This window comes from Ensifer sp. ENS10, from assembly GCF_014852025.1.
GTDB lineage: Bacteria > Pseudomonadota > Alphaproteobacteria > Rhizobiales > Rhizobiaceae > Ensifer.
This window is the reverse complement of the sequence record NZ_JACVAS010000014.1, coordinates 1-110,948: the sequence shown is the minus strand read 5'-3', so window position 1 is coordinate 110,948 and position 110,948 is coordinate 1. Positions and strand designations below refer to the sequence as shown.

The window sequence follows — 110,948 nt, the reverse complement described above, 5'->3', positions numbered from 1 at the left end:
AACTCTTCGCCAACGACCGCTGGATCGTGACGGTCCGAGGCCATATCGGGCATGACGAACATGGGCTGGGCTCTCGGCAGTATTTCAAGTTCGGCCCCTACCGCTCGGCATCTCAGGGCGAATGGACGCTCTACTTCGACAACTTTCGCCGCTCCACACGCAGTGAAGATGTTCTCGGACCGGCTGGACTTGCGGCGCTACGCTCTGCAGGCTCGTAGATCCCGGGAGGCGCAACACAAGGATGTCATGCCGCTGGAAATTTCCTCAAAGTGCCGAAGTAAAATTCCCCAGTTATGCCGACGTGGGTAGCAGGCGCGGACTGCAAGGAGGCGCTCCGGCGCCGTTGCCCGCCCAAGGCAGTTAGGCGCTGTGCTGCTTGGGCTCAGAAGAAAACTAACGCGAGGGTAGAGGGCGACAACGAACCTAAGACCTTTGCGCTGGCCGTTTGAGACTGAAGTCCCATGGCGGAACCTTTTCCGCCGCCCTAGCTTTGAAAATACTCTCGATCGTCGACCCAATCGAGATGCCTCTAGGCCCCACCAGCCCTTAGTGTCCCCGCTAACTGTGGGGCCTACCGAGCGGATGCTCGCATATGATTCACCTCACCGGTCCTGCTTCCGCGGGACCGTTTTTTTATCCAGCATAATTAGCTTTTTGGGGAGTGAGTGCGGGTGGACAACCAAACTCGGAGCATGAAGGCTGCCCCTTCGCATACAGGGGAAGGGGCAGCGGTCCGAGCGTTAGTCGATAACACGAACGATTTTGCGGGTGCCCGGGTCAACCAGGACCGTGCGGTTGTCTACCACCACATAGCGGTAATTGATATCCGGTGCATCGATCGTGTGCAGTTCTACCGTTTCGGGGAGTGCCGAGCCGACGTTGAGCTCCACTCCAGGAAGTTTGATGGAGGCAAGCGGCTTCTTCTTAACATATTCGCGAACGACCGTTTCCTGCTCTGGAGTAACAATGACCGTCTGAGCTAGGGCGAGGCTAGAAGTGCCGAGCGCAAACAGCCCTGCAAGGGCGGAGCTCATAAGCTTTTTCATGTTCTTCTCCGGTTCGGATGTTGTTACCCACTCATCAAGGCGGGACTACTACCAACCCCGTTGCGCAATTTTCGTTCCGATGGTCAGACTTCGGTCGCGTGGGTCCGGACCTTAGCCCAGTGGACCTTTCGGAAATGGTCCGACGGGACACCCGACACGTACGACAACCCGTTTGGCGCCCGCAATATCCTCAGCGACCCTGCGGATAAACTCGTCCGCGCCGGGGGCACTTACTTGGCCCTCGATCACGACGCTGTTCCCTAGTGCTCTGAAGCAAAGGCCTTGGGTATCAAATGGAGCTTCGGCGGCCAGCGCATACTTTAGCGAGGCGATTAGCCCCGAGGCATCGGAACCCTCGCCACCGCGGACGTCAAATTCAGGTGGGATTAGGATCATCGCCAGAACTCCTTCTTGAGTTCCAACCCGTCCATTCGAGCATTGTTCCCGCAGACTGATAGATAGAGCTGCGGGACGTTTGCTCCCGCCACATCGCGCTATCGAACAGCGCAGCCTCGTCGCTCACCCCACTACGGAATTGATCGGCAATATGCCGGGCCAGGCTTTCGGTGCGTTTGCCATAGCGCGGGATACTACACCAGACGCACACCCGATCGAACGTCCGTTGGAGCGTATCAAGTTCGTCGGGGCTGAGTAGCTGGCCGGTAATCTCCTGGATCGAAACCTCGTGGTTGCCGTGCGGAAGCGAGTCCGCGTTCTCTTCCAGCGCCGCCAATTTATAGTAGCCGATCATGTGTTTCAGAACGCCGCTCTCCCGAACGCCCCCTTGGTAGCAATTGAGAATGCGTATTGCGATTGCCTCTGCGGCCTCACTATTCCGCGACAGGCCGAGCCCGCGCAGGACATCCACAAAGATCTGTTCGATTTGGTTGATTTCGTGAGGGAGGAGTACCTTTGAATGGGCTGTGGGAAACATCACGGCGATCCGAAGAATGGTTTCGGATGATCGTCGCCGGCGAACGAGGTCCACCGGATGAACCTGTTGCGGCAGGATTGCACAACACGGAGTCAGACAGACAGCGCGAGGATCATATGCCGGGTTTGTTTCCGGTTTGTGGGTCTGGGATCGCATAATTTATCGTCGGGAACGACATCCTTGTCGGGATGTTGGACGGGTGTTCCGAGGCTCCGCGGGGACGTACATGGTGTGGGCGATACGTTCCTCGATCGACACTGACTGTCGCCCCTGAGGGGCGCCGCATCAGACAGCACGAGCGGCCGTTATTCAAGACGACGGATGTTGAATGGTCGCCCCGACAAAGCAACCAGGCGGCGATGGGCGCGTCACGCAACTGTCACGCGCAAAGTACTTTAGAAACTGCTAAGACGTAGAAAGCGATAACCATGTTCGAGTACGAAGATGCGCCGATACCTTTTTCACATTCATCTTCTTGGGACGGTCAATCGTGACCACACCGGAGCGTTTCATGCTAGCGACAGCCAGGCGGTGGCGCGCGGGAGATCAGTTGCGGACGGGATCGCAGAAAACGACAGGCACCGGAGCGTAATCGTAACAGTTGAAAGGGCAGGTGGCCCGGTTTTGGCGCGTGTAACTGCGACGAAGGCCATGCCCCCTTGGCAGTCTGCAAGCTCGAAGTTCGAACACGCTTGGCGGGAACTGTCCGGCTTGGATTCCAGCCAACTCCGAGGGATTGCGCCCGCGTTTTCAGGGAGGAAGGAAGGTTTGGACGACGAGCCGGTCCTCAAAGACTATCTCGGCGAACGGGAGAAGGCGGACTCTTGGCTGGCGATCGACGCTGACGACTTCGTACCGCGATACAATGCCGACTGCATGCATTCCGTACTTGGGTCATCGTCGGCCCGTCCTATTGGGGCCCGGAAGCGATCCGCCTTGGAGCGGTTACGATCCTTACAGGGAGTGTGACGAACGAGGCAAGTGTGCTCCCACTTGCCGTTTTACTTTTGGGTGTTGACGACGAGTTTGCAGCGATGCCGTCTTGCAAAACGTGCCCCAGCTGTTCAAGCGAACTCGTTGCTCTGATTGCTTGCGCGTCCCCGCAAGCGCGGCCACGAAGAGTACGGCAAGCCCAATGTACAAGGCGACGTTCAGCCCGGTGCGCCCGTACATTCCACCCATCGTCGCCAGCATGATGATGCCCATCGGAGCTACCATCGTCAGCGCCATGTAGGCCGTATTGAGATTGTTCCGGAAATCCGCCCAGCCGTCGATCATCGAGAACATGACGAAGTACATCACGATCAGGCTGAGAACCATGTTGACCGTGAACATGATGTAGTTGTGCGTCGCCCCGTCATGATGCTGCATCGGCGGCCTGTGTTGATTCACCATGGTGATCCTCCGCTCATTGTTCCGGACATCCTCGAAACCGTGCGGCCGCTCGTAGGTTCCATCACGGGTGTACGTCGCGGGACATCCACAGCCAGCCGATCCGCAAACGCCCGTTTCGGCGCGGAACTTTTGATCGGCAGACGGATTGTAGGCTCGAAGGGAACTCGCCCCATGCCTGCCTTCCGAGTTTCACTCCAGGTCATCTTAATCGGTGCACTCTGCCTTGGGATTCTCAGTCTGCACGGCACACTGGGCGCCACCGTTCATGTCGGACGCCATTGCCCCTCCGTCACGGAGCCTAACCATCACGCTTCCGACTTCGCCTCGCCGCCGGGCTGCTGCGCAAAATCTCAGTGCTGTGCGGTTCTGGTGGATTGCGTGCGTGCGGCGAAGATCCACCCCCCCCATCTTCGCAGCCCGCTTGCAGTGCAGGCGAAGGCTTTCCTGCTCGTCCGGGTGCTTCATCCTCCGCCCAAGACCAGCACTCTCCCGATCTGAAACACACGTCCTTCCGAACATGGAGAGTACAATGAACAGCTTGCTTAAGCTCATAGTCGCCGGGACGGCCATACCAGCCATCCTTCTCGCAGCAACCGAAACGGCGTCGGCTCAGATGGCGATGCCGGACGCATGCAAATCGGCATCTTCGATGAGTGGCGACATGAAGATGCCAGGCGGCATGCAGACCGGCGAAATGGCCGACCATCAGAAAGCGATGATGGAGTCCATGCAGAAAATGCACCCGGCCATGATGCAGGGAATGATGGCGAAGGATCCTGATGTCGCGTTCGTCTGCGGCATGATCGGCCATCACATGGGCGCGATCAGCATGTCCGAGGTCGAGCTGAAATACGGTGATGACGAGCAGGCCAAGTCCATGGCCCAGAAGATCATCGACGCTCAGAAGAAGGAAATCGAGGAGATGAGCGCCTGGGTCAAGGAACACGCCAAATGAGTCCTCGCTAGCTTTGTCGGGAGGATACCGAGAGAGGCATCCTCCCGTTGGTCACTGCCGGAACCTGCTGGCGGCGTCCCGGGCCATCCGCGTGACGCACCAGCGTGCATAAATGGGCCCGAGGAGCGGGCCGATAATTCTGCCCGCCACCGTTGCCGGATCGTCGTAGTTGATAAATACCCGTAGCTGGGAGCCACCACCGGATCCATGGATCTCGAATCCCATCCTATAGGCTCCGATGACAAGGAGGTCCGGCCGTCCCAGCGTCTCCCAGACCTTGGTGACCGGAGGCCGGTGTTCGACAATCACCTCGTCCACGGTGAGCTCCAGTCCGAGCACGCTGCCTCGCATCGAGATGCGGGATCCGATAACGCGTCCGGCAGAATCGTCGAGCGAGTATGACATCCGTCCGCCGAGCATCATCATCGACGGCTTCCCCATGTGTGAACCGAGGGCGGCCTGGTCATCGAGGAAGTCGAAAAGCGTCTCGGGGGAAGCTGCAACATCGGTGACGGATTCTGCCGAGCGAACGTAGCTCATGTGATGTCCCCCGGCTCCGTCGGGTGGCTTCCACGGTCATGGCGATGCCCGCCGTGCTCATGCCCACGGAAGAGATGCATCAACGGGCACGCAAGCAGCAACAGATAGGGCGTGAGACCCAACACGTGCTGCCAGTGCTCGCGAAGAACGAAGAACGCGGTAATCACCGCGAGCGAAGCGGCGAAGAAAGTCCATCTGCGATCCCACATCATATCCGTGCGCTCCTCAATCTCAGGGCATTGCCAATCACGCTGACGGACGAAAGCGCCATGGCGGCCGCCGCGATGATCGGCGAAAGCAGCAGCCCGAAAGCCGGGTAGAGCACTCCCGCAGCTACAGGTACGCCTGCAGCGTTGTAGATGAAGGCGAAGAACAGGTTCTGCCGGATGTTCGCCATGGTCGCATGGCTGAGGCGCCGTGCACGCACGATGCCTTGCAGATCGCCCTTCAGCAGCGTGACGCCCGCACTTTCGATCGCGACATCGGTCCCGGTTCCCATGGCGACGCCGACGTCGGCGGCGGCAAGGGCTGGGGCGTCGTTGACGCCGTCACCCGCCATGGCGACGATCCGGCCTTCCTTGCGCAGTCGGGCGACGATCTCACTCTTGTGCTCGGGCAAGACTTCCGCCTCGACCTCCGTGATCCCCAGCTTGCGAGCGACGGCGCTGGCGGTGGTGCTGTTGTCACCGGTGAGCATGACCACGCGGACGCCGTCCTTGATTAGCGCTTCCACCGCAGCCGGTGTCGTGGCCTTGATTGGATCGGAAATCGCAAACAGACCGCCCAGGCGGCCGTTGATCGCCGCGAAGATCACGGTTGCTCCCTCGCCACGCAGTTCTTCCGCCTTTTGCGAGAGAGCAGAGACGTCCACCTTCTCCTCCGACATGATCCGGTGGCTGCCGATGATCAGCCTGCGACCGTCGACGATACCCATCACGCCCTTGCCGACCGGACTGTCGAAGTCTTCGGCAGACCCGAGGTCCAGGCCGCGCTCGTTGGCGGCATCGACGATGGCGCTTGCGAGCGGATGTTCGCTCGGCCGTTCCAAGGTGGCGGCTAGTCGCAGCAAGTCGGCTTCAGATACGCCGCTCACGGCGACGATTTCGGTGACCTTCGGCTTGCCCTCGGTGAGCGTTCCCGTCTTGTCGACCACCAGCGTGTCGACCTTCTCGAAGCGTTCGAGGGCTTCGGCGTTCTTGATCAGCACGCCGACACTCGCGCCCTTGCCGACACCGACCATGATCGACATCGGCGTGGCGAGACCGAGCGCGCAGGGGCAGGCGATGATGAGCACGGCCACTGCGGCGACCAGTCCGTGCGCGAACCGCGGCTCCGGTCCGATCATCATCCACGTCGCGAAGGCAATGACGGCAATCAGGATGACGACCGGAACGAACCAGCCGGAGACCTCGTCGGCGAGCCGCTGGATCGGGGCGCGGGAGCGCTGCGCCTCGGCGACCATGTGGACGATCCGGGACAGCATGGTGTCGCGGCCGACCTTGCCCGCCTCCATGATGAAGCCGCCCGTCCGGTTCATAGTGCCGCCGATCAGTTTTGCCCCGACCTCCTTGGTGACGGGCATCGACTCCCCGGTGATCATCGATTCATCGATCGAGCTGCGTCCTTCGAGGAGAGTACCGTCGACCGGAACCTTCTCGCCAGGGCGAACGCGCAGCTTGTCGCCAACGACGACGGTCTCGAGCTCCACGTCCTCGTCGGTGCCATCGCTGCGGATGCGGCGGGCCGTCTTCGGCGCGAGATCGAGAAGCGCCCTGATCGCCCCGCCCGTCTGCTCGCGCGCCTGCAGCTCAAGAACCTGCCCGAGCAGCACCAGCACGGTGATGACGGCGGCCGCCTCGAAGTAGATCGCGACCGCTCCTTCGCTGGATCGGAATGTTTCCGGAAACAGGCCTGGGGCAACGGTTGCGACGACGCTGTAGACCCAGGCGACGCCCGTTCCCATGGCGATCAGCGTAAACATGTTGAGGTGCCGGGTGACGAGTGATTGCCAGGCCCGCTGGAAGAAGGGAGCGCCTGCCCAAAGGACGACCGGGGTCGCCAGGATGAGTTGGATCCAGTTCGACGTCTGTGCGCCGAGCAGCATGTGCAGATTGGTGAGATGACCACCCATCTCGAGCGCCAGCACGGGCAATGTCAGAACCAGGCCGATCCAGAACCGTCGCCGCATGTCGACAAGCTCCGGGCTTGGACCCATGTCGGCCGTGACGACCTCGGGCTCGAGTGTCATGCCACAAATCGGGCAGTTGCCGGGGCCAATCTGGCGCACCTGGGGATGCATGGGGCAGGTGTAGATCACGCCATCCTGCTGTGAGCCCAGCGTGCCTGGGGCTTCGGCAGTCCTCGCGTTCTGATTGGCGTGGTGGTGATGGTCGTGACCTTCATGTACGTGGTGATGCTTATGCTCGTCCATGGGATTTCTCCGTAACGGTACCCGCCTCCAACAGAGCTAGCGTCCAGCCACCCAATAAGCGGGCCGGACGTCTCCTGTTTATGCGTAAGCGACGAAGGACATCATTCCCGATGCCATGTGATAGAGGTGATGGCAGTGGAGCGGCCAGCGGCCCGCATTGTTTGCGTCGAACACTACGCTCACGCTCCCCATCGGTGGCACAACAACGGTATCCCTCACGGCGCCGCCGATTGCCTTTCCGTTGATGTCGACCACCTGGAAGTGGTGCCCGTGCAAATGCATCGGATGGGACATCATCGACATGTTGCGCATGACGATCTCGATCCTTTCACCTTGGCGAACGCCAAGGTTGTCGCCGCCCTCGATCCGCCAGTCGTAGCCGCTCATGCTGCCCATAAGCGTCAACTCAAACCGACGGTCGGCGGCACGGACGGCAAGCGGCGCGGCTGCTGCGAGCCGCGTTTCGAGGTCGAGCCCGACGATTGGACCGGAATCCTCTCCACGCGCTGTGATCCTGGCGATCGTGGCGCCCGTCGGCGCAAGGATGACCCCTGCGCGATGCTCAGTGCCCTCACGCAGCGCCAGGATTGGATGGGCTTTGGCGGACTTCGGAAGTTCAAGCCGGATATCGAGCCGCTGTCCCATGGAGATCGGGAAGCGTGTCCCTAGAACCGGCTGCACCGGCTGTCCGTCGACGGCGATCAACTGTCCGGTGAGCGTGCCCGTGTCGATGGTGAAGGCGGTGGCCGTCGCGCCATTGATGATGCGCAGGCGGACGCGTCCGCCGCTCTCGACGGTGAAGACTTCAGGGTCGTCGAGCGTCCGGTCGTTGGCGAGATAGGCATCGTACTCGATGTCGTTCAGATCCATGGCGGCCATGCCTGGCATCGCCATGCCGGACATGTGGCCCTGCATGCTGGACGCCATGCCCTGCACCACCGCACTGTGGTCCATCCCGTGACCGCCTGATGATCCCTTCAGCTTGGCGAGCAGTTCTTCGGCAGGCGTGAAGGAGAAGTCGTGGAGCAGGATGACCACTTCCTGCTCGTCGCGCTGCCTGTCGTCGGCCGTCCGCACGATCAGGGGCGCGGCAAGCAGGTTCTGCTCCTGGAGCGTATGCGCATGCATCCAGTGCGTGCCGCCGGAGCCGACCGGAAACGTGTAGCGCCGGGTTTCCTTCGCTTTCAGAAGCGCTACGGGATTGTCCGGGACTCCGTCCATATTCCATGGCGGCGCAAGTCCGTGCCAGTGGATGAGCGTCGCTTCGCCGCCTTGATTTGAAAGGGTGACGTCGAACGCAAGCTCCGCGTCGAGCGTCAGCCCGACAGCGCCATCCGGCTGAAGGAGTCCAAGCACTACGGCGGCTTTGCCGTTCACCTCGATCACGCGCTTCGTGATCGCAAGGTTGCGGGTGCCCGCGCTTGATGTTGCTATGCTGGCCTCAGCCCAGCTTGTGTTTGGATGTAGGGCGGCGCCCGATGCGGCGACCACGACGCCCGACATCAGCCCGCCCAGGAATTCACGGCGCTTCATATCCATTGACCTCTCGTTCCGTGCCGGTCGATGCCGGCGAAAATCACACCACGCGGGTGCGATCGTGGAAGACCGCCGTCAAACGACGGCTGGTCTGGCTCATCCGGCGGATCGAGGAGGGCCGATGGCGGGTCGCGAAATGATGCCGTTGATGGGGGGGTGGGGTGTGAGGACCCGGCGACCGCCGGACTTCAGGGTGACTTCGCCGAAGATCGGAGCCGGGAACAACGCATGGCACAGGCTGCAGATGCGCTTGCAGCACGCTTTCTGGTCGTCTGTTTCTTTCTCGGCGTGGAGATCGGCTTTCACCTGCGGGGAAACGACATGTTCACTGCCCGCAATGTGTGGCCCGCATTCGATGGGGGTCGCCTCAGCCTTCGGCACGGCCAGAAACAGAAGAGCGACCAAGATGGCCAGCAATTCTGTTGTGCGTTTCCGGACGGTCTGGCTGACGGCGATCATGTTTTCGTCCGACACCTCGTGCTGTATTGACGACCACAGTGCGCGATCCTGGCAATCTCGCCTTGACCTTGATCAAACGCCGACAAGAGCGCGGCTCTCAATGAGAGGATTGCATCCGAATGTGTCCGAAGGTTGTAAAATGGTGCGGCCTTATTGTCGCTGCGATCGTGGCAGCGGGCTTTTCGACCACGACGGCCCAGAGAGCGGAAATCGACGTCGTTCGCCAAAGGCAGCAGGACATGAAGGCGATGGCCGCTGCCGCCAAGAACATCGATGCCATGTTCAAGGGGACACTGCCCTACGATGCGAAGGCTTTCAAAGCCGCCACCGAAACCATCAGGGCACATTCCGGCGAAAAGCTGTCGGTCCTGTTCGAAGGCTCCGTCACCGCCGAAGGTTCCAAGGCCAGTGCCGGCATCGAAGCGGAGCGACCGAAGTTCGACAAACTGGCTGCCGATCTCGGAACTTATGCCGCGGCGCTCTCAGTCGCGGCCGATCGCAACCCGGATGTTCTCGCTCTCGACATGCGAATGCAGGGCAGTGATGCGAAGATGGGCGGGCCGCTCGCCAAGAGAAACCCGGACGTGCCCGACCCGAAGACCATGCCCGCCGAGCACGCTTTCCATCTGATGCTGCAAATTTGCACCTCCTGCCACGCCAAGTTTCGCGTCCTAGCCGAGTAGCACAAGTCACTCTGCCACGGTGCAGGCCGCTATCCACCCCTGATGGGATCTCAAGGCGGTAGATTCGTGGTTGGCTTCGGTTTTTTGTTCGCATCGAAATCTGGGCAGCATCCTGAAGTGCACACTCCAATCTCAGTACCGCAGTTAATGCGTCGTGAGGAGCCGCGCTAGGAGAATTGCTTCCATGCTGATTCCCTAAAGGGCAATATCTGCGCCCGCTAGTACAGTGTAGAATACATATGGAAGAGTGGAGATGCCCTCGTTCGGCAAGTCGAGAGGCAAATATGCGCGCCACCAAGCGCCATGTTCTGTCCATTTTGCTGGGTCACAACTTGGAGCTCTCCGAATTGTCTCTCTTTTTGTCTTGACACGTCTTTCAACCAACGTGGCCATCTACACGGAGGCCCTTGAGGGAGGCATCAGAAATGAGACGAACTGCAAAAATCTTCACAGAGGCGGCGGCCGTCGCCGGCAGCCTGCTGGCGAGTACCGCTACAATGCACGCGCAGGAGACCCGGAAACCCAACATCCTTTTCATCATGGGTGACGACAGCATGTCCCAAGGTCCGCAGACGGCGCAGCGATGAGCGATGTCATCCAAGCAGGCCGTGACGAACCACGCTGGCCTCCGGTGGTGGCGATCCTTGCGGTATTCGCCTTCTTGGAGGTGCTGCCGCATCACGTCTATGCCATGCCGCGATGGATCTCGTACGTGGTTCTGGTAGCAGCTATCGTTCCAATGGTCCTAGTAACGCTATCGACCGGCAACGCTGTGTGGCTACGGATCGAGCACGTCGCCGTCATGCTGCTTGCCAGCGTCTACGCGGGGAATACGGCGGCGGAACTCGGAGATATGGTCGGGATCATCACCGTGCACCCTCCCGAGACGCGCTCAGTGTCGCTCTTGACGTCGTCATTTACCATTTGGGTCACCAACGTTCTCACCTTCTCGCTGCTCTACTGGCAGATCGACGCGGGTGGCCCGTCGCGCATCGCGCGTGGGATGGCGGGAAGACCCGACTGGCTGTTTCCCCAGGCGTCGGCTCCCGAACTAGCGCCGCCAGACTGGCGGCCGCTCTACGTCGATTACCTGTCGTTGGCGTTCAATACGGCGACCGCTTTCAGTCCTACCGACGTGCTGCCACTCACCCGGCGTGCGAAGGGGCTGATGATGCTCGAAAGTGCCATTTCACTGCTGACACTCGTGCTCGTGGCTGCGCGTGCAGTCAATGTCATCCCGTAGCGCCTCCACGGCGCCGCGGTCGTCCATTCGTGCCGTACCGATCGAAGGTGCCCGTATGTCAGTCGAAGCCGATCAGCTTTCAACGATGATCAATCACGCGGTCGCGCCGGCGTTCATGCTGAATGGCGTCGCGGCGATGGTGGCGGTCCTGGTCAATCGGATTTCCGGCGTAACCGAGCGGATCAGAAACCTCCGCGAGATCGACGAGGGTGACGTCGCCCGAGCCCCGCTGAAGAAGGGAATCGGGGAACTGAGGCGGCGTGAACGCCTCTTGAACAGCGCATTGTACCTGGCGTTGCTAGCCGGAATCGGCGTGACGCTTCTGCTCCTCTTCGGCTTCGTCGTAGCCTTTTTGGGATATCGTCACGAACCGGGCGCCGCCGTACTATTCGTTGCGGCACTTTGCTTCCTGGCGGGGTCGCTCTTCCGATTCCTACAGGACATCCGGCTGTCGCAAGGTGAACACGACGACCGTCAGTTGCGATGATCGCCGAACAGCTCAAGACGCTCGCGCCCCTTAGAAGTGGAAGGCCCCCCTATGATCGGGCCCTGCTGGACGGGGTCGAAGACAAACCCGTCGTTCTCAATGCGCGGTATCCGGCCAGCGCTGGCGGCAAGCACGTTAGGGAGCTTATCCCCGGGTGCGCCCGCCGCCTCGTGTTGAGAGTGGTAAGGACGGAGTTCGCATGCCTCTCGACAAGACTGGCCGCGGGTTGATTCAAGGCGAGGATAGGAGGATATCCTGACTGGGCGGCATGGTGCCGGCTTCCGTCGTCTCAGTCGGCTGGAGAGTTCGAGTTACTGCCCATGATCTGAATGCCCAGGAACCGAGCGTCCTAATTGGGGCCGACGGCCGACTGTCCGCTACTAGAACAACAAACGAAAAACGGACATCGGAGCCCTTGCTGCAAGGTCCGGTATTGGGCCCCAGGCCTGACAGGACCCACTGATCTTCCTGCGAAGGCGGACATCATACTCGACGTCCTTGGAGGGGCGGACCTTACAATCAAACATTGAGCGTCAACTACCATTGGAGGTCAGTCGACGAGATCCTCATCGGCGCATCGTCGCAACGCCGGAGCGTTCGTGATCGTTATGATTCGATAACCGATATCGACCCAACCGGCTTGCGCAAAGCGCTTGATCGCGCTGTTGACCTGTTTGCGCGAGGCATTCGCCATGATGCCGAGATTTTCCTGTGAAACGGAGACTGACGCCCCTGATTTCCACGACATGCGATGCAGGACCGAGGCCACTCTGGAGTTCGCGTTCTTTCTTTGCAGATCGTGCACGACACGCAGCAGGACGTCCGACGACAGGATCGACATGACCCCGAAAGCCCGAATGATTTTCGGGTCGGCCGCTGCCATCTGCTCCATTACATCCAGTGGAACGTGCATGACCCAGGTTTCGGTTCGGGCACACAGTTCGATTCGCCTTGGCTCACCAGTCATGAAACTGTCTTCGCCCGTCCATCCGCCGGGCAAAGCGATATGGATCAGGCGCGGCATCGAATCGAGCGGCGCCGTGTCCACGGTCACCGTCCCCGATACCAGCCCGTAGATGCCTCCCGGCGGATCGTCTGGCCGAAATATGATCTGGCCCGGAGCGAACTTGAGAAGCAATGCATTCTGCAGCAAACGCGCCCTGAAGGCTTCGGACATGTGAGCCAGCCAGCCGTCGCTGCATATGATGCGCTCTGCTGCATCTCGAGACATGCGTACCATTTTTTCCCTCAACTGTCCGGTTTGACACAGTGTTTCAAGAAAAACCTATGTACGAAACTTTCAGATTTGGCAAAGCAATGTGGCGAAGATGGGAAATGAAACTATTGATCATTTCGGTTGACAATTAGCTCTTGCTTACGTGACTAAGAACTCTGTTAACCTTGTGGTTTCGGCAGTTTAATTCCTGATAATTAGCCTTATAATTTTAATGGTGTTCGACAATATGCTTTCGATAATTCTTAATAGATTATTATGGAGACCTCATATGCTGAAAAGTAGCCATAAAACTGCCCTGTTATCGGTGATCGTTTTTGTCGGATGTGGCATAGGCCTAGCTGGTGCGGAAAGTGCATCCCAGCCGGAAATTACCGATCCTCATTTCCAGTTGGCGCCGGGTTATCTCGCGAAGAAGGACTTGCCCGACAGCCTTGCGCTGCTCGGCCCGCCGCCGGCGGGCGGCAGCGCGGCGCTTGCGCGTGACGAGGAGTTCAGAGCCGCAACCCTACCGCTGCGTGGTACGCCGCGCTGGGATCTGGCCCGCGCAGACGCTGATCTGCAATTTCCGCAGCCGGCGAAAAACTTCTCCTGCGCGATGGGTGTCGATATCGATGAGGAAAAGACCCCTCATCTGCATCGCTTGATGCAGAAGGTGCTGACCGATGCAGGCCTGTCGACGTATGGGGTGAAGAATACCTACAATCGCACTCGTCCATTCGTGGTCCACAACGAAGGCACCTGCTATCCCGATCAGGAGCCGCTGCTGCGTACCGACGGCTCGTATCCCTCGGGCCATACGGCGGCTGGCTGGGCCTGGGCGCTGGTGTTGAGCGAAATCAACCCGGAACGCGCCGACATCCTGATGAAACGCGGCATGGAATTCGGCCAGAGCCGCGTCATTTGCGATGCACATTGGCAGAGCGACGTCGATGCGGGACGCATCATGGGTGCGGCGACAGTCGCAAAACTCCATAACAATGCAGAGTTCATCTCGGATGTCGCGGCGGCACGCGAAGAATTGAAGACTGCCGGGGCGGTCGAGGCATCAAGCTGCGTTGCCGAAGAAGCCGCTCTGTCCGCGCGATAAGACGATAGGTCCTGTTCTCGGCAAACAACCGCAATACGGTGATCCCCATGCAAGCAAGAAAAAGCCTCCTGCCTGTCGTGGGACTACTGGCTGCAGCGTATGCGTCATCCGTTTCGGCGGCGGACGCGCTACTCTCACCGGAGAAGGGCGTGCTCTGTGACCGCTACATGTGCGCCGACAATAGGGGCGTTTCGAGCCGGTTGACGCAAAAGCACGTTGGCAAGCAGGCTGCAATCAAGCTGTTTTCACAAGGTGATTTCGACCGGACGGAGTTCACGTTTGCCAGTGGCATCTTCTGCGACGTCAAAGAGCGGCTATGCCGCGAAGGCAGATACTTTGATGCGGACGGCAAGCGAAGTGGTGCAATCAGCAAGTCGTACACGCGTGTCCTGTTTTGCCGGTGAACATTCCTTCGCCGGCGGGCGTCGGCCGTCGATGAGGAGAAAATGAAGCTCTTTTCAGTATGCTCAATTGTATTCGCATCGGCTTTGACGCTTTCGCCTTCGGCGAAGGCTGCGGATAAGCAGTTCCTGCCATTCCAACCCGAAGCCGACAGCGAGACCGCGTCCGGCTGGCAGTTCAATGCCAGCCCGTATTTCTGGGCTGCCGGCATCGACGGCACCGTCGGGCAGTTTGGCCTTCCGCCGGCGAGCGTGACGTCCGACTTCGGCGATATACTCAAGGATCTGGATTTCGCCTTTATGGGCGTGGCAGAGGGTAGATACGACCGCTTCAGCGTTTTCAGCGACGTGATCTACACGAAACTCTCTGCGGGTGACCACAGCCCCGCCGGGGTTTTGACAAACAAGATCGGTGTGACGTCCCAGACGTTTTCGGGCCTGGTTGGAGGCGGCTACAGCCTGCTGACCAATGGCCGGAGCCATCTGGACGTGATTGCCGGGGGGCGCCTGTGGAACGCGAGCACCAAGGTGTCTTTCAGCGGCGGCGTCCTCGATGGCGTAAGCCGCGAAGACAGCGCCACCTGGGTCGACGTGGTCGCAGGTTTCCGTGGAACGTATTTCATCACGGATCAATTCTACCTCACGGGCTGGGGAAATGTCGGCGCCGGGCAGGCCGATCTTGATTGGGACGTCGCAGGTGCCATCGGCTACCAAATCAAGGATAGCATCTCGGCGGTGGCCGGATATCGCGCGATGGGCGTCGATTACAGCTCCGACGGCTTTGACTATGACGTCGTGCAGAAAGGCCCGATCCTGGGGTTGGTTTTCCATTTTTAGACACAATGCAACGGCGTCTCGCGTGCGCGAACGCCTGGCGTTGCAGCTTATCTGACGTATTGGCGGTGCGTTCACTGTAACGGCCGGATGTTTTGTGCGCGTTAAATCCAATTAATGCGATTGATTTCAAATCTATGAGAAAAGTTGAGATGAGAACATCAAGCTGCAGCCGGACGATTTCAATAAAGGGTTTCATGAAACCGAAATCGCTCCTGCTTCTTATCGCGGCGGCCGGCCTGGCCGGTACGGCTGCCGCAGAGGACGCCGATCTTGCCAAGCAGTTGTCGAATCCGGTGGCCTCGCTGATCAGCGTTCCGTTCCAGTTCAACTATGACAAAGGCTATGGTCCCGCCGACGGCGGCAAATCGCTTCTGAACATCCAGCCGGTCATTCCGTTCCCGATCAACGAAGACTGGAATGTTATTTCCCGCACGGTTGTTCCGGTCATCTCACAGCACGATATCGCGGGGAGATCGGGCAGCCAGTTCGGTCTCGGCGATATTGTGCAGAGCTTCTTCTTTTCACCCGAACAGCCGACCGCCGGTGGGATAATCTGGGGCGCCGGGCCCGCCTTTCTGCTGCCTACGGGAACCGATCCGCTTCTGGGCGCAGAGAAATGGGGGCTCGGCCCGACAGGGGTCGTGTTGAAACAGGAGGGCCCCTGGACCTATGGCGCGCTGGGCAATCACATCTGGTCTGTCGCCGGTGACAGCAAGCGGTCGGACATCAGCTCCACATTCCTGCAACCCTTTATCTCCTATACAACGCAGAACGCCTGGACGATCGGGCTCGATACGGAGAGCACTTATGACTGGAAAGGCGACCAGTGGAGCGTGCCTGTCAACTTTACGGTATCGAAGCTCGCGGTGATCGGTAAGCAACCGGTAAGTTTCTCGGTCGGCGCACGCTACTGGGCTGCTGCACCCGATAACGGTCCGGACGGTTGGGGCATTCGTGCCGGCATCACTTTTCTCTTCCCCAAGTAGTACGCCATCCGTTCTCGATGGGACCGTTCAAAACCGTCGCAATACGAAAGCCGTGAGGCGATTGCTGACCAAGACTACTGAAGAAACCAAGCATCCCAAACAATGCGTTCGGCGTCCGCCCGTGACATACGAGTTATTTTTCTATCCTCAATTGTCCTATTTGACCCAGTTCATTGCTTGAAGGCTATGTATCAACTTTCACGCTAGAACAAAGAGACCGCGAGACACGGAGGTATCGGTCGCTCAGCGAAAATCTCAAAGTGAGTCATCTGGATCCAAGAATGTTGCTCGCGTGGTTTGCACCTTGCAGCCGGCCGCCATTGCGGCGGGTCATCTCTTGTTTTCCTTTCATCGCCATTGAATTGCTCGGCCATCCGCAGGTGGCCTTCCAGGATTGCATATTGAGGAGCTATTGTATGCTGCAGAAATTCTACCGCCTGGCTGTGTTCTCGGCCGTCGTATTGGTTGGTCATGGCATTGGCATGACCGGTGCCGGTGTGGCATTTGCCGAGTCGACAGACAGCAAAATGCCGGTCACCGTTGACACTTTCGTCCGCGCCGAGACCGACCGGTACCTCGCAGTCAATGCAAAGGACATAGGCGGACTGGGCAAGTTCAAGCATTCTCGGGAGCCCGTACCGATCGATAAGCAAACGGTCATCCGTATGAACCGGGATACGCTTTATTCGTTTGCTGTATTTGATCTTGCCAGCGGGCCGGTAACACTCTCGCTGCCTGACGCGGGCAAGCGCTATATGTCGATGATGGTCGTCGATCAGGATCACTACCTGCCGATCGTCGCCTACGGGACGGAGCCGGTTGAGTTGAGTCAGAAATCGGTTGGCACCAGATATGCCTTCGTCGCTGTGCGTACGCTGGTCGATCCCAACGATCCGAAGGACCTCGACGAGGTCCACAGGCTTCAGGACGCCATCAAGGTTAGTCAGAAGGAGACAGGGAAGCTCGACCTTCCAAACTGGGATGAAGGCGACCTCACAGACATCCGCGATGGGCTGCTCACGCTCGCAAAACATCAGACGTCGTATCACGGTTCCTTTGGAGCCCGCGGCCAGGTCGAACCGATCCAGCACTTGATTGGCACAGCCTCCGGATGGGGTGGAATTCCGGAAAAGGACGCCATGTATCCAAGTTTCACTCCCACGGAAAACGATGGCAAGACGGTCTACACTCTCGAATTGCCGAAGACCGTGCCGGTGAAGGCTTTCTGGTCGATCAGCGTCTACAACGAAAAAGGCTTCTTCGAGAAAAACGCCTATAACGCCTATTCAATCAACGACATCACCGCGGAGAAGAGTGCGGACGGTTCGGTGACAGTCCAGTTTGGCGGCTGTGACGGCAAAATCCCAAACTGCCTGCCGATCGTTGAGGGTTGGAATTACACCGTACGGCTTTATCGTCCAGAGCAATCCATCCTCAGTGGTCAGTGGAAGCTCCCAGAGGCCAAGCCCTTAAACTGAGCCTCATCGGCAAACGCCACGTCGCGCGATGTTTTCCCTCTATTCCTTCTCGTCACGTGGGAGCGCGGCTTGCCAATGTGTTGGAGGTTCGATCGACTGTTTTGAGTGCGGGTGAGCTTTCACGCTTAGCCGCACCCAGCTCAGTCTGGAGTCTCTATCGACGAGTTGACGCTATCTGGGCGGAGGAACTGGATTAGCGAACGGCAAGGCCGGCCAGTCGGTCTGCCGTCGCGGCACATCGGGCGTAGCCGTAGGAGTGCGCTCCATTAACGGGACGGGTAGGTAGATTTGAGCGCGCGATGGACGCGCTCTTTTCCAGGCCGGGAGACGAGATCTCCGCAAGCCGAGACCAGTACAGTTTGGATCCAAATAGGTTCTCAGATCATATTCAAGAAGTGGCTTGGTAGATGAACGAGATTGCTGCTCCGGCTCCAGCGAAAGTGAATGAGGAAGCGCCTTCACCACGCCCCGATCCCGCTCCAAGTGAGTTTCTAGCCTATCACGGCGGACCTTTCTTCGAGTTGCAGGGGCATCTGAAATTGCTCCGGCAGAACGCGCTTCGCGTCGGATCTCGCGCGGCCTTGTTCGTTGCCTTGGCTTGGGGTGTTCCTTTCCTGCTCGGCTTGCCGCGCAGTTTCTCCCTGGAACACGGGCAAGGAGCCTATCTTGCCGACTTTGGAGTGTGGGCGAAGTTTTTCATCGGGATCGGTGCTTTTGTCCTGGCCGAGTACCATGTCGAAAAAGGCTTGAAAGCGACGCTGTCCCAGCTCACGCGTGCACCAGTCATTGCCCCGACGTCAATTCCGGTCGCCGCAGCTATCGTGGCCTCGGCGCTTCGTCAGCGCGATTCTCGGGGAGCGGAACTTGCTTGCCTGACCATGGCGGTTTTCGCCTCGACCCTTTCCTATCTCAATTTTCATACAGTCGAGGTATCTTCCTGGGCGGTAGAGCATCCGCTCGATGGCAACAGAGTTACGCTTGCCGGCTGGTGGTCGATCTGCTTTAGCCTGCCATTGTTCGTCTTCCTCTTTCTACGGGGCGCATGGCGACATTTGGTGTGGGCGCGCATGCTCCGCAAGCTTGCGAAACTCGATCTCCGCCTGGTTGCAACCCATCCCGACGGCAAGGGCGGATTGGCGTTCCTGGGTGAGTATCCGAACGCCTATGCCATTTTCGTCTTCGGGATGAGCTGCGCGATCGCCGCGGCAGCCGCGAAGTACAGCCATCACGACGACCTCTCCATGACCACGTTAAGTATGGTCATGAGCGGTTGGCTCGCGATCGTCATCAGCTTCTTCGCCTATCCATTGTCCGCCTTCACCGCCCCGCTGCTTCGTTTAAAGGAGCAAGGTCTGTCCTTGCTGGGCGCGCAGGCCACGCAATATTATCGCTCGGCCGAGCGGAAAGCCGTGGGCCGGAACGTCTTTTCGGATCCCACACCCGAGCCGGACACGGAACTGTCGGATCCGGGGAAGCTCTACGAGGCGACGCGCAAGCTCTCGACGTTTCTCGTCAACCGGGCCGCCGTGGTCCCCGTCGCCGCGGCAGCGCTTATTCCGTTCGCTGTAGTGGGCGCATCGAAACTGCCATACAAGGACGTCCTGTCCGTCCTGAAGAAACTGCTGCTTCTATGAATCGCTATGCTATCCTATGAGCACAGCGGACCGGATAGGGATTTCCCCGCAACTGAGCAGCAAGCACACGGCGGAATTGCGCTTTGGGGAATGCGATCATCGTCGGCGACGATAGCGCCTATGGCGGCTCGGGGACCATACGTTCGTCTTCAAGTCGGCGCTAGATTCAACAGTTTCCTGTGTCCGCTTCTGGCGGCGCAATCCAGTCGCCTGACCTTGTCGCTAGCGACGTCTGCTTTCTGGAAGCGGCCAAGCAAGTCTCTACGGCAGAGATGGCGGCGCAATGCTGCCGTTCGCAAACTTATGCGTGGAACTCGCCTTAGGGGCGGACAGATTCGTGCTCCCACGAGCCCTGCACGGCTTGTTGCCGTTTACAGCTTCAAGGTTTGATCATGGGGGTCGCATGTCTTGCCGATACGCTGATGCAGAAGGGTATTTTATCGCATAGCGACCTTTCAGCGGCACTCGGCGAAGCCGAAAACAGGATCGAGAAAAGTGATGACCGTAAGCTTTCCGATGCGAACCGTGCGGCTACGATTTTCCCCATTCGCGTCTTGCTACTTGCGAACCAGGCAAGCCAAAGCGGACGTAAACTTTCCATTTTCCGAGTCTGCGGAATTGGTAGCGAAATTGACATAGACGCGTCCGGGGCCGGCAAGTGATCCTAAAAAACGGCCGCCACCCCGATGTAGCCGCGAAGCGCTGGCAATGACCGCCCAAAGATCCGAGATCGGACTCGGATCGAGGGCCCGGGGCTCGCAGCGGCAAAATTCTGACGTGTTAGAGCTTGAAAACCGGCGACGGTCCAGCCGTAGATGGCGCCGTCTGTGAAGTCGAACGCTCAGATGGAAGGCCCTGGATTCTACCCGTTTCGGATCTGGGGCCTTTTCTTTTATCGCCCAGTGGCTTCAATTCCCGATGAGGGACTTTAGTCGCTCGCGCTGATCCTTGTCTCGGGTCTATGAGCGTATGGTGGACAACGGATCGTCAGCTGGATGCCGCGTAGGGCGTCGTCCTGCTCGTCCGCTGTCATTTCGCGGATTTCCCAGTCACCTTTGCGCCAGCGTCGCCAGTGGAACTTCCCGTCCCTGCTGGCTTGATGCCATGCGGTCCAGCCAAGTACTCCCATCAAAAGGTCCTGAACAGCGCTCCGCATGGCAGCCACGATTTAGGCTTCAGCAATAATGATGTCGTCGCGGATCAGCCTCGCCAGCTCGTCTTCGTCGGTCACGCCGAATTCATACCAGTCGATCAGAGATTTGGCAGTTCGACCACCTTCCTGACTATCGGCGCGATGACCGCGCTCGTCGCACCAGTCTCGCAAGATCCGGCGAAGCACGACAATCGTTTCTGAGGTCACCGCCGATTTTGGCCAATCCGTCTTCCACATTGCCACCGCCCCTCTGAACAAGAACCCTATGCGGACTCTGGCCGGACTCACAAGCTGTGAAATCAAGAGCTTTCTAAGGCTGGGCCACGGCCCGAAGATACTGCTATTCACCGCCCCTCAATGCGCTTGAACCTCCGCACCTGTACGGAGGTCCAAGCCATGCGCGCGAATGAAAATGGAGGAATTGCGCGGCAATAAAACCAGCACGATCTCATCTTTAACTTGTGCTTTTCTGGTGCGCAATTTCAAGTATATGATTGCAATTGCTCGTCACGAAATCAATAAGATTTTATGGACAGTAACTAATCAATTAGGGCTACTCTGGACAGCCGCGTGGATCGGCGTTCGCCGAAACGCCCGTTTAGAGACAACCGGGAAGAGCTCGAGAAGGTGGTGAGATCCGAGGCAATGGCGATCGTCGGAGCGAAACCCAGATGGGCGGCGAAATCAGCAGGCGTAAGTCTCACTCAAGCAGAATGGAATATAACCCCTCAATCTTTAGGGGGCCAGGCGATGACATACGTGTTTGAAGTGGTCGACGAAGCGGGTGTGGTTCGCAACTACGTCGCCAAGTTCATGCGTCGGGAAGCGGACAAGTTGGTCGTAGACTACCGCGGGCTTCAGATGCGGTTCGCAATCTCACATATCCGCGACTGGTGCGCCGTCGAATAATGCAACATCGCTCCGTTCTGAACCGCCAGGGGTCTAAAATATTGCCGAGCCGAGGAAGGATTATAGGTCTCATAGCGGAAAGTGACGTTCACATCGACGGACTGAGTATACCCCCGGGGTTCTACTCGGCGACGGTGAGAACATCTCGTTCCTGCCAGCAGTGGAAGAAAGCGCCGGAGACCACGTATGAACTCCATCTGAACGCCCGCGACCTTAGAGCGGTCCGCGGTTTCATCGGAGATGAACGCGGCGCAAGCATGGATGCGACAACCGCCGTCCAAAAGGGATATTTCACCATCGCCTGATGCGAGGTTGCGCCCTTCGGTCAATGGGTATGTTGCCGATCACGCAAGTCAAGTCACCAGCCAGGGAAGTTGCTCTCTTGCTTCCGGTGACGCCCGCTCATCCAAAGCTTTCTCCATCCGAGGTCTCGCTCGCAAGATCGTGGAGGGCTTGGGTTTCCTTTGAGGCATACTCCGCAGACAGAATGATGGTGAGAAACGCAGCTCGGGCAATGTCCTTTTTCGAAGCACTTGGGTGCCTGGCCTTGACGGCCTCAATCAGGGCCTTTGGCTTCATACTCAGGACTGCCAGTTCCTTGATCGTTTCGGAGATGGTTTCGGTCTCGCGAAGCTTCGTTTCTCGCATCGGTACCCCATGTGTTGACGTGCAACACTCATATTCTCGGTACATGAGAGATTTGTGATTTCAGCCTGCTGGACGGGTGGTCGGATATGGCTAAATAAGTGTTGGCCGTCGTCGCGAGATCTCATTGTCGGTGTACGCCGTCCATCTGCCATATCGCTCGTCATCGGTGGTGAACGGAGGCTCGGATGGGCTCCCCGGAAATCGACAAGGACGGACATCTGCTGCCTGTCACGGTGAGAGCCGACTTGTCGAGCCGTTGACCTCGCAGTCCTAAGCCACGCTTGCTTTTTCAACGTCGATCAATGAGAAACCCCTAAAATTAGATGGAACAAAGATAGTCAGAGTCCAGAACGAAGGCGCAACCATGCCGATAACGACGGCAAGGGCGGCCACAACAAAAAGTCGAGTGAATAAGGAAGGAATACCGACATGAGGCCAGTCGCAAAGGGCAGCCAACCAGCCGTCGTGAAAATGGCGTTGCCCTTGGTGGTTCGATCACGTATTAGCCGCCTGAGTGACCTTCCCGAGCCTGTCCCTGATGTGCAGCGATTTGGGGCAACAGAACCGTCGCGGCGTCCCGCGGAATAACCGGATCTGCGACTCGACAAACGTGATGGTCGCGATTGTTGCCCTTGCGCGGCTTATCCGATCCGGACAACAGATTCGGAGATGAACTCGAAGCGGGGGATCGCGAGGTTCTCCGGTGCGGGCCCCTTGCGGACGCGACCGGCAGTATCATAGTGCGATCCGTGGCACGGGCAGAACCAGCCTCCGAAATCACCCGCCTGCCCTAGAGGCACGCAGCCGAGATGCGTGCAAACCCCGATCATCACGATCCACTTCTCCTTCCCCTCCCCGGCAGAGCGGGCAACATCGGTCGCGTGCTGATCATCGGCAAGGTTGGCATTCCGAGCCAAGGGGTCCTTGAGATCGTCAAGCGCGGTCGCCCTTGCCGCCCCGATCTCCCTCTGGGTGCGGTTGCGAATGAAAACCGGGCGACCGCGCCATTTGACGGTCAGTGACATACCCTCGACGAGCGTAGATACGTCCACCTCGATAGAGGCCATCGCGCGCGTCGACGCGTCAGGACGCATCTGATCGATGAATGGCCAGGAGGCGGCCCCAACACCCACTACCCCTGACATGGCTGTCACCAGATAGAGAAAATCGCGTCGGGTGGGTTCTCGCGTCTCATCCATAGCCATCATGCTGCGGCCCTGCCAAGCCTTGCTCGCCCTGGGGGATAGGGGAGACAAGCAGTTCTCCCGGCAACCTCCGAGGTGCCCAGATGTAAGAATGGCTCACAATTTTACATCGCCATCGTGAGTATTGGAACGTCGGAACTTGTGACCCCAGGCGGTCCTTCAAAGTTACCCAATCTCGTCGGCGTCCGCGACGACGTGATGATTGGTGAGGATATAGCCTCTGCCGGCGTCAACAATGACGCTGGAGCCTGCGCTCAGCCGCTGTTGCTGCTCAGGCAGGTTGAAATAGCGACGGAAGAAGGGATCGTTGTAAAGAGGATTGGTTTCGGCGGAAGCGCGAGACCTCACTGCAATGTTGACGATCGCCGGCGTGACGTCCTCCAAGACATCAGCGGGCGAGGGTTGAGTGCCGCCGACATCGCCGACTGCGGCCGCGCCGCGGGAAGCGGCGCAGGTATGAGGACGAGTGAGGCGAATACGCCAACGTATTTCGACGAACGCGTGGTCATTTTTGGGCCCGAACTCTTAAGTTCCTCCTTCGGTGCACGGGCGAGGCTTGGGTAAAGCCCCCCGGAGTCACGATTTTGGCTCCTGCCAAACCAGCACCAGTTCGACAAACGCCGCGCCGATTCAAGCGCAATGCATCTCTTACTTCACAAGTCTATCCAAAGCCCACGCCCCGTGGGGGGCGCGGACCTATCATTGCAGTCAGAAGCCCATGCCGGCTGCCGGCATCGGCGGGAGCGGTACATCCGTCTTCGGCTTCTCGGCGACCATGGCCTCGGTGGTGATCAGCAGGCCGGCGACCGAGGCGGCGTCCTGCAGCGCGGTGCGAACGACCTTGACCGGGTCGATCACGCCCTGATCGTAAAGATCACCGAACTCGTTCGTTTGCGCGTTCCAGCCATAGCCAAATTCGGTCTTCTCGCGCAGCTTGCCGACAATGATCGAGCCTTCGGCACCCGCGTTCTCGGCGATCTGGCGCACCGGCGCCTCGATCGCTCGGCGAACAAGGTCGATGCCGTGCCTCTGGTCGGCATTCTCGGTCTGCGTGTTGTCCAGTGCCTTGACGGCCCTCAGCAAAGCGACGCCTCCGCCGGGCAACACGCCCTCCTCGACGGCCGCCCGCGTGGCATGCATGGCGTCGTCGACGCGGTCCTTGCGTTCCTTCACCTCAACCTCGGTTGAGCCGCCGACGCGGATGACGGCGACGCCGCCGGCAAGCTTGGCCAGCCGCTCCTGCAACTTCTCGCGATCGTAGTCCGACGTGGTTTCCTCGATCTGCGCCTTGATCTGCGAAACGCGGCCCTCAATCTCTGTCTTCGAGCCAGCGCCATCGACGATCGTCGTGTTTTCCTTCTCGACGACGACCTTCTTGGCGCGGCCAAGCATATTGAGGGTCACGTTCTCGAGCTTGATGCCCAGATCTTCAGAGATCGCAGTTCCGCCAGTGAGGATCGCGATGTCCTCCAGCATCGCTTTGCGGCGGTCGCCGAAGCCCGGCGCTTTGACGGCAGCCACCTTCAGGCCGCCGCGCAGCTTGTTGACAACAAGCGTCGCCAGCGCCTCGCCTTCGACATCCTCGGCGATAATCAGCAGCGCCTTTCCAGATTGAACGACCGCTTCGAGAACCGGCAGCAATGTCTGCAGGTTCGATAGCTTCTTTTCGTGGATCAGGATGTAGGGTTCGTCGAACTCAACCCGCATCTTCTCGGGGTTGGTGACGAAATACGGCGAGAGATAACCGCGATCGAACTGCATGCCTTCGACGACTTCCAGCTCCGTCACCGCGGTCTTGGCTTCCTCGACGGTGATCACCCCTTCGTTGCCGACCTTTTCCATCGCTTCTGCGAGGAAGCGGCCAATCTCGGTGTCGCCATTGGCCGAGATGGTGCCAACCTGGGCGATCTCGTCGTTCCTGGTGACTTTGCGGGCGTTCCGCCGCAGTTCCTCGACCACAGCTTCGACAGCTTTGTCGATACCGCGCTTGAGATCCATCGGGTTCATGCCCGACGCCACGGCCTTCGCCCCTTCCTTGACGATCGCCTGGGCGAGAACGGTTGCGGTGGTGGTGCCGTCACCAGCGATGTCGCTTGTCTTCGAGGCAACCTCCCGCACCATTTGCGCGCCCATATTCTCGAACTTGTCCTCAAGCTCGATCTCCTTGGCGACAGTGACGCCGTCCTTGGTGATGCGGGGCGCGCCGTATGACTTGTCGATCACCACGTTACGGCCCTTCGGACCGAGCGTAACCTTGACGGCATTGGCGAGGATGTCGACGCCGCGCAGCATCCTTTCGCGGGCGTCGGAATGAAATTTCACTTCCTTGGCAGCCATTTTTCTACTCCTTCCTCAGTCAGCATTCCTTGTCTGACATAGGTCCGAATCGGCGCTACGCCGCATTTCTCGCTGCGGCGTCGACCTCCATTACGCCCATCACGTCAGATTCCTTCATGATCAGGACATCCTCGCCATTGAGCTTGATCTCGGTGCCCGACCATTTGCCGAACAGGACGCGATCACCCACTTTCACTTCGAGCGGTCGCAGCTGCCCGCTTTCATCGCGCGCACCAGGGCCAGCGGCAACGACCTCACCTTCCTGTGGCTTTTCCTTTGCCGTATCTGGGATGATGATACCGCCGGCCGTTTTTTCCTCGGCCCCGATGCGGCGAACCAGGATACGGTCATGCAAGGGACGGAACGTCATTTCGCTCTCCTCATCGACAACCAGATTTTTCAACAAGTGTTCCGCGCCGCATTCGGAGCGAAGCCGACGCGGGACGCCGAGCCTTTCGGCATCGCGCGCATTTCGATCTGGTTCCTGTTTTTTGAGTTTCAAGAGAGGACCAAAAATTTTTTAGCACTCTAGCCTGTTGAGTGCTAACAGCCTGAATTCAGGAGAGTATTTCACGTCGCTGGCGGTTTGGAGGGTATGGCTGCCTCTTGACGCAAGGCATCATGATCCCCACCTTATTCTTGTCGACGCCCAAGTGGGTTGACACTAGTCAGGGAGCCCAAGCTTCTTGGCGCTCCCTCGTACCTATGTTGCTCTACGGAGGATATAGCTATGAGAACAAACCCCGACTTTTCCCCCTTCTACAGGTCGAGCGTCGGCTTCGATCGCCTCTTCGACCTGCTGGAAAACGCCAGCCTCAACGCTGACAACTGGCCACCCTATAACATCGCCAAACTTGGCGAAGATGCATACCGCATTGCCATCGCGGTGGCGGGTTTTGCAGAGCACGAACTGACGATCACCCATGAATCGAACATGCTAGTAGTCAACGGCGCGAAGTCCGAGGATGAGGAGGTACAGTACCTCCACCACGGCCTCGCTCTAAGGCCGTTTGCGCGCAAATTTGAGCTCGCCGATCACGTGATCGTCGAGGGCGCAAAGCTCGAAAATGGCCTGCTCGTCATCGATCTCAAGAAGGAAATACCCGAGGAGATGAAACCGCGTCGGATCGCCATCCACACCGAGATGGCGAAGCCAGCTTCGAAGCAGATCGAAGGCGACGAAGCAGCCTAGCACGGGCGCTCGCTGTTCGACCCTCGCCAGTTGCCGAAACGCCGAAGGAAAGAAGTTGCGCCCAAAAGGAGGCAAAGAAACCGAAGAAAGGATGAAGTCATGAATGTACGTGACCTGATCCCGTGGAGCCGTGGCAGCAGCCAGCTCCCGAGCAGCTATCGCGGTGATGAGATGGATCCATTTCTGTCGCTACATCGCAATGTCAACCGTCTGTTCGACGAAGTCTTCCGCGGCTTCGCCCCGCCATCGTCGTTCGGTGGGCCATCGCCCTTCCGTGGTTCGTGGCCGCACGTGGAGATCGAGGAGAATGACAACGAGATCCGTGTGCTAGCGGAGGTTCCGGGCATCGATCCAGACGACATCGAAGTGCTGTTGGACGACGGCATGCTGACACTTCGCGGCGAAAGCAAATCAGAAACCGAGGACAAGGATCGCCGGTTCAGCGAACGCTACTACGGGCGCTTCGAACGGCGACTGTCCCTCGGCGGCCAGGTCGAGGAGGGCAGGGTCGCCGCAAACTTCAAGAACGGTCTGCTCACCGTGACACTACCGAAGACAGAAAAGGCGCGAGCCAACGTCAAGCGGATCACCATCGACAGCACCAAATAATCTCGACCGCTATAAAGCCAGCCGGGTGCGGACGTGCCCGGCTGGTTATTCGCGTCGTGGAGCAAGTGAGCACCCAGCCAGCCAGAGGTCTACTTTGCGCCACATCTGGGCCTTCGCGGTCAGTGAAACGGAGGTTGCGTTTCGGCCCCTTCGAGATGGTTGTCATCCGATGCCGCCATTCAACGCGATTGCGGCGAAGCACACTCCGGCAGGCGGCGGACAGAAGCAAGCACTCGGCGAGGGATTAAGCGCACGAGCGATTGATGCACAACCGGGAGATCCTAACTGAAGTGCATCCCGCCGGTTTTAGGGTAGGGGTTCATCGTCGCAGGCTTGAAGCAGGGTCGGCGCGTCGACATCGACCACGTCGATCGTCGTGTTGCCGCTGTCGATCATCGCCTTGATCTTGGCGATCTCGCCATCGTACTCCTGCTCGGAGACCGGACGACCGGTTTCTTCCGCATAGGCGCTGAACACCGCCTTGCGCTGCGCTTCCTGATAAGCCCCGCCGAAACTCATCACCGAAAGCGGTTCGGTGGCGATCGCCGCGCCGGCCGCCGAACCACAGGCAAGCGTCGTCGCTGCCAGAAACATGCGTTGTCTGAACATGGAAATTCCTCTCTGGAGACAGATTTGACGTACCCGTCGCAGTGCCCGTCTTGCTTGCGGGCTATGAGGAAAGCCTATGTTGCGACATGCTGCGGCGCAAATAAGTAGGTATCATGCCGGCATGAGCGGTGCTTATCGGCGTGCTCAGTTCAGGCTTCCGTGACCTTTCTGTTCTGGCCCGATCTGGCTGTTGACGATCCGCATCGCTCATTGCGCAAATGCCTTTGATGACATCACTTTTCAGAAAAGCGAATGCGGTGATTTGACGTCGCGTTCGGCGTAGCGCGACAGGCGGAGGTCATGCAGGTTGATCCCGGCTGGCCAGTGGTAAGCCAGTCCGCCAAGATCTTGCCGACGATCGGCCCCAATGCGAAACCATGACCGCAAAAGCCGGTCGCGATCATCAGGCCGCTCGGCGTGGTCGGCGCGTCCAGCACCGGTATGCCATCCGGCAGGACGTCTATGCCGCCAGCCCACCGCTCGACAATCTGAATGTTTCGCTGAGAGGGGAGGGCCCTCTTCAGCCGGGCTAGACAAGCACGCATATCTGCATCATTGGCCGGAAGCAGGGGGTCACGAACGCCGACAGGGTGGCCGTTCTTTCGCGTCTCCGACTTCGGCAGGCGTTGACGGATATCGTCGAGGAAAGCGCGGTTGAGCTTGAAATTGAAAGACCGGTAATGCTGCAGGCTCACCCCGTCCAACTCGACGTCGGCATGGGCTACAGTCTCATTGCACCAAAGACCTCAAGCGGTCTCAAGGGGTTCTCTCTGCTGCGCGAATGGCTGAGGCAGCAGGCGGACATTACACGTCGCGAACTGTCGCGATGACGGGCAAGTAAAGCTGATGCGGTAGAGCTGTCTTAGATCGGGTCTGCGGCGCCCACTTCGGAGCATCCCGCGAAACCGGCGCCCGCACGAACCACCTTTCCCGGATTCAGCAGCGTCGCAGCGTCGAGCGTGTTCTTGATCCGTCGCATCAGGCAAATCTTCACCGGGTCTGAATTGACCAATAGGGAGCCCATCCTCTTTAGGCCGATCCCATGTTCGGCAGAGAATGACCCACCGATCGCGGCAATGTCCCTGTAGAGCACCTCTTCGACAGCTCTTGCCTTTTCACCTGACACTTCACTGCCCGCCGCGTTGAGGACGATGTGTAGATTTCCGTCGGCAAGATGGCCAAACACATATGGGTCAAACGCCGAATCCAGCTGCTTCAGGCTGGCAACGGAGCGAGCGACATAGGTTTCGACTTCCGAAAGAGGGACCGAGACGTCATAGGATGGCGCGCCCGGATGCTTTCGGTAGATGAGGTCGGTGTCTTCGCGCAGCCGCCAGAGATCCGCCTCCTGTGCGACCGAAGAGGCAATCACGGCCGAAGCGTCGGGATGATCCTCGATGACACCTTCGTAAATGCGCCCCAGCTCCGCTTGCAACACTCCTTCCTCGGGCCCGCCCAGCGAGACCAGAAGGTTTATTGGATGGTCGGCGCTGTAGTCCGGAACCGACCAGCGATGATGGCCCGATGTCAGGCGGAAATAGGCGTTCCAGATCGCTTCTGCCGCGCGGAGATGACCGTACTGCGCGTCGAGCCCTCGGCGGACCGTCTCGAGCGCGGCGTCCACAGACGGTAGACCGAAGAGCACGGTAGCGGTGGCAAGCGGTTGGGGTTCAAGCTTGACGGCGATGCGCGTGATGATGCCGAGTGTGCCTTCAGCCCCCACGAAAAGATGCTTCAGATCGTAGCCGGCGGCGTTTTTCACGACCCGTGTGAGGTCTGAGTAGACCGAGCCATCCGCAAGCACGGCCTCCAGGCCGAGAATGCGATGGCGCATGACCCCGTAGCGAAAGGCGGCAATACCTCCGGCATTCGTCGACGCCATACCCCCGATCGTTGCCGAGCCGCGCGACGGCAAATCGATCCCCGTTTCAAGCCGGTACTCGCTGGCCGTTTCCTGCAGCGCCTGCAGCGTCACGCCGGCTTCCACCACGGCAACGCGCTCGACTGGCGATATATGCAGGATGCGATTGAGACGGGCAGTCGAAAGCACGAGTTCCCCCGGTTTGGACACCGCCCCGCCCACGAGGCCTGTTCGTCCCCCATGGGTGACGAGTGGGACCCCGTTGGCAAGGCAACATTCAACGACTGCAGCAACCTCCGCGGTCGTTCTTGGAAAGACCACGGTGCCGGCCCCGAGATTTTCCGGTGCAACGCCGTGATCGACCGAGGAAAGAGCCTCTCCGTCCTTGAGATTTCCGTCACCGACAATCCTGCGAATTTCGGCTTTGAACTCGGGCTTTAGGCAATCCATACGATGCGACCTGCTGGTGGATGTCGGAAGATGTTGAGATGCTTGCGGCAGAGCGTTCAGGCTGACTTGAGCGCACCGCTCTTCTTCGCCGTCCAGGTGGCGATGAGATCCATCAGAACCGGATTGAGACAGTCATAGGGTTCAATGCCCAGTTCGCGTAACCGGGCGCGCATGCCGTCCATTCCGGCAGGATCATAGCCACTCTCGATGATGGAGGAGACGAAGGCGGCAAAGCCGGGCTTCGCCCAGCCCGTTTCCTGGAAACGTTCAGGATGTACGAAAGACAGGCCCCTGAAGGCGTGGTCGCGCTCGACCGGTCCATACATGTGCACGCCGCAGTCCTTGCAGGCATGCCGTTGGATGAGCGCCGCCGGGTCCACTACCGAGAGCTTGTCGCCGTTTTCGAGCACCTCGACGTTGGCGGTCGGTGCCACAGCGACGACTGAGAAGACAGCGCCGTCGGGCTTCCAGCATTTGGTGCAGCCGCAGGCGTGGTTGTGAGCGATGTCACCCTTGACACGGACCTTCACCGGATTGTTTGTGCAGTTGCAGACGAGCGTACCCCCGGCAAAGGCCGCGTCCGTCGCCTTGAACCCGCTGTCCACCGATGGATGTATTGCAATACTCGGCATGGGCTTCTCCTCCTTCATAGCCGGTGCGAGATGCCCGGCCGATCTCAAACACCGTCAATCTCGCGGTGCGATCAATGCACTGCCGTCTGAAAGCGGTATTGAACTCGCGCTCAGTATACCACCACGCTGCGGATGCTTTCGCCGGAATGCATCAGCTCGAAGCCCTTGTTGATGTCTTCGAGGGCCAAGGTGTGGGTGATCATCGGATCGATCTCGATCTTGCCCTCCATGTACCAGTCGACGATCTTCGGCACGTCGGTGCGGCCGCGCGCGCCGCCGAAGGCGGTGCCCATCCAGCTGCGGCCGGTGACGAGCTGGAATGGCCGGGTGGAGATCTCCTGGCCGGCGCCAGCGACGCCGATGACGACCGACTTGCCCCAGCCGCGATGCGAGGCCTCGAGCGCCTGGCGCATCACCTTGGTGTTGCCGGTGCAGTCGAAGGTGTAGTCGGCGCCGCCGATCTGGTCGGCCCCACGTTTGGTCATGTTGACGAGATAGGGGACGATGTCGTCGCCGACCTCCTTCGGATTGACGAAGTGGGTCATGCCGAAGCGTTCGCCCCAGGCCTTCTTGTCGTTGTTGAGGTCGACGCCGATGATCATGTCGGCACCGGCGAGACGCAGGCCCTGGATGACGTTGAGGCCGATGCCGCCGAGACCGAAGACGATCGCGGTCGCGCCCATCTCCACCTTGGCTGTGTTGATGACCGCACCGATGCCGGTGGTGACGCCACAGCCGATGTAGCAGATCTTGTCGAAGGGTGCGTCCGGGTTGACCTTGGCAACGGCGATCTCGGGCAGCACCGTGTAGTTGGCGAAGGTCGAGCAGCCCATGTAGTGGTGGATCTTGTCCTTGCCGATCGAGAAGCGCGAGGTGCCGTCCGGCATCAGGCCCTGGCCCTGGGTCGAGCGGATCGCGGTGCACAGGTTGGTCTTGCGCGACAGGCACGACGCGCAGGAGCGGCACTCGGGCGTGTAGAGCGGAATGACGTGATCGCCCTTCTTCACCGAGGTGACGCCCGGGCCGACGTCGACGACGATGCCGGCACCCTCATGGCCGAGGATGGCCGGGAACAGGCCTTCCGGATCGGCGCCCGACAGCGTGAAGTCGTCCGTGTGGCAGATGCCGGTGGCCTTGACCTCGATCAGCACTTCGCCGGCCTTTGGGCCTTCGAGTTGAACCGTCATGACCTCAAGCGGCTTGCCTGCCTGAACGGCAACGGCGGCACGTACATCCATCATATTCCTCTTCCTGTTCAAGGTTTTCAGTTATTTCAGGCGGTCAGGCCTATCGGGGCAGGTAGCGTGTAAGACGGGCTTCCAGAAGCCGCACGAGCGTGATCAGCAACAGGTTGATCAGGAGATAAAGCACGCCAGCGATGGCGAATATTTCGAGGATTGCGTAGGTCTGGCTCATCAACCGCTTTGCATGGCCGGTGATCTCCAGAACGGTAATGGTGGAGGCGAGGCTCGTTCCCTTGACGACGAGGACAAGCTCGTTGCCATAGGCTGGCAAGGCTTGCCGGATGGCCAGGGGAAACGTGATCCGGCGAAAGCGCAGGAGCCGCGACATACCGCAGGCTTGTGCCGCTTCGACGAGCCCTGCCGGAATGGACATGAGGCCGCCCCGCAAGATCTCCGATGTATAGGCAGCGGTGTTGAGCGCGAGTGCCATGACGGCGCAATGGGCGCCATCACCGACGACCCACCAGAGCACAGGATTGTCCCGAACGAAGGAAAGCTGGCCGAGGCCGTAGTAGAAGAGGAAGAGCTGTACCAGCAGGGGCGTGCCGCGAAAAACGGTGCTGTAGCCTTTGGCAAAACTGCTCATGGCCCTGTTTTTTGACAGGCGCATGACCGCAAGCGCCAGGCCGAGGTTAAAGCCAATGGCGACCGAGGTGATCGTCAGGATCGCGGTGAGCCACAGTCCCTTGGCGAGGGTCGGAACTGCGAGGAAAACGAGTTCGAAATCCATGACCTATTTCCTCGTACGGGGGCGCAGAATGCGTTCGATCCAGTCGAAACCACCCTGGCTGACCAAGGTGATTGCGAGGTAGACGAGAGCGGCGATGAAATAGAAGATGAAGGGATGGCGGGTGGAGCCCGCGCCGACAAACGCGGCTCTCATCAATTCCTGCAGGCCGACCACGGAGACGAGCGCGGTGTCCTTGATCGTGGTCTGCCAGACATTGTTCATGCCGGGAACGGCGATCCGCAGCATCTGCGGCGCGATAATGCGGCGAAAGATCCGCCTGCCGGGAATCCCGAGTGCGCGCGCCGCCTCGATATGCCCGCTCGGAATGGCTGCCAGCGCCCCTCGCACGACTTCTGTCGAATAGGCCCCCGATATGGCGGCGATTGCGACGACCGCGATGGTGAAGGCGTAACCGTTGCCGGCCAGTCCCTCGTAGCCGAACGCCGCAGCCACTCGGGCCACGAACTCGACGGAGGAAAAAAAGAGGAGATAGATGATCAGAAGTTCCGGCACGCCGCGCACGACCGACGTGTAGAAATCCACTGCCAGTGTCAGCGGGAAAATCCGGGCCCATTTAATCAGGCCACAACCAACGCCGATGACGGCGCCAAAGGCCATGCTCGCCATGCCGAGGGCGATGGTGATTGCCGCGCCGCGCAGGATTGCCGATATCCAGCCGCCTTCCCATACCTGCCAAAGTCCAAGTTCCATCGAGCCCGCCCAACCTATGCCTTGTCCTGTCGGATGAAGCCTCCCGAGAAAGGATCGACCTTCCGGCCTTTCGTTCTCCCGGGAGGGTGCTGTTGCCGTTACTGGCAGGGACGGGAGATGTCCGTCTTGAACCAGGTCTGGCTTGCCTTGCCGATCGAGCCGTCGGCGACCAGTTCGCACAGCGCCTTGTCGATACGGGCCTTCAGGTCGGTGTTCTCCTGCGAGATACCGACGCCGATGCCCTCGCCGAGTGTCGGGTCGAAGGTGCTCAGCACCTTGACGTCGACGAACTGGAAGTCCTTGCCGTCGGGGCGGCCGAGGAAGTCCTGAAGGGCGGATGAATCGGCAAATGCGGCCTCGACGCGGCCACTGGCGAGATCGATCTGCATCTGGTCGAGCGTGTCATAGGTCTTCAGGACCGCGGACGAGGCCCGCTTTTCCATGAAGTGCGCATGGGTCGTGCCAGCCTGGACACCGACCGTACGGCCGTCGAGCGATGTCAGCAGCGTCTCGATGTCCTTGACGCCGGCAAGATCGGAATCCTTCTTGACCACGAACATGTTGGCGAGTTCCGCATAACCGACCGAGAAGTTGATCTGCTTCTTGCGTTCGGCGGTGATCGACATGCCGGAAATGATGATGTCGAAACGCTTGGCCCTCAGCGCCGGAATGAGGCCGTCGAAGGCCTGCACAACGAAGTGACACTTCATTTCCAGTTTTGCGCAGAGCAGGTTTCCTACGTCGGCATCGAAACCGGTGACGTTGCCGGCGGCGTCGGCCATGCTCCACGGCGGATACTCGCCTTCCGTGCCGATCGACAATTCTCCTTCGGCTGCGTGGGCCGCGGCGAGGCCGGTGGAGAAGATCGTGGCGAGCAATAGACTTTTCAGCTTCATGTTTTGGTTCCCCTTGCTGAGCATTCTTGTTGGCCCCCGTTCCGGGGGAGGGCCCCGGACGGGTGATGACGGCGGGCTGTCAGAGCGTACGGGCCAGGAACTGGCGCATGCGTTCGGAGCGCGGGTTGGTGAAGACATCCGCCGGGGCACCCTCCTCCTCCACCTTTCCCTGGTGGAGGAAGAGGATCTTGTGCGAGACCTCGCGCGCGAACTGCATTTCGTGCGTGACGAGGATCATCGTATTTCCTTCTTCGGCCAGTTGCCGGATGACGCGCAGGACTTCGCCGACCAGCTCGGGATCAAGTGCTGAGGTCGGCTCGTCGAGGAGAATGAGCTTCGGGCGCATGGCGAGCGTGCGGGCGATGGCGGCACGCTGCTGCTGGCCACCGGATAGCTGCCCGGGGTATTGGGCATGTTTGTCGGAAAGGCCGACTTTCTTCAGCAGGGCGTGGGCGTGATCGACGGCCGCTTGTCGTCCCTCCTTCAGGACGTGCATCGGCGCCTCGACGATGTTTTCGAGGACCGTCATGTGCGGCCAGAGATTGAAGTTCTGGAATACCATGCCGACGCGCGAGCGGATGCGCTCGACCTGGCGGATGTCGGCTGGCGCAGCACCGCCGTCCGGCGTCTTCTTCATGCGGATTTCTTCGCCGTCGATGACGATGCGCCCGTCGTTCGGTTGCTCGAGCAGATTGATGCAGCGCAGGAAGGTGCTTTTCCCCGAGCCGGAAGAGCCGATCATCGACACGACCTCACCCGGCTGTGCAGAGACGCTGACGCCGTTGAGCACGGAGAGGGGGCCGAAGCGTTTGTGGATGTCGTGCACCTCGATCGCCGGTCTTTCGCCAAGCCTTGGGCCGCCGGACTCCGGATGGGCGACGACGATGACCGCGGCTGCGGTGGGCACGGATTTTTCCGGTCGCGCACCGCCTAATGCCTTGAGATCGGCAAAGGCTCGGTCGAAGTGGCGCAAGGATGCCTCAAGACAGGCGCGCTGCCAGTCGGCGTCTTCGGGAATGAAGGCGGCGCACAGGTCCTTCTTGATCCGGTCGCCGAGCGGCGTGTCGATCTTGCCGAATAGGTGGAGCCAATTGTCCGCCTGGACCGCATCCGAGACTGTGGCGCCGTCGAGGGTGCCGCATTCGACGACCAGCGGCAGGACGCGCGCCTTCGGCAGCGCACCGCACACGGCGGCCGAGACGTAGCCTGTGGCTGTCGCGGCGATGCCGGTATCGGTCGTCGCATCCTCCCCGGTAACGACGACCGAGAGCGCGGGACCGAAGATGCGTCGGCCCCATTCCAGACCGGCGTGCTCGCTCTCGGCGACCGAGAGGAGGGCGGGGTAGCCGTAAGGCCCTGCGCCTGTGTGCAGGTCGAAGATGACAACCTCGGCCGCCTTCTGTGCGAATGTCGACAGGATCTCGATCAGGGTTCGGTTCGACCAGACCGGACCGTCGCCGCCATAGAACAGGCCGTCCGGAAAGTCGTATTGTCCCGCTTCCACAATCGGAGCGATGCCGGCGTAGCCACCGAGCCTCCGCTTGGCGTCTTCGTATGCTTCGATTGCTGCGTCACGCTCCGGGCCGTCCCAGGCGCGACAGACCAGGGCCCTGTGCAATGCGGCGTAGCGTTCGTTCTTCGGCGGCGCCTTTCGCCAGTCGATGAAGTTGCGATTGAGATCGACATTGTCTTCGTTGACACGGCGCGCCCATGCCGTGCCCCAGGGGTTGATGAGGTGGATCGCCAGAACGGCGGTATCGTCAGGAAGTTTCCAGGGAGAGTTCTGCGAAAGCCACGCGCTCTGGCAGGCCGAGCCGAAGGGACCTTCGACGCCATGCGTCCCGGAGATCAGTACCATCAGCTTTTCAGCATCGTTGCGCCCGAGATAGGCAACGTCAGTCGCTAGGCGCTCTCCCTTCGGACCGTGCAACGGGTGTAAATATTCGACCAGGCTAGCGCCAGCGGTGCGCGCGGCGGCGAGAAATCGAGCGCGCAAGGCGGAAAAGTCACCGGTGAAAAGGCCGGATGGCGCTGAAGGGGACATGCGATGGGGCTCCCGGTTTGCTCTGGACAGGCTTGCGTTTCCGCTCATTTGTTCGTTCCCTTGAGGCCGTGCCAGACCCCCTTTTTGTGTTTTGGCTTGAAGCGCGCGCGGCAGCCGTCACGGCCTGGCGAGGCTGCGAAGCGCATCCAGAAAGCGGTCGTTTTCCAAGGGAGTGCCGATCGTCACACGGATGAAGGTGTCGTAACCTTCCTCCTTCCATGGCTTGACGATGATCCCCTTTGACAGGAAGTGATCGAACGCGATCGGGCTTTCCCGCCCGACATCGATGAACAGGAAGTTCGTCTGCGACCTGGCCGTCGAAAGCCCCATGGCGGCCACAGCGTCGGCGACGCGCGCCCTCTCGTGTTTCAACCTCGCGACCGAAGACCGCATCCATGCTTCGTCGGCAAGCGCTGCGACGGCTGCGACCTGCGCGGCGGCATTGACGTTGAACGGCGTCTTGGCGGCGCTCACCGCCCGGGCGAGCCGGACATCGGATGTCACGGCATAACCGACCCGCAGGCCTGCAAGCCCATAGGCCTTGGAAAAAGTCCTGAGCACCACCCAGGAGAGGTTCGTCGCCGAGAGCGCGGCAAGGCCGTCGGGCGTGTCTTCGTCCGTGAACTCGAAATACGCCTCGTCGAGCACGAGAAGCGTTTCATGCCTGACTGCCGCGAGAATGCGCGTCAGCCCCTCGTGATCGAGCGCCGGACCGACCGGATTGGACGGGGACGAGAGGAAGAAAATCGCCGGCCCGCGCTCGAGCATGGCGATGATCGCCGGTATGTCGAAATCGAGATCCGGCCGTATACCGACCTTCTCGACGCTTGCGCCATTGGCAAGCGCCTCGATCTCGTGCAGCCCAAAGCCGGGACAGACCGTTGCCACGAATGCACCGGGACGCAGCACGGCGCGACAGATTGCGGCGATCATCTCCTCCGAGCCGTTCCCGGCGACGATCCGGTCGGGGGAAACGCCGAGCTTTTGGCTGAGCACCGCCCGCAGCGCCGTACAGGCGGGGTCGGAGTAGCGGGAGGGCTCAAGGTTTGCGAGCGCGGCTGTGACACGCGGTGAACAGCCGTCCGGGTTCTCGTTGCTGGCAAGTGCTGCGATGTCTTGCCGACCGCTCTGCCGCCGCGCCGCAGCGATGTTCATGCCCGCGTTGTAGGGCGGAAGGCCGGCCACATGCGGATTGAGCGGGAGCTCGGTATGAAGCGGTTTCGTCACGGATCTTCCTTCAAAGCTTGGACATCTGGATGGCGCCACGGCCATTCGGACAGTGCAGTCAGAGATCGAGCACGATCGAGGACTTTGGCCTGGTGCAGCAGAGCAGCACCCGGCCGTCCGGCACCTGATCGAGAGGCTCCTCGAAGTAGTCGACTTCACCTGAGACGAGGCCCTGCTCGCAGGTGCCGCAGACGCCCGCCCGGCAGGAGAATTCCGGCTCGATCCCCTGCGCTTCCAGGAACGCGAGGATGGAGTCGCTTGCGCTGTCCCAGGTAAGGCTGAGGCCCAATTTGTGAAGGACGACGCAGGGGGCTTCACCGTCGATCACTGGCTTGGGGGTGGAAGCCATTTTCGATCGCTGCGCGGTCTGAGCGGTCTCCGTCAACAGGCTCGCCGGCCCGAAGAACTCGTAGGCGATGCGCTCCTTACGCACCCCGAGGCCGGTCAGAATGCTGTAGAGCGCCTGCATGAAAGGTGGCGGCCCGCACATGTAGATGTCGTAGTCGTCGAGCGGCAAAAGGCTCTGAAGCGTGGCGCGCGTCAGGAAGCCCGTTGAATGGCAGCGGGCAACCGTGAGATCGGCGCCTTCGGCGAAACGGTAGCAGTAGTGCACGGTGATACCGGGCCTGAGAGCGGCGAGATGTTCGACCTCGTCCCGCAGTGCGTGGACGGCTGCACTGTCGCAGGCATGGATGAACCAGACCGGGCGGTTGGTGTCCCTCGCCAGCACATCGAGCATCGAAACTGTCGGCGTCAGCCCGACGCCACCAGAGAGAAGGACGACGGGCCGGGCGCTCGCGCTGTCGAGCTTGAAGGCGCCGCGCGGCGGGTCGATCTCGACGACCGCACCCGGCTCGATCTGGTCGTGCAGCCAGCAGGAGCTCAGACCATCAGGCAAATCCTGTGCCGGTGCGGCCTCACGCTTCACGGTGATCCGGTAGGTTCCCTCCTCGCGTGGGGAAGACGAGACGGTGTAGTTGCGCAGGACATGCCCGCCCTTGCGATCGGGAACACGCATCGTCAGGAACTGTCCCGCCTCGAACGACCGCCAGTGCTGGTGTTCGAGTGGGGCAAGGCGGAAAGAGGTGATGGTGGCGCTTTCGCGTACCTTCGAGATGACTTCGAAGGGACGGAAGCGCGAGGCGGCTGCATCGAGCATCCGGACCGCTCCCTACTCGGCTGCGACGCTGGAGGGATCGGTTTTCGTCTCGGCGGCGATCAACTGAGCCAGCTTGCGCCGGAAGCGCATCGGGCCGACGTCGATTTTCAGGTCGAGATTCGGTGTCTGCTGGTTCGCCATTCCGTGATGAACCGCTTCCAGAACGACGCGGTCCTCTTCGAAAGCGCCGCGCACGGACTTAGCAAAACTCTCGGAAACCTTGACGTCATCAGGCGCAAAGTTGCGCATCTGGAACCAGTAGTACTTGGTCCGGTTTTGATCGACCGGCGTCATGAAGTTGTAGCTGTCCATCAGGAATGTATTTTCCGGCAGCGCGCGGCCTTCGCCGCCGGTGTGGGCGGGGGCGAAGATAGCCTTGATGATCGCGTTGCTCGGATAGCGCACCTCATAGTGCTGCTTGCGGTCAGTGTTGCCCTTGAACAGCAGGAAGGGCGCATAGAACGGGGCCGGTTCGGAATCGATCATCCAGCGCCAGACGGTGACGCCGTCATCTTTCACGGTCGTCTCAAGCGGCGTTTCCTCGCAGGCGGAGCTGGCGAAGGACGACTGGTGGACCCAGGCGACATGGGACGGATCGAGTAGGTTGTCCGTCATGTAGAGATAATTGCAGTTCAGCGTCATCGACTCGCCGCGATTGATGCCCCAGGCGGGGTCGCCGAAATGCTCGACCTCAAAGATATCCTTCGGATCCGCCTTGTCGGCATCTCCCATCCAGACCCAAAGCAGGCCGTATCGCTCATGGATCGGGTAGGAACGCACCTTGGCGACATGCGGGATCCGCTCGGCCCCCGGCACGCGTGTGCAGATGCCCGAACAGTCGAAGGTGAGGCCATGGTAGCCGCATTCGACGTCGTCGCCCTTGATGCGCCCCATGGAGAGCGGCAGCTTGCGATGGGGACAGGCATCCTCGAGCGCGGCGGCCTTACCGTCCTGCTTTCGGTAGAGGACGATGTTTTCGCCGAGCATCGTGACGGGCCTCAACTCGCGGTCGACCTCGTGATCCCAGGCTGCGACATACCAGGCGTTCTTGAGAAACATTTCGCTCTCCTTGCGTTTTGTTAAGCGAATGTTCGACGTTTTTTACGTGCCAACAAGTTGCCAGCGCCTGCGTTCTTTTTTAGATTTTCTAAATTGGAGCGAATGGCTGAAGGAGTGCTTTACGATGCCGAACCCGTCCTTGCGCGGCTTGCAGGCCTTTGAGGCGATCGGACGATGTGGCACTGTCACAGCTGCGGCGGAGGACCTCGGCGTCTCGCCGGGCGCCGTGAGCCAGTTGGTGCGAAACCTGGAGCACTGTCTTGGCCTGACGCTATTGGAAAGGCGCGGACGCCGCGTTGAGCTTTCTTCCTGGGGCCGGTTGTACTATCGGGAAGTCGCCAAAGGCTTCCAGCAGCTCTCCCATGCTGCCAATGTTCTCACCCGCGCGCGCAACGAGACCGGGATCGTTCTGAGCGCGCTGACGTCGGTCGCCAACAAGTGGGTCAATCGCAAGATCTTCGACTGGCAAACGCTCTGTCCGGAATCGAGCGTCCGCATTCTCGGGCAGGAACAGGAGCCTCGCATCGGTGCCGATCAAGTGGATTTCCGTATTACCTACGGCCGGCGCTCCTATGTGCATGAGCACGTAGCCACGTTGTTCACGGACTGGATGGTCCCTGCCTGCTCGCCGACGCTGCTCGCCGGACGCAGCCTTGAAACGCCGCGCGACATCCTGACGTTTCCGCTCCTCCATGTGGAATGGGAGGCGGACTACAAGGCTTCTCCGCAATGGAACGACTGGGCAACCCTGGTGCACGCCGATGGGGCTAAGAAGTTCTCCGGCCTCTCCTTCACCTTGTCGAGCAGTGCGATCGACGCGGCCGTGAACGGCAGGGGGTTCGTTCTTGCGCAAGTCTCCATGATCAAGGATGAGATCGCCTCTGGATCTCTGGTTGTGCCCTTCGACATTCGTATGAAACTGCCCGAAAGCTATTATCTCGCCTGGGATCGAGCCGCCCTCGAAAAGCCGTTTGGACAGAAGTTTCACAAATGGTTGCTTGGGGTTGCTAGACAGCAAGACCAAATGTCAGATCCAGGCCCTCGTTCGAACCGGCTAACATGAGAATTTAGTCTCAATAAGAGTCTTGTCTGCCCTCGGCTGGGGCGTGGTGGGCGGTTCGATTGCGTTCAAGGAGAGGGATAGGAGACATCCGTGCTGCCGGCTTCCGCTCGTCGAGTGATCTGAACGCCCGAGGAGCGTCAGGAGCTGATACTTGGTCAGTGCGACCCGAGCGTCTCAATTGGGCCGGAAGGAGACTGGCCGCATCTGGAGAGTTGGTCAGAAATGCCGACTTAGCGCAGTTGCAGTTCGGGTCTCCCCCGGAACGCAATTTCGCGAACAGAACTGGGCACTTCCGCCGAAAGCCCCCGCTCTCCGCCCGTCACCAGGCGTTCAAGAACCGTCCGCTTTCCGTGGATACTCATTTCCGTGTTGTCCACTTCGACGCCGTCGGTCACAAAGAAGGATGACGGCTCGATGGAGGTGGAGATCGCCTGGACATTACCTCTGACCATTTGTTGACTCACCCGCGGTCGAACAATAACTTACGAACTCGGTCGTTAGGCTTGTCCTCACATGACGGATCAGTCTCTTCAGCGTCGCCTTGCCGCCATCGTCGTTGCCGATGTGGTGGGATATTCACGCCTGATGGAGGCTGATGAAGTCGCAACGCTGGCGAACCTCAGGGAACTCCGTTCTGGCGTTATCGAGCCGGCTGTGATGCGCCACAACGGTCGCATCTTCAAGCTCATGGGCGACGGATTCTTAATCGAATTCGTTAGCGCGGTGGACGCGGTCACAGCAGCGTTGGAAATGCAACGGGCCACCACTGCTGTTGAGGCTTCCGGAGACCGGCGCCTGCTTTTGCGTGTAGGCGTCAATCTGGGAGATGTCATTGACGACGGTTCAGACGTCCTCGGCGACGGCGTCAATGTCGCGGCGCGCCTGGAGACGCAGGCCGCACCGGGAGGTATCTGCATTTCAGCCAAAGTTCACGGCGAGATCGTCGGCAAGATCGGCGAGCGGTTCTTTGATGCAGGCGAACGCTACCTAAAGAACCTGACTCGCCCGGTCCACGTGTGGCATTGGCCGGATGCGCTGCAGAGCATATTGCCGCTGCCCGAATGTCCCTCGATCGCTGTATTGCCGTTCACGAATATGAGTGGGGATGAAGCGGACGCGCCTTTCGTCGACGGCTTGACCGAAGACCTGATCACCGACCTTTCCCGTACGGCTGGCCTGTTCGTCATCGCGCGCAATTCCGTGTACGGCTACAAGGGCAAGCCGGTCGACGTACGGCTGGTCGCCCAGGAGCTCGGCGTCCGCTACGTCCTCGAGGGGAGCGCCAGACGCGCAATGGGCCGTGTCCGCATCAATGCCCAATTGATCGACGCGCTTGGCGGCCAGCACTTGTGGGCCGACCGGTTTGACAGGACGGTGGAAGATGTTTTCGAATTACAGGATGAAGTTAACGCGAAGATCGTTGAAGCCCTCGTCGGCCGGCTGAGCATCCCGACGCAGCGCAATCGGCCGAAGAACTTTGAGGCGTACGATCTGTGCGTGCGCGCCCGCCTCCTGACGGAAGAGTCGCCGCAAACTGAGCGTGAGGCCTATATGCTGCTCCAACGCGCGGTTGAGCTCGAGCCATCATATGCCGAGGCGCTCGGTCTGCTCGCCTATAACCGTTGGCTTGCCTGGACTCATTTCGGCGAGCCCGAAGATCCTAACCGTCGGATGGCGGCGATGTTCGCGCAGAAGGCGGTCGACCTAGATCCCAACGATGCCGGCTGCCGTTACGTTCTGGGGACCATTTTGGCTTATGAGCGGCGATGGGAGGAATCGGAGGCCGCCTTCGCCAAGGCCCTGGAGCTGGACCCCAACCACGCCGACACCTGGGCCGCCATGTCGGACATGTCCGTGCTGGACGGCAGGGTTGCCGACGGACTAGCGCAGATCGAAAAAGCTCTGCGGCTCAATCCCTATCCAACCTGCTGGTATCTTTGTCATCTTGGGCAGGCGCAATACGCCGCGCGTGACTATGAGGCGGCAACCGCTACACTCCGCAGGAAAGACACGTATCGTACCAACTCACGCAAATTCCTGGCTGCTTCGCTTGCGCAGTTGGGCCACCGTGAGGAGGCGCGGCGAGAAGCAGAATTGTTCCTGATCACCCACCCTCATTTCACGATCAGCCATTGGCTCAGCTCCCAGCCGCTGCGCGATGCATCTGTACGAGACCACTTTGTCGACGGCTTCCGAAAGGCTGGCCTGCCGGAGATGTGATAGCGGTGGGGGCAATCCCGACGCGTTCGAGGACTTGATCAACGGATATGCGCTGCGCGAGAACGGCGGTCTGGATCGCAGTTTCGCAAAGCATCCTGTCTTCATTGCTACGGGGTCATCTCCACCATGATGCAAGGCGGGTGCCAGCTCACGAGCCAAAATCCCAAAATTGACTGCTCAATCTTGGCTATGCGATCTTGAACGACAGCAATGTAAGCATTCGCGGAGGGCCCAGCATCAAAGCATCAACGTTATCGCTGAGGTTCGCAGTTCTGACGTCGGTCAGATCGTAGTCCGCACTACCCCACTCCATCTTGATCAATCGGCGACAAGGTTTGTTCGAGTACATCGGTCCGCATATCGGTCACTTCCCTGTTTTGCCATAGGTGCCGACTAGCTCGGTTCCGGCAATGATGTGATCGCGCATTTGCGCTTCGATTTGGTCCTTGCTAGCCGCCGCCGATAGGGTGAGCCGGTCATCGAGTGCATAGAGCTTGAAGAAGTAGCGGTGCACACCGATCGGAGGACAAGGGCCGCCATACGCATTGCTGTTCCACCCATTCCTCGCTGTCTGAGCGCCTGATGGCAGTTGCGAAATCCCTTCCACAAGCCCCTTCAGATCGGGGGGCAGATTGAAAACAATCCAGTGTATCCAGGTCATTTTCGGATGGGCCGGATCCGGCGCGTCCGGGTCGTCGACGATCAATACAAGGCTTTTGGTTCCGGTCGGGATGTCTGTCCATTCGAGAGGCGGGGAAATACCTTGCCCTTCGCAGGTGTAAAGCCTGGGAATGGTTCCGCCATTGTTAAAGGCGGGCGATGCGATAGTGAACGCCATATGGAGCCTCGGCGAGTTCAAGAAACCGTTTCGTTGCCGCACGCACGATATACCCGTGCCCACGCAATCTGTGGGCGCCTCCAGACCAACGACAGCATCGGCCTATTGGCGCACGATGTCCAGGATGTCGACCCGCAACCAGTTTCAGCATAATTCTATAGCGACCTATATCTACACGCTGCCTGCGAGTGTCAGCAAAATTTGCGCGAACGTCTGTCGATGATAAAGGACGTTATCATAGGATATCGGATGGACGATGATGCCAACGCCCCACATATGGTGGGAGCGCAAATAGCTCCTTGCAGTTGCGGGTTTACGGTTCGAATCCCTTCACATCAGGATTTTTGTCAATGGTTCATTCAGATGACATCGAGGATCTACGCTCGGAAAAGATCATCGCCTTTTCCCGTCAGAACCTCTCCTACAGCGAACGCTATTTCTCCGAGATGTTCGAGACCCATGGTCTGACCGGCAACATCGCCTCTGCGACGACACCTTCTCGCTGGTGTCGCTCGTCTCGGCAGGCCTTGGCATCGGCTTTGCACCGGAATGGACGAAGGATCTTCCGAACCGCAACTTCGAGCTCGGGCCCGTGCGTGGCGTCGATCTGAAGATCGGGCTTGGGGTTGCCTGGAACAAGGAAGACCGGACGACATCATCGACATTGCCCGGTCGCTGACGCGCCCGGGCAGGTGAGGGCGGCGCCTGATATTCGAGCGCTGGTGGAAGCCAGAACACTATCATCGTGCGGCTTAAAATGGTTGAGCCTCCGCAGGGGGTGGAGACTCAACCAAGGTGCGCGTTCGTAAATTGAGGGGCGCGCTCTACCCCACCGTCACAGCGGCGGCCTTGAGCGTTCATCAAGCTATCTGCTCTTTTTCGGCTTCGACGGGAGCAGGCCTTCGCGTTGCATTTGCTTGCGGGCATTCTTGCGCTGGCGGCTCACCGCCTCGGCTTTCTCGCGCGCTCTCTTAACCGAGGGCTTTTCAAAAGCCTCGCGCATCCGCATTTCACGAAAAATGCCCTCGCGCTGGAGTTTCTTCTTCAGAACGCGGAGCGCCTGATCGACATTGTTATCACGTACTAGAACCTGCATTGGCCGCTCGTAGGTTGGAAAAGGTCGCTCAACTTACAAGTTTTCGAGCTGATTCCTAGTTCACAGTTCGCAGGAATTCGAGCTTTCTAAGATGTAAAGCGAGGCGACGCTGAAACCGGGTCAGGTGCGAAATTATGGAGCAAGTGCCACAAGATTCCGATGAAGGCCGATGCTATCTCCTGAGGGTGCCTCGAGAGTGTTGCGTATGGTCGAAGTCGTAGACGAATTGAAAGCGAAACTGGGTGAGATCGATGCCCGGATCGAGGAGCTGCTCAGCGCGCCAGTGGGTTCGAAGTCCCGAAAACCGACCCCCGCGCGGCGGACGCCATTCCTTGCATCGACTACGCCCTCAGACTGAGCCCCCGCGAGGCTTTTCTCGTCGGATCGGTCGCCTTCTCGACCTATGCGGGACATCTTGGCGTCCGTCTGCCTGCTGCGTCATTCCAGACCGGAGATGCCGACTTCGCCCAGGACTATGCGAACTCGGCCGAAGTAGGGGACAGCCTTCCACCTATTCTCGAAATCCTGAAGGGCCTCGATCCGACATTCCGGCCGGTCATGCATCGCTCGGGGTCACTGCGTGTGACCAGCTTCATCAATCGCAGCGGCTACAAGGTCGAGTTCTTGACCGGAAACAGGGGATCGGATGACCACATGGACAAACCGGCCGGCATGCCCGCCCTTGGTGGAGCCTCGGCCGAACCGCTGAGATTCCTGGACTTCCTGATCTATGAGCCGATCAGAGCCGTCATGCTGCACAAGTCAGGCATCAGCGTGATCGTACCAGCTCCGGAGCGCTACGCGATCCACAAGCTGATCGTCGCCAGCCGCCGCGTCGTTGACACGCTTGGTTCCGCGAAACGAGACAAGGACTTGAGGCAGGCCGTTCTCCTGTTCGAAGCACTCGATGTCGCCAATCGGCTCAATGAGCTGTCGGACGCACTGCATGAGGCATGGGAGAGGGGAGAGGCCTGGCGCTACGCGATCAAGACCGGGATCGGCTACATGAGCCGCGCTGATCGGGCCAAGACGGAAGCGTTGTTCAAGGAGCTCGCCGTCGATCCATTCAAGGAAGATAGGTAGGGGCGGCTATTTCACAGATTTATCCGGGATGAGACTTCAAAGTCGGCGTTGATCTCCACGACGAGTACTTTGCCGAGTTGCCTGAAACCTTCACGGAAACCTCGTCCTTGGATTTGAATGGCGTGATCGGTTTGATCTCAACGTGATCGTTGCCAAGCCTACCATCGGCACCCTCCGTAGGTGATGGCGCCGAAGAGTTCTCCTATGTCTCCGTACACATTGGGGTGGGATCGCGGGTTCGATTCCCATCAAGGCGAGGGACTCGCAGTCGGTTTGCCGCCGTGTCGCTTGGGCAAGCGCCTCTCGTGGAGAGCGGGCACTAGTTACCACGGTGCCTGACAGCGGCACTGCGACAAAAACCGGACAATGGACCGTCGCCGTTGCGGTTATGACTCATGCACTAACCGCATAGTAGCCATTCGTTGCGCTAGCCGTGCCGAATCCCGCTCTGGGAGGTCGGAAGTTGCTACCCGGAGTCAATAATCAATAACCAAGATGGTAGACGTCCGCCCGGCGGACTGGTCGCGCGCGACCAATTCCCACTAGCAAAGATCCCAGACGCGATGACGCTGCGCGAACGCTCGGATTTGATAACGTCAGTCGCGAGTGGGCTTGTGGCGACCGCCGAGAAGCCGCAGGAAATCCGAAACGACAGATTTGCGGCGACCTTGATCGGTCTGGCTAGGATCATAAACGGCTGCGCTGGCGACGGTGTTGCCTGCCGCCAGGACTGGATCGTCGCAGTCGGAACCGACTTCAGCGAATTCGCCACAGCACCTCGGGTCCCGCCTCCCTAGAAATCGGCGACCTTACCCCAGGCAGATTTTCGGAAGCGGTCCGGATGGTACGCGCGTGGGTCGACGATTGGCTCGTCACCAGTGACGATGTCGGCGATCAGGTGACCGGCGCCGGGACCAATGCCGAAGCCGTGCCCGCTGAAGCCGGCGGCGAGGATGAACCCCGGTATGGCGGCGATTTCGCCGATGCCAGGCACACCGTCCGGCGTGCTGTCGATATAACCCGCCCATGCGGCGGTGATGCTGGTGTTCTTAAGGTCGGGCAGGAGGTCGAGCGCGCGCGAATGGGTGAGGCGAATAGTGTCTTTATCGACTGCAGGATCAAGGATACGCATGCGCTCCATTGGCGTCGGGGCATCGAGGCGCCAGCGAGTCAGGCTCTCGTGACCGGAACGGAAGCCTTCGGTGCCGCCGGGTGCAAGGCTGCGCCAGCGCCGGGCGAACATCGGCAGAAACTGCGGCGCGAAACGCAATTGCTGCGGCGTCGGATCGACACGGCCGCGGCCACTGATGGCGAGCGTGTAGCCGCCGTCCCCGCGGCGCGTCACCGAAACGGCGGCCGTATGCAGCGCATCCGGAAGGCGGATGGCGCCTGGCGAGACGGCCAGGATTGATGATCGGATCGCGGCTTGGGGAAAGCGGATGCCGAGCTGACGGCAGAAGGAGGAGGCCCAGGCGCCGCCGGCAAGGATCGCCGTCTTCGTGCGGATGGTGCCATGCTCGGTAACGACACCAGAAAGGCGACCGCCTTCTGTCTCTATGCCGCGGGCGGCGCAGGACTGATGCACGGTGCCGCCGAGCTTGAGGATCGCACGTGCGACCGCGGGTGCCGCACTTGCCGGATCGGCGGTGCCGTCGGTCGGCGAAAAGACGCCCCCCTTCCACGGCTTTCCGGTGGCGCGGCCGCGTTCGGTCGCCTCGGCTCTGTCGAGCATATACGTTGTGACGCCGAGCGCACGGGCAAAGTCGCGCCAGCGGGCCCAGCCGGCCAGTTCCTCTTCGCTGTTGCTGAGGTAGAACAACCCGCAGCGTCGGAAGCCGGTATCCTCGCCGCTCTCGGCGGCGAAACGCTCCCAAAGATCGAGGCTCTTCGTCGCCATCGGCAATTCGCGGGCGTCCCGGTTCTGCTGGCGGCACCAGCCCCAGTTGCGGCTCGACTGCTCCGCGCCGATCCGGCCCTTCTCCACGACGGCTACCTTTAATCCGCGGCGGGCAAGATAGTAGGCCGCAAACACACCGACAATGCCGCCGCCGATTACCACGGCATCGGCGTCTTCGGGCAACTGCGGCGTTGTGTCGATGAGTTTCAGCGGTGCGGGCATGGCGTGACCTCCGTTACGACCACAGTCTAACGGCTTTGGCGCAACGGCGTTGCCGGACTACGACTGCGCGCAGCACAAGATTCCGTATTGCGGGAGCAATGCCGCCCTTTCTGCTTTGGCCTATAATGCCAAACGAAATCGACACGACTCTCCAGTGTGTTAAGGTCATAGCTGGGAACGTCGCAGCACAATCTGCTGTTCCGTTGGCCACTTAGCAAGGGGAAGGCGCGCCATGAAACTCGACCGGATCGACATCAAGATTCTGTACGAACTGCAGAAGAATGGCCGCATCACTAATGTGGAACTCGCCGAATTGGTCAACCTGTCGCCGAGCCCCTGTCTGATGCGAGTCAAGAAGCTGCAGTCGGAGGGTTACATTGAGGGCTATTCGGCGCAGATCAACGTCAGCAAGCTCGGGCAGACCCTGACAGTATTCACCGAAATCACGCTGAAGAACCACCGGCAGATCGACTTTGCCCGGTTCCTGGCGGCGATAGACAAGGTCGACAACGTTATGGAATGCCATCTAGTGTCAGGAGGCTACGACTACCTTCTAAAATTCGTCACGGCCGGGATCGGCGAATACCAGACGATCATGGAGCGCCTCACCGACATGGACGTCGGCATCGACAAGTATTTCAGTTTCGTCGTCTTGAAGTCGCCGATAGTCAAGGTGCACATGCCACTGACCAGCCTGTTTCGGATGTAGGATCTTCGGATCGGTTTGCGCCGGCTTGCGCGGCCGACGCTTGCGATTTGGCCCGCTCCTCCGGTGCCTCACCCGACAAAGCATGATGTCGTCCGCGTCTCCTTCTGTCCGCATTCGGGCTGAGGCGATGACAGCAAGTTGGGATGAGCCGGCGCCTCAGCGCCGGCAATAGGCTCGCACGAGCTCCGGATCCTGTTCGAGCCCATCGAGCCACGTGGGATCGAGCCTCGGCACCGACGAGAAGAGCAGTTGCGAATATGGGTGTTGCGGTGTCTTGACCTTCGCCGGCGTGATTTCCTCTACCTTTCTGCCGCCATACATCACGACGATCTCGTCGCAGATCGCCTCCACCACGGAGAGGTCATGGCTGATGAAGATGTAGGAAAGACCGAGCTCGCGCTGCAATTCCTTGAGGAGATCGATGACGGCGGCCGCGACCACGGTGTCCAGTGCAGAGGTGATCTCGTCGCACAGGATCAGCTTCGGCTCGGCTGCGAGTGCGCGGGCGAAGTTAACACGCTGCTTCTGGCCGCCCGAGAGCTCCCCCGGGCGGCGATGACGCAGGTTGCGCGGCAGGCGCACCATGTCGAGCAGCTCGTCGATGCGTGCGCTGCGCGCCTTGGCATTCATGCCGTGATAGAAGGCAAGCGGCCGGGCTAAGATTTCCTCGACGGATTTCGCCGGATTAAGCGCCGTATCGGCATATTGGAAGACGATCTGCATTTCGCGCAGTTCATCGCGCGAGCGCGCGCGGGCGCTGCGGCCGAGTTCCTTGCCGTCGAAGACGATCTTGCCGACAGCGGCCGGCAATATGCCGGCGATGGTGCGCGCGAGCGTCGACTTGCCGCAACCGGACTCGCCGATGATACCGAGGTTGCGCCCCTTCTCCACCTTGAGACTGACATGCTCGACGGCGCGCACGAGGGGCAGGCCGTCGGCCTGGGCCTGGCCGTAGCCTGCGACAAGATTTTCGATTTCGAGCAGCGGGGCCGGACCACTTTCTGCCGCGCCCGCAGCGCCACGGGGTTTCGGCTCGAAGGCGGCGAGCAGCTCCCGCGTGTAGGGGTGCTTCGCGCCGTCGAGGATCTCTTTGGTGGTGCCGATCTCCTTAGTCTCTCCGCCTTTCAAGACGACGATGCGGTCGGCGATCTGGGCGACCACGGCGAGGTCGTGCGAGACGTAAACGCCGGCGATGCCGCCTTTCTTCATGACCGACTTGAAGGCGCGCAGCACCTCGATCTGCGTCGTCACGTCGAGCGCCGTCGTCGGCTCGTCGAAGATGACGAGCTTCGGGTCGCCGATCAGCGCCATGGCCGCAGAAAGCCGCTGCAACTGGCCGCCGGAGACCTGGTGCGGATAGCGGGTGCCAATCGTTTCGGGCTCAGGCAGCGACAACGCCCTGAAAAGCTCGACGGCACGGAGGCGGGCCTCGTCGGCGGACATAAGCCCATGAATTCGGGTGACCTCGATTACCTGGTCCATGATCGTGGCGGCCGGGTTGAATGCGGCGGCGGCTGATTGCGGAACATAGGTGACCTCGGTGCCGCGCACCCTGGCGCGCTGCTTTTCGCTCAGCGTCACCATGTCCTTTCCGGCGACGGAGACGCTGCCGCCGGAGATGCGACAGCCGGGGCGGGCGTGGCCCATCAGCGTGAGCGCGATCGTCGTCTTGCCGGAGCCGCTTTCGCCGATCAGCGCCACGATCTCGCCCTCGGCAATGTCGAAGCTGACGCCGTTGATGATCTCGACGCGTCGGCCGGAATCGGTGGTGGCTTCGACCTTCAGGTCACGGATTTCTACGAGATTGACCATCATTCGCTCCGATCGCGGATCTTCTTTGGCAGGTTGTCGATCAGCAGGTTGACGCTGATGGTGAGGCTGGCGATCGCAAAGGAGGGAGCCATCACCGCCGGTGCGCCAAAGGGCAGGCCGCCGATGTTTTCGCGCACAAGAGCCCCCCAGTCGGCATAGGGCGGCTGGACGCCAAGGCCGAGGAAGGAGAGGCCGGAGAGCAGGAGAACGATGAAGACGAAGCGGATGCCGAGGTCGGCAAGTACCGGTCCGACGATGTTCGGCAGGATTTCCGAGCGGATCAGATAAAGGGTACTTTCGCCTCGGATGCGGGCGACGGTGATGAAATCCATCGCGTTGATGTTGACGGCAAGCGCGCGGGCGAAACGGTACGCGCCGGGGATATAGATCACCGACAGCGTCAGGATCAGCACGGGAATGGAGGAGCCGACGGCAGCGACGATCACAAGGCCGAACAGCTTGCTCGGGATCGAGCTGAGGGCGTCGAGGAAGCGGCTCAGGACCGTGTCGAGCCAGCCGCCGGCGACCGCTGCGATCATGCCGAGCATCACGCCGCTGAAGCAGGCGATCGTAACTGCCGCAAGCGAGATGCCGACCGTGTAGCGGGCGCCCATCAGGATTCGCGAGAGCATGTCGCGGCCGAGATAATCGGAGCCGAGCCAGAAGTCGCGGCTCATCGGGCCGAAGTAATCGAGGTCGACAATTTCGCCGACAGGGTAGGGGATGATCAGCGGCGCGAAGATCGCGATCAACACCCATAAAAGGATGACCGAGAGACCGACCATGCCGATGATGTTGAAGCGATAGCCGAGCCGGGTTCCGGAAATCCGGTCAGACTTGGTCTCAGAACTGGTCATTGTCATCGGAGCCTCGGATTGGAAAGAATGGCTATGATATCGGCGGCCGTGATCAGGAGCAGGTAGCCGAGGCAGAAGATCATCGCGCAACTCTGGATCAGCGGCAGGTCGCGAGTGGCGACGGCGTCGACCATCAGCTTGGCAATACCTGGATAGTTGAAGATGGTCTCGACAATGATGACGCCGCCGAGCAGGTATGAGAGCGAAAGCGCGACCGCGTTGACAATCGGGCCCAGAGCGTTCGGCAGCGCATGCCGAAACACGATGCGCGGCCGCGAGGCGCCCTTGAGCAACGCCATCTCCACATAGGGCGTGTTGAGCGTCTCGATCACCGCTGCCCGGGTCATGCGGATCATTTGCGCCGAGATGACGAAGGTAAGGGTGATCACCGGCATGGCATAGATGCGCAGGAGGTCTGTCAGCGAGGTGACTTCGTTCGCGAAGGAGAGCGCCGGTAGCCATTTCAGGTAGACGGCGAAGATTAACACCGCGGAGGTCGCTATCATGAATTCCGGCACTGAGATGACGCCGATCGTCAACACGGTGACGGCACGGTCGTACAGCGAGCCACGTAGCATCGCCGCGGTGATGCCGAGCGTCAGCGCGATCGGCACCGAAAAGAGCGCGGTGACGCCCGCGAGCTGCAGCGTATTGATGAAACGCCCCCCGATCAGATCCGCGACCGGCATCTCATTGGCATAGGAGGTGCCGAGGTCGCCCTGCAGCAAACCAACGATCCAGCGCAGGAAACGGAAGATCGCCGGGTCGTCGAGATGCATGGCCTTGCGCAGACCTTCGACTGCCTCCGGCGTGGCGGCCTGGCCAAGCAGGATCGTCGCTGTGTCTCCCGGCAGGAGCGTCGTGGCGAAGAACACGGCGAAGGAGACGATCACCAGCGTGATCAAGGCGATGAGCAATCTGCTCAGCACGAGTGATAGGACACGGTTGTTCACGCGCGTTCCCTTTCGGCATTCGAGATTTCAAACCAAAAGGGTCAGAGCTGCAACCGAGGGGCTGCAGCCCCGACCGTTCGCCTCATCAGGCTTCGAGCCAGACATATTCCGCGAAAGCATAACCCATCTGGCCGCCAAGCGGGTTGGCTTCCAAGCCCTTGAGCTTGGCGGTGATCGCGTCGACGTTGGAGATATAGGCCGGAATGATGGTGCCGGCTTCGCTTGCGACCATCACCTGCATCTCGTTGTAGATCGCCTTGCGCTTCTCCTGGTCGAGCGAGCCGCGCGCCTCGATCAGCATCTTATCGAATTTCTCCGACTTGTACTGGCTTTCGTTCCAAGGCGCTTCCGTAGTGTAAAGCAGCGAGAACAGGATGTCCGGTGTCGGGCGCGGGTTGATGTTGCCGAAATGGATCGGCGCCTTGAGCCAATAGTTGTCCCAATAGCCGTCGGCCGGTACGCGCTGAACGTCGAGCTTCAGTCCGATCTCGGCAGCGGAAGCCTGGATGATCATGGCCATATCGATCGACGAGTTCGCCGCCTCGGATGCGATCACCGGGATCGACTGACCGAGAATGCCGGCCTTCTCGAAATGGAATTTCGCCTTTTCCGGATCGAACGCCCGCGGCTTCAGGTCGGCATTGTGGTAGAAGTTTGCCGGGGAAACCGGCTGGTCGTTGCCGACTTCTCCGAGGCCGCGGAGCGCCGACTTGACGATCTGCTCGCGGTTGACGAGGTACTTCATTCCCTCGACGAAGTCCCGTTTGCTGCCGGGCTCCAAGTCCATGCGTATGTTGAGATTGGTGTAGTTGCCGGAGGTGGTTTTCGAGAGTACGAAGCCGTCGCCTTGGGCCTCGACCAGGCGCATCGAGCGCGGATTGATCGTAGCGGCGAGATGGATATCGCCCGAGAGCAGTGCGTTGACGCGCGAGCTATCGTCGCTGATCGCGAAGTACTCGAAGGAGTCGACGTTCGGGCCGGACTTCCAATAGTTCTTGTTCTTGATGCCGACCGAGCGCACGCCGGGCTCGAAGACTTCTCTCACGAATGCGCCGGTGCCGTTGCCCTTGGAAAAATCCGTCGTGCCATCGGCGACGATCATGAAGTGGTGCATCGACAGGATGGTTGGCAGGTCGGCGTTCGGATTTGCGAGCGTGATCTCGACCGTCTGCTTGTCCACAGCCTTGAAGCCCGTCATCTGCGCGGCGATCTTCGCGACCTTCGAACCGACGGATGGATCGAGATGGCGTTTCAACGAGAAGACCACGTCCTCGGCGGTCAACGGCTTGCCGTCGTGGAAAGCGACGCCGCTCCTCAGTTTGACCGTCCAGGTCTTCGCATCCTTGGACTCGATCGCTTCGGCGAGCTCCATCTGCGGGGTGCCGCTCTTATCGAGGAAGGTGAGACGGTTGTAGAAGGAGCAGCACCGGACATAGTCGGTGGAGAGCGATGCCTTGGCCGGGTCGAGCGTGTCGGCGGTCGAGGACGACCAGCCGGCCGCTTTGAGCGCGCCGCCGGAGACCGGCGTTGCGGCAACCGCGTTGGAGGCGCGGCCGAGCACTAGACTGCCGGCGGAGAGGGCAACGCCACCGGCGAGCATCATCTGCAGCAGTTCACGGCGCGTTGCTCCGCGGCGGATGGCGTTTTCGACCATGGCGTCGTCGGATCTGGTCCAATTAATGATTTTGTCGTTCATGTCATTCCCCTTTTCGTCTGTTGGTGGGCTGCCCGTCTTCCGTGGGCTTAGACCCATCCGGTGAACTGGTCAGCTACGTGCGACGGCCGCGGCATCGGCAAGGCCGGTCATGGAGGTGAAGTGGTAGTCGGGTTCGGTGAACTCGGCCGGCTCTATGGTGCCGCCGTAACCTTTCTGCCCGTGGCGCCGCTCGATCCAGCAGTTGGTCAGCCCAAGCTTCCGCGAAATGCCGATGTCGTGGTACTGGCTCTGGGCGACATGCAGGACGTCGTCCTTCGAATTGCCTTCCGAGCCGACGAAGTCGAAAACCTTCTGAAAGAAGGCGGGGTCAGGTTTTTCGGTACCGGTATCGTCGGCGGTGAAGGCGGCGTAGAAGGGATCGCCCAGTTCCTTGGCGAAGAAATCGAATGCCCAGCGGCGCGCATTGGTCATAGCAACAAGCCGGTAATTCTTCGCAAGGCGCTCCAGCGCTTCGGCGCTGTCTTCGAAGGCCCTCCAGTTCCCGGCGGAGTCCCTGAGACGCTCGCCATATTTCCGCTCAGTCGGAAGGCCGAGCTTCGGCGCGATTTCGAGATAGACGCGCACCAGATCGTCCGGGAAGAGGTCGGCGTCCTTGGAGTAGCGCGCCGCGCGGTAGAGGCTGAGCGCCTCCTCACCATCGATGGCGACACTGGCCTCGGCGGCGATGCCGGCGAGGCAATCCTTGAGGCCGCCCTCGAAGTCGATCAGCGTGCCGACGACGTCGAAGGTCATGTATTTGAATTCGGGCAGGCTCTTGTGCACATCGATTCCCCAGTTTTTTCGCGTCCCAGGTCGGAACGCCGACTTCATGAAGAAGAATATTCTGTTCCCGTCGGCGGGATGTTTTCCCCGCTCTTGCTGGAAAGGCCGCATATGCTGGGATCCGGCCGCTTCCTTGATTTGAGTTTGGCAGTTGCGCCGCGCCGGAGTCTCCGAAAGGGCGCCGTGGCGCGGCACAAAATTTCGAATATGGCGGTTCCGCGATATATCGCGTCAGTCGTCCATCAGGCCCTCAAAGCCTGGCGAACATCCGGGTCTTCCAAGGTCTCGTCCAATGTTTGGCGGGTGCGCTCGACAATCGCGTCGATCTCCGCGGCGGTGCAGCAGAGCGGCGGCGCATAGCCGAGCACGCCATTGGCGAAGGCGCGGATGACGAGGCCGTTTTCCCAGGCCCGGTCGAAGATGCGGCGCGCCGGCTCCGCGGCCGCCGGCAAAGGGGTCTTCCTCGACTTGTCGACGACGAGCTCGACGGCGGCCAGCATGCCGCGGCCGCGCACATCGCCGACAAGGGGATGGTCCCTCAGGCTTTCGAGACCTTCCATCAGCCGTGCACCGGCCGTGACGCCGTTTTCCAAAAGGCCGTTCTCGTAGAGCCTCAGCACCTCGAGGCCGACAGCGGCGCTGACCGGATGTGCCGAATAGGTGTAACCGTGGCCGACGGCGGAAGCGCCGGCGCCGTCGGCAATCGTCTGATAGACGTGGTCGGCCATGAACACGGCCCCCATCGGCACATAGCCGGACGTGAGACCTTTGGCCGTGGTTATGAAGTCCGGCACGATCTCGTCCTCGGTAGAGGCAAAGAGCGGTCCGGTGCGACCGAAGCCGGTGATCACCTCGTCTGCAACGAAGAGGATGCCGAGCTCGCGGCAGAGTTCGCGCATCGCCTTCATCCAGCCCTTGGGTGGCACCAGCACGCCGCCCGAGCCCTGGATCGGCTCTGCATAGAAGGCAGCGACACGCTCGGGGCCAATTTCCCCGACCTTGCGCCGGAGAGCGGCCAGCGACGCCTCGATGATCGCCTGCGGGCTCTCTCCCACCGGATTGCGGTAGGCATAGTGAGACGGAATTTTGTGTTGCCAGTCGAAGGGAATGCCGAAGCCGGCGTGGAAGGCCGGCAGCGCCGTCAGCCCGGCGCCGACCGTCGATGAGCCGTGATAGCCTTGCTCGACCGAAATGAACTGATCGCGTTGCGGCTGGCCGCGGGCAATCCAATAATAGCGGATGAAGCGGATCGTGCTGTCGACGGCGTCGGAGCCGCCGAGCGTGAAATAGACGTGGTTGAGATCGCCCGGCGCGCGCTCGGCGAGTTCCGAGGCGAGGCGGATCGCGGGCTCGGAGCCGAGCCCGAAATAGGCCGTCGCATAGGGAAGCTCGCGCATCTGCCGGGCGGCCGCTTCGACGATCGCTTCGTGGCCATAGCCGGCATTGACGCACCAAAGGCCGGCAAAGCCGTCGATCAGTTGCTTGCCCGAAGCGTCGGTGACCGTCGCGCCTTTTGCCGAGGCGAGTACGCGCACGCCGAGTTTTTCATGGCCGCGATAGGAGGCGACCGGATGGATGAGGTGGGCGCGATCGAGTTCGATGAGGGAATTGCTGTACATGATGATCTCCGGATCAGCCGAGCGCCTGATTGGCGAGGGCGAAGGTGGTAGCGGCCGGGTCGGCGGCGCGGTGGATCGGGGGCTTCATCATGGCGATACCCCCGCCGACATGGGCGAGTCCTTGCTCGGCAAGCCAGAGAGAAAGGCCGGTCTCGGCAGTGGTATCGAGCCTGATGAACCGGCCGGTTCGCGTGGACATGAAGTGGGCCACGAGCGCCTTGGCGTCTTCGAGACCTTTAGCGACGACGGGCCCAATGGCCTCGCCGCGGCCGAAGGGGCGGATGCCGCCGAACCCGCAAACGCGCCCGTCCCGGCGGATCACCGCAAAGTTGCCGACCTTCCCGAGATAGGCAATCATCCCTTCACGGTCGGCGCCGAAGGCGAGGCGGTCGAGCGCGACGATCGCTTCGATGTCGGCCGCGGCCGCCTGTTCCGTTTGCCCAGGCTCGGCGATTGCTCTGACGATGCCCTGATGCTGCAACACGCGACCCGTCTCGCGGAAGCCGAGCCTTTCGTATAGCGGCAGGCCCTCAGTCGTTGCCACGAGTCTGAGCGGACGATCGGCCGCTAGCCGCAACGCGGCGTCCATTAGCTTGCGACCGAGGCCGCGGCCGCGCATGGCCTCGTCGACGATGACCATGTTGATCGTTGCACAGTCGGACTTGTAAGGGGTGACGAGTACAGTGCCGACGACCCGGTCGCCCTCAATCGCGACGACGCCTTGGCTCAGGGTCAGCGCCATCTGCCAATCTTCAAGGCGATGTGGCCAGCCGGCCTGCCGGGATAGCTTGACGGCGGCTTCCAGATGCTCAGGTCCGAAGGCGGCAATATCGATCTGACTTGTCTGCATGGCATTTCCTTCAATTTCTGCCCGCAAGTCTGAAGGAGTGCCGGCCGGCAGATCGTCTGAAGGCTTTGGCTTGCGCGGTATCTTATAGCTTTGCACCTGCCGGTCGCCGCATCTTATGCTGGCAGGGAAGAGCGCTGGGAGGGCGCCGGGGCGGAAGGGCGCCGTTGACCACCAGCAGCCACACAACCTTCTGCCAAAGCCGGCGCTCGATACGATAGATTCTGCTTCGAACGCCGCCAAATCAGGCGAGGCGATGGGAGTCGCAGCGCCTATGATCCTCACAGAATACCTGGTCACGTTCTTTCAAGGATACGCACATGACGACGTTCCGTCCGAAATACATCACCTTCGACTGCTACGGCACGCTGACGAACTTCCAGATGGCGGAAGCGGCCCGCGACCTCTATCAGGAGCAGCTCGACGAGGCGCGCATGGCTGAATTCATCAAGAATTTCGCGGCCTACCGCTTGGACGAGGTCCTGGGCGCCTGGAAGCCCTATGCCGAGGTGGTGCACAATTCGCTGGAACGGACCTGCAAGCGCAACGGCATTAAATTCCGCGATGAAGCTGCGAAGATGGTCTATGAGCGCGTGCCGACATGGGGGCCGCATGCGGACGTGCCGGCGGGGCTTGCCAAGGTCGCCAAGGAGATCCCACTGGTGATCCTGTCGAATGCAATGAATTCACAGATCATGTCGAATGTCGAAAAGCTTGGCGCACCCTTCCATGCGGTCTACACCGCCGAGCAGGCGCAGTCCTACAAACCGCGCTTTAAGGGCTTCGAATACATGCTGGATATGCTCGGCTGTGATCCGCAGGACATTCTTCACTGCTCGTCCTCCTTCCGCTACGACCTGATGTCGGCGCACGACCTCGGCATCAAGAACAAAGTCTGGGTCAATCGCGGTCATGAGCCGGCCAATCCCTACTACGGCTATGTCGAGATAGCCGACATCTCCGGCCTGCCGGGCGTCGTCGGTCTTTAGAAAAGGCAGTGCGCCATGAAGTTCCTGTCCTACTGGCATGATACGGCCCCGGCCTTTGCCGGAGCTGCGCAAGGCCCGGTCGATGGCCATTACGACGTCGCCGTGATTGGCGGCGGCTTCACCGGCCTCAGTGCGGCCCGGCAGCTTGCCAGGGCCGGGGCGAAGGTCGTCGTGCTGGAGGCCGAGAAGATCGGCTGGGGCGCCTCCGGCCGCAATGGCGGACACTTGAATAACGGGCTCGCCCATAGCTATCTTGCGGCCAAGGCGGAACTCGGCGGGGAGCGGGCGATTGCGCTCTACAAGGCGTTCGACGATTCAGTCGACACGATCGAGGCACTGATCACCGAAGAAGGTATCAACTGCAACTTCCGCCGCGCCGGCAAAGTGAAGCTTGCCTCGAAGCCCCAGCATTTCGAGGCGATCGCCCGCAACTTCGAGGCGGTCAACGCGGAGGTCGATCCCGATACGGCGCTTCTCAGCGCCGAGGATCTGAAGCAGGAGGTCGGCTCGCCCTTCTTCGGGGCAATGCTCTCGAAGAAGAGCGCGATGATGCATATGGGGCGGTATGTCGTCGGCCTCGCCGAAGCGGCTACGCGCCATGGCGCCATGGTTTTCGAGAGCGCGGCCGTCACCGAGCATCGCCAGGCGGGCGGCCGGCACACATTGAAGACCCCCCGCGGCAGCGTCACCGCGGATGCGGTTCTTGTCGCCACCGGCGCCTACACGCCTTCGATCTTCGGTTATTTCCGCCGCCGCATCATCGCCGTCGGCAGCTTCATCATCGCCACCCGACCGCTGACAGCGGCGGAGATCGGGGCGACAATGCCGGGTAGCCGCACCTGTGTCACGTCGATGAACATCGGTAACTATTTCAGGCTCTCGCCCGACAACCGTCTGATCTTCGGCGGCCGCGCGCGCTTCTCGGCGACATCCGACCAGCGTTCGGACGAAAAAAGCGGCGCGATCCTCAAGGCGAGCCTTACCGCGATCTTTCCGCAACTCGCCAATGTCGAGATCGACTACTGCTGGGGCGGCCTCGTCGATATGACCAAGGACCGATTCCCCCGCGCCGGTTATCAAGACGGCGTTTGGTACGCCATGGGCTATTCCGGCCACGGGGCGCAGCTTTCGACGCATCTCGGCATGATTATCGCGGATGCGATCCTCGACCGGCCGGACCGCAACCCGCTGAAGGGTCTCGAATGGCCGGCCGTGCCCGGGCATTTCGGCAAGCCTTGGTTCCTGCCGCTCGTCGGCATGTATTACAAGATGCTGGACAGGATCCAGTAGACAACGCGGGGGTAGGAAGAAGGGCGCGGACCGGACAGGTCCGCGCCCTTCTTTGTTTGGATGATCTAGCCTGGCGTGCCGCGTCAAGTGTGCAACGGTCTTGCAATAGAGCTGAAGCGCCTCGCGCGCGCTTGAGAGCGGGATGAAGAAACACGGGCGGCTTTTCGCGCGCATCCCGCTCTACTCCCAGAGCCGATCACGTTTTAGGCTTCGATTCGACCCAAGATCGTCGTGACCTACGGCGCGTCGCGTTCAATCGAATCACGCGACGCGCCGTAGATCCCTTGTTTGTGCCTGCCGTTTGTCCCAAAAGCCGCGGCACACTTTTGGGCAACATGCATTAATCCAGTCCGCCGATGTGGAAGCTCTTCATCTCGAGATATTCCTCGATGCCGACCTGGGCGCCCTCGCGGCCCAGGCCGGATTGCTTGACGCCGCCGAAGGGGGCGACTTCGGTGGAGATGGCGCCGGTGTTGAGGCCGACCATGCCGAATTCGAGTGCTTCCGCCACACGCCACGAGCGTTTCAGGCTCTCAGTGTAGAAATAGGCAGCCAAGCCGAAGGGCGTGCCGTTGGCGATGGCGATTGCCTCCTCCTCTGTCTCGAAGCGGAAGAGCGGTGCGACTGGACCGAAGGTCTCTTCGCTGGCAAGCAGCATCTCGGTGGTGGCGCCCGTGAGCACGATCGGGGCCTTATATTGTCTCCCCTCCGGCACCGACCTGCCGCGCGCCGCAAGCTTCGCGCCCTTGGCAAGCGCGTCCTCGACGTGGCGGTCGATCTTGTCGATCGCCGCGTCATTGATCATCGGTCCGATCGCGATGCCGGGTTCCGTACCGGGGCCGACCTTCATTGCGTTAACGCGTGCGCCGAGCTTCTCTGCAAAGGCGTCATAGACGCCGGCCTGCACCAGGATGCGGTTTGCACAGACGCAGGTCTGGCCGCCATTGCGGAACTTGGACGCGATCGCGCCTTCGACCGCCAGATCAAGGTCGGCGTCGTCGAAGACGATGAAGGGGGCATTCCCGCCGAGTTCGAGCGAGAGGCGCTTGACGCTGTCGGCCGCGCCTCTCATCAAGAGAGAGCCGACGCGCGTCGAGCCCGTAAAGGAGATCTTGCGTACTGTTTCGTTCGCCATGAACTCGTTGCCGATTGCGGTCGGCATGCCGGTGACGATGTTGATCACGCCTGCGGGAATGCCGGCGCGCTCTGCCAGAACTCCGAGGGCGAGCGCTGAAAAGGGCGTGAACTCCGAGGGCTTGATCACCACCGTGCAGCCGGCCGCCAAGGCAGGTGCCACTTTGCGGGTAATCATTGCGTTCGGGAAATTCCACGGCGTCACGATCGCGCAGACGCCGACCGCCTCTTTCAGAACGACGATGCGCCGATCGGCCGTCGGAGAGGGAATGGTGTGGCCGCCGATGCGACGAGCCTCCTCGGCGAACCATTTGACGAACGAAGCGCCGTAACGGATCTCGACGCGCGCCTCGTCGAGCGGCTTGCCCTGTTCCATCGTCAAGAGCAGAGCCAAATCCTCGAGGTTTTCGATCATCAGCGCATACCAGCGCTCAAGTAATGCGGCCCGTTCGGCATGCGTCTTCTTCTTCCACGGTCCGAAGGCGGCATTGGCGGCTTCGATGGCGGAGCGCGTTTCCTCTTCGCTCATGTCCGGAATGGTGCCGAGGCGCGTCCGGCTAGCGGGGTCGAAAACGTCGACGATCTTACCCGAGGCTGCGGCCAGCCAGGCTCCGTCGATGAGGCCCTCTTGCCGGAAAAGTTCCCTGTCGTTCAACTTCATGATTTCTCTCCTCTAAAGATCAGTTGAGCGCGGCAAGCACCGCCGCCTTAATCGTTTCGGTTTTGTCTTTGCCCGGCACGGTGCCGATCCCGCCGGCGGTCGTTCTTTCGAGCGCGGTCATGACAATGCGCGCGGCTTCACTTTCTCCGAGGTGGTCCAGCATCATCGCGCCGGACCATATGGCGGCGATGGGGTTGGCGATCCCGAGATGGGCGATGTCGGGTGCGGAGCCGTGTACCGGCTCGAACATCGACGGGGCGCTTCGATCGGGGTTGATGTTGGCGGAAGCCGCAAAGCCGAGCCCGCCCTGGATGGCGGCACCGAGATCAGTCAGGATGTCGCCGAAGAGGTTCGAGGCGACCACGACATCGAGGCTCTCGGGCGCCATGACCATGCGGGCGGCCATCGCATCGATGTGGTAGCTCGTCACCTCGACATCCGCGTATTCGGCGGCGAGCTCTCGCGTAATCTCGTCCCAGAACACCATGGAGTATTTCTGGGCGTTGGATTTGGTCACCGAAGCGAGCTTGCCCCGGCGTTGTCGCGCCTGCTCGAAGCCGAAGCGCAGGATCCGTTCGACGCCCGTGCGCGTGAAAATCGAGGTCTCGACCGCGACCTCATCGCCCGTTCCCTGATGCACGCGGCCGCTGGCGCCGGAATATTCGCCTTCGGTATTCTCGCGGATGCAGAGGATGTCGAAATTGTCCGCCTTCAACGGACCTTGGACGCCCGGCAGCAGCCGGTGCGGGCGGATATTGGCATATTGCACGAAGGCCTTGCGGATCGGCAGGAGCAAGCCGTGCAGTGAGACGGAATCTGGCACTTCCGCGGGCCAACCGACGGCGCCGAGCAGGATCGCATCGAAGCGGCGCAAGATCTCTATGCCGTCCGTCGGCATCATCGCGCCGGTTTCCTTGTAAAAGGCGCAGGACCACGGAAAGGGCGTGCCGGTGAGCGAGAAGCCGGAGTGCCTGGCAACGGTCGAAAGGACCTGCCAGGCCGCATCCGTTACGTCCTGGCCAATGCCGTCGCCGGGGATGAGTGCGATCGAATAGGATTTCATGGAGGCCTCCCTATAGGCTGATGAGCACGCTCTTGCTCTTGCGGTTGGCGTGATAGGCCTCGCGTCCGAGATCTTTGCCGATGCCGGAGCGCTTATAGCCGCCGGTCGGCAGGATGTGGTCGCGTGAACGATTGTAACGGTTGATCCAGACGGTGCCTGCCTGGAGTCGCCGCGTCAGCCGCAGCGCGCGCGACAGGTCGCGGGTGAAGAGGCCAGCGGCCAGGCCGTAGGTCGGGTGATCGGCGAGTGCCAGTGCCTCCTCTTCGTCGGCGAAGGTCTGCATGGTCAGGACAGGACCGAAGATTTCTTCGGTAATCGCTGGCGAGGAGCTGTCGCGAACGGCCATCAACGTCGGTTGATAGAAATAGCCCGGCGCATCCATTGGGGCGCCCCCGAACAGGCATTCGCCGCCCGCCGCAACGGCAGCCTCGACGATGCCGTCGATGCGGTTCAACTGGCGCTTCGAGATGATCGGCGAGTACCCGCTCGCCTCATCCCAGGTCGGACCCGGCTTCGCCGCCTTCATGTGCGTGACGATCGCCTCGGCGAGCGGCGCAGCAACGCTTTCCTCCACGATCAGACGGGAGCCGGCAACACAGGCCTGGCCGGCATTCGAAAGCATGCTCTGGGCGATCGCGGCGGCAGCCTTGTCGAGGTCCGCGTCGGCGAATACGAGTTGAGGACTCTTCCCGCCGAGTTCAAGCGTCATGGGCTTGACCCCGGTGCGGGCGATATTGGCCATGATGGCCGAGCCGGCGCCGGTCGAGCCGGTGAAGCTGACCTTGGCGATGTCCGGATGGCCGGTGAGGGCAGTGCCGGTCACCGGACCGTCGCCCAGCACGATATTAACGAGACCGGCCGGCAGGCCGGAGCGGATTGCAAGCTCGGCAAGATAGACGGTCGAAAATGGCGTCATTTCGGAGGGCTTCAAGACGACGGCATTGCCGGCGGCAAGCGCGGGGCCGAGCTTCCAGGCGGCCATCGAAACGGGGAAATTCCACGGAGTGATGGCGCCTACGACACCATAGGGCTCGGTCATCACCATGCCGAGATTGTTGTCATCAGTCGGCACGAGGTCGCTGCCTTCCTTGTCGGCGAATTCTGCGAAAAAGCGGATCTGCTCGGCGCTGACGGCGATATCGCCGGCGATCAGGTGTCCGACCGGTCGGGTCGAGGAAAGCGCCTCGAGCCTGGCGAGGGTTTGCGCCTCGCTTTCGATCAGGTCGGCCCAGCGCTGCAGCACGACTGTGCGTTCGCGCGGACGCACGCCGCCCCAGTTGCTCGTCTTCAGCGCATTCTTGGCGGTTTCGACGGCGCGGTCGACGAGTGCCTTACCCGCGAGCGGGCAGCCCGCATAGGCCCTGCCGTCGGACGGACGATGCATGTCGATAACGCCCTCGGCAGGGATCAGCCGGTCGCCGATGAAGTGCCCTACGGGCAGGGGAAGAGTGTCGGGGTCAAAGCTGAGAGTCATAGCGGGTCCTCGGATAATCTCATGCGAGGCTACCGGAAGAACGCGAGCAGCATGCATCGAGTGGCGATGCGGCGACGGCGGAAAATTACGTTTTCGGTGACGAGACAGCGAAATCTTCGGAGGATGAGATGGCCGGTCGGTGACGTATCGGCGATGCGCTGGAGCAATCCGAGGGGCACGAGAAAGCGATTGCCGGGCTTGAGCAGCGACGACACGCCAGAAAGCCGCGAGCGTGCCGTGGTGGGCGAGGATGCCGGTTGCCGGCAAGTTTCCGCCGAAACCAGTTTGAGCGCGATCCGAGGGAGATAGGCCTGTATCAAGGGGCCCTCGATCGGATCGCGCTGCGGGCACTACATGACCGTTACGTAGATCTTACGTACGGTCTCGATCGTCTTCCAGACACCGACAAACCCCGGCTTCATGACGAAGCTGTCACCGGCTTTGTAGACGACCGGCCTGCCGCCTTCCGGCGTGAGTTCGACGACACCGGAGAGGATATGGCAGAATTCGAATGTCTCGCCCTTAATCGAGCGCGTCTCTCCGGGTGTCGCCTCCCAGACGCCTGTATGGATCATCTCTCCCCGTGCCACGTCTTGAGCCCAGGTCTTGAAGGAGGGACTGCCGGAGATCAGGCGTTCCGGAAGCGGACCGGACTCGCGCGGCGGGAAAGAGGGATTGGTGTCGATGTTCTTCAAGAGGGACATGGGTCTCCTTTCCTAGGATTGAGAGCTTAATAGCCGCGGCGGCGATCGATGAGCCCGATGGGATCAAGTCCGGCCCGATGACGCTTGATGTTCTCGATCACGGCCTCGGCGGCTGTTTCTGGTTGGGTGACGCTTGCTATGTGCGGCGTCAGCAGGATTTTTGGGTGGCTCCAGAGGGGATGACCCGTTGGCAGCGGTTCGGGATCGGTGACGTCGATGACGGCGGCGGAGAGATGGCCGGTGTCGATTGCCTCGAGAAGTGCCTGGTGATCGAGCTGCGGACCGCGGCCGACATGAACGAGCGCCGCACCGGTCGGGAGCTTGGCGAAGAGGGCGGCATTGAGAAAGCCGCGCGTCTCGTCGGTTAAAGGCAGTAGACAGATGAGGATGTCGGTATAGCCCAACAGATGGTTGAGACCGTCAGTACCGTGCAGGCATCTGACACCCTCGAGTTGGCGCGCGCTGCGGCTCCAGCCGGATAGCGGAAAGCCGAAGGGCTGCAATCGTTCGAGCACCGCGGTGCCGAGCATGCCGAGGCCGAGTACGCCGATGCGGCGTTCCGACGCTTGAACCGGTGAAATGGCCCGCCAATGTTCGCTGCGCTGCTGGTCCAGATAGGCCGGCAGGTTGCGATGAAGCGCGAGCACGGCAAGTGTCACATATTCCTGCATCATCCGGACGATGCCGTCCTCGATCATGCGCACGACCTTCACATGCGGCGGCACGGCCTCGATGCGGAACTGGTCGACGCCGGCGCCAATCGAGAAGAGGATTTCAAGGTTGCGATAGCGCGAGAGATCTTCGGGAACCGTCCAGGTGATCAGGTAGCGCACCGCATCCGGATCGACCGCCGCCGCATCCTTGGCGAAAGGAACGTCCGCAAGCTCACGCGAAAAGGCTTCGGCGAAAATCGCACCGCGTTTTGCGTCGGAATTGAAGAGGAAGGTCATCACGCGTCTCCTTCTTCATGCCTCAGGCGCGGCAACATTCGCCGAGCCGCTCGATCATCGCCTGGCAGGCCAGGAGCTCATCGACGAGGATGAATTCGTCGGGCTTGTGGGCGCGGCCGATCTCGCCGGGGCCGCAGATGATCGCGTCGATGCCAGCCCGTTGGAAAAGTCCCGCCTCGGTGCCGTAGCTGACGGCCGGGAGAGACTCGAGACCGGTCAATTCTTCCAGCAGCCGCGCAAGCGGCGCATCGGGGCCGAGCGAAAGTGCCGGATAGGAGCTCAGTTCCTGCCATTCCACTTCGAAGCCGCGTTCCGACAGCGCCTCGGCCGCGTCTCGCATCGGCGCGAGCAGTTCCGCCGGATCGACGCCGGAAATCGCCCGTGCCTCGAACTCGGCCTCGCAGGTGTCCGGGATGATGTTGACCGCCTGGCCGCCCTTCACCGTGCCGATCTGCAGAGAGGAGTAGGGCGGCTCGAAAACATACTCGAAAGGACCCCGGGCCAGTCGGTCGGCTTCGGCGACCGCCCGTGCTAAGACGCTCGCAATGGCATGGATAGCATTCAGTCCCATGTCGGGCCTCGACGAATGGCCGGAACGACCCTTGACCGTAAGTCTGGCGGCGGCCTTGCCCTTGTGGGCGCGGATCGCGTGTAAGCTGCTCGGCTCGCCGATGATTGCGCCTAGCGGCGCCGCGCAGAGTTCCGGCAGGCGCGCGATCATGTGTGGCACGCCGCGGCAGCCCGCCTCCTCGTCATAGGAGAAGGCGAGGTGCAGCGGCCGGCGCAGGTGCATCTCGGCGAGCTTTGGCGCGACGGCGAGGGCGGCGGCCAAGAAACCCTTCATGTCGGTGGCGCCCCGCCCATAGAGTCGGCCCGCCTCTTGACGCAGACGGAAGGGATCGCCCGTCCAGCCGCTTTCGGCCGCCGGAACGACGTCCATGTGACCGGAAAGTATATAGCCCGGCACCTCTTTCGGACCGATCGTGGCGAACAGGTTAGACCGATCGCCCTCCGGGCCGGGAAGCAGGGTGACGGCGATGCCGTGGTTTTGCAGATAGCCGCGGATCCAGGCAACGATGTCACTATTGGGGGTGCTGACGACGGAGGGGAAGCCGACGAGCTTTTCGAGGATTTCCACTGCCTGCATTCTTGTCCTCACAGCATCCCGGTTCGCTGGGGTCGGCGCCGTCGATCATGCCCAGTACTTTAGAAGCCTATCCAGGCTTTACATGCCGAAAGCGCGTCGGATTTGGAGGATTGTGTTGCGTCAGACGGCCTCTCAAGTGAATTGTATCGAGCGCACCGTCCTAGTCTAACGGGTAAAGGTTTTGGCCGCGGGCCGGTTGGAAAGCGGGACGAGACAAGACGCCGGCAGGGACGGGAGGCAAGGAGTGGACACACCGACATCCGAATCCAAAGTCATTGACAGTTTCGAAATGCGCATAGCCGGGATCGAAAGCGCCGATCTCGAGCAACTGCACGCCCTGTCGGTTTCCGTCGGATGGCCGCTTCGCGCCGAGGACTTGCAACTCCTGCGCGAGGTCGGCCGCGGCTATGTGGCGCTTGATGAAATCGGCAGGCTGACAGGTTCGGCCATGTGGTTTCCGCACGGGGATGATTTCGCGACCATAGGCATGGTGATTACTTCGCCGCGGCTGCAGACAAACGGCGCTGGGCGTTGGCTCATGGGCCACGTGCTTTCGGATTGCCAGGGACGCGATCTGAGGCTCAATGCGACGAGGGCCTCCCGCCGCCTCTACCATTCGCTCGGTTTTGAGCCTATACGGACCATATACCAATGCCAGGGCATTGCCCGCCGGCCGACCGACTCTGTTACGCCAACGGAGCAGCCGGTGGTCCGGCGACTGGAAGGGGAGGACCTCGCCGCGGTCGTCGAGCTGGATGCAGGGGCATTCGGTGTTTCGAGGGCGACGCTGATCGGCAAGCTCTTTGCACAATCCATAGGCTACGGCTTGGTTCGCGGCGGTCGGCTGTGCGCTTTCGCACTTTGCCGTCCTTTCGGCAGGGGGCATGTCATTGGCCCGGTCGTGGCAGAAACTGATGCGGACGCCGTCGCAGTGATCCGGCAACATGTCTCCACCCACGAAGGTCATTTTTTGCGGCTCGACACACCAGTCGAGACCGGCACTTTCGCCACATCCCTCTCGCAATCCGGCCTGACCGTCTTCGACACAGTGCTCGCAATGTCCCGGCGGGGCAAATGCGCAGCGGTCGTAGTACCTGGACCGAACCTCTACGGGCTGGCAAGCCACGCGCTGGGCTGACTTGCGGCGATGGTGGGGGCGGAATCTGGCGATTGCTGCAAGCCTGTCTTGCATTAGAAGGGCGGCGCGCGAATACCGAGCTTGGGTGTTCGACCTGGTTGTCCGCCCAAACGAGCTCAGAGATGAAAGCGGTGGTGAGGGACATGACGGGCAGCGTACATCGCTGCGGCGGGGCGTCAATATTCGCTAGGCAGCCCCTAGTGCCCGTGCCTTCAGAGGCGATCTCTACGTATCAGCCGATCGACCATAGGTAATTTACAATCTCCCGCCGGATTGAGTCTCGGTCGCCGTACTTCTCGCAGATGCGGTTGAGCTCTTCGATGACGGCCTCCTGTTCCTCGTCGTCGCAAATCACGTACATGTTGTGCCCCACAGAGTTGATGTGGCACCCAGCCTCGATCACGTTTGCCACGAATGCAGGAATTTCTTCTTCGTTCATCAGGTGCAACAGGGCCGCATTGCTCATGCTGAGGTTCCTTCTGCTTTCGGACCCCTAGTAAGGTTTGGGGCAAGGACAACGCCGGAGAAGTCAGCCAAAATGGCAAGAGAGCAAAGATGCTCATCAGCGATCTCGATCAATGCGACGGCGACCTCATCGTCGGACCAGCCCGCCGCCGTACAATAAGCGGCGAAGGCGCCGAACGCCTCTTTGAGAGCTTCTTGGCATTCATCACTGCTCTGCTCGTATCTAGTCTGGCGAGTGGGAGGGACAATTTTCGGTAAGTCTACCTGCATCATAGTTTCCCCGAGCGGCCTCATTGTTCTTTTGAGCTCCAGCCGAGCCATGTATGTGACCGTGGCGCTGAGGCGGTAACGCCTTGGTTGAAAACAGAATATGCGGCGATTGGTTTCTACCGCAATTGACCTCAGACCATTGGCGGGCCACCTAAGACTTGAGCCCTACAGCGAACGGGTACTCCCCCAGCAGCTTCCTACCTCAACTTAGCTATTTGTAATTTCAAAAAGGGATTACCTACCGCGCCGGGCCGATCACGAGGTCGTAAATGAAGAGGTTCTCGCGGTTCCGAGCCTGATCCAGCCGCAGGCTGACCCCAGAGCGCTACGTCGCTTGGGGCTGGGGCGCGCTCTGTGAGATTCATCGTTCGAAGTTGTCGGTGGGCTAAGGTTCGACTCACATCATGGCGAGGGAAAAGAGTCGACATCCCCGTCTGGGCGGCATGTTGCCGGCTTCCGATCGTCTCGGGTGGTTTTCGGCCTTCCGATCGGAACGTGCAGGCAGCGCCATCGTCTGACATTGCGAGTGTGGCGATCCGACCCCGTTGACGACCTTGGTCGTTGCAGACTTAACGTCATAAACGAGGTCGAAAACTGACTTTCAGCTTAAGAGCATTCGGGCGTGCGCTCGTCTGGGGTTATTCACCACATTTCGTGTCCAGTCACATCGGGGCCGCCCAAGTTTCAAGACGTTGAACACCGCTAGGACGTGCGTATGTGGAAGATCCAAATCGGTCTCGCCGCTGTATCGTCCGGTGGCACGGATGAGACGACCCACAGTTTACCGCGGCGCGCGAGACGGCTAGCGGGCGACCCGCGGATGCTCTTTTCGTGTTATGATGGGCTTGCAGTGCGTAATCACGACCTTCGACAAGATGGCGGAGGCCGAACGCTATTTTTGCTCTGGCGCAGGAAGTTTTGCGTCCCCAGCATAGGCCCAACGCCGAAGCTGGATGTGCTGCCTTTTCCTGACTGATCCGGGGCGAGGAGGTAGTCCATGTCCACGAGTAGTGTCGACCGCCCGCTGCAGCCGGGCGACCAGGCGCCGAATATAGTGCTCGATGCGATATCGCGCGACGGCAAGATCGCGCTCGATGATTTTCGAGGCCGTAACCCGTTGTTGCTCGGTATGTTTCGCGGCCTACATTGTCCGTTCTGCCGGCGCCATGTCGCGGCGATGGCGCAACTTAAGCCGGCTCTGCGTGAGAAAGGCGTCGAATGCCTAGCAGTCGTCATTACGCCAGTCGAGCGGGCGCGGCTCTATTTCCGTTACCACCCGGCGCCCGATCTTCTCACCGCATCCGACCCGGAGCGGGCCTCGCACCGTGCTTTCGGCTTGCGCGAGGTCGGGATGGGCACGGTCATGGCGATACGGGTCCATCTCCCGGGCGAGTTGCCCGAGCCTATGGATGTCATGGCAATGGACGAGTTTCTCAACAAGAAGGAAGGATATGAGATTACGGAAGCCGATCAGCAGGCGATGGCTTCCAGCCAGGGGCAGCTTGTCGGTCAGTTCCTGATCGACCGAGGGGGCATCGTACGCTGGAGCTTCACTGAAGTTCTGGAGGCTGGCCTCAATACGTTCAGGGCACCGATTCCCGAGGAATTGATGTCGGCAGCTTCCCAAGTTACACATTAATAGGCTGCTGAAAACTCGTTCGACGACCACCGTCCTGTGGTGATTCTGTAAATTTAGACGATGCTCAGGCGCGGAGGGTTAAAGTCTGCCCGTGGGATTCATAGCGATTTCCATTCAACGGCCGCGGAGCGACCAGACGCTAGAGTGAGCAGGCCTCGCGCATGGGCGGGGCGACGTCCCCTCCTTGCCGCAATCACGCCGGTCCGACGGGCGCGCCATATGGCAAGTTTCCACACCCTTTCCTGATTTTCCTTGGCGAAGTGGAGGTCAGGATTGGGTCGATTCTTCACCTTCCTCATCGCGCGTAGCGCGTCTAGGACGAGCCGGCTCTAGGCGGCGAGAACCAGCCGGATGTTCATAATTTATCGAGCGGAACTCTGCGCTCTGGCGGCTCAACCACAGACGAGCATGAGCAACGGCTATCGTTTGGATTCAGCATTTAGTTCCGCGAATTGGCAGGGGTATGCAGTAAAGCCCCCGCCTTTTCTGCCGCTGCCCGCAGACGCTTGTCTCTGGTCCACAAGGCCGCTCGCGGATCAAGGAGAATTGAGGCCAGCAAGTGGGCATCCGTGTAGCCAATGCCCATACTGAAAATGGCGTGGCGATCAATCATCATCATGACTTCGTCGTGCGTTGCGACGAACGCTTCACGTTGAGCCGCCAGGAAAGCTATCACGCTACCCCGGTCCCGAAGGCTGCCAAGTGCCAATTCACCAATCACGGCCGGATGGCAGAGGAGATGATCGTCCTCAATAATCCTACGCAACTCCGCATCGCCATGTCGAAAATGATCAATCCAGATGGAGGTATCAGCAAGTATCACTTGGCCGCTGCGCTCCGGCGGCGTGGGGCCGCCCCCGCATCCGGCATAGTTCCCCCGAGCGCGATGAGGCGTTTTCCCGACTCAACACGAACAAGCGTCTCCAACGCTTGGCGGACCAAAGCGGCGGTTTCTTTCGTGCCGGTTAGGAACCTAGCCCTTTCCATGAGCGTGTCGTCGAGGTTGATAGTCGATCGCATCGTTTGGTTTCCTGATTGTGGTACTTACAAATAGCACCAATTGGTGATGAAATCTACGCCTACCCCCCACTCTGATACGCCCGCCGTAGGATGTACAAAGCCGGCAACGCGGGACGTGTTTGTCGCGTGATGAGCGCCACCGTGCGTAAAGCGATTGCGCATCCTAGCCCTCAAAAACTGCAAGGGCCGCGGGTTCGCCCATCAAGGCGCGGCCCGTCACCCCAACTCTCTGCGCACATTGATGATGTGCCGAAGATTGCTAAGCATCCGGCAAAGGCCGCAGTCGAATGGACTTTCGTGAGCGCCACGAACTCCTCACCTTTTATCGGCGTGATTTAAGTCTGAGATTCGGCTCGTTGATTTGGAAGGGCGGATTTGAATGTAAGCCCGTAGGGACCCCCACCTTTCATTTGGCCCGCTGATCGGGGCATTTTCTGCATGAAACATGCGGAGTATCGTATCCATCCGAGCAGGGCCGCGGGATTTTGAGCGCCGCGCGTGGTAATGTCGGTTCATGGAGATCGATGAGGACAGGATCGACGATGCCGTTTTGGCGCTGTTGTGGCTGACGCTGCATAACGAGCGTTGTGCCTGGAAGGGCTTCGACTGGGCAGCGACGGATCGGCTTCACAAGAAGGGCATGATCGGGGACCCGGTCAACAAGTCGAAGTCATTGGTCCTGACCGATGAAGGCTTGGAGCGTTCGCAAGCGTTGTTCCGGGAGCTGTTTACGCGGTCGCCGCAATAGTCGTCCCTTTGTTCGACTTCCATTGCCAAGGCAGCAGTTCGTGCAGGCGGGAGACGGGAAGATCGGCGATGCGGGCGAACACATCGACAAGCCACGCCTTCGGGTCGACGTCGTTGATTGACGCGCCCGAAAAAAGGCAGTCAGAAGAGCGTAGCGCAGTGTCAACACGGGCTCAGTTTGTGGCTCGGAACAGACGGCTTTCGAGGAATGACTGCATGTCTCGCCGCCCATCGGCGACGCAATAGACGATCACGTCCGAGCCCACGACTCGGTAGATCATCCGCCAAGGTTTATGGTGTAGCTCGCGATATTCTGTGATCCCAACGGGCGCGAGTTCTTTGGGCACATTTCCGCGAGCAGGTATGTCCTCAAGGCTCGAAGCTGCAGCTTCGAGTTCACCAAGTATTCGCTCGGCAGTTTCCACCCCCTCGCGGCCGGCGATGAAGCGATAGAGATCCTCGATGTCCTGTTCCGCGTCTTCGGAGAATAGAACTCTGTAAGACATCAGGTCCCGGACACGCGTTGCCGGATTCGTTTGAACGCTTCAGATGTAGGACGGAGCTTGCCCGCTTCGACCTGCTTGTTTGTCAGCGCCAACACCTTCAGGAGGGCGATTGTCTCTTGGGTTTCCTCGTACACCGTGACGTCTTGGAGCACCGCTTTCGCTTCGCCATGGACGGTGAGCACGACGGGCTCCCGATTTTCGGCGAGCGATCGAACGATCTCGGGTGCATGCGCCTTGAGATAGCTGATCGGTTTGACTTGTTGCGAGAGCTTCATAGGTCGGGTCCCCGTTTGGACCAAAATATAGGCCTTTAAATGGTCGAATGCAAATTAGCGGTCCGGCATTAAAGCCCTCTAGAGATTCATCCGCCAAGAACCTGAGCTTTGCCACTCAGTAGCTGTCAGGGCGATTGTCCCAGTTGCGATCTGCTTTGAAAGCTCCGCCCAGATGGGATCTCTGGTGAAACTTCCAAGATCACCGCTCGGCTGCTCCAAGTGCATCTCCGCGTATTTTGAAACAGAATCTGCGGGTCCTCCAAACAGGTAGATCTCCAGGAATCGATAGCCGCCGGCAGGCTTCAAGGCACGATGACCCCAAAGCCCGGGTCGATGGTCTCCCTGGAGCTCGCGACATCGCCACGGGTGAGGGCCATGATCGCGTCAGTATCCAGCCCTTTGCCAGCGGCTGGGCTGCTGTTTTTTGGCGGCATGGACGAGCTCGATGCTTCCATCCGGCGCGCGACGGAAATCAGCCTTGCTCCCAGGCACTATACCCAAGAGGTGGCGCACCACCGTGCCGATCATGGCAGCAATGATGATGGTGGTCAGCAGTAGGGATCTTATGAAGGTGTTCACGGCGTTGCGAGCGATGCTGGCCGTCGGATGGGGAGCCACTGCAGTGATCGCGTTCGCAGCCGTTGCGATGATTGCATTATAACACAGAGCTGAACGCTATCTCTGGAACAGGATGAGCAGTGCGCAGTTACATGCAAGTCGCGTCACGCCTAAAGGGGAGAAAAAATGCGCTTTCTCAGGGATAACGGGCTCTCCATTGTCTTAGTCGCTCTGTGGCTCGCCACAGTTGCGGGAATGCTATTCAGCGGATGGAGCGTTTATGTACGCGAGCTCGCCGATCACCGTTCGGCTCAGATCGGGCTGGCCGCTTACGCAAAATCTGGACACTTCTTCTCATCGCTTTTTGAAAACTGGGAATCGGAGTTCCTGCAAATGTCGGCCTATGTGATGCTCACAGCTTTCCTGTATCAGCGCGGCTCAGCCGAATCGAAGGACCCCGACGAACTGGCGGAACAGGACGAAGGCCCTGAACTGAAGCCGGATGACACGGAAGCTCCGTGGCCGGTACGCGTCGGCGGTTTCGCGAAGTGGTTATATTCCTACTCATTGGGCCTTGCTCTCGGTCTTCTTTTCCTCCTGACCTTCGTCCTCCATCTCCTCTACAGCAGCGAGGCTGCAAATGCCGAAGCCTTGATGCACGGACAGCCAGCGGCCTCGGTTGCCGAGCATCTCGTCAGCGCGCAGTTCTGGTTCGAGTCTTTCCAGAACTGGCAAAGTGAGTTCCTTTCGACAGCCGTTATCGTCGTGTTCTCGATCTTCCTGAGATTCCGGGGCTCACCCGAATCGAAAGCGGTCGCTGCGCCCCACGGGAAAACGGGGTGAGCGACCTTGCAAGATATCAAAGGCGGGCCTCGCAGTTAATCAAACACATGCCCCCGGTGGAGAAGCGCCTTATTTCATCACTTGCTTATATTAAACCGGTGGGCGATCCTGCTGCCGGTGGATCATGGAGGGGAAAATGATTGGCTTCACCGACAAGGAGATAGCGGCTGAGCTAAAGCGCCGTGCTGATGCGATGCAAACGCCAGACCAACGCCAGAGAGCAGCGGCGCGCAGTGCCGAGCTACAACGGATGGATCTCATATGTCTCCACTGTCGCAACCCAATGCCCTCATGGGAAGCAACCGACCCAGAGAACCCGATCTGCGATACCTGCATGGGCTGGTGACACATCGTCGTTGGAGGCGGATATGGAAAACCACTGGGCGTCACTTGAGGCTGAATATCAGGGCAACGACATTGAAGTGATCTCTACTGATCCGCTGCTTGGTCGCCTTCAACTCATGGCCGAGCAAGATGAAGTCGTTGAGGTCATGCTGGATCGCGCGACCGCGGAACAACTCCTATCTGCCCTGGTGCAGTTCCTCGCCCACGGAGAGGGCGACGACGCCACCAGCTTCTCCGCGGCGCAGTAGTAACATTGGTTCAGGCTCCACGGTTCGAACGTGGGACGTTGGTGCCAAAGGCGGATGCCTTACCGCTTGGCTAAGCCTGGTGAGATGGCAACTTGATAATTGCTGGTGCCTCCACCCTGGAGCCGTGGAAGCAGACCGTCGATGAACACGCGCGATGAAGCAAGCAAGGCTCCGGCACAGCCTATTCCGCTCTCGTTCGGTCGAACCCTGGTGATCGCACCTCACCCCGACGACGAGGTGCTAGGTGCAGGCGGAACGATTGCGCGTCTGGCCGCGGAAGGCGAGCGAGTTTTCGTGGCGATCGTGACTGAGGGGCGCCCGCCCGCCTTTTCGGCAGAAAGCGTCGCAAAAGTCCGGTCGGAAGCTAATCAGGCTCATGCGCTGCTTGGGGTGGAGGAAACCTTCTGGCTAGGCTTTGAGGCGGTCGGTCTCGATCTTGCCGGGCATTCGGCCGTCAACAGTTCGCTTTCGGGTTTGGCTCGCTCCCTGTCACCCGAAACTAGCCTTCTCCCGTTTCCAGGCGATATCCATAGAGACCACCAGCTGACTTTCTTGTCGGCGCTTGTGGCGAGCCGACCGCACCAGGAAAGCTTTCCCCTTCGTATCCTGGCCTATGAAACGCTGTCCGAGACCAACTGGAACGCGCCCTACCTGAACGCCCGCCTTCACACCGAACATCTTCGTCGACATTTCGCATCATCTCGACAACCATAATTAACCGGTTCGAAGCCTCTGCGCGTCATTCCAGCGTAACATGGCTGCCCGTGAGCTGAATGTAACCCCAGCGCTGCGTGCCGGCAGGCAAAAGCCGTCAAAAAAGTTAGGCGTGCAACTGCTCAGGCCGGTCCTTTTGCCGGAGTGGATCGCTATATCGGATACTGAAAATCTTACGCATCGAGCCATGGGGGATTGGACGCCGACAACGCGGTACAGGGCGAGGTCCGCAACGCCTCTCGAACCTTGTCGGCAGCGGACTGATGCAACCACGAGAGAAGGTAGTCGATGTTTACGCGACCGTTCAGATCTCTGGCCTGAGGTTTTGCAACTCCTAAAGGCATTTGCGCGAGAGGATCCAAACTGCGTCCGAGGAAAAAACGGGAAACCCAGCGACCGGACAACCGAAGTAAGACTAAGACCTTTGCGGCGAGCATTGGGACTGAAGTCCCATAGCGGAACCATTAGCGCCACCATACCTCTCTTAGAAGCTCCGCACGCCGGAGCGACAATCGATGAATTTCTAGCCTCGCATGCTTTCAAATGCAGACAACCGGGGCCAGAATCGACCCTGACCATGGCCCCTTGACTACCTCACCGGCTCCTCAGGGAGCCGTTTTTTTGGCTGGTGCGAGTTTGACTGTGGGTCTCAGTCAGGGGCAAAGGCAGTTCGTTGCCCACCGCGCTAAGTGCGTTTTGCGTACGAAAAGCCGTGGAGACACTATGATCACGCGTCGGATGATCCTGACAGCATTCTGGCCGGCAGTCTGCATCCTCGCCATCTCTTTGCCCTACAGCCTCGAAATGTCCAGCGCCGGGCTTGCGGTCGTCAAGACGGGCGCCTTCGCTGGCAATGGTAATGGAGGCGGGGGCGGAAATGGCGGGAGTGGTGGCGGCAGCGGAGGTGGGAATGCTGGCGGCAACAGCGGTGGGAATTCGAAGTCCAACAGCTCCGGTCGTGGGAACGCAAAGGCAAATGGGCAGGATGTCGGCGTTCGCCACCAAGGCGGCATTACCGAAGAGATTGTGAATGGCCGCTACATCATGAAGGATGGCCGCGGACGCACCATCATCAACCGCCGCGCGACGGCAAACGATAGAAAACGGATAGATTCATTCTTGCATTAGGTGAGAATAGGCGCACGGGGCCGGTTGCGCTTGCTTCGGCTACGGCTGTGCGATTGTCCTTTGAGTACGATCTTTTGCACTGTCTGGGGGATCACGTGTCTGTGTCGGGAGATCCCGCCCGTCCGGTGGTGATAGAACTTCCAGTGGCGGAAAGTGGATCGCTGGCGGGAAAGGAGTTCTTCAATCCTTCGTCGAGCTGCTCTTCCAACGTACCGGTGTCCTTGGCGCTACGAGCACTCCGCAATGATTCAACGGCAGGCGAGCCGATAACGTCAGGTTCATCGGCCCTGTCGCTCTCGACGTCACCGAATGTGGCCACTTGCACCATCAGGGCCTTCGCCTTTGCCACGGCGGCATCGACGCCTAGATCGTCCGGCGAGCTTTCCAGACGGACAGAAATCACGTCGCCGCCTTCTGCGACCCATTCGACTGTCATTATGCCGCCTGGATCAGATAAAACCTGTTGCCCGACAATGTTCATTGTGGCTGCCTCCATTTAGGACCAAGACTAGAACCCGTTTGAGCGTCAGTTGTTCCGAGCTTCCGATGGATCGGCGGTTTCAACGGGGTCCTGCAGCACGAGGATCTTTTTGGCCCAACGCAATGGCAGTCAAGCTCCCTAGCCATCCGGCCTGCAACCGTCTCCGCAGACCGAGAGCTGTAAACGGTGCGGGAGGGCCGCCTGCAAGCGCCACCGTCGTCATCGTAGGCCTTGATCGTCCTGCCTTGTCGGAACCCCAAATCAATAGACGAGTTTATTGCGTATACATCACGTGAGGATTGCCCAATGACCGATCGTCTGACTATGCAGGACCCCCGAATGCAATACCCCTCGCCACCCTTCGAACCGCAACCGCAACCCGCGCCAGGTCTCGTTGGCGAAATGCATCCCAAACCTGATCATGGCGAAGAAACGTACCAAGGGGCAAATCGGCTGAAGGGGCGGAAGGCCCTCATCACCGGCGGTGATTCAGGTATCGGACGCGCCGTAGCGATTGCGTTTGCGCGTGAGGGGGCAGACGTCGCCATTTCCTATCTGCCGGAGGAGGAGCCGGACGCACGAGAAGTCATAGATTTGATCGAAGCGGAGGGGAGGAAGGCCCTGGGTTTGCCCGGCGACGTGAAGAATGAAGATTGGTGTCGGGAGCTGGTTTCGCAAACGCTGCGGGAGCTTGATGGGATTGACATCCTGGTGATCAATGCGGCTCGCCAACAGTTTCGCAAAGACGTGTCGCTTGTAACGTCAGAGGATTTCGACGCTACGCTGAAGACCAATCTCTACGCATTGCACTGGATTGCTCAGGCCGCCGAGCCTTACCTACCCCCCGGCGCCTCGGTGATCACCACAGCATCCATTCAAGCCTATCAACCCTCTCCAATTCTGCTCGACTACGCCACAACCAAAGCGGGGATCGTCGCGTATACCAAGGCGCTTGCAAAGCAATTGATCGGAAAAGGTGTTCGGGCCAACGTCGTGGCTCCAGGACCGTTCTGGACAGTTTTGCAGCCGAGTGGCGGACAGCCTGACGAGAAGGTGAAGAATTTCGGAAAGGATAGCGATTTCGGCCGGCCCGGCCAGCCGGTGGAACTGGCCCCCATCTACGTGTTTCTCGCCTCGCAGGAAGCAAGCTTCGTTAACGGCGAGGTTTACGGTGCGACCGGTGGCAAAGGCGTAGACTGATGCCTCGACGGCCTTCGCTGCTTCGGACCGGCTTTGGAGCGGGCCTTGCGGACATGACCAGCGCAGGGCGGAAAACAATCTGTGAGCGATGTCGATGACTGAAGACAGACTATCGACCTACAGGAACAAGCGCGATTTCCGGCAAACGCAGGAGCCGAGCGGCAAGGCACATGTCGCATCTTCGAACCGCCGGCGCTTCGTCATCCAGAAGCACGATGCCACGCGACTGCACTACGACCTGAGGCTGGAGCTGGACGGTGTCTTCAAATCCTGGGCTGTTACCAAAGGGCCTTCCCTCGACCCACATGACAAGCGGCTCGCCGTCGAGGTCGAGGACCACCCGCTCGATTATGGCGACTTCGAAGGGACGATCCCGAAGGGCCACTATGGCGGGGGGACGGTCATGTTGTGGGACCGAGGCTATTGGGAATTCGAGGGGGAAAAGTCTCCAGAGGCGGCGCTGAAGAGAGGAGACTTCAAGTTCTCGCTGGACGGAAACCGGTTTCACGGCAGTTTCGTGCTGGTCCGCATGCGCAACGACCGGGCTGGCGGGAAACGATCAAACTGGCTGCTGATCAAGCACCACGACGATTTTTCCGTCGCGAAAGACGGCGCCAAAGTGCTGGAGCAGCATACGACTTCCGTGGCTTCCGGCCGAAAGATGGACGACATAGCGAATGGCAAAGGCCGCAAGCCGAGCGCCTTCATGCAGACAAAGGGCGCGGTCGAGGCGGATGCGGTCTGGGATAGCAAGCAAGGTTTAGCGTGGGTAGAACCGAAGAAGTCGCGAAAGCGGCTGGCAAAGTTGCAGGACGGAACTCTGCCGGATTTCATCGCGCCGCAGCTTTGCGAAACGGTCCAACGTCCACCGGCCGCTGACAACTGGTTGCACGAAATCAAGTTCGACGGCTATCGAATCCAATTGCGCGTCGTTGACGGCATGGCAACGCTAAAAACCCGAAAAGGGCTTGATTGGACTGGCAAATACAGGGAGATCGCTGAAGCCGCATCCGCATTGCCGGATTGTATCATCGACGGCGAAGTCTGCGCGCTCGATGAAAACGGCGCTCCGGATTTTGCCGCACTCCAGGCGGCACTATCTGAAGGAAGGACCGGCAATCTCGTCTATTTTGCCTTTGACCTCCTGTTCCGTCACGGCGAAGATTTGCGAGCCGATCCGCTCGCCGAACGCAAGGACCGCCTGCAGGTGGTACTCGGCGAAGCCGGAAACAATCCTCGACTTCGTTTTGTCGAGCATTTTGAGACAAGTGGAGATGCGGTGCTTCGATCCGCGTGCAAGCTGTCCCTGGAGGGCATCGTCTCCAAACGCGCCAACGCTCCCTATCAGTCGGGCCGGACCGACACCTGGGTCAAATCCAAGTGTCGCGCTGGCCACGAAGTGGTGATCGGTGGCTATGCGAAGACCGATGGTCGGTTCAGGTCCCTCTTGGTTGGCGTCTACCGAAGCACCCATCTCGTTTACGTCGGTCGTGTCGGCACGGGGTTTGGTGCGAAGAAAGTTGCAAGCTTGCTTGCCAAGCTGAAACAGGCGGAAGTCAAAAAATCACCCTTCACGGGCATTGGCGCACCGAAGAAGGGAAGCGAGATTGTCTGGGTAAAGCCGGAACTTGTTGCCGAGATTGAGTTCGCAGGATGGACGGCGGATGGGCTTGTTCGGCAGGCTGCCTTTAAGGGGCTTCGCGATGACAAGCCGGCCATCGAAGTGAAGGCCGACAAGCCAGCGTCGCCCGCAAAAACGCCGACACCGGAAGCGACGCGAACGTTCAAGTCAACCTTGTCCCGCAAAGGGCAAAAAGCAGAGATCATGGGTGTCCTGATATCCAGCCCCGACAAACCCCTCTGGCCGGACGCCGGCGACGGTGAACCCGTCACCAAGGAAGATCTTGCTCGTTACTACGAGGCCGTCGGGACCTGGCTCATCGATCACATCCGGGGGAGGCCCTGCTCCATCATCCGTGCGCCTGACGGAATTGCCGGTCAGCAGTTCTTCCAGCGCCACGCGCTACCCGGTACTTCGAACCTTCTCGAACTTGTGACAGTCTTTGGAGACAAGAAGCCATACTTGCAAGTTGATCGTGTAGAGGGCCTCGCCGCGATCGCGCAAATCGGCGGCATCGAACTCCATCCCTGGAATTGCAAGCCCGGTCGTCCCGAAATTCCCGGACGCTTGGTGTTTGATCTCGACCCCGGACCCAATGTGCCATTCTCCGCGGTTGTTACTGCGGCAAGGGAAATGCGCGACCGGCTCGATGATCTCGGCCTTGTCAGCTTCTGCAAGACGACAGGTGGCAAGGGGCTTCATGTTGTCACGCCGCTTGCGGTTGGAAATCGCAAGCGGCTCTCATGGACAGAGGCCAAGGGGTTTGCCCACGACGTGTGCCGGGAAATGGCTGAGGACAATCCGGATCTATATCTGATCAAGATGACGAAGAGCCTGCGGGAGGGGCGTATTTTCCTCGACTATCTGCGCAACGATCGAATGGCTACGGCAGTCGCCCCACTGTCACCGCGAGCCCGGCCCGGTGCGACGGTATCGATGCCTCTCACGTGGACACAGGTGAAGTCCGATCTCGACCCGAAGCGTTTCACCGTGCGCACGGTGCCGGCGCTGCTTGCGAAAACCATCGCGTGGAAAGATTACTGCGACAGCGAGCGGCCCCTCGAGCAGGTAATAAAGCGTCTTGCAAAGGCCAAGCAGGCAGCGTGATCTGTCATGAACAAGAAAGACGATGCCAAGCCGTCAGAAGGCGCCCGCATTGGCGCAACCACCGACCTGCCGCACGATCGCGTAACCGTCGAACGGTTTCGCGAAGCGTTTCCGCGGGCGCGGTGGAGCGACCGACTGAATGCCTGGTTCGTGCCAGGCCGCACGGCTGAGCGACGGATCGGACGCTGGCGTGCGGAGTTGGAGGCGCAAGAAGACATTTTTGCCGACGAGAAGGGCAGGGACGCGTTCGTATTCGAGCCGATCGAAAGCCGATATCTTAACGCAGGCGCCACGGCATTGGAGATCCGCACACCCTACTCACGGTCTATCGTCAACGAGATCCGCGAGATACCTTATGCGCGATGGGATGCGGATCGCCGCCTTTGGACCGTACCCTATCGTTCGCTCTTTGAACTTCGTCAACGCTGGGCGGACATTGAAGCCGAGGCCGAGCGCAGCGAACCTGAAGCAAGGAAAGCGCGTAGAGACGCGTTGAAAGGTACGGAAGAGGAAGAGGACTCGAAGGCAAGGGCGAGGGAAAGGCGTCGCAAGCGCTACCCGATATCCTTGGGTCACAGCCCGCCCTTTGAGCGCGCGATCGCCACGCATGTTGGAGTGGTCTTCTTCACCGGGACCAACGGTGAGCTTGCGGATGCCGGAACCGTCAGCGATTTCTATTTTCCGGCTCCGGATGACGACTTGTTTGTCTGGGCTACGTGGCGGCGGGGCTCACTGGAGGAGCTTGTAAGAACCTGGCCCGAAAGAACGCCACCCACATCGGCCGACCTTAAGCGCGGGTGGTGGTTTCCGATGCTTGATGAGTTGCGACAGGCGCGCCGCGAAGCCCGGTCAAAGACGAAAGCCGGAAGGCGCAATAGCGAGAAGAGCCAATCCGGTGGATGACCAGCAACGGGCAGTGGAGCGATTTCGCCGGCTGTCACCTCTCGAACCATGTGAACTCGAGGGCCTCTGGATGGGCCGGGGAATTCCGACTGGTCATCCCTTCGACGGCGTGCTGGAGAACCTTGGCTGGTTCGGCAAACGGTTTAATTCAGACCTGCGGGCAGACGCATTGCTCTTTCGCGCTGGAGGTCGAAGGCTTCGGGCCATCGATCCGAAATGGGTATCGCTGAACCTTGCGCTTCGCTTTCATAAGTTCGGAAGAACGCGGCTTGCCCGCACGCTTTTTTCCTGGGTCCAGCGCGGTTTTCAAGCCAAAGGCCCTGTCGCCTCGCTTAAGACGATGACGTTTGAGGGCGCGGCAAGTGCGGCCCTCATCTATGACGATCAGCCGATCATCGACCATTTTCGCAGGATCGATCAAAACGCAATCATGGGACTGATGGCCATACGAAATGACGATCGCTTGTTTGCCTTTGAGCTGGAGCGAATGACCTAAAAGGTGCCTCGGTTCGCCGGCTGTGGCGGAGCGTTGCGCGGTGGTTATTTTCGCCCGCGGCTTTCCGCTGCGACCGACTTTTTGAGAGCATCCATTATGTTGATGACGTTGTTCGGCGTTGCTTGCGAACTCGATGATCCGGGCTTTGCCTTGGCGGGTCTCTTCATGGCCTTCTTTTTGGCAGCAATAATATCGACCAGACGTTCCTGCACCGGGTCGGCCACCATTTTGGGGTTCCAGTCCTTTGTCAGCTTCTTTATCAGTCGCTGCACGAGCGGCATCATCTCGGAGTCCGCCTTCACCTCGCTGGCTGCGGTAAAATAGGCGGCTTCACCACGAACCTCGTCGCCGTAGCGCAGCGTCCACAGAACAATGCCCTTGCCACGAGGCTCAAGCATGACGGCACGTTCGCGGCGCGAGATGACCAGCCGTGAAATGCCGACCATTTTCTGGGCCTCCATCGCGTCGCGAATGACGCAGAAAGCCTCCTCGCCGACCGGTTCATTCGGAGACAGGTAGTACGGGGTATCGAGCCAGATCCATTCGATACTGTCTCGCGGGGTGAACGTCGAAATATCGATGGTCCTGGTGCTGTCCAATGCGACGGTCTCGAGCTCCTCATCCTCGAGGAGGACGTATTCGTCTTCCCCGCGCTGGTATCCTTTGACCTCGTCTTCTTCCTTGACCTCTTTTCCGGTTACCGCGTCGACGAAGCGGCTCTCAACGCGATTTTGGGTTTCGCGATTAAGCGTATGAAAGCGAACCTTCTCGCTTTCTGATATCGCCGGTATCATCAGGACCGGGCAGGTTACCAGTGAGAGCTTCAGATAGCCTTTCCAGTAGGGGCGAACAGCCATGTCTCAATCTCCTGTCAGCTGGCCTGGCGCGACGGCGCCGCCGGCTTCGACTTGGCAGAGGGTTTTTCCGCCTTTTGTCGGGAGGCGCTTGTGTTGGCATTGGCGGCTTTTCGTTTGGACTTCGACTTGCTCGCACTGAGGCCGGCACTCTCGCGAAGCGCCTTGAGCAGATCGCCCGGCTTGGATGCGATGGGCGCCTTCTTCTTCGGCAGAGAACGCCCCTCGATTTTCGCTTTCACCAGTTCAGCGACGGCCGCCTCGTAACGGTCGTCGAAAGCACCGGCATCGAAACTGCCCTTCTTGGTGCGAATGATGTGCTCTGCAAGTTCGAGCATCTCGCCCTCGATCTTCAGGTCGGGAAGGCCGGCGAAGGCTTCCTCCGACGATCGCACTTCGTAGTCGAAATTCAGGGTCGCAGCGATCAGCCCCTTACCATGTGCCCGTATCAGGACGGTTCGCATCCGACGGAAAAGCACGGTTTTGGCGATCGCCGCGACCTTCGCCTTGGACATCCCATCGCGAAGGAGCGCGAAAGCTTCGCCCCCCGTCTTGTCGGGGGCAAGGTAATAGGGCTTGTCGAAGTAAGTGGTGTCGACTTGTGAGCAAGGAATAAACGCCTCGATCTTCAGGGTCTTGTCGCTGTCGGGGACCGCAGCGGCAATCTCCTCGGGTTCAAGCACTACATATCGCCCGTCATCCACCTCATAACCCTTCACCTGGTCGTCGGCGTTGACCGGACGTCCGGTCTCGCTGTCGATAAACTCGCGCTTGACTCGATTTCCGGTTTTTCGGTTGATCGTGTTGAAGCTGATGCGTTCCGACGATGAAACGGCCGTATAAAGCGCGACCGGGCAGGTCACTTCCCCGAACTTGATATAGCCTTTCCAGTTCGCTCTTGGGGCAACCATGACACCAATCCTCCAGATCCGAATAAGGCTCAACCCTGTCAGCGGACAAACGTTCCACGCCTCTTCACGTCGACCTGGTCTGCGTCTTACTGGATGCGGTTAAGGGCTGGATTGGAACTATAGGAGCTGCTCTGTAACCGAGTGGGGTCTTTGTGGTTCCGTGAGGAACAGGAGCGGCGAGGGCATTTCCGAACTCGCCCGATGCTCACCAAAGAAGCAAGCGCAGCGCGGAACCGCTCGGAGTTCCGGTCGTTGTAGCTTCATGGCCGGCACACTCGAAACCCATGAACGGAAACTGGTCGCAATTCTGCGCGCTTCCGCCAGATTGCATTTTGTTGACGACGACAAGGCAGACGCCGAAGTCGAGCGGGTGCTGCGCTTAACAATCAGAGAAGCCGAAGCCGGCCGCTCCCGACTCGATAAGAAACGGTGGCTTCTCCGCATGATGCACGTGCCATCGTGAGCTGAATTCGCGATCAATGTCGCTGCCTGGGTTCGGCATCTTCCTGGTCAGTCGAATAGCAAATTCGTGGTGATAGGAAGGCATTTCATTCGTGCATGCTTTCCCTAACGCGCCTGCACGACAACCCCGAAAGAAAGGTCAAATGTTCCGGCTGCCACAGCTCGCGCGAGCGATCATGCCGAGTGAACGCGCGGGAGGAAGCCTACAACCAACGCAGCGACTTCGTCGAGATGGGTTCCGAGCAGCTGGATGTCCCACCATACGTTCGGGTCGTCGAATGGCCTCCGATTGGGGGATCGAAATCGTGTAGGTAGAGGACAAACCGGTCGACTTTCATCGCGTCAATGAAGACCTCGAGCCAGGTGGCCTAGCCGTCAACGCTGTAGTCGACATCTTCCGGAATGCGCTGTAGCCGGCGCCTGGAAATTCCGGCGCGAGCAGCCTCCAGCGGTCTGCAAGACGCGGCATGAGGTTGCGAAATTCGTAGGAGGAGCAGGATATCCGTGCGGAAGCAAAACCACAGGGGCGTCCGCCCGTCCCGCTTCACGAAAAGTGTCGATGCCGGCGACCGAGACGCGATGATGTCGAACACGGTTGTCCATCGAAAATCCTCAAGAATCGTGCCTCCAGAGGGGTAGGAAACGAAACAATGCAACGCAGTTGTCGGTTCCCCAAAGCTCGCACCGCCTGGCTACCTGTTCTGATCGAGCAGCGCCTTCCGGGCACTAACGCAGTGGGCTCCAGGGTTGGGAAATTGTCGACGGGAACAAATGGATGCTCAGCCTGTTCGGCGCGTAATGCGACGATTGCGAGAGGAGAACGCTGATGACCAAGGCTGAAACGACTCGAGATCATGACGAGATTCGACATTGGGCAGAGGCACGCAACGGGCGGCCAACCCGAGTGAAGGGCGCCGATGATGGTGGGATTTTACGGATTGATTTCGGCGAACGGGATGATCACCTGGAGCCGATTTCATGGGAGGAGTTTTTTCGGATATTCGACCACAACCGATTGTTTTTCCTGCACCAGGACAAAATCGCCGATGGCAGCCTGAGCCGGTTCAACAAGTTTGTTGATCGCGCCTAGGACAAAATATGAGGCGGGCTTTTGAAGGGCCTGGCCGCGCAGGCGTCTGCCCAACCGCTAAGAGGGTCCGAGATTCTGCCGGACTGAGAGGGCTACTTGGGGATTGAAAGGGATCTCGCTGGCCGATGAGGTCGCACGAGGACGAGACTGACGTGCGATTGTGATCGCGCAGTTGTTAGCAATAAAAAATCGGCCCCGAGCGGGGCCGAAATCGAGTTCTAAGGGCTGGCTAATAAACGCTTTTGAAGCCCTCCCGGTTCCCGTCAAGGCCTGTAGCGGAGACGCTCTTTCTCGATCTCTTCGGGAGTGTAGGGATCGAGCTTTTCGTCGAAGCGTGTCCAGCCTTGCTCGAGGTAAGCCGCGCGGCGTTGTTCGGGATCTACCCAGCTGCCCCGGCGTAGGATGGCCTGGGCGTCCGCGTAGAGGCTCTCGTCAACCCGGGCGGTGACAACGGCTCCGCCGCGGCGCACGCCCTCCGCATAGACATGGGCATGCTCTTCGGGGACGCCGGATTCGGTCATCGCGCCGATCAGTCCCCCCGCAGCGCCACCGGCGACTGCGCCGGCTGCTGCACCGGCTGCCGTCGCGGCAAGCCAGCCCGCCGCCACCACAGGTCCGACACCGGGAATGGCCATGACGCCAAGCCCGGTCAAGAGACCCCCGATGCCACCAACTGCAGCACCTAGGCCTGCGCCTGTACCTGCGCCCTCGGCAGCATTGCTGTCGTTGGAGTACCGGTCACCGACATTGTTGGAAACGATACTGATATCGTCAGACGGCACGCCGCGATCTTCCAGCGCGCTCACCGCCGCGTGTGCATCGGAGTAATCGTCAAAAAGTCCACTAACGGTTTTCATGGGGGTTCCTCGCTGCTGGGATTAGTTGGCGACCACGTTGCCCTGGTAGTCGAGTGCGATCTGGACAGACTTTCCGTCCTTCATGGCGCTGCCTCGCCAGACGCCCTCGCTATCGAGTTTGAGACCAGCAACGTCGGTGTAACCGGCTTCAACGATGCGTTTCTTGGCCTGTTCTTCGGTGAAGCTATTTGCCCCGGCGACCGGGGCGGTGGGATTGGTGGAGTCCGGCGTCGCGACGGCCGGTGTGTCACCGTTCGTAGTGGCCGGAGGCGTCGAAGTCTGCGCGAGCGCGCCAAAGGTCGTTGCGCCGAGGAATACCGCGGCGAGCAGCAGTTTTTTCATGATGTCTACATCCTTGTTTTCAGCCCGTGGAAGGCACTACTGGTCAAACTTTGCTCGAGTTTTTTGGTTCCCGAGTTTTTTGCCATTCACGCAGTGATTTCGACTTCTCGAAAAATACGTGTCACCTCCTCGAATTCGGGGTAGGGAGGTTCCGAAATTGGCGTTGCGACGGGTGGCAACAGACGCCTCGAAGCCGCGCCGGCCTACATGGCATCCATGCCCTTAATCGCATTCTCGAGATGCGACTTGCATTTTTCCACGTCATTTGCAGTCATGGCTTCTTTCGCCATGGCCAGTTCCTTGGTGGATTCGATTTTCTTTGCGCCGTCGGAGATTTGCCCGATCTGCTGTTCGGCCTTGGCAACCGAGGCTTCGTCACAGATGACATTCGTCTGTGCAAGGGCAGGTGCAGTGAACGCCGCGATGGCGACGAGGGTAGCGACAGATTTCAAGATCATGGTTGTTTCTCCAATGGCCGGCAAAACACCGGCTTCCACGCTGACTGAACGGGACAACAACGGATCTGTTCCCTCAAACCGGCGCCCGAAATCGAAGTTTTTTCAAGGAACTTTCAGGTATTTGGCGCGTTTGAGGCGCGCGTATTCTGCGCTCTTATAATCGCTTGCCCGGTGGACGCGCCGCCAGCGCACTGACGAAACCAACCCATCGTCTGCCTGGCGACGGGTAGGCCGTTTCTTTTTTGACGGTAGAAGCCATGTTCATGTTGCCACCGCATGGCCACATTCCATGATGCAGCTCTGCGCTCGGGTCATGAGTCCAGGTGCTCTGGCATTTCTTTCAGCTGATCCTTCGTCCAGGTGGTGATGGCGTGAACGTCGCCGTCATCGTCACGCATGAAGTCGAGATCCGCCAATGGCACCGCGACCGGTTTCGCGCCAATCCCGAGGAAGCCGCCAACATCAATAATCGCAGTGCTGTTGGCGCCGACGCCGTGAAGGTGATCCACCGTTCCGACCTTGTCATCGTCTGCGCCGTAAACGGTCGCGCCTTCGAGGTTTGCTGGTATCAGTTCCGAAGGATCAAGGCGCACGTGATTGGTATGGTCCATCTCTTTAGTCTCCGGTTATGTCGGACTGAAAGAACCGGCTCAGCGGTAAACGGTTCCATTGATGAAGCAGCTTTCTGTTGGCCTTGGCCTGAGAGAAGCCTCCTCTGCTGCGATAAGTCACAAGACGATTGCGAAGGTGACCCGCGTCCAAGGCGAGGTCGCGCAACCTCAGCGAAACGCAAAAAGTTCGCTGTCCGGATCCTGGTGCCCCAATATTGCTGACGACACGATCTCCGCGGCGATTTGGCTGTAGGTGATGCCGTTTCCGCCATATCCCATCACAGCATAAACGTTGTTGAGTCCTGGAACCGGACCGATTATCGGCAGCCCGTCGGCGGTCACGCCGAAGGCCGCTGCCCATTGATAGGCGGGCTCGGCGATCGGTATTTTCAGGAGCGCCGACAGCTTCGCCCGCAAGGTCTTGGATTTGGACTTGAGTTTGACGGGGTCCTGAAATGCTGTGGGGCTTTCTTCGTCCTCACCTCCGACCATGAGGCGGCCATCAGCAGTCGAGCGAAAATAGAGGTAGGGATCCGATCCCTCCCATAGCACATAATCCTTGAGCCAACGGGGCCTCGGATGATGCGGCCTGGTTGCAAGCGCCCAGGTGGAGAAGATCCGATGCTCTTGGTTGGCCGCGACATCGAGGAACTCGTAGCCCGTGCAAAAGACGACATGCCTGGCCTGTATGATTTCTCCTTTTGATGTCGCGGCGGCGTTCCAGTCATCGAGGCTGCGAACGTCGGTGATCTCAGTATCTCCTACGATCGCCACACCGTCTGCCTGCACCTTGCGCCACACGCCGGCGGTTAATTGTGCGGGGTTTGCCGACGCGGAGATGGTGGACTCGATCGCAGCGGTCCGCTTCAGTCCAAACTTTTCGCGCAGTTGCGCGGCATTGAAAAACACTGCTGAAATGCCAGCCTTTTCGCGTGCTTCCGCCTCTGTGGCGAGCGCTCTTGCACCATAGGCATTTCCAGCGAGGTAGAGCGAATTCTTCCGCTCGAGATGGCAGTCGATCCCAAGATTATCGACAAGCGAAGTTAGCGTTTCCACGGCCTTGGCGGAGCGCTGCCAAGCGCGCCGAGCTTTTGCTTGCCCAAGCCTCGCCGTGAGCCTATGCAACGGCATGTCGATCTCATGCTGGATCATCGCGGTGCTGGCCAGAGTGCTACCTTGCACCGGTTGCCGTCGATCAACGACGAGGATTGTCATGTTTCGTTTGGCAAGGGACAGGGCCATCAGCGCCCCTCCAATGCCGGCGCCGACAATCAGCACGTCGACGACGTTGGCGGGGATGCGCTGTTGAGCCGCGACCTGGATCTTCCGAGTGGTTGCCCATAATGGCTGGAAGGACCGCAGTTTGCGCTTGCGCGTAATTGTCTCCAATTCGTACTCCCATACGCGTCGTACTATGGGCAACAAGCGGCCAAGATCGGCAATGAACTCTCCCCCGTGCCGCGTCAGATAGGGGAGACATGAGAAGGACATGGGTGGGGTGGTCGACTAGTCAAGGTGCTCGGTCAAACGCTCGCCGGTCGAACCCGGCAGAGCTCCGACTTAAGGCTCCCCACCCTGAGCCTTTGCAAATCGGGCGAGGCGCGCGGGAAAAATCTCATGAGTTGCCTCGCCGGATCTCGTTTCTCGCGCGTTAAGCGATGCGGCGACATTGCAAGAGGTGTTTGGCATGCGGCTCTACCAATGCGATATCAGCGGGTTTCCGCTCTATTTCGACAATCATTTCAGCGTCGGGGCCAACAATGCGCCGGTCGGGTTTGTTGCAGACACATTGACGCTGCACACTCTCTTGGAAGCAGGCGAGGGTTTGTGGAGCATTCCCTCACGGCCTGGCGAAACCTGGCGGTTCTGTGCCAACGCAGCCATAGACGGGAGCAACTGGTTGGTTGCGGCCGACGATCCAATTCTTCTGGCAATTCCTGCACGTTACAATCGGCTCATCCCCAACACCAATACCCCGGAGGGCCTCGCAAGGTTTCATAGAATAGGCGCGGCCCAGCGCCATCTGTTCTATTCCATTCTGCGCTTTGGCCTTCCGTGTCCCGGAAGAGACGTCGACCCGGAGGGCGGTCTGGTCTTCGACTTTCTGGAAGATGCGATCAATGAAGGCGGCGGTGTCAGCCCTGCAATGACCGGGCACCGGAGCGGTCTGATCAGTCTTCGAGCGGCCGAGGCCGATGACATCGTTCGCGAGACCGTTCGTGTTTCGATGGGAGAGCCCTACCGAACCCTGCTTGGACACTTTCGCCACGAGATCGGTCACTTTTATTTTCAGCAATTGGTGCGAAAGGGCGCTTTGCTTGAAGAGGCACGTGCTCTCTTTGGTGACGAGCGCGAAGACTACGCAGCAGCGCTCCAAAAAAGCTACGACAACGGGCCAGTTGCGGACTGGCAGGATACCTTCATTTCCGCTTACGCAAGCAGCCACCCATCTGAAGATTTTGCCGAATGCTGGGCCCACCTGTTTCACATTGTCGATACGCTGGAGACGACCAGATCATTCGGGCTATCCATAGAGCCGTTAAGTCACCACGCCCTTGAAGTCGAGGTCGATTTCGACCCTTATCGGGCGGAGAATGCTCAGCAACTGGTGGACGCCTGGGTTCCGATCAGCCTGGCCCTTAACACCTTCCAGCGATCCATGGGCGAACGGGACATTTATCCGTTCGTTCTTTCGCCACCGGTCATAGCCAAACTCGATTTTATCAATCGGCTGATTGCGGAAGCGCGCCTTCAAACAGGTCGCCTTTAACCCGGATGCAAGGGCCGGGCGGGACGATGCGACGAAACGATATTGAGAGCCATGTTGCTGGCTACGGGATCGGGATTTTTCTTGTCTCCGTCACCATCCCGATACCTGATCTGCTGCGCGCGGACTTCAGCAAGAGGCCAGGGTGTGTCCACCCCTTGCGGGAACCAGCGTTCGAGATCGCTCACCCAGCGCTTCTTGAACATCTCTTGGTCCTTGAGGAGAGAGGCGTTCCCTTCAATTTCAATGAATGTGCCGGGCTTGCCGAGCAGGCTTGGACGGGCAGTATAGGTGAGACCAACCTGGGTTCCCGAACAATGTCGCCATAAGCTACGGTTCGCTAAAGCCGGTGGCAAAAATCCGGGATCGCCCCGCAGGCTCGTTGCGAAAGATCAATCCAGCACGCGTCCTTGAATGCATCGGGACATAGTCGAGTGTAATCTCGACCGTTTCGACAACAGTGTTTCCGGCCGTGATCTCGCCACGCACGACGACGTCGGCGGCAGTCCGGTCGGCCGCGTTTTCGACGTCGAACATGACAAGATATCCGCCGTCCCGGCTTGCGCTGCTGATCGTCTTGACTGACAGGTCCGGCGCTCCATCGCTCTGCGTCGCAGCTTCAAAGCCGACCCACCCGATCAGGGCGATCACAGCGATGGCTGAGACCGACCCGGTAAGCCATTCGATCCAGTGACCTTCGCCACTTTCGATCGAGCGGGATTTCGACGGTTTTGCCATAGATCACCTAGAGAATGAGCCGCGCTGCCGCGGCGCCGATTGCGCTTGGAAATGCAAGCACCACCGTGCTCATGATCGCCTGGGTCAGTTCGATGCCGTCCAGCCGATGAAACGTCCAGAGACAGTAGAAGCTGATCGCAAAGGCGACGGCGTAGCCGGGGAGCGTGAAGCGGATAAGGGCATGCCAAACGGGTGTGCCTTCTTCCAGTTCGTGTCCGCCCGAAAACGACAGCGCGTAGACAAAACCATGCATCAGCACGATGGACGAAATGATGAGTGCGATTGCGTGCCAGGCTGACATCTTGAAGGAAATCAGGATCATTTCCTCGGTCGGGGCGACATTCAATCCGAGAAACAAGGCGCCGACGGCCATCATGAAGAGCTCGCCGCCGTAGCCACTTTGCGCATCATCGTCGAGGGGGTCCTGTGCGTCCTCGTCATCATCGTCGCGCCCGCCCAATTCGCTGCGACCAAGCAACGCACCGATGCTGGCCGGAACCGTCTGAATGGCGATCATGCCTGCCGCCTCGGGTAGAGCGTGCCCGACGCTCAGAACGCCTAGGGCAGACAGCACGAAGGCGCTGGCCAACAGACCCAGGAAATAGGCAATGCTGGCATCGCGCACTGCCTCATGCCAGGTCGAAATATTTTCAAACCCGATCCGGCGCGCCAGGAGGATGAGCAAGGGGATGTTGACGAGGAGCAACAGAAGGAGCCTTGATCGGTCGATATAGAGCCCGAGTTCCCACATCTCCATCGTCAGGAACATGGGCAGCGCAAAGAGCAGTGCGCCAGCCAATCCGCGCGCCAGGCCCTTGGAAAATCGACTGTGGTCGAAATTGACATGCGTTTGCTCGATCGCCATTCCGGTCCCCTTTTCGGCTGCCATCTCAAAACGTCGACAAGCTCCGCAAGTTCCTCGTTTTCCTGATCTGGACCTTGTTCTCCAGCGAATCCAGGATGTCTTCGCAGAAGTCGACATCACAAAGTTTCACGAATGGTCTGAAGCCCGCCGGGTGTAAACTGATCTCCAGCAACTTGCCCCGACGATATCGAGGCCGACCAGGAACGTACCGTCCTCAACGAGCTTCTGGTGGAGAGTTTCCGCGATTGTCAGCATCTCTTTCGTGACGTTGTTGACGAGAAGGGCGATGCGCACGGCTGCTCCTAGCTAAGGTCGGTCATTCCCGGATCGCGCCGGCTCAGCCGGCATACCAAGCCTGCGGAACATCGCACCAATCAGAGTGTTGGGCGCAGGAAAGGAGGAGGCTGGCGATGGTCTTGATCCTACCGGAGTTCGATTGCCGAGGCGGCGAGGGAGCCGACATCTCGGGCCTCGTTGCGTCTATCAAACGTGCCTTGAATGCGGAGGCATTCTTGGAGACGCGAAACCTCACATTCAGGGTGCTTGGAAACAGCGTCGTTATTGAAGGGGCAGTCGATCTGCCGGGGGGCGCAGACGTTGTTCAGCGGCTTGCTGAAAGTCTCGCCGACCCCGGCCGCGTCATCGTCAGGATCAATTGTCAGCCCGATTGAGCCGCGGCGGCTGACATTCGAGCGGCGGGTGCTGCCGGGCAGAGCCCGGCCGCCTTTATAATGAAAGTTACCGGTCGACGGCCTCCTCAAAAAATGGCCCCCCAAGGGAGGCCACCGGAGCGATGTACGTCAAACCAGACTTCGCCGCCTTGGTTCCCACCGGCGGCGTGTGGAGGGCCAGCAAGGGAACGTTTGATCGGCGCGCCGGTTGGGCGGGGCCTCAAGAGAAGGAGATACGCCATGCCCCGCGGAGATAAATCGAAGTACACCGACAAACAGGAACGCAAGGCGGACCATATCGCCGAAGGCTACGAAAAACGTGGCGTGTCGGAGAAGGAGGCGGAGCGCCGTGCCTGGGCCACTGTGAACAAGGACAGCGGCGGTGGCAACAAGTCCGGTTCGGGCCGCGGCCAGTCCGACACCAACGAATCCGCCAAAAAGGGCGGGCACGTCGGCGGTCGGGCTGCCGCGGGACGCCCTAAAGCTGAGCGCTCAGCATCCGCAAAGAAGGCCGCCGCAACGCGCAAGCGAAACGAGCACAGCACCTCTCACTAGTGCCATTGAGGCTCAGCTTGCCGCAATCGTGAAGTCATCGTTTGACGCAATCGTCAGCAGGGATTTTGGGCGGAACCGTGCGGACTTGGTACGGTTCTAAGGTAAGCCCCTTTCCAATCAGCCGACCCCGCAAAGCAAAACCGAATAGGCGCTCGGCTGCGTTGGTTCTCACTCATTTTTCCTCGGGCGCGATCGACGCTCCGCCTGAACCTGTGCCGAGCGAAGGTCGTGCGCCTACGAGCCGAGTCTTCCAAACCGCATTTTGTTCCCGTTCGGAACCATTGCAGCTGGGCGATGTTGGAGCGGCTCCACCACACCGTAAAGGAGGTTGCCATGCCAGAGAAGACGCTTGAAACGCTGTTTCATGATGGCCTGAAGGACATCTACTACGCTGAACGGCAGATCCTGAAAGCGCTGCCGAAGATGGCACGCGCGGCGCAACTGCCGGACAGCAAGGCAGCGTTCGAAAAGCACCGGGACGAAACCGAAGTCCATGTGGAACGCTTGCAACAGGTCTTTGAAATTTTCGGCAAGCGCGCCCAGGGAAAGACCTGCGAGGCCATTCAGGGAATTATTGCAGAGAGCGAGGAGATCATGGAGGAATTCAAGGGGAGCCCCGCACTTGACGCTGGCCTCATCTCGTCGGCCCAGGCGGTCGAGCACTATGAAATTTCTCGCTATGGCACTCTGAAGACCTGGGCCAAGCAGCTCGGGCTGCAAGAGGCGGTGTCGCTTCTCGATCAGACCCTGCAGGAAGAAGGCGCCACCGACAAGGCCCTTAGCAAGCTTGCGGTGACGGCGGCGAACATCAAGGCCGCTGCCTGATGGCGTTTGGACGCTTGAGGGCGCCGTCGCCTCCAAGCGTCCTTGCCGCTTCATCGAATATCAGTTTCAACTCTGTAGACCGCCCAAGGCGTAGTGATGAAGCGAGTGGTCCCAGGAGGTCCAGGTCTCGTCATCGAAAGTGACGAACGAGCGCGACCTCGCAACGAAATGTAGGACGAAGATGGCTTCCGGCAAGAAGACGAGCGACCACCCCGCGAATAGGTTGGCGACGGACCCTCCGGGCGATCACGTTGGCGCCGGGTACGCGGAAATCGACGATATACCGAATCGTCTGCTGATACTCGCAAACAGGCTGCAAAAAGCCCTCGATTCGCGTCGAGTTGTGGCCAATGCCCAACGCCCAAGCTTCAAGGAGAATCGAGGCGACCAGTGAAGTGAAGCGGATCGAGGATGAGAAATGATACGGGACTTGCAGCAACTGCGGGTACTGGTTGCCGAGCATGAATTCATCGTCGCAAACGATATTGCGCCCCCGGGGCGACCCCACCGATTCCAGCCACCCACAAATCGGGGCGAAACGGTCATGCTGGATTCTGGTATCCTGATCCGAAGTGTTTGTCCGTTCTGTTTAAGGAAGCGGTGGAGGCAATTTCAGGGAAGCGGAACGCCGCTCATCCGGTAGGCAAGCTCCTCGCGCGCTCGGCTGAGCCTGCTCTTGATCGTGCCGACAGCACAGTCGCAGATGTCGGCGGCTTCCTTGTAGCTCAGCCCATATCCAGCAACGAGGATCAGCACCTCGCGATGGTCGGGTGCCATAGTGTCGAGAGCGCTGCACAGTTCCACGGTTAAGACGCACCAGTCCTGCGGTGCCGGCATCGGGATCGGTAGCTCGGCGCAGTTAACGAGGCCCGGGGACTCGCGCCGGCGCAGCTTGTACTGAGTCCGGAAAGCGTTGTGCATGATGGTGAAAAGCCAGGACTTAAGATTGGTTCCCGGTTGGAAACCGTCAATGCCGCGCAGTGCTCGAAAAAGCGTTTCCTGCAGCAGATCATCCGCTTCGAAGCTCGACGACACAAAGGTGCGCGCAAAGGCCCTAAGCGCCGGAATGAGGTCAACAACCTGGCTCTCCAGCGGCCGAGACCGCTGGACCGTTTCGTGGACAGAAGGCATTGTAACTGCCTTTCGCAATAGCTGAATTTGCTCTTTCTAACAATGCGCGGTCGGCACTTAAGTTCCCGCTACAATGCAGAGGGCAGAAGCGACAGGCGCCCTTGCCTCCCGCATTCAGCGGGACAGATCAAAGCCCGGCAAGACCGCGGGGGCTAGAACAAGGCAGCCTTGATCTTCACGCGGGCGACATTGATACACAGAGGTTTGAATAAGCTAGAATGGCATCTATGCAACGGTGGTGCCTGCGCATGCGCACGCTTTCTCGTCGCGTTCGACCGCTGTGTGCATCATGAACAGGCGTACCCATGGCAAGCAATTCAATTGTAACTGGTCACACAGCGACAGCTGGACGAAGGCGCATCGACGATACGAGCGAGGCAGGTCCCGCCGCTATCGCGGGCATTCCCGTCGTCGGAATCGGCGCGTCTGCCGGCGGCATCGAGGCGTTGGGCAACTTCTTCGACGCCATGCCGGCCGACAGCGGTTGTGCCTTCGTCGTGGTGCTGCATCTCGATCCGAAGCGCGAAAGCGAAATGGCCCGCATTCTGAGCAGCCACACCAGGATGCCGGTGGTACAGGTCGAGGACGGAATGACGCTCGTGCCTGACCACGTTTACGTCATCGCCCCCGACACCGATCTCAATTTGGCGGAAGGGGCATTGAAAGTATCAAGGCCGGCGGAGCCTCGCGGGCAGCGGCATCCCGTCGACCTGCTGTTTGCCTCGATCGCCGCGGAGCAGCGCGAGCGTTCGGTCGCGATCGTGCTTTCCGGGACAGGGAGCGACGGCACCGAAGGCCTGAAGGACATCCGAGCCGAAGGCGGCATGAGCCTGATACAAGCGCCGGAGACGGCCAAATTCGATGGCATGCCGAGGAGCGCGATCGCTGCCGGTCTTGCCGACCACGTTCTTGCGCCGGACAGAATGCCCGCGACCCTGATCGCCTACGTCAACCATGGCTACGTTTCCGATCCCGCCGAGGTAGAGACCGACCGCGCGAACGGGGAAGCGACGATCGAACAGATTCTGAAGGTCGTGCACGCTCGAAACGGGCACGATTTCGGCAACTACAAGCGCAACACACTGAGGCGGCGTATCCATCGTCGCATGGGGTTGAGGAACATCGACACGACCGCGGACTATCTCAACGATCTGCGGGCCAATCCGGACGAGGCCGCCGCTTTGGTGGCGGACCTGATGATCAGCGTTAGCGGGTTTTTCCGCGATCCCGAGGCATGGGAGGCGCTCGCCAAACTTGTGATCGTCCCCCTCGTTGCAGGGCGCGAGAGCGGCGCACAGATTAGGGTCTGGGTTCCTGCCTGCGCCACGGGAGAAGAAGCCTACGCCGCCGCCATGCTGATAACCGAGCACGCCGAAGCTGCCGCAAAGCGCTTCGACCTGAAGGTCTTCGCCACGGACGCACAGGAGGACAATCTGCGCAAGGCGCGTGACGGCATCTATCCCGCCGCCGCCCTGGCAGGCTTTTCGCCCGAACGCCTCCGCCGCTTCTTCGAAAAGCTCGACGGCTCGTTCCAGGTCACCAAGGAGCTTCGCGATACGGTCGTGTTCGCCGCACAGAACCTGCTTCGCGATCCGCCGTTCTCGCGGCTCGACCTCATTTCCTGTCGCAATTTCCTGATTTATCTGGAGCCGGTGGCGCAGCAGCGCGTCATCGCCCAATGCCACTTCGCCTTGCGCCCGGACGGGCATCTGTTTTTAGGCAATGCCGAGACGATCGGGCGGCATGACGATCTCTTCGACACCATATCGAAGAAATGGCGCATCTATCGCCGCACTGGACCAACCCGGCACGATCTCATCGATTATCGGCCGCTGCGTGGATCCGCCAGCACCGGGGCCACGGGCGAGCCGCGCTCGGTACCATCGGAAACGGCGCCACTGGCTGAAATCGCACGCCGGGCCCTGCTGGAGCGCTACGCCCCTGCATCGGTGTTGATCGATCACAAGGGCCGCGTCGTCTATTTCCACGGAACGACACGCGACTACCTGGAGCAGCCCTCGGGACAGCCGACCAGAGATCTCATCGCCATGACGCGGGACGGACTGGGCCTCAAACTTCGCGGCGCGATACGCGAAGCCACGAGGGGCGACAAGACCGTCACGGCACATGCGCACGTACTTCAGAACGGATCTTCCCGTAGGATCGCCATGACCGTGATGCCGCTGCCCGTCTCGCCACAAGGCGGGAAACTGGCTCTGGTCAGCTTCGCGCCGGATGAGTCTGCTGCCGCATCCAACGACCCGCCTGTCCGCGATGCCATGGAAACGACGTCCGGCGAGCGAGCGCTTCAGGAGGAACTGATGTCGATGCGCGCCGAGCTGCGCGACACTATCGAGCACCTCGAGACCGCCAACGAGGAGCTGAAGGCTTCAAACGAGGAAGCGATCTCGATGAACGAGGAACTTCAGTCCACCAACGAGGAGCTCGAAACCTCCAAGGAAGAGTTGCAGTCCTTCAACGAGGAACTGAATACCGTCAACAGCCAGCTCCAGCACAAGATCGTGGAACTGGAGCGCACCACCAACGATTTGAACAACCTGCTGGCGGGCTCGGAGACGGCAACGCTGTTTCTCGACGACGAATTGGCGATTACTTGGTTTGCGCCGGCGATGAAGGAGCTCTTCAATCTCGTGAGTTCCGACATCGGGCGGCCAATTACCCACTTCGCGCGGAAGTTCTCGGACGAAAACCTGCTGTCCGACGCGAAGACGGTGTTGAAAAAGCTCACGACCATCGAGGCCGAGGTTCGTGGTGACACCGGACGCTGGTACCTCAGGCGCATGCTCCCCTACCGCACGCGCGACAACCACATCGCCGGCGTGGTGATCACCTTCAGCGACATCACCGCGCGACGCAAGGCAGCCCAGGCCGTCGACGAGGCGCGGCGCTATGCCGAAGCGATCGTCAGGACGGTAAGGCAGCCCTTGATCGTCCTCGACGCCGAACAGCGCGTGGTCTCGGCCAATCCCGCCTTTTACGAACTGTTCAGGGTTTTGCCGAAAGACACCGACGGCAGGCTGCTCTATGCGCTCGGCAATGGGCAATGGGACATTCCGGCCCTGCGGACGCTCCTCGAGGAAGTGCTATCGAAGCATAAATCGGTAACCGACTACGAGGTCGAGCACGAATTTCGCGACCTCGGCCGGCGCAGCATGATGCTGAACGCCCGCCAACTCTCTGAAGGCGACGGCCGCGACGCGCTGATCCTGCTGGCCATCGAGGACATTACCGAACGCAGGGAGGCGGATGGTACGATTCGCGCCAGCGAGCAGCGCCTGAGGGATCTTGTCGGGTCGCTGCCGGGCGCGGTCTACACCACCGACGCCGCGGGCCGGCTCACCTCCTACAATCCGGCTGCTGCCGAATTGTGGGGCCGCACTCCGGAGCTGGGCACGGATGAATGGTGCGGATCCTGGCGCTTGTATCGACCGGACGGCACGCCCTTGTCGCATGACGAGTGCCCCATGGCGGTCGCACTGAGGGAGAAGAGGCCGATACACGGTGCCGAAGCGGTGGCCGAGCGACCCGACGGCGTGCGCGTGCCTTTCCTGGCTTATCCGACGCCCTTGCGCGATGCTTCGGGCAAGGTCACCGGGGGCGTGAACATGCTGGTAGATATCACCGAGCGCAAGCAGGCCGAGGCGGTGGCGCAACGCCTCGCCGCGATCGTCGAATCATCGGACGATGCGATCATCAGCAAGTCCCTCGACGGCATCGTCAAAAGTTGGAACAGCGGAGCGGCCCGGCTGTTCGGCTATGCTGCCGATGAAGTTGTCGGCCGATCGATCATGACCCTGGTGCCCCCGGACCGCCACGACGAGGAGTTGGATATCCTGGAGCGCGTCCGAAGGGGCGAACACATTCAGCACTACGAGACGCTGCGCCAGCGGAAGGACGGGAGTGAAGTCTGGGTTTCGCTGACCATATCGCCGCTGAAGGATGCCGCAGGCATTGTCATCGGTGCCTCCACGATCGCGCGGGACATGACCGAGCGCCAGCGCGCCGACGAACACCGCAAAACGCTGATGGGGGAACTCAACCACCGCGTCAAGAACACGATGGCCGTTATTCAATCCATCGCGGCCCAGACGCTTGGCCACGCATCGACGCTAGAACAAGCCCGCGAGGCTTTCGGGTCGCGGCTGATCAATCTGTCCAAGGCGCACGACGTGCTGACGCGAGAGAGCTGGCAAAGCGCGGACCTGCGCGAAATCGTCGCCGATACCGTCGGGCCCCATGCCGGGGGAGAAAACCGCTTCGAGATCGAAGGGCCGAGGATCCGACTGTCGCCGAGTGCCGCGTTGGCGTTTGCCATGGCACTGCACGAGCTCAGCACAAATGCTGCGAAATACGGCGCGCTCACCTCGGAAAACGGTCACGTCCTGATCGCATGGCAACTCGAGGGCAACGGGGCCGAGCGGCAGCTCGTTCTGCGTTGGCAGGAGAGCGGCGGACCTCCGGTTGTTCAGCCAACACGCAAGGGTTTTGGCTCGCTCCTGATCGAACGGGCGCTGGCGTCGGAACTTCGAGGAGAGGTGCGCGTTGGGTACAAGTCCTCCGGCCTTGAGTGCACCATCGTTGCACCAATATCCGCTGGCGAAGAGTTGTTGGGAGGGCGAAGTGGCCCGAGCGGAGGCGAGGCGGATCCTGATCGTGGAGGATGAAGTTCTCGTCGCGCTAAACCTTGAGGACCTTCTCACAGGAATGGGACATTGTGTGGTGGCCTGCGCCACCCGACTCGACAAAGCAGTGCAACTCGCCACTCGCGCAGATATCGATTTTGCGTTTCTCGACATCAACCTGGGCGGCGAAACGTCCTTTTCCGCCGCCGCAATCTTGCGCCGGCGCAACATCCCGTTTGTCTTTGCCACCGGCTACGGCACAGATGGCCTTTCGGATGAATTTCGCGACACGCCCACGTTGCAGAAGCCCTATGAACCCCGAGAATTGAGGCGGGCACTTACGGAAGCTTGCGCGGGTGTGGCTGACTGACGTCGGCAATGCTATCGACACGCCTCTACGACGGATGATTGATCGGAAGTGCTCACTCATTGCGAGCGTCTGCCTTGCGCTTGATCGCATGAGGTTCGGGGTCGACAGCGCGGCTGACCGCCACGAACGCGGCAATATCCAACCGGCGCTTCCCAAACTCAGACTTGGAGATGAACGTTTGCGGTTGCCCAACGCCCTGCCCAAGCTCGACTTGAGTGATGTTCGCGCGTTTCGGGTTGGAAGCCTTGTAGCCGAATTGATGCGATAACTGCCATCACATCCGAAGCCGGCTCGCCGTAGAAAGCCCCAAGTACAGGCCTATGCCGAATCCGAGCAAGCCGGCGGTACTTACAATTGCCGTTGCCGTACCGGGATTGTCGCGCGCGGCCCCGATCGCCCCTTGTCCCTGCTTGCGGACCGTTTGGACTGCGCTCCTGGCGAGTTCTGATGCCTCCTCGGTCGCTGAGCTGACTCGCGCACTGAAAGCTTGCCTCACCTCTTCGACCTGGGAACGCAAGTCGGCGATCTGATCTTCGATCGATTGCTGTGTATAACTAGCCATTATCCACCTGTTGGTTTGCAAACGCAAAATCGCTGGATGGCAGGTTTGTTCCCATCACAAATTCATTGTCCTGATCTTGGGTGTTTGCCGGGATGCCACGACATGGCAAAAACCGATCTTGTCCTAGCCATGATTTCCCCCGCGAGCCCGCTAGTGAAATCGTCAAGGACGCAAGTCCGGTGCTGGCTCAACGCGGCGAAGCGCTACAACTCGATCAACCTACACCATTCCGCTTCTGCATTGTGGAGTCCGAATTGTGTTCCAAGGTTAGGTGCGACGCGGCGCCTTGCAGTGAAGAGCTCACGAGGTGCATAGGTAGCCATGTAGGCGGAGAGCCGACATCCAACGGCATCGTCGAGATCGTCTGCGGGTTATGCCCCAGGTTCAGCGTGGCGAGCGAGGACAAGGTGAGCGAAAAGAGCATCTTCTTTTCCACGTTTGCAACGACGGTAGCCAACTCTCCGGCAAACCAGGTACCTTTGTCGCCGCGGTCTTCCTGGTTGTCGCCTGGGCCGTATGCGGACCGTTTTTTTTTTTGGCTTCAGCGATACTTGGGGAGATTTATGGCATCAACCAGCGGAACGCCGGCGAGAAAGTCCGATTAAAGCCTGCGGCAACTAGGAGCTCTTCTACGAAGAGCATCCCGGATCAAACGGGGCAAGCTAAGGTGGGACCCAACCACCGATGATCGCCAAAATCTCACCGGTGATGCAGCTGGAGCATGGGAGAGCCAAAAAAGACGTAGGCAGGAGTAATCTCCTCGGGCTGGGCTGGACGTTTCATCGGCACGTTGGCACCGAACTTCGATACATCCTGCGCCTCCTTGTCGCTGGGGCGGACCCGGCCCGCCCGCGTTCACCCGAATACCCTTTCGGTCGCTTTGCCAGAGACACGGGGAGGGATGCGGGTGCGGCTAGCGCATCAGTCCCGCCGCACGCAGCGCGTCCTCGATGGTCCGCCGAATGCCGTCCGTCGGTCCTGCTTGACGCGGGCTGTCACCATTGCTGCGTGAGATGGGCGCAGGGACGTCAATGTTGGCGCCATGCGATGCGTGGTTCAAAGCCGGTGCTAAAATTCCGAATGACCGCGCAATTTCCTCGGTCGACGAAATGCCAACGTCGAGCATATATGGCCCCGCCCGCCCGTAACCGCTTTTGACGTCGATTGGCGTGCCGTGGCCCATGCCCTTGACGCGATAGAGCTGAAGGCGTTCCGTCCCGTCAGCATCGACCCAGACCAGGCGTTCAAGCCGTGACCTTGGTTGGTCTGCCCGAGGGGACGCTCTTGTCTGGTGAATGCCCTGCCATTGCTCGACAATCGCGTCTGCGTTGGCGGAGTTGACGGTAGTGTCTTGGGTTCCCTGCCAGACCGATATTGAAGGCCAGGGACCCTTTGATTTGGACGCAGATCGAAGCAGGTTTTGAAGCGACTTTCCGTCGGGCATACCGTGCGCCCGCATACGGTCGAACGCCTGGGGTATCGTGTATGCAGTTCCATAGGGAAGGCCCGCTATGATTGCCCCGCCGGCAAAGACTTCGGGATAGGTCGCCAGCATCACATTCGCCATAGCGCCGCCTGCCGACAGGCCGGTGATATAGACCCGGCTGGCATCGATGCCGTAGCGCGCTTCGGCGGTCACGATCATCTGGTAGATTGAAAGGGCCTCGCCTCGGCCGCGCGCGATATCGTTCGGCTGGAACCAATTGAAGCAGAGATTGGCGTTGTTGCTGCGGGTCTGCTGAGGAAACAAAACGACAAAGCCGTGATCGTCGGCCAATTTGCTCCATCCAGATCCAGTATCATATGTCGCCGCCGTCTGGGTGCAGCCGTGCAACACGACGACAAGCGCCGGCCGCGGAACCACCGTGGATGGCACGTGAACTCTTGCCTCAAGCTCGCCGGGGTTCGATCCAAAGGCTTCGAATGGAGCCAGGAGGCCTTCACCCCGAGGGGCAGCTGGATTTGTGCGGAACTGCTTGAGCAAGGCGAGGGTGTTGGCCAGCGAGCGCATGACAAAATCTCCAGGCCGTAACGGCCAGGATGGCGATCATAGCGGCCTCAGGTAGCTTCAGGAATATATTGCTGCACTGCACAAGATAATGCTGCGGCGCAATGTTTCAATGGGAGATGCTTAAACTTGCAGGTGGCGACCCGGAACGGGGTGCTCAGAAAATGCATCAACCAAGCCAACGGTTGCTAAATGTGAGGGTGGCAACCGAGATCGGTTTCCCCTGCTCACCACCGAGACCGAAATCTCGGTACCATAGCCATCCGGCAGTTCGTCGCGTGCGTCGCACGATCTATTGTGAGGCACAGAGGTTTCCGTATTGATCACATAAGAAGCTCTCGTTGTTGGTTTCGGTTAAAGCTTGACCGCTGTCTCTCGGCCCCAGAGCCGGAGCTCGCGACAGGCCTGAATGAATGAATGAACTGCTTTCGGATCGCTGAGTGCAATCACTCCCTCGTCCAGTTCCGGGTCGACGCCTACGTGTTTCAGGAGCGGAAGCGCCTGGGGCGAGAATGCTATGAACTTGCAGTGGGCGAAGGCGTCGGAAACGAAATCGTGAGCCGCGGCTTCTTTTGTCAGCCGCTCAGCGCCGTTCTCGGAAAGGATCAGTGCTATTGCGTCGAAGAGGACGGACGGTCCGCCGTCGACCATGTGTTTGCCCTCTATCCAGCTGCCATCCGCTGCTTCTACGCCCCCAACCTTCGGTGCGACCACCTCCATGACGGCGCCCTCCTTTTCGATCGCCGACTGCAGTTTCTTAAGAAGTGCCGCGTCTGCGCCGGCAGTTACCAGCACGCCCACTTTCCGCCCGGCGAAGCTCTTGGGCCCGTTCCCAATGATACTGAGGGCCGGAGATGCCGGCAGGTCGTCGCGAGGCGGCACTGCCGCATCGGCAGGCTTAGGAAGCTTCTTGATACCAAGCTTGCCCGCGACCGTCGTGCCGAGCGTTTCATCGATATTGAGGAGATGGGCGACCATACGCTCGCGAATTACCGGATTCTCGCATTTGCTCAGCTCGAACGTAAGCGCCGTCACAATATGGCGTTGTTCCGTTGCGGTCTGACTGATGAAGAACTGCCGCGCTTGGCTATAATGGTCGGCGAAGCTTTGGGGACGGAGCCGGGCCTTCTGGCCTTCCTCTAACTTCGCGAATGTCGGGAATCCCTGTTGTGGACTTTCTCGCGGGCCCTCGCCCCACGAGTTCGGCTGGTAATTGACCCGTCCCACGGGATTGCGCGTGGCCATGTGGCCGTCCTGCTGGAAATGGTGGAACGGACACTTCGGCGCGTTGATCGGGATATGAGTAAAGTTCGGGCCGCCGAGACGCTTAAGCTGCGTGTCGAGGTAGGAAAAGTTGCGGCCCTGGAGCAGCGGGTCGTTTGAGAAGTCTATGCCGGGCGGTACGTTTTGTGTCATGAACGCCACCTGCTCGGTCTCGGCAAAGAAATTGTCGGGCATCCGGTCGAGCACTAGCCGGCCGACTGGTAGCGGCTCAACAATCTCCTCGGGGATGATCTTGGTCGGATCGAGCACGTCGAAGTCGAAGTTATCGGCAAAATTCTGGTCGAACAGCTGAAGGTTCAACTCCCATTCTGGGAAATCGCCGGAGCGGATCGCATTCCATAAGTCGCGTCGATGGAAATCCGGATCAGCCCCATTGATCTTGACCGCTTCATTCCAGACGACCGACTGCATGCCGAGTTTCGGCTTCCAAATGAACTTGACGAAGGTTGACTCGTCCTTCGCGTTGACCAGCCGGAAGGTATGAACCCCAAACCCCTGCATGAAACGGAAGGAACGGGGGATGGCGCGGTCCGACATCACCCACATGATCATGTGCATTGATTCCGGCGTCAGCGAAATGAAATCCCAGAAATTGTCATGGGCCGATTGCGCCTGCGGAAAGGCGCGGTCAGGCTCTGGCTTCACCGAGTGGATGACGTCGGGAAATTTGATTGCATCCTGAATGAAAAAGACTGGGATATTGTTGCCGACGAGGTCCCAGTTGCCTTCCTTCGTATAGAATTTAACTGCAAAGCCGCGCACGTCGCGCGCGAGATCGAACGAGCCTTTGGATCCTGCGACCGTCGAAAATCGCACAAAGACCGGCGTCTTCTCTCCGGCGCGTTGGAAGATGTCGGCGCGGGTGTGAGCCGCTAGCGATTCATAGGTCTCAAAGTATCCGTGGGCGCCGTAACCACGCGCATGCACGACGCGCTCGGGAATGCGTTCGTGATCGAAATGGAAAATCTTCTCGCGGAAATGAAAATCCTCGATAAGCGCCGGTCCGCGCTCGCCGATTTTTAACGTATTCTGGTCATCGGAAACCGGTCCGCCCTGCGCTGTCGTCAGGACCTCCGCGTCGCCATCGGCGAACTGATGGAGTTCGCCGCCGTTTCCGCGTGCGAGCTTTTGATCATGGATCGTCGCGGGCTTGCCCGATGATTGCCTGGCAGATCTGGCCATCTCCATATTCCTTGAGAATGAGTGAAACGAATTCTGGACGTTCTCCCCAATCCCCAGAGAACGTGTAAGTTCCGAGCAGCCGTGCGTGTTGCGACCGGCGCGACCTATTTCGCCCCCTACGCGGGTTAGATGGCGCGGGCAGACGGTGTCTTTTCCGAACGAGGCCCGCCAGAAGGCCGGCGAGGGAGTCGCCACAGGCCACGAAGCAAGTTCTGGACGCGAAGGCGTGCGGAAGGTCCATCGGTACCGCTTTCTGTGTTTGTGGATTGCCGCCGTATCGCGATAGCCTTGGATCAAAACGACGCTGGTGATCACAATCGCTGCGACCGACAGCGCATAGGTGATGACTTGTGTGAAACCGAACGGCACCAGGTCGGTGCTGCCAGCCATCGACAGGCCGGTTAAGAGCGTTGGCACGCCGCCTCATGTGTCAGGGGCATGACCGCGCAAGTCATGGAACTGGAATGTGGATAGTTGGGGTATATCGCTGCCCTCGCCGGCATTTCCGGCTGGAGAGCCCTTCGCCCGAATCTCCTGGATCTCCGTGGCGAGATGATCGAGGTATTCGAGCGCTTCGTGAGTGGTGATCAAAGACGTCATACTGTCGTCCATGCCGGCACGTGTCAGATCGTTTCTAGCTTTCTCCACGAGGTCATGGATGAACCGGTTTGGATCATCGCATTGGTCGGCAGCCCACCGCAACAATTCGCATAGCAATCTTTCGTTAACGCGCATTGCCGTAACGGCCTGGCTCAACATGAGGTTAATTTTCTGTACCTTCTCATCTTTGATCCTGCGGGCCATCGGAATTCTTCCTGATCTACTTCTGCGCCTGCCTGCTGCCGTTCCAAAGTCCAACGGCGAGGCGAATGCATTTGTTCCGCACCAGATTGCTGCTTGAGCGGCGAAGCTGGTGCCCCCTTCTGCATGGCGGCAGAGCGCCAGGGCGTGTTCCCTAAGTTGCAATAGAATAGCCCCACCTCCGCTTGAACCTCGGAGTTCTACCTTGATCCGAAGGATTTTGGATCATTGGCGAGCCCAACGCGCATGTTCCTCGAAGAGAAATGGCCCCGACGGGGCGTCGGGGCCAACGAGGCTGCATCATGGCATTGATGGGCTCCTACGCGGGGAAAGGGATTACCCCATGAAGCCCGGCTGGATCCTTGGGGGAGGATCATCGCCGGTCCTCAAACCACAGTCTCTAAAAGTGGTTCCCATGCGGAAAAAGAAACGGCCCCGTCCGGGGAGAGCGGGGCCTCGGCACGGAGTAGTGCCAATGGGCTCCATTCTGGGCATAGTGGATGGAGCCTCAGCCTAGATCCGGGGGGTAGTGGATCGTAGGCACGCAATGAACGCGCATCGTCAAAAAAGGTTCCGGATGTGGCGTCTAGGCCGGCGGCGGGCTGGATCCCATCTTCGCTCGAAGCGAGGCGGGGTCGCAAACGTCTTGATACAGTTGGATCAGCCGCGACGCGAGAAACTGCGCATCCTCGCAATCAGCCGGAAGTCTGTATTCTCTGAGAACCTCATCAAACACGGCCTGCAACTTTTCAAGGTCGCCAGGAAGCAGCATTCGAGAGTAGGCTGATAGCATTTTAACCCTCCAAGTTAGGGCGAGCGGCCAAACTCGCTCGCTAAGCCGTCCAGGCGGGACACTGAAGGATTGTACCTTTTTGGGTTAATCGCGCGAATCAAAGATCAATAGGCGCGGCTGCTAATTGCCGGCGGCTTGCGCCGTTGCTGGTGCCCGGCGCACCAGTCTAGGGGCCAGGGCATGAAAAGAAATGGCCCGCCGGGGTGACGAGGCCAGAGGCTACCTTCGGACTTCACTCGGGGGATTTGGTGAAGTCTGCGATCGCGAGCGGGGGTGGGACCACGACACGCCAAAAACGCACCTCCGACGCAAAGGTTCCTGCTGGCAGGGAGTGGACCGGCCCACAAGGACGACGATGGGGCCAAGCGAGTGCCTCGATGGACTTCGTTAGAGGAAAACGTACCGCTCTCGGAACGGCCACCGTCCCGGAATGTTCTCGTCTGGGACTGAAGTCCCATGGAAGAACCTGTTCCGCCGCGCCTAGGTTTGGGGATGCTCTCGATCCTCGACCCGATCGATCGAGGCGCCTCTGGCCCCCACTGTTGTCATCAGTGTCCCCGCTCGGTGTGGGGCCTATCGAGGTCGGATGCTCGCAGTTCGACCGGCTAGCGACAGCCGGGCGCTGGTGTTTTTGCAAACCCACGGCCCGTCCACCGTCCCGAGCCTCAGGACTCGTCCCCGAAGTTCGAAGGACGGAGACATCCGCAGCGCACACGCCATCATCTTGCCGCTTTGCCGATAGTGTCGGCCATATGGGCTCCACGAAGGCCCATGGGAAGCGGCCTGCCGGTAGTTGAGTCCTTTGCGGTTTGATGCTCAAGTTCAGCATTGAGCTCCGCACCCACGATCAGCAGGGTCACTGACAACCAGAGCCATATGAGGAACCCGACAAGGCCGCCCAACGCACCGTAACTGGCTGCGTAGTCAGCAAGGTTGTTGAGATACCAGGCATAGCCCAGAGACATCACAATCCACGCGGATGTTGCGAAGACCGATCCCCACGTCAACCAGCGGAGTTTCGCCGGCTGGCGACTGGGACCGACACGATACACCACCGCCGCTCCCGTCAATGCGGCGACGACCACAAGGGACCAGCCAGCCAGGAGGACCACGGTTTCGTTCGTTGGATCAAGGAACGCAACTCGAAGTAGTGTGGATAGCACGGCGGTGATGACTATCATCAGGATGAGGGCGATCATGGCGCAGAGCGTAAAGACGATGGCAATGAGGTTGAGTCTGACAAATCCTCGCTTTTCGACTTCCTGGTACGCAACATTCATTGCGTCGAACAGCGCGAGCGTACCGTTTCGGGCACTCCAAAGGGCAACGGCGAAGCCGATGAAAAAAGCAAGGCTCAAGGTCGCGTCACGTATCTGCACGAGTGCGCGAACCTGGGTGGCGAGAATGTCGAAGGCCCCCGGGGGGAGGACGTAAGCGAGCGTTCTCAAGTGCTCCGCAATATCGACGGGATCGGCGAGCAGTCCGTAAAGGGCCACGATCGCGCCCAATGCTGGAAACAGCGCAAGAAGCAGATAAAACGTGACTCCAGCCGCGACGAGCGCGACCCGGTCACCGGACACTTCGTGTACGACGCGCCAAAGCACGTCATAGAGCCCCTTTCGAGGGATGTCCTCGGGAACATCGGCGCTGCGGCCGCGACTTTGGTCTGTATCTTCACTCAGAGGATAGAGAGGCTCGTCCTGCCTGGCGCGCAGAGTTCGCCCGTTTGATCGGTTGAGGCAAAGTGCGATCACCGCGATCGCACAAATGCTGACGGCGATTTGACGATCGGTAAATTTCAGGACCATCGAAGGTTCCTCTCGCTTTTCCTTTCTAATGCGCGCCACGCGAAGTGGATGCGGCGAAAACGTCGTGGCCAGTGCCGTCGGACCCCAAGGGCTCAGCGAGGCCGCGCGAGCGCGGTCCAGAGGTACCCCACGACGCCAGCCACAACGATTGCCGGAACGATGTGGCGTCTGAGCTTGTTTTCTACCGCTTGGACGACGACGTTCGCCTCAAGCACGGCCAGCCTCGAGGTTCCGGCCGCGATGGCTGCGAGTTCCGTGCTAAGCCGGATCACGTCTGTTCGCAAAGCCTCTAGCTGCGCCTCTCGAGTAGGATAGTAGGATCGGACGTCAGCGCTGCCTGATGTCGCACGATCACTCTCGTCGCTTGGCGTGTCGGCTAACTGCGATGCTTGGACAACGCTTTCATCATGTGTCTGATCCGTCATGGCCTGGCCCTCCTCTGGTTCCATTCAACCGAGGAGGATGACCGTTGTTCCACCATCGCGCTCCTGAGCCGCACCGAGCGCGCCGAAACCTGATGCTTTTGAGAGCCACTTTGACCTCGAAAGACCGGACGAGAGAACCCGTCGTTGCTGGCGGAGCCTGGCCGAACGCCCTCTTGGATCGCTTGCGTCGACCTAGTTCTTCTTCTTGGCGCGAGCCGCGGCCTTTGTCGTGAGCCGAAAATCGGCCATTTCCTGCGCCGTCAAATAATAGAGATGATCCGGAGGGGTTTCCAAAGCGTGGAACCAAAGGCCGGCAGAAATACCCATCGCGTCGAGATGGCGCGCGATCCGGGCAGTGGCGGACTGGGCTGCCGACATGGCTTCCTGTGGCGTCGGCCGATCATTGCTGTCGCTGAAGAGCTGATGCACGCCGACGACCGCGTCGGATTCCGCAAGGCGCTCGACTCCGCCTGACAGGATAATCGGGCATGAGGATGCGCACAGTGCTCTCGATGCCACTTTGGTGTTCAGCCGCTTTTCTCGGATCAGCCTGGAGATCGCCAATGCGTCGTCTACCGAGCCCCCCGGCGAGTTGAGCTCTACGGTTTTGATATATTCGCCGCGTTGTTCGACCTCGCGAGCAAATCGCAAGGCTGCGCCTAGGTCGAGCGTTCCTTCAGCAAGCAAGCAGCCCCCTGGACCAAGATTGAACGTCATGGGCTTGGCTAGATCTTCGATTGGGCTTGCCGGGTTTACCGTAGGCCGGTCCGGATCCGCCTTGGTTCCGGCAGGTGGTAAGAAGGGCATCGGGTGGGATGGATCGAAGGTTGGCAGCTGTCTCTTCGTTGCGATTTCGCGAACATCGATAAGGAGAAAGACCGTCGTCAACGCCAATAGCAGCAGGAAGGCCCCCCGCATTAAGGCGCCATCGTCCAGGCGGCTCAGCATCCTGATTGCGGATTCCGATCTGAAGCCGGCCACCATTCCGATCAAAATCCGGCCACCGTTCCGATTTGAAGCCGGCCACGATTCCAATCAAAGACCGGCCGGTTTCCGGCTCTGAAGATACCCCTTGGGTCA

Annotated in this window: 110 protein-coding genes, 1 tRNA gene and 9 pseudogenes (1 of these 120 running past the window's edge); 44 read left to right on the top strand and 76 right to left on the bottom strand. The window is 59.9% G+C overall.

What is annotated here, in order from left to right; genetic code table 11:
* A protein-coding gene (locus IB265_RS32625) for a polysaccharide lyase (RefSeq protein WP_210334657.1) crosses the window boundary here: on the top strand, nt 1–218 show its final stretch. The gene continues 730 nt to the left of window position 1, outside the view; the window shows 218 of its 948 coding nt (coding positions 731–948); its start codon lies off the left edge, out of view; its stop codon occupies nt 216–218.
* A 522-nt stretch (nt 219–740) separates the two neighbouring features.
* Here IB265_RS32625 and IB265_RS32620 read toward each other — a convergent pair.
* From IB265_RS32620 to IB265_RS32610, 3 genes are all read right to left on the bottom strand, one after another.
* On the bottom strand, nt 741–1,046 hold the full coding sequence (locus tag IB265_RS32620) for a DUF1236 domain-containing protein (RefSeq protein WP_192495809.1): 306 nt from the start codon (nt 1,044–1,046) through the stop codon (nt 741–743).
* Nucleotides 1,047–1,422: 376 nt separating this feature from the next.
* Complete coding sequence (locus IB265_RS32615; RefSeq protein WP_057251618.1) at nt 1,423–1,980, bottom strand: hypothetical protein; 558 nt, start codon at nt 1,978–1,980, stop codon at nt 1,423–1,425.
* Nucleotides 1,981–2,934: 954 nt separating this feature from the next.
* On the bottom strand, nt 2,935–3,375 hold the full coding sequence (locus IB265_RS32610) for a hypothetical protein (RefSeq protein WP_244495646.1): 441 nt from the start codon (nt 3,373–3,375) through the stop codon (nt 2,935–2,937).
* 529 nt (nt 3,376–3,904) lie between these two features.
* Between IB265_RS32610 and IB265_RS32605 the strand changes: the two genes are divergently transcribed.
* Entirely contained in the window at nt 3,905–4,330 is a 426-nt protein-coding gene (locus IB265_RS32605; protein WP_192495808.1) for a DUF305 domain-containing protein, read from the top strand.
* Nucleotides 4,331–4,381: 51 nt separating this feature from the next.
* On the opposite strand, the gene IB265_RS32600 is transcribed toward IB265_RS32605, so the two are convergent.
* The 5 genes from IB265_RS32600 to IB265_RS32580 form a co-directional block, all read right to left on the bottom strand.
* The gene (locus tag IB265_RS32600; protein WP_192495807.1) at nt 4,382–4,870 is read right to left on the bottom strand and encodes an SRPBCC family protein; all 489 of its coding nucleotides are present in this window, start codon (nt 4,868–4,870) and stop codon (nt 4,382–4,384) included.
* Complete coding sequence (locus IB265_RS32595) at nt 4,867–5,082, bottom strand: DUF2933 domain-containing protein (RefSeq protein ID WP_192495806.1); 216 nt, start codon at nt 5,080–5,082, stop codon at nt 4,867–4,869. The genes IB265_RS32600 and IB265_RS32595 overlap by 4 nt, the downstream gene beginning before the upstream one ends.
* The gene (locus IB265_RS32590; protein ID WP_192495805.1) at nt 5,079–7,301 is read right to left on the bottom strand and encodes a copper-translocating P-type ATPase; all 2,223 of its coding nucleotides are present in this window, start codon (nt 7,299–7,301) and stop codon (nt 5,079–5,081) included. The genes IB265_RS32595 and IB265_RS32590 overlap by 4 nt, the downstream gene beginning before the upstream one ends.
* Nucleotides 7,302–7,379: 78 nt before the next feature.
* Nucleotides 7,380–8,834, bottom strand: a complete 1,455-nt coding sequence (locus tag IB265_RS32585) for a multicopper oxidase family protein (protein ID WP_192495820.1) — start codon at nt 8,832–8,834, stop codon at nt 7,380–7,382.
* A gap of 99 nt (nt 8,835–8,933) precedes the next feature.
* The gene (locus tag IB265_RS32580; RefSeq protein ID WP_192495804.1) at nt 8,934–9,296 is read right to left on the bottom strand and encodes a hypothetical protein; all 363 of its coding nucleotides are present in this window, start codon (nt 9,294–9,296) and stop codon (nt 8,934–8,936) included.
* A gap of 119 nt (nt 9,297–9,415) precedes the next feature.
* Here IB265_RS32580 and IB265_RS32575 point away from each other — a divergent pair, with 119 nt between their 5' ends.
* From IB265_RS32575 to IB265_RS32560, 4 genes are all read left to right on the top strand, one after another.
* The gene (locus IB265_RS32575) at nt 9,416–9,979 is read left to right on the top strand and encodes a cytochrome c (RefSeq protein ID WP_057251610.1); all 564 of its coding nucleotides are present in this window, start codon (nt 9,416–9,418) and stop codon (nt 9,977–9,979) included.
* Nucleotides 9,980–10,404: 425 nt separating this feature from the next.
* Nucleotides 10,405–10,566: a hypothetical protein gene (locus IB265_RS32570; RefSeq protein WP_156414656.1), complete on the top strand. Its 162-nt coding sequence runs from the start codon at nt 10,405–10,407 to the stop codon at nt 10,564–10,566.
* A complete protein-coding gene (locus IB265_RS32565) occupies nt 10,563–11,222 on the top strand; it encodes a hypothetical protein (RefSeq protein ID WP_192495803.1) in 660 nt (219 codons plus the stop codon). The genes IB265_RS32570 and IB265_RS32565 overlap by 4 nt, the downstream gene beginning before the upstream one ends.
* A 55-nt stretch (nt 11,223–11,277) precedes the next feature.
* On the top strand, nt 11,278–11,709 hold the full coding sequence (locus IB265_RS32560; RefSeq protein ID WP_112997388.1) for a DUF2721 domain-containing protein: 432 nt from the start codon (nt 11,278–11,280) through the stop codon (nt 11,707–11,709).
* Nucleotides 11,710–12,259: 550 nt separating this feature from the next.
* On the opposite strand, the gene IB265_RS32555 is transcribed toward IB265_RS32560, so the two are convergent.
* Nucleotides 12,260–12,949: a Crp/Fnr family transcriptional regulator gene (locus IB265_RS32555; protein WP_192495802.1), complete on the bottom strand. Its 690-nt coding sequence runs from the start codon at nt 12,947–12,949 to the stop codon at nt 12,260–12,262.
* Nucleotides 12,950–13,214: 265 nt separating this feature from the next.
* Here IB265_RS32555 and IB265_RS32550 point away from each other — a divergent pair, with 265 nt between their 5' ends.
* From IB265_RS32550 to IB265_RS32520, 7 genes are all read left to right on the top strand, one after another.
* Nucleotides 13,215–14,033 (top strand): phosphatase PAP2 family protein, encoded by an 819-nt coding sequence (locus tag IB265_RS32550; protein ID WP_192495801.1) that lies wholly within the window; start codon nt 13,215–13,217, stop codon nt 14,031–14,033.
* A 47-nt stretch (nt 14,034–14,080) separates the two neighbouring features.
* Entirely contained in the window at nt 14,081–14,437 is a 357-nt protein-coding gene (locus tag IB265_RS32545; RefSeq protein ID WP_192495800.1) for a YcgJ family protein, read from the top strand.
* 42 nt (nt 14,438–14,479) lie between these two features.
* A complete protein-coding gene (locus IB265_RS32540; RefSeq protein ID WP_192495799.1) occupies nt 14,480–15,271 on the top strand; it encodes a hypothetical protein in 792 nt (263 codons plus the stop codon).
* A 194-nt stretch (nt 15,272–15,465) separates the two neighbouring features.
* Nucleotides 15,466–16,257: a transporter gene (locus IB265_RS32535; RefSeq protein ID WP_192495798.1), complete on the top strand. Its 792-nt coding sequence runs from the start codon at nt 15,466–15,468 to the stop codon at nt 16,255–16,257.
* Nucleotides 16,258–16,673: 416 nt separating this feature from the next.
* On the top strand, nt 16,674–17,735 hold the full coding sequence (locus IB265_RS32530; protein WP_246806118.1) for a DUF1254 domain-containing protein: 1,062 nt from the start codon (nt 16,674–16,676) through the stop codon (nt 17,733–17,735).
* A gap of 407 nt (nt 17,736–18,142) precedes the next feature.
* Complete coding sequence (locus tag IB265_RS32525; protein ID WP_246806117.1) at nt 18,143–19,369, top strand: hypothetical protein; 1,227 nt, start codon at nt 18,143–18,145, stop codon at nt 19,367–19,369.
* Nucleotides 19,370–19,791: 422 nt separating this feature from the next.
* Nucleotides 19,792–20,031, top strand: a complete 240-nt coding sequence (locus IB265_RS32520; RefSeq protein ID WP_309140551.1) for a hypothetical protein — start codon at nt 19,792–19,794, stop codon at nt 20,029–20,031.
* A 506-nt stretch (nt 20,032–20,537) separates the two neighbouring features.
* Here IB265_RS32520 and IB265_RS32515 read toward each other — a convergent pair.
* Nucleotides 20,538–20,759 carry a hypothetical protein gene (locus IB265_RS32515; protein ID WP_057252211.1) on the bottom strand — a complete coding sequence of 74 codons (222 nt, stop codon included), beginning with the start codon at nt 20,757–20,759 and terminating at the stop codon, nt 20,538–20,540.
* 513 nt (nt 20,760–21,272) lie between these two features.
* On the opposite strand from IB265_RS32515, the gene IB265_RS32510 reads away from it, so the two are divergent.
* Nucleotides 21,273–21,431 carry a hypothetical protein gene (locus IB265_RS32510; protein WP_192495797.1) on the top strand — a complete coding sequence of 53 codons (159 nt, stop codon included), beginning with the start codon at nt 21,273–21,275 and terminating at the stop codon, nt 21,429–21,431.
* A 402-nt stretch (nt 21,432–21,833) separates the two neighbouring features.
* Here IB265_RS32510 and IB265_RS32505 read toward each other — a convergent pair whose 3' ends face one another.
* The 5 genes from IB265_RS32505 to IB265_RS32485 form a co-directional block, all read right to left on the bottom strand.
* Nucleotides 21,834–22,079, bottom strand: coding sequence for a hypothetical protein (locus IB265_RS32505; RefSeq protein WP_057252214.1), 246 nt, complete (start codon nt 22,077–22,079; stop codon nt 21,834–21,836).
* A gap of 641 nt (nt 22,080–22,720) precedes the next feature.
* The gene (gene petA / locus IB265_RS32500; protein WP_192495818.1) at nt 22,721–23,284 is read right to left on the bottom strand and encodes a ubiquinol-cytochrome c reductase iron-sulfur subunit; all 564 of its coding nucleotides are present in this window, start codon (nt 23,282–23,284) and stop codon (nt 22,721–22,723) included.
* A gap of 165 nt (nt 23,285–23,449) precedes the next feature.
* Nucleotides 23,450–23,668 (bottom strand): hypothetical protein, encoded by a 219-nt coding sequence (locus IB265_RS37875; RefSeq protein ID WP_375293103.1) that lies wholly within the window; start codon nt 23,666–23,668, stop codon nt 23,450–23,452.
* 324 nt (nt 23,669–23,992) lie between these two features.
* Nucleotides 23,993–25,621: a chaperonin GroEL gene (groL, locus tag IB265_RS32490; RefSeq protein ID WP_192495796.1), complete on the bottom strand. Its 1,629-nt coding sequence runs from the start codon at nt 25,619–25,621 to the stop codon at nt 23,993–23,995.
* A gap of 55 nt (nt 25,622–25,676) precedes the next feature.
* A complete protein-coding gene (locus IB265_RS32485; protein ID WP_057252225.1) occupies nt 25,677–25,991 on the bottom strand; it encodes a co-chaperone GroES in 315 nt (104 codons plus the stop codon).
* Here IB265_RS32485 and IB265_RS32480 point away from each other — a divergent pair.
* From IB265_RS32480 to IB265_RS32470, 3 genes are all read left to right on the top strand, one after another.
* Nucleotides 25,971–26,153 (top strand): hypothetical protein, encoded by a 183-nt coding sequence (locus tag IB265_RS32480; RefSeq protein ID WP_162770959.1) that lies wholly within the window; start codon nt 25,971–25,973, stop codon nt 26,151–26,153. The genes IB265_RS32485 and IB265_RS32480 overlap by 21 nt on opposite strands.
* 198 nt (nt 26,154–26,351) lie before the next feature.
* The gene (locus tag IB265_RS32475) at nt 26,352–26,813 is read left to right on the top strand and encodes an Hsp20 family protein (protein ID WP_057252217.1); all 462 of its coding nucleotides are present in this window, start codon (nt 26,352–26,354) and stop codon (nt 26,811–26,813) included.
* Between the two features lie 99 nt (nt 26,814–26,912).
* The gene (locus IB265_RS32470) at nt 26,913–27,422 is read left to right on the top strand and encodes an Hsp20/alpha crystallin family protein (RefSeq protein ID WP_057252218.1); all 510 of its coding nucleotides are present in this window, start codon (nt 26,913–26,915) and stop codon (nt 27,420–27,422) included.
* A gap of 306 nt (nt 27,423–27,728) precedes the next feature.
* On the opposite strand, the gene IB265_RS32465 is transcribed toward IB265_RS32470, so the two are convergent.
* The 12 genes from IB265_RS32465 to IB265_RS32410 all read right to left on the bottom strand — a co-directional run bounded on the left by IB265_RS32465 (nt 27,729) and on the right by IB265_RS32410 (nt 40,044).
* On the bottom strand, nt 27,729–28,031 hold the full coding sequence (locus tag IB265_RS32465) for a hypothetical protein (protein ID WP_192495795.1): 303 nt from the start codon (nt 28,029–28,031) through the stop codon (nt 27,729–27,731).
* 233 nt (nt 28,032–28,264) lie between these two features.
* On the bottom strand, nt 28,265–28,726 hold the full coding sequence (locus tag IB265_RS32460; RefSeq protein ID WP_210334656.1) for an FAD-binding oxidoreductase: 462 nt from the start codon (nt 28,724–28,726) through the stop codon (nt 28,265–28,267).
* Nucleotides 28,727–28,893: 167 nt separating this feature from the next.
* On the bottom strand, nt 28,894–30,342 hold the full coding sequence (locus IB265_RS32455; RefSeq protein ID WP_192495794.1) for an FAD-binding oxidoreductase: 1,449 nt from the start codon (nt 30,340–30,342) through the stop codon (nt 28,894–28,896).
* Nucleotides 30,343–30,398: 56 nt separating this feature from the next.
* Nucleotides 30,399–30,974, bottom strand: coding sequence for an S-(hydroxymethyl)glutathione synthase (gfa, locus tag IB265_RS32450; RefSeq protein ID WP_192495793.1), 576 nt, complete (start codon nt 30,972–30,974; stop codon nt 30,399–30,401).
* A 110-nt stretch (nt 30,975–31,084) separates the two neighbouring features.
* A complete protein-coding gene (locus IB265_RS32445; RefSeq protein ID WP_192495816.1) occupies nt 31,085–32,212 on the bottom strand; it encodes an S-(hydroxymethyl)glutathione dehydrogenase/class III alcohol dehydrogenase in 1,128 nt (375 codons plus the stop codon).
* Between the two features lie 49 nt (nt 32,213–32,261).
* Entirely contained in the window at nt 32,262–32,948 is a 687-nt protein-coding gene (locus IB265_RS32440; RefSeq protein WP_192495792.1) for an ABC transporter permease, read from the bottom strand.
* 3 nt (nt 32,949–32,951) lie between these two features.
* Complete coding sequence (locus IB265_RS32435) at nt 32,952–33,659, bottom strand: ABC transporter permease (protein ID WP_057249949.1); 708 nt, start codon at nt 33,657–33,659, stop codon at nt 32,952–32,954.
* A gap of 98 nt (nt 33,660–33,757) precedes the next feature.
* On the bottom strand, nt 33,758–34,555 hold the full coding sequence (locus tag IB265_RS32430; protein ID WP_192495791.1) for a transporter substrate-binding domain-containing protein: 798 nt from the start codon (nt 34,553–34,555) through the stop codon (nt 33,758–33,760).
* A gap of 79 nt (nt 34,556–34,634) precedes the next feature.
* Nucleotides 34,635–36,599, bottom strand: a complete 1,965-nt coding sequence (locus IB265_RS37505; RefSeq protein WP_082615802.1) for a DUF2817 domain-containing protein — start codon at nt 36,597–36,599, stop codon at nt 34,635–34,637.
* Nucleotides 36,600–36,716: 117 nt separating this feature from the next.
* On the bottom strand, nt 36,717–37,826 hold the full coding sequence (gene hisC, locus IB265_RS32420; RefSeq protein ID WP_309140550.1) for a histidinol-phosphate transaminase: 1,110 nt from the start codon (nt 37,824–37,826) through the stop codon (nt 36,717–36,719).
* Between the two features lie 58 nt (nt 37,827–37,884).
* Nucleotides 37,885–38,985: an FAD-binding oxidoreductase gene (locus IB265_RS32415; RefSeq protein ID WP_112996725.1), complete on the bottom strand. Its 1,101-nt coding sequence runs from the start codon at nt 38,983–38,985 to the stop codon at nt 37,885–37,887.
* 12 nt (nt 38,986–38,997) lie between these two features.
* Nucleotides 38,998–40,044 (bottom strand): aromatic ring-hydroxylating dioxygenase subunit alpha, encoded by a 1,047-nt coding sequence (locus IB265_RS32410; protein WP_192495790.1) that lies wholly within the window; start codon nt 40,042–40,044, stop codon nt 38,998–39,000.
* 124 nt (nt 40,045–40,168) lie between these two features.
* Here IB265_RS32410 and IB265_RS32405 point away from each other — a divergent pair, with 124 nt between their 5' ends.
* Nucleotides 40,169–41,107 carry a LysR family transcriptional regulator gene (locus tag IB265_RS32405; RefSeq protein WP_057250148.1) on the top strand — a complete coding sequence of 313 codons (939 nt, stop codon included), beginning with the start codon at nt 40,169–40,171 and terminating at the stop codon, nt 41,105–41,107.
* Nucleotides 41,108–41,337: 230 nt separating this feature from the next.
* Here the strand turns inward: IB265_RS32405 and IB265_RS32400 are convergent, their stop codons facing one another.
* A complete protein-coding gene (locus IB265_RS32400) occupies nt 41,338–41,559 on the bottom strand; it encodes a hypothetical protein (RefSeq protein ID WP_057249957.1) in 222 nt (73 codons plus the stop codon).
* Nucleotides 41,560–41,620: 61 nt separating this feature from the next.
* Here IB265_RS32400 and IB265_RS32395 point away from each other — a divergent pair, with 61 nt between their 5' ends.
* Nucleotides 41,621–43,327: an adenylate/guanylate cyclase domain-containing protein gene (locus tag IB265_RS32395; protein WP_057249959.1), complete on the top strand. Its 1,707-nt coding sequence runs from the start codon at nt 41,621–41,623 to the stop codon at nt 43,325–43,327.
* A 364-nt stretch (nt 43,328–43,691) separates the two neighbouring features.
* Here the strand turns inward: IB265_RS32395 and IB265_RS32390 are convergent, their stop codons facing one another.
* Nucleotides 43,692–44,165: a YbhB/YbcL family Raf kinase inhibitor-like protein gene (locus IB265_RS32390; protein WP_113738003.1), complete on the bottom strand. Its 474-nt coding sequence runs from the start codon at nt 44,163–44,165 to the stop codon at nt 43,692–43,694.
* Nucleotides 44,166–44,533: 368 nt separating this feature from the next.
* On the opposite strand from IB265_RS32390, the pseudogene IB265_RS32385 reads away from it, so the two are divergent.
* Nucleotides 44,534–44,861: pseudogene (locus tag IB265_RS32385) on the top strand (LysR substrate-binding domain-containing protein); the annotation flags it as partial.
* A 169-nt stretch (nt 44,862–45,030) separates the two neighbouring features.
* Here the strand turns inward: IB265_RS32385 and rpsU are convergent.
* Nucleotides 45,031–45,261: a 30S ribosomal protein S21 gene (gene rpsU, locus IB265_RS32380; RefSeq protein WP_057249963.1), complete on the bottom strand. Its 231-nt coding sequence runs from the start codon at nt 45,259–45,261 to the stop codon at nt 45,031–45,033.
* Between the two features lie 327 nt (nt 45,262–45,588).
* Between rpsU and IB265_RS32375 the strand changes: the two genes are divergently transcribed.
* Nucleotides 45,589–46,344 (top strand): GSU2403 family nucleotidyltransferase fold protein, encoded by a 756-nt coding sequence (locus tag IB265_RS32375; protein WP_192495815.1) that lies wholly within the window; start codon nt 45,589–45,591, stop codon nt 46,342–46,344.
* A 793-nt stretch (nt 46,345–47,137) separates the two neighbouring features.
* Here IB265_RS32375 and IB265_RS32370 read toward each other — a convergent pair.
* A complete protein-coding gene (locus IB265_RS32370; RefSeq protein WP_057249967.1) occupies nt 47,138–48,463 on the bottom strand; it encodes an FAD-binding oxidoreductase in 1,326 nt (441 codons plus the stop codon).
* Between the two features lie 232 nt (nt 48,464–48,695).
* Between IB265_RS32370 and IB265_RS32365 the strand changes: the two genes are divergently transcribed.
* Nucleotides 48,696–49,172 (top strand): Lrp/AsnC family transcriptional regulator, encoded by a 477-nt coding sequence (locus IB265_RS32365; RefSeq protein ID WP_057249969.1) that lies wholly within the window; start codon nt 48,696–48,698, stop codon nt 49,170–49,172.
* Between the two features lie 156 nt (nt 49,173–49,328).
* On the opposite strand, the gene IB265_RS32360 is transcribed toward IB265_RS32365, so the two are convergent.
* The 7 genes from IB265_RS32360 to IB265_RS32330 all read right to left on the bottom strand — a co-directional run bounded on the left by IB265_RS32360 (nt 49,329) and on the right by IB265_RS32330 (nt 57,742).
* The gene (locus IB265_RS32360) at nt 49,329–50,984 is read right to left on the bottom strand and encodes an ABC transporter ATP-binding protein (protein WP_192495789.1); all 1,656 of its coding nucleotides are present in this window, start codon (nt 50,982–50,984) and stop codon (nt 49,329–49,331) included.
* Nucleotides 50,984–51,847 carry an ABC transporter permease gene (locus tag IB265_RS32355; RefSeq protein ID WP_057249972.1) on the bottom strand — a complete coding sequence of 288 codons (864 nt, stop codon included), beginning with the start codon at nt 51,845–51,847 and terminating at the stop codon, nt 50,984–50,986. Before IB265_RS32355 ends, IB265_RS32360 begins: the two co-directional genes overlap by 1 nt.
* Complete coding sequence (locus tag IB265_RS32350) at nt 51,844–52,794, bottom strand: ABC transporter permease (protein WP_057249974.1); 951 nt, start codon at nt 52,792–52,794, stop codon at nt 51,844–51,846. Before IB265_RS32350 ends, IB265_RS32355 begins: the two co-directional genes overlap by 4 nt.
* A gap of 85 nt (nt 52,795–52,879) precedes the next feature.
* Nucleotides 52,880–54,490, bottom strand: a complete 1,611-nt coding sequence (locus IB265_RS32345) for an ABC transporter substrate-binding protein (protein ID WP_057249976.1) — start codon at nt 54,488–54,490, stop codon at nt 52,880–52,882.
* A 69-nt stretch (nt 54,491–54,559) separates the two neighbouring features.
* Nucleotides 54,560–55,273, bottom strand: coding sequence for an HAD-IA family hydrolase (locus tag IB265_RS32340; RefSeq protein ID WP_057250150.1), 714 nt, complete (start codon nt 55,271–55,273; stop codon nt 54,560–54,562).
* 242 nt (nt 55,274–55,515) lie between these two features.
* Complete coding sequence (locus IB265_RS32335) at nt 55,516–56,892, bottom strand: aspartate aminotransferase family protein (protein WP_057249978.1); 1,377 nt, start codon at nt 56,890–56,892, stop codon at nt 55,516–55,518.
* A gap of 13 nt (nt 56,893–56,905) precedes the next feature.
* On the bottom strand, nt 56,906–57,742 hold the full coding sequence (locus IB265_RS32330) for a GNAT family N-acetyltransferase (protein ID WP_112995762.1): 837 nt from the start codon (nt 57,740–57,742) through the stop codon (nt 56,906–56,908).
* 317 nt (nt 57,743–58,059) lie between these two features.
* Here IB265_RS32330 and IB265_RS32325 point away from each other — a divergent pair, with 317 nt between their 5' ends.
* The gene (locus IB265_RS32325) at nt 58,060–58,728 is read left to right on the top strand and encodes a haloacid dehalogenase type II (RefSeq protein ID WP_057249982.1); all 669 of its coding nucleotides are present in this window, start codon (nt 58,060–58,062) and stop codon (nt 58,726–58,728) included.
* A 15-nt stretch (nt 58,729–58,743) separates the two neighbouring features.
* Entirely contained in the window at nt 58,744–60,018 is a 1,275-nt protein-coding gene (locus IB265_RS32320) for an FAD-binding oxidoreductase (protein ID WP_192495788.1), read from the top strand.
* Between the two features lie 340 nt (nt 60,019–60,358).
* Here the strand turns inward: IB265_RS32320 and IB265_RS32315 are convergent, their stop codons facing one another.
* The 6 genes from IB265_RS32315 to argE form a co-directional block, all read right to left on the bottom strand.
* A complete protein-coding gene (locus IB265_RS32315; protein WP_057249986.1) occupies nt 60,359–61,813 on the bottom strand; it encodes an NAD-dependent succinate-semialdehyde dehydrogenase in 1,455 nt (484 codons plus the stop codon).
* A gap of 19 nt (nt 61,814–61,832) precedes the next feature.
* On the bottom strand, nt 61,833–62,876 hold the full coding sequence (locus IB265_RS32310) for a tartrate dehydrogenase (protein WP_192495787.1): 1,044 nt from the start codon (nt 62,874–62,876) through the stop codon (nt 61,833–61,835).
* A gap of 10 nt (nt 62,877–62,886) precedes the next feature.
* Entirely contained in the window at nt 62,887–64,350 is a 1,464-nt protein-coding gene (locus IB265_RS32305; RefSeq protein WP_192495786.1) for an aldehyde dehydrogenase, read from the bottom strand.
* A 350-nt stretch (nt 64,351–64,700) separates the two neighbouring features.
* On the bottom strand, nt 64,701–65,054 hold the full coding sequence (locus IB265_RS32300) for a cupin domain-containing protein (RefSeq protein ID WP_057249992.1): 354 nt from the start codon (nt 65,052–65,054) through the stop codon (nt 64,701–64,703).
* A 26-nt stretch (nt 65,055–65,080) separates the two neighbouring features.
* Nucleotides 65,081–66,004 (bottom strand): glyoxylate/hydroxypyruvate reductase A, encoded by a 924-nt coding sequence (locus tag IB265_RS32295; RefSeq protein ID WP_057249994.1) that lies wholly within the window; start codon nt 66,002–66,004, stop codon nt 65,081–65,083.
* A gap of 22 nt (nt 66,005–66,026) precedes the next feature.
* On the bottom strand, nt 66,027–67,151 hold the full coding sequence (argE, locus tag IB265_RS32290) for an acetylornithine deacetylase (RefSeq protein ID WP_057249996.1): 1,125 nt from the start codon (nt 67,149–67,151) through the stop codon (nt 66,027–66,029).
* Between the two features lie 244 nt (nt 67,152–67,395).
* Between argE and IB265_RS32285 the strand changes: the two genes are divergently transcribed.
* On the top strand, nt 67,396–68,289 hold the full coding sequence (locus IB265_RS32285; RefSeq protein ID WP_057249998.1) for a GNAT family N-acetyltransferase: 894 nt from the start codon (nt 67,396–67,398) through the stop codon (nt 68,287–68,289).
* Between the two features lie 232 nt (nt 68,290–68,521).
* On the opposite strand, the gene IB265_RS32280 is transcribed toward IB265_RS32285, so the two are convergent.
* Both IB265_RS32280 and IB265_RS32275 read right to left on the bottom strand, forming a co-directional pair.
* Nucleotides 68,522–68,755: a hypothetical protein gene (locus IB265_RS32280; RefSeq protein WP_057250000.1), complete on the bottom strand. Its 234-nt coding sequence runs from the start codon at nt 68,753–68,755 to the stop codon at nt 68,522–68,524.
* Nucleotides 68,752–69,024 carry a hypothetical protein gene (locus IB265_RS32275; protein WP_113133077.1) on the bottom strand — a complete coding sequence of 91 codons (273 nt, stop codon included), beginning with the start codon at nt 69,022–69,024 and terminating at the stop codon, nt 68,752–68,754. The genes IB265_RS32280 and IB265_RS32275 overlap by 4 nt, the downstream gene beginning before the upstream one ends.
* Before the next feature lie 997 nt (nt 69,025–70,021).
* Between IB265_RS32275 and IB265_RS32270 the strand changes: the two genes are divergently transcribed.
* Nucleotides 70,022–70,663, top strand: a complete 642-nt coding sequence (locus IB265_RS32270) for a peroxiredoxin-like family protein (protein ID WP_057250003.1) — start codon at nt 70,022–70,024, stop codon at nt 70,661–70,663.
* A 439-nt stretch (nt 70,664–71,102) separates the two neighbouring features.
* On the opposite strand, the gene IB265_RS32265 is transcribed toward IB265_RS32270, so the two are convergent.
* Both IB265_RS32265 and IB265_RS32260 read right to left on the bottom strand, forming a co-directional pair.
* Nucleotides 71,103–71,486 carry a type II toxin-antitoxin system VapC family toxin gene (locus IB265_RS32265; protein ID WP_057250005.1) on the bottom strand — a complete coding sequence of 128 codons (384 nt, stop codon included), beginning with the start codon at nt 71,484–71,486 and terminating at the stop codon, nt 71,103–71,105.
* Nucleotides 71,483–71,683 carry a type II toxin-antitoxin system VapB family antitoxin gene (locus IB265_RS32260; RefSeq protein WP_057250007.1) on the bottom strand — a complete coding sequence of 67 codons (201 nt, stop codon included), beginning with the start codon at nt 71,681–71,683 and terminating at the stop codon, nt 71,483–71,485. The genes IB265_RS32265 and IB265_RS32260 overlap by 4 nt, the downstream gene beginning before the upstream one ends.
* A 514-nt stretch (nt 71,684–72,197) precedes the next feature.
* Here IB265_RS32260 and IB265_RS32255 point away from each other — a divergent pair.
* The gene (locus IB265_RS32255) at nt 72,198–72,431 is read left to right on the top strand and encodes a DUF6429 family protein (RefSeq protein ID WP_112995767.1); all 234 of its coding nucleotides are present in this window, start codon (nt 72,198–72,200) and stop codon (nt 72,429–72,431) included.
* Here IB265_RS32255 and IB265_RS32250 read toward each other — a convergent pair.
* From IB265_RS32250 to IB265_RS37090, 5 genes and pseudogenes are all read right to left on the bottom strand, one after another.
* Nucleotides 72,412–72,549: pseudogene (locus IB265_RS32250) on the bottom strand (transposase domain-containing protein); the annotation flags it as partial. The gene IB265_RS32255 and the pseudogene IB265_RS32250 sit on opposite strands and share 20 nt — an antisense overlap.
* Before the next feature lie 54 nt (nt 72,550–72,603).
* Entirely contained in the window at nt 72,604–72,936 is a 333-nt protein-coding gene (locus tag IB265_RS32245; protein ID WP_057250011.1) for a type II toxin-antitoxin system RelE/ParE family toxin, read from the bottom strand.
* Nucleotides 72,936–73,211: a type II toxin-antitoxin system Phd/YefM family antitoxin gene (locus IB265_RS32240; RefSeq protein WP_057250013.1), complete on the bottom strand. Its 276-nt coding sequence runs from the start codon at nt 73,209–73,211 to the stop codon at nt 72,936–72,938. Before IB265_RS32240 ends, IB265_RS32245 begins: the two co-directional genes overlap by 1 nt.
* 78 nt (nt 73,212–73,289) lie before the next feature.
* A pseudogene (locus IB265_RS37645) lies at nt 73,290–73,562 on the bottom strand (hypothetical protein); the annotation flags it as partial.
* A pseudogene (locus IB265_RS37090) lies at nt 73,514–73,763 on the bottom strand (AbrB family transcriptional regulator). The pseudogenes IB265_RS37090 and IB265_RS37645, both read right to left, overlap by 49 nt.
* 192 nt (nt 73,764–73,955) lie before the next feature.
* Between IB265_RS37090 and IB265_RS32230 the strand changes: the two are divergent.
* Together IB265_RS32230 and IB265_RS32225 are read left to right on the top strand one after the other, a co-directional pair.
* The gene (locus tag IB265_RS32230; protein WP_057250017.1) at nt 73,956–74,612 is read left to right on the top strand and encodes a DUF6766 family protein; all 657 of its coding nucleotides are present in this window, start codon (nt 73,956–73,958) and stop codon (nt 74,610–74,612) included.
* A 368-nt stretch (nt 74,613–74,980) separates the two neighbouring features.
* A complete protein-coding gene (locus IB265_RS32225; RefSeq protein ID WP_057250019.1) occupies nt 74,981–75,205 on the top strand; it encodes a hypothetical protein in 225 nt (74 codons plus the stop codon).
* A 6-nt stretch (nt 75,206–75,211) separates the two neighbouring features.
* Here the strand turns inward: IB265_RS32225 and IB265_RS32220 are convergent.
* Nucleotides 75,212–75,285, bottom strand: a tRNA-OTHER gene (locus IB265_RS32220).
* Nucleotides 75,286–75,346: 61 nt separating this feature from the next.
* On the opposite strand from IB265_RS32220, the pseudogene IB265_RS32215 reads away from it, so the two are divergent.
* Nucleotides 75,347–75,911 (top strand): annotated as a pseudogene (locus IB265_RS32215) (PIG-L deacetylase family protein); the annotation flags it as partial.
* 731 nt (nt 75,912–76,642) lie between these two features.
* Nucleotides 76,643–77,047, top strand: coding sequence for a hypothetical protein (locus tag IB265_RS32210; RefSeq protein WP_057250023.1), 405 nt, complete (start codon nt 76,643–76,645; stop codon nt 77,045–77,047).
* 91 nt (nt 77,048–77,138) lie between these two features.
* On the opposite strand, the gene IB265_RS32205 is transcribed toward IB265_RS32210, so the two are convergent.
* A complete protein-coding gene (locus tag IB265_RS32205; protein ID WP_057250025.1) occupies nt 77,139–77,528 on the bottom strand; it encodes a hypothetical protein in 390 nt (129 codons plus the stop codon).
* Between the two features lie 306 nt (nt 77,529–77,834).
* Between IB265_RS32205 and IB265_RS32200 the strand changes: the two genes are divergently transcribed.
* The 4 genes from IB265_RS32200 (at nt 77,835) to IB265_RS32185 (ending at nt 82,855) form a co-directional block, all read left to right on the top strand.
* Entirely contained in the window at nt 77,835–78,728 is an 894-nt protein-coding gene (locus IB265_RS32200; RefSeq protein WP_057250028.1) for an SDR family oxidoreductase, read from the top strand.
* Between the two features lie 94 nt (nt 78,729–78,822).
* A complete protein-coding gene (gene ligD, locus IB265_RS32195) occupies nt 78,823–81,456 on the top strand; it encodes a DNA ligase D (RefSeq protein WP_192495785.1) in 2,634 nt (877 codons plus the stop codon).
* Nucleotides 81,457–81,462: 6 nt separating this feature from the next.
* Nucleotides 81,463–82,359, top strand: a complete 897-nt coding sequence (locus IB265_RS32190) for a hypothetical protein (RefSeq protein ID WP_057250029.1) — start codon at nt 81,463–81,465, stop codon at nt 82,357–82,359.
* A complete protein-coding gene (locus tag IB265_RS32185; protein ID WP_309140548.1) occupies nt 82,352–82,855 on the top strand; it encodes a DUF4334 domain-containing protein in 504 nt (167 codons plus the stop codon). Before IB265_RS32190 ends, IB265_RS32185 begins: the two co-directional genes overlap by 8 nt.
* A gap of 44 nt (nt 82,856–82,899) precedes the next feature.
* Here IB265_RS32185 and IB265_RS32180 read toward each other — a convergent pair whose 3' ends face one another.
* Nucleotides 82,900–83,712: a Ku protein gene (locus IB265_RS32180; protein WP_192495783.1), complete on the bottom strand. Its 813-nt coding sequence runs from the start codon at nt 83,710–83,712 to the stop codon at nt 82,900–82,902.
* Between the two features lie 14 nt (nt 83,713–83,726).
* On the bottom strand, nt 83,727–84,620 hold the full coding sequence (locus tag IB265_RS32175; protein WP_112995772.1) for a Ku protein: 894 nt from the start codon (nt 84,618–84,620) through the stop codon (nt 83,727–83,729).
* Nucleotides 84,621–84,882: 262 nt separating this feature from the next.
* On the opposite strand from IB265_RS32175, the gene IB265_RS32170 reads away from it, so the two are divergent.
* Nucleotides 84,883–85,083: a hypothetical protein gene (locus IB265_RS32170; protein ID WP_192495782.1), complete on the top strand. Its 201-nt coding sequence runs from the start codon at nt 84,883–84,885 to the stop codon at nt 85,081–85,083.
* 265 nt (nt 85,084–85,348) lie between these two features.
* Here IB265_RS32170 and IB265_RS37080 read toward each other — a convergent pair.
* Nucleotides 85,349–85,685 (bottom strand): annotated as a pseudogene (locus IB265_RS37080) (alpha/beta fold hydrolase); the annotation flags it as partial.
* A gap of 223 nt (nt 85,686–85,908) precedes the next feature.
* On the opposite strand from IB265_RS37080, the gene IB265_RS32165 reads away from it, so the two are divergent.
* The gene (locus tag IB265_RS32165; RefSeq protein WP_057250038.1) at nt 85,909–86,172 is read left to right on the top strand and encodes a hypothetical protein; all 264 of its coding nucleotides are present in this window, start codon (nt 85,909–85,911) and stop codon (nt 86,170–86,172) included.
* Nucleotides 86,173–86,435: 263 nt separating this feature from the next.
* Here the strand turns inward: IB265_RS32165 and IB265_RS32160 are convergent, their stop codons facing one another.
* The 5 genes from IB265_RS32160 to IB265_RS32140 all read right to left on the bottom strand — a co-directional run bounded on the left by IB265_RS32160 (nt 86,436) and on the right by IB265_RS32140 (nt 89,829).
* Nucleotides 86,436–87,029 carry a general stress protein gene (locus tag IB265_RS32160; RefSeq protein WP_057250040.1) on the bottom strand — a complete coding sequence of 198 codons (594 nt, stop codon included), beginning with the start codon at nt 87,027–87,029 and terminating at the stop codon, nt 86,436–86,438.
* A 21-nt stretch (nt 87,030–87,050) separates the two neighbouring features.
* Nucleotides 87,051–87,371 carry a PepSY domain-containing protein gene (locus tag IB265_RS32155; RefSeq protein WP_057250042.1) on the bottom strand — a complete coding sequence of 107 codons (321 nt, stop codon included), beginning with the start codon at nt 87,369–87,371 and terminating at the stop codon, nt 87,051–87,053.
* Between the two features lie 203 nt (nt 87,372–87,574).
* A complete protein-coding gene (locus IB265_RS32150) occupies nt 87,575–87,829 on the bottom strand; it encodes a hypothetical protein (RefSeq protein ID WP_057250045.1) in 255 nt (84 codons plus the stop codon).
* A gap of 311 nt (nt 87,830–88,140) precedes the next feature.
* Nucleotides 88,141–88,440 (bottom strand): PRC-barrel domain-containing protein, encoded by a 300-nt coding sequence (locus IB265_RS32145; protein ID WP_057250048.1) that lies wholly within the window; start codon nt 88,438–88,440, stop codon nt 88,141–88,143.
* A 168-nt stretch (nt 88,441–88,608) separates the two neighbouring features.
* The gene (locus IB265_RS32140) at nt 88,609–89,829 is read right to left on the bottom strand and encodes an FAD-binding oxidoreductase (protein WP_057250050.1); all 1,221 of its coding nucleotides are present in this window, start codon (nt 89,827–89,829) and stop codon (nt 88,609–88,611) included.
* A 298-nt stretch (nt 89,830–90,127) separates the two neighbouring features.
* On the opposite strand from IB265_RS32140, the gene IB265_RS32135 reads away from it, so the two are divergent.
* Entirely contained in the window at nt 90,128–91,210 is a 1,083-nt protein-coding gene (locus tag IB265_RS32135; protein WP_113737902.1) for a putative zinc-binding metallopeptidase, read from the top strand.
* Here IB265_RS32135 and IB265_RS32130 read toward each other — a convergent pair.
* The 4 genes from IB265_RS32130 to IB265_RS32115 form a co-directional block, all read right to left on the bottom strand.
* Nucleotides 91,207–91,413 (bottom strand): hypothetical protein, encoded by a 207-nt coding sequence (locus IB265_RS32130; protein ID WP_192495781.1) that lies wholly within the window; start codon nt 91,411–91,413, stop codon nt 91,207–91,209. The two genes, IB265_RS32135 and IB265_RS32130, sit on opposite strands and share 4 nt — an antisense overlap.
* 124 nt (nt 91,414–91,537) lie before the next feature.
* Nucleotides 91,538–91,945 carry a hypothetical protein gene (locus tag IB265_RS32125; RefSeq protein ID WP_057250055.1) on the bottom strand — a complete coding sequence of 136 codons (408 nt, stop codon included), beginning with the start codon at nt 91,943–91,945 and terminating at the stop codon, nt 91,538–91,540.
* Nucleotides 91,946–91,952: 7 nt separating this feature from the next.
* The gene (locus tag IB265_RS32120; protein ID WP_192495780.1) at nt 91,953–92,810 is read right to left on the bottom strand and encodes a TIGR02587 family membrane protein; all 858 of its coding nucleotides are present in this window, start codon (nt 92,808–92,810) and stop codon (nt 91,953–91,955) included.
* A gap of 126 nt (nt 92,811–92,936) precedes the next feature.
* Complete coding sequence (locus tag IB265_RS32115; RefSeq protein ID WP_113737904.1) at nt 92,937–93,104, bottom strand: hypothetical protein; 168 nt, start codon at nt 93,102–93,104, stop codon at nt 92,937–92,939.
* 617 nt (nt 93,105–93,721) lie between these two features.
* On the opposite strand from IB265_RS32115, the gene IB265_RS32110 reads away from it, so the two are divergent.
* Nucleotides 93,722–94,036 (top strand): plasmid stabilization protein, encoded by a 315-nt coding sequence (locus tag IB265_RS32110; RefSeq protein WP_192495779.1) that lies wholly within the window; start codon nt 93,722–93,724, stop codon nt 94,034–94,036.
* A gap of 333 nt (nt 94,037–94,369) precedes the next feature.
* Nucleotides 94,370–94,861: a ferritin-like domain-containing protein gene (locus IB265_RS32105; protein WP_113737906.1), complete on the top strand. Its 492-nt coding sequence runs from the start codon at nt 94,370–94,372 to the stop codon at nt 94,859–94,861.
* Nucleotides 94,862–94,991: 130 nt separating this feature from the next.
* Here the strand turns inward: IB265_RS32105 and IB265_RS32100 are convergent, their stop codons facing one another.
* Together IB265_RS32100 and IB265_RS32095 are read right to left on the bottom strand one after the other, a co-directional pair.
* The gene (locus IB265_RS32100) at nt 94,992–95,324 is read right to left on the bottom strand and encodes a hypothetical protein (protein WP_192495778.1); all 333 of its coding nucleotides are present in this window, start codon (nt 95,322–95,324) and stop codon (nt 94,992–94,994) included.
* Nucleotides 95,325–95,473: 149 nt separating this feature from the next.
* The gene (locus tag IB265_RS32095) at nt 95,474–95,992 is read right to left on the bottom strand and encodes a sigma-70 family RNA polymerase sigma factor (RefSeq protein ID WP_057250062.1); all 519 of its coding nucleotides are present in this window, start codon (nt 95,990–95,992) and stop codon (nt 95,474–95,476) included.
* Between the two features lie 305 nt (nt 95,993–96,297).
* Here IB265_RS32095 and IB265_RS37870 point away from each other — a divergent pair.
* From IB265_RS37870 to IB265_RS37070, 4 genes and pseudogenes are all read left to right on the top strand, one after another.
* Nucleotides 96,298–97,098: pseudogene (locus tag IB265_RS37870) on the top strand (chemotaxis protein CheB); the annotation flags it as partial.
* A gap of 78 nt (nt 97,099–97,176) precedes the next feature.
* Complete coding sequence (locus IB265_RS32090; RefSeq protein WP_309140553.1) at nt 97,177–100,677, top strand: PAS domain-containing protein; 3,501 nt, start codon at nt 97,177–97,179, stop codon at nt 100,675–100,677.
* Nucleotides 100,667–101,005, top strand: a complete 339-nt coding sequence (locus tag IB265_RS32085) for a response regulator (RefSeq protein WP_309140547.1) — start codon at nt 100,667–100,669, stop codon at nt 101,003–101,005. The genes IB265_RS32090 and IB265_RS32085 overlap by 11 nt, the downstream gene beginning before the upstream one ends.
* A gap of 969 nt (nt 101,006–101,974) precedes the next feature.
* Nucleotides 101,975–102,099 (top strand): annotated as a pseudogene (locus IB265_RS37070) (low affinity iron permease family protein); the annotation flags it as partial.
* Nucleotides 102,100–102,229: 130 nt separating this feature from the next.
* On the opposite strand, the pseudogene IB265_RS37065 reads toward IB265_RS37070, so the two are convergent.
* From IB265_RS37065 to IB265_RS32055, 7 genes and pseudogenes are all read right to left on the bottom strand, one after another.
* Nucleotides 102,230–102,438, bottom strand: a pseudogene (locus tag IB265_RS37065) (SDR family oxidoreductase); the annotation flags it as partial.
* Nucleotides 102,439–102,480: 42 nt separating this feature from the next.
* Nucleotides 102,481–103,578, bottom strand: a complete 1,098-nt coding sequence (locus IB265_RS32080; protein ID WP_192495776.1) for a PHB depolymerase family esterase — start codon at nt 103,576–103,578, stop codon at nt 102,481–102,483.
* Nucleotides 103,579–103,929: 351 nt separating this feature from the next.
* The gene (locus tag IB265_RS32075; protein ID WP_113737922.1) at nt 103,930–106,041 is read right to left on the bottom strand and encodes a catalase; all 2,112 of its coding nucleotides are present in this window, start codon (nt 106,039–106,041) and stop codon (nt 103,930–103,932) included.
* A 423-nt stretch (nt 106,042–106,464) separates the two neighbouring features.
* Nucleotides 106,465–106,845, bottom strand: a complete 381-nt coding sequence (locus tag IB265_RS32070) for a hypothetical protein (protein WP_192495775.1) — start codon at nt 106,843–106,845, stop codon at nt 106,465–106,467.
* Nucleotides 106,846–108,354: 1,509 nt separating this feature from the next.
* Complete coding sequence (locus tag IB265_RS32065; protein WP_113737913.1) at nt 108,355–109,443, bottom strand: YihY/virulence factor BrkB family protein; 1,089 nt, start codon at nt 109,441–109,443, stop codon at nt 108,355–108,357.
* Between the two features lie 92 nt (nt 109,444–109,535).
* Complete coding sequence (locus IB265_RS32060) at nt 109,536–109,868, bottom strand: hypothetical protein (protein WP_162728089.1); 333 nt, start codon at nt 109,866–109,868, stop codon at nt 109,536–109,538.
* A 192-nt stretch (nt 109,869–110,060) separates the two neighbouring features.
* The gene (locus tag IB265_RS32055) at nt 110,061–110,852 is read right to left on the bottom strand and encodes a hypothetical protein (protein WP_192495774.1); all 792 of its coding nucleotides are present in this window, start codon (nt 110,850–110,852) and stop codon (nt 110,061–110,063) included.
* Nucleotides 110,853–110,948 lie beyond the last annotated feature (96 nt).

What these genes read in the sequence shown, in the direction of transcription:
- IB265_RS32540 (WP_192495799.1), top strand. Translation starts at nt 14,480, where the DNA reads ATGAAGCTCTTTTCAGTATGCTCAATTGTATTCGCATCGGCTTTGACG.
- IB265_RS32365 (WP_057249969.1), top strand. Translation starts at nt 48,696, where the DNA reads ATGAAACTCGACCGGATCGACATCAAGATTCTGTACGAACTGCAGAAG.
- IB265_RS32505 (WP_057252214.1), bottom strand. Translation starts at nt 22,079, where the DNA reads ATGCGAGAAACGAAGCTTCGCGAGACCGAAACCATCTCCGAAACGATC.
- IB265_RS32320 (WP_192495788.1), top strand. Translation starts at nt 58,744, where the DNA reads ATGAAGTTCCTGTCCTACTGGCATGATACGGCCCCGGCCTTTGCCGGA.
- IB265_RS32405 (WP_057250148.1), top strand. Translation starts at nt 40,169, where the DNA reads ATGCCGAACCCGTCCTTGCGCGGCTTGCAGGCCTTTGAGGCGATCGGA.
- IB265_RS32515 (WP_057252211.1), bottom strand. Translation starts at nt 20,759, where the DNA reads ATGTGGAAGACGGATTGGCCAAAATCGGCGGTGACCTCAGAAACGATT.
- IB265_RS32345 (WP_057249976.1), bottom strand. Translation starts at nt 54,490, where the DNA reads ATGAACGACAAAATCATTAATTGGACCAGATCCGACGACGCCATGGTC.
- IB265_RS32485 (WP_057252225.1), bottom strand. Translation starts at nt 25,991, where the DNA reads ATGACGTTCCGTCCCTTGCATGACCGTATCCTGGTTCGCCGCATCGGG.
- IB265_RS32545 (WP_192495800.1), top strand. Translation starts at nt 14,081, where the DNA reads ATGCAAGCAAGAAAAAGCCTCCTGCCTGTCGTGGGACTACTGGCTGCA.
- IB265_RS32565 (WP_192495803.1), top strand. Translation starts at nt 10,563, where the DNA reads ATGAGCGATGTCATCCAAGCAGGCCGTGACGAACCACGCTGGCCTCCG.
- IB265_RS32145 (WP_057250048.1), bottom strand. Translation starts at nt 88,440, where the DNA reads ATGGACCATACCAATCACGTGCGCCTTGATCCTTCGGAACTGATACCA.
- IB265_RS32180 (WP_192495783.1), bottom strand. Translation starts at nt 83,712, where the DNA reads ATGGCTGTTCGCCCCTACTGGAAAGGCTATCTGAAGCTCTCACTGGTA.
- IB265_RS32465 (WP_192495795.1), bottom strand. Translation starts at nt 28,031, where the DNA reads ATGTTCAGACAACGCATGTTTCTGGCAGCGACGACGCTTGCCTGTGGT.
- IB265_RS32125 (WP_057250055.1), bottom strand. Translation starts at nt 91,945, where the DNA reads ATGGCAAAACCGTCGAAATCCCGCTCGATCGAAAGTGGCGAAGGTCAC.
- IB265_RS32555 (WP_192495802.1), bottom strand. Translation starts at nt 12,949, where the DNA reads ATGGTACGCATGTCTCGAGATGCAGCAGAGCGCATCATATGCAGCGAC.
- IB265_RS32475 (WP_057252217.1), top strand. Translation starts at nt 26,352, where the DNA reads ATGAGAACAAACCCCGACTTTTCCCCCTTCTACAGGTCGAGCGTCGGC.
- IB265_RS32370 (WP_057249967.1), bottom strand. Translation starts at nt 48,463, where the DNA reads ATGCCCGCACCGCTGAAACTCATCGACACAACGCCGCAGTTGCCCGAA.
- IB265_RS32410 (WP_192495790.1), bottom strand. Translation starts at nt 40,044, where the DNA reads ATGTTTCTCAAGAACGCCTGGTATGTCGCAGCCTGGGATCACGAGGTC.
- IB265_RS32580 (WP_192495804.1), bottom strand. Translation starts at nt 9,296, where the DNA reads ATGATCGCCGTCAGCCAGACCGTCCGGAAACGCACAACAGAATTGCTG.
- IB265_RS32400 (WP_057249957.1), bottom strand. Translation starts at nt 41,559, where the DNA reads ATGGTCAGAGGTAATGTCCAGGCGATCTCCACCTCCATCGAGCCGTCA.
- IB265_RS32205 (WP_057250025.1), bottom strand. Translation starts at nt 77,528, where the DNA reads ATGAACATTGTCGGGCAACAGGTTTTATCTGATCCAGGCGGCATAATG.
- IB265_RS32080 (WP_192495776.1), bottom strand. Translation starts at nt 103,578, where the DNA reads ATGCGCTCGCTGGCCAACACCCTCGCCTTGCTCAAGCAGTTCCGCACA.
- IB265_RS32310 (WP_192495787.1), bottom strand. Translation starts at nt 62,876, where the DNA reads ATGAAATCCTATTCGATCGCACTCATCCCCGGCGACGGCATTGGCCAG.
- IB265_RS32415 (WP_112996725.1), bottom strand. Translation starts at nt 38,985, where the DNA reads ATGCTCGATGCAGCCGCCTCGCGCTTCCGTCCCTTCGAAGTCATCTCG.
- IB265_RS32575 (WP_057251610.1), top strand. Translation starts at nt 9,416, where the DNA reads ATGTGTCCGAAGGTTGTAAAATGGTGCGGCCTTATTGTCGCTGCGATC.
- IB265_RS32520 (WP_309140551.1), top strand. Translation starts at nt 19,792, where the DNA reads ATGCAGAAGGGTATTTTATCGCATAGCGACCTTTCAGCGGCACTCGGC.
- IB265_RS32550 (WP_192495801.1), top strand. Translation starts at nt 13,215, where the DNA reads ATGCTGAAAAGTAGCCATAAAACTGCCCTGTTATCGGTGATCGTTTTT.
- IB265_RS32560 (WP_112997388.1), top strand. Translation starts at nt 11,278, where the DNA reads ATGTCAGTCGAAGCCGATCAGCTTTCAACGATGATCAATCACGCGGTC.
- IB265_RS32170 (WP_192495782.1), top strand. Translation starts at nt 84,883, where the DNA reads ATGGCCGGCACACTCGAAACCCATGAACGGAAACTGGTCGCAATTCTG.
- IB265_RS32430 (WP_192495791.1), bottom strand. Translation starts at nt 34,555, where the DNA reads ATGAAGCTGAAAAGTCTATTGCTCGCCACGATCTTCTCCACCGGCCTC.
- IB265_RS32390 (WP_113738003.1), bottom strand. Translation starts at nt 44,165, where the DNA reads ATGGCGTTCACTATCGCATCGCCCGCCTTTAACAATGGCGGAACCATT.
- IB265_RS32315 (WP_057249986.1), bottom strand. Translation starts at nt 61,813, where the DNA reads ATGAAGTTGAACGACAGGGAACTTTTCCGGCAAGAGGGCCTCATCGAC.
- IB265_RS32440 (WP_192495792.1), bottom strand. Translation starts at nt 32,948, where the DNA reads ATGGATTTCGAACTCGTTTTCCTCGCAGTTCCGACCCTCGCCAAGGGA.
- IB265_RS32595 (WP_192495806.1), bottom strand. Translation starts at nt 5,082, where the DNA reads ATGATGTGGGATCGCAGATGGACTTTCTTCGCCGCTTCGCTCGCGGTG.
- IB265_RS37505 (WP_082615802.1), bottom strand. Translation starts at nt 36,599, where the DNA reads ATGTCCCCTTCAGCGCCATCCGGCCTTTTCACCGGTGACTTTTCCGCC.
- IB265_RS32095 (WP_057250062.1), bottom strand. Translation starts at nt 95,992, where the DNA reads ATGCCTTCTGTCCACGAAACGGTCCAGCGGTCTCGGCCGCTGGAGAGC.
- IB265_RS32335 (WP_057249978.1), bottom strand. Translation starts at nt 56,892, where the DNA reads ATGTACAGCAATTCCCTCATCGAACTCGATCGCGCCCACCTCATCCAT.
- IB265_RS32055 (WP_192495774.1), bottom strand. Translation starts at nt 110,852, where the DNA reads ATGGTGGCCGGCTTCAGATCGGAATCCGCAATCAGGATGCTGAGCCGC.
- IB265_RS32200 (WP_057250028.1), top strand. Translation starts at nt 77,835, where the DNA reads ATGACCGATCGTCTGACTATGCAGGACCCCCGAATGCAATACCCCTCG.
- IB265_RS32075 (WP_113737922.1), bottom strand. Translation starts at nt 106,041, where the DNA reads ATGGCCAGATCTGCCAGGCAATCATCGGGCAAGCCCGCGACGATCCAT.
- IB265_RS32525 (WP_246806117.1), top strand. Translation starts at nt 18,143, where the DNA reads ATGAACGAGATTGCTGCTCCGGCTCCAGCGAAAGTGAATGAGGAAGCG.
- IB265_RS32155 (WP_057250042.1), bottom strand. Translation starts at nt 87,371, where the DNA reads ATGAAAAAACTGCTGCTCGCCGCGGTATTCCTCGGCGCAACGACCTTT.
- IB265_RS32120 (WP_192495780.1), bottom strand. Translation starts at nt 92,810, where the DNA reads ATGGCGATCGAGCAAACGCATGTCAATTTCGACCACAGTCGATTTTCC.
- IB265_RS32100 (WP_192495778.1), bottom strand. Translation starts at nt 95,324, where the DNA reads ATGCTCGGCAACCAGTACCCGCAGTTGCTGCAAGTCCCGTATCATTTC.
- IB265_RS32455 (WP_192495794.1), bottom strand. Translation starts at nt 30,342, where the DNA reads ATGGATTGCCTAAAGCCCGAGTTCAAAGCCGAAATTCGCAGGATTGTC.
- IB265_RS32535 (WP_192495798.1), top strand. Translation starts at nt 15,466, where the DNA reads ATGAAACCGAAATCGCTCCTGCTTCTTATCGCGGCGGCCGGCCTGGCC.
- argE (WP_057249996.1), bottom strand. Translation starts at nt 67,151, where the DNA reads ATGCAGGCAGTGGAAATCCTCGAAAAGCTCGTCGGCTTCCCCTCCGTC.
- IB265_RS32510 (WP_192495797.1), top strand. Translation starts at nt 21,273, where the DNA reads ATGACATACGTGTTTGAAGTGGTCGACGAAGCGGGTGTGGTTCGCAAC.
- IB265_RS32245 (WP_057250011.1), bottom strand. Translation starts at nt 72,936, where the DNA reads ATGTCTTACAGAGTTCTATTCTCCGAAGACGCGGAACAGGACATCGAG.
- IB265_RS32110 (WP_192495779.1), top strand. Translation starts at nt 93,722, where the DNA reads ATGCCCCGCGGAGATAAATCGAAGTACACCGACAAACAGGAACGCAAG.
- IB265_RS32295 (WP_057249994.1), bottom strand. Translation starts at nt 66,004, where the DNA reads ATGACCTTCCTCTTCAATTCCGACGCAAAACGCGGTGCGATTTTCGCC.
- IB265_RS32330 (WP_112995762.1), bottom strand. Translation starts at nt 57,742, where the DNA reads ATGCAGACAAGTCAGATCGATATTGCCGCCTTCGGACCTGAGCATCTG.
- IB265_RS32610 (WP_244495646.1), bottom strand. Translation starts at nt 3,375, where the DNA reads ATGGTGAATCAACACAGGCCGCCGATGCAGCATCATGACGGGGCGACG.
- IB265_RS32260 (WP_057250007.1), bottom strand. Translation starts at nt 71,683, where the DNA reads ATGCGATCGACTATCAACCTCGACGACACGCTCATGGAAAGGGCTAGG.
- IB265_RS32270 (WP_057250003.1), top strand. Translation starts at nt 70,022, where the DNA reads ATGTCCACGAGTAGTGTCGACCGCCCGCTGCAGCCGGGCGACCAGGCG.
- IB265_RS32620 (WP_192495809.1), bottom strand. Translation starts at nt 1,046, where the DNA reads ATGAAAAAGCTTATGAGCTCCGCCCTTGCAGGGCTGTTTGCGCTCGGC.
- IB265_RS32175 (WP_112995772.1), bottom strand. Translation starts at nt 84,620, where the DNA reads ATGGTTGCCCCAAGAGCGAACTGGAAAGGCTATATCAAGTTCGGGGAA.
- IB265_RS32360 (WP_192495789.1), bottom strand. Translation starts at nt 50,984, where the DNA reads ATGGTCAATCTCGTAGAAATCCGTGACCTGAAGGTCGAAGCCACCACC.
- IB265_RS32070 (WP_192495775.1), bottom strand. Translation starts at nt 106,845, where the DNA reads ATGGCCCGCAGGATCAAAGATGAGAAGGTACAGAAAATTAACCTCATG.
- IB265_RS32130 (WP_192495781.1), bottom strand. Translation starts at nt 91,413, where the DNA reads ATGTTCAAGAAGCGCTGGGTGAGCGATCTCGAACGCTGGTTCCCGCAA.
- IB265_RS32135 (WP_113737902.1), top strand. Translation starts at nt 90,128, where the DNA reads ATGCGGCTCTACCAATGCGATATCAGCGGGTTTCCGCTCTATTTCGAC.
- IB265_RS32160 (WP_057250040.1), bottom strand. Translation starts at nt 87,029, where the DNA reads ATGAAAACCGTTAGTGGACTTTTTGACGATTACTCCGATGCACACGCG.
- IB265_RS32060 (WP_162728089.1), bottom strand. Translation starts at nt 109,868, where the DNA reads ATGACGGATCAGACACATGATGAAAGCGTTGTCCAAGCATCGCAGTTA.
- IB265_RS32395 (WP_057249959.1), top strand. Translation starts at nt 41,621, where the DNA reads ATGACGGATCAGTCTCTTCAGCGTCGCCTTGCCGCCATCGTCGTTGCC.
- IB265_RS32065 (WP_113737913.1), bottom strand. Translation starts at nt 109,443, where the DNA reads ATGGTCCTGAAATTTACCGATCGTCAAATCGCCGTCAGCATTTGTGCG.
- IB265_RS32210 (WP_057250023.1), top strand. Translation starts at nt 76,643, where the DNA reads ATGATCACGCGTCGGATGATCCTGACAGCATTCTGGCCGGCAGTCTGC.
- IB265_RS32300 (WP_057249992.1), bottom strand. Translation starts at nt 65,054, where the DNA reads ATGTCCCTCTTGAAGAACATCGACACCAATCCCTCTTTCCCGCCGCGC.
- IB265_RS32605 (WP_192495808.1), top strand. Translation starts at nt 3,905, where the DNA reads ATGAACAGCTTGCTTAAGCTCATAGTCGCCGGGACGGCCATACCAGCC.
- IB265_RS32190 (WP_057250029.1), top strand. Translation starts at nt 81,463, where the DNA reads ATGAACAAGAAAGACGATGCCAAGCCGTCAGAAGGCGCCCGCATTGGC.
- IB265_RS32150 (WP_057250045.1), bottom strand. Translation starts at nt 87,829, where the DNA reads ATGATCTTGAAATCTGTCGCTACCCTCGTCGCCATCGCGGCGTTCACT.
- groL (WP_192495796.1), bottom strand. Translation starts at nt 25,621, where the DNA reads ATGGCTGCCAAGGAAGTGAAATTTCATTCCGACGCCCGCGAAAGGATG.
- ligD (WP_192495785.1), top strand. Translation starts at nt 78,823, where the DNA reads ATGACTGAAGACAGACTATCGACCTACAGGAACAAGCGCGATTTCCGG.
- IB265_RS32480 (WP_162770959.1), top strand. Translation starts at nt 25,971, where the DNA reads ATGCAAGGGACGGAACGTCATTTCGCTCTCCTCATCGACAACCAGATT.
- rpsU (WP_057249963.1), bottom strand. Translation starts at nt 45,261, where the DNA reads ATGCAGGTTCTAGTACGTGATAACAATGTCGATCAGGCGCTCCGCGTT.
- IB265_RS32600 (WP_192495807.1), bottom strand. Translation starts at nt 4,870, where the DNA reads ATGAGCTACGTTCGCTCGGCAGAATCCGTCACCGATGTTGCAGCTTCC.
- IB265_RS32325 (WP_057249982.1), top strand. Translation starts at nt 58,060, where the DNA reads ATGACGACGTTCCGTCCGAAATACATCACCTTCGACTGCTACGGCACG.
- gfa (WP_192495793.1), bottom strand. Translation starts at nt 30,974, where the DNA reads ATGCCGAGTATTGCAATACATCCATCGGTGGACAGCGGGTTCAAGGCG.
- IB265_RS32615 (WP_057251618.1), bottom strand. Translation starts at nt 1,980, where the DNA reads ATGTTTCCCACAGCCCATTCAAAGGTACTCCTCCCTCACGAAATCAAC.
- IB265_RS32255 (WP_112995767.1), top strand. Translation starts at nt 72,198, where the DNA reads ATGGAGATCGATGAGGACAGGATCGACGATGCCGTTTTGGCGCTGTTG.
- IB265_RS32445 (WP_192495816.1), bottom strand. Translation starts at nt 32,212, where the DNA reads ATGGATGTACGTGCCGCCGTTGCCGTTCAGGCAGGCAAGCCGCTTGAG.
- petA (WP_192495818.1), bottom strand. Translation starts at nt 23,284, where the DNA reads ATGGCTATGGATGAGACGCGAGAACCCACCCGACGCGATTTTCTCTAT.
- IB265_RS32165 (WP_057250038.1), top strand. Translation starts at nt 85,909, where the DNA reads ATGACCAAGGCTGAAACGACTCGAGATCATGACGAGATTCGACATTGG.
- IB265_RS32355 (WP_057249972.1), bottom strand. Translation starts at nt 51,847, where the DNA reads ATGACAATGACCAGTTCTGAGACCAAGTCTGACCGGATTTCCGGAACC.
- IB265_RS32225 (WP_057250019.1), top strand. Translation starts at nt 74,981, where the DNA reads ATGGAAAACCACTGGGCGTCACTTGAGGCTGAATATCAGGGCAACGAC.
- IB265_RS32105 (WP_113737906.1), top strand. Translation starts at nt 94,370, where the DNA reads ATGCCAGAGAAGACGCTTGAAACGCTGTTTCATGATGGCCTGAAGGAC.
- IB265_RS32590 (WP_192495805.1), bottom strand. Translation starts at nt 7,301, where the DNA reads ATGGACGAGCATAAGCATCACCACGTACATGAAGGTCACGACCATCAC.
- IB265_RS32435 (WP_057249949.1), bottom strand. Translation starts at nt 33,659, where the DNA reads ATGGAACTTGGACTTTGGCAGGTATGGGAAGGCGGCTGGATATCGGCA.
- IB265_RS32470 (WP_057252218.1), top strand. Translation starts at nt 26,913, where the DNA reads ATGAATGTACGTGACCTGATCCCGTGGAGCCGTGGCAGCAGCCAGCTC.
- IB265_RS32305 (WP_192495786.1), bottom strand. Translation starts at nt 64,350, where the DNA reads ATGACTCTCAGCTTTGACCCCGACACTCTTCCCCTGCCCGTAGGGCAC.
- IB265_RS32230 (WP_057250017.1), top strand. Translation starts at nt 73,956, where the DNA reads ATGCGCTTTCTCAGGGATAACGGGCTCTCCATTGTCTTAGTCGCTCTG.
- IB265_RS32570 (WP_156414656.1), top strand. Translation starts at nt 10,405, where the DNA reads ATGAGACGAACTGCAAAAATCTTCACAGAGGCGGCGGCCGTCGCCGGC.
- IB265_RS32585 (WP_192495820.1), bottom strand. Translation starts at nt 8,834, where the DNA reads ATGAAGCGCCGTGAATTCCTGGGCGGGCTGATGTCGGGCGTCGTGGTC.
- IB265_RS32530 (WP_246806118.1), top strand. Translation starts at nt 16,674, where the DNA reads ATGCTGCAGAAATTCTACCGCCTGGCTGTGTTCTCGGCCGTCGTATTG.
- IB265_RS32240 (WP_057250013.1), bottom strand. Translation starts at nt 73,211, where the DNA reads ATGAAGCTCTCGCAACAAGTCAAACCGATCAGCTATCTCAAGGCGCAT.
- IB265_RS32280 (WP_057250000.1), bottom strand. Translation starts at nt 68,755, where the DNA reads ATGAGCAATGCGGCCCTGTTGCACCTGATGAACGAAGAAGAAATTCCT.
- IB265_RS32275 (WP_113133077.1), bottom strand. Translation starts at nt 69,024, where the DNA reads ATGCAGGTAGACTTACCGAAAATTGTCCCTCCCACTCGCCAGACTAGA.